We start from the raw sequence: 115,343 nt of genomic DNA on the forward strand, positions 1-115,343 counted from the left end.
CAAGATCAGTCTCAACGGCTTCTATGTTTTTAGATTCCAGAAAATGATTTAATTCAATTTCTTCCGTAGCCATAGATTTAGACTTTACAATCGATCGTGTTCTTTTTCGTTCGATTATTTTATAAATCTCCTCCCGCGCTTCATCGGCATCATTTGCCCAGATTACTTTTCCGCCACGCGCGGTGAAATTTGCCTCAAATTGTAATAGATATCGATCGAGATTTTCCATTACTTTCCATTTGATCAAATTTGCTTTGGTTTTGGAGTTTTCGAGATTTGCAAATTTGCTTTTTCCCTTTTCGAAGGCAATGCTGTATTTGTCGATATTGTAATTGATAATATCGCGATGTTTGGTGTCAAATGCTTTCTGTGCACTTTCCTTTAAAAACGTATTTGCCGTACTCTCTGACATCTAATCTGCTGATTTTTCACAAAAAAAGTTGGTCGTTTACTACCAACTTTTAAATATAGTGTTAATAAATTGTTTCTCGAAAAACGAGCTTGAAATTTATTCTTTTATATTAATATTTAAACTCAATTCATCCAATTGTTCTTGGTGAATAGTTGATGGAGCATCAATCATGATATCTCTTCCGGAGTTGTTTTTTGGAAAAGCAATCACATCACGGATCGTATCTAGCCCAGCTAATAACGATACAAGTCTGTCAAAGCCAAACGCTAAACCACCATGCGGGGGAGCGCCATATGTGAAGGCTTCCATTAAGAAACCAAACTGCTTCTGTGCTTCTTCAGGACTAAATCCCAAGTGTTTAAACATCAGGGATTGTAGCTCTCTGTCGTGAATACGGATAGATCCACCGCCCACTTCGACACCATTTAAGACAAAGTCATAGGCGTTTGCTCTCACTTCGCCGGGATTTGTATCCAGTAATGAAATATCTTCTGGTTTTGGTGAAGTGAAGGGGTGGTGCATCGCATGATAACGGGCGCTGTCCTCGTCCCATTCCAATAACGGGAAGTCAATGACCCATAGCGGAGCAAAAGTATCTTTGTCCCGAAGGCCAAGCTGCGAAGCAACCTCCAAACGCAGTTCATTCAATTGTTTACGAACTTTATCCTTGCCGCCTGCCATAATTAATAACAGATCTCCAGGTTTCGCGTGGAACTTGTTCGCAATCGTCGTTAACTGCTCTGGTGAGAAAAACTTATCTACCGAAGATTTTACTGAGCCATCTTCATTGACACGTGCATATACTAAACCTGTCGCACCGATTTGAGGACGTTTAATAAAGTCTGTTAAGGCGTCAAGCTGTTTTCTGGTGTAAAGCGCGCAATTTTCGGCATTAATACCAACAACCAGCTCCGCTGCATCAAATACGGGGAACCCTTTTTCTTTTGCAACGTCATTTAATTCGACAAACTGCATTCCGAAACGAATGTCCGGTTTGTCCGATCCATAAAGACGCATGGCATCGGCATAGGTCATACGAGGTACAGATCCAAGATCAATCCCTTTGATCGTTTTGAAAATATGTTTTGCAAGTCCTTCAAAAATATTTAGCACGTCTTCCTGTTCTACAAAAGACATTTCACAATCGATTTGAGTGAACTCAGGTTGACGGTCAGCACGCAAGTCCTCATCACGGAAACACTTAACAATTTGAAAATAGCGATCAAAACCGGATACCATTAATAATTGCTTAAATGTTTGTGGCGACTGAGGTAGTGCGTAAAATTCGCCTGGATTCATACGGGATGGCACCACAAAATCCCGCGCTCCTTCAGGAGTGGATTTGATGAGATAAGGAGTTTCTACTTCTAAAAAATTCTGAGTGTCAAGATAACGGCGTATTTCCTGTGAAGTTCTGTGTCTTAAAATAAGATTTTCACGTACCGGATTACGACGTAAATCCAGGTATCTGAATTTCATGCGGATATCATCACCGCCATCGGTTTCATCTTCAATCGTAAATGGAGGTAACTTTGCCGCATTTAATATTTCAAGGTTTGAAACCTTGATTTCAATATCTCCCGTGGAGAGTTTAGCATTTTTATTGGAACGTTCAATAACCTCTCCGGTTACCTTTATGACATATTCTCTTCCTAGTTCACGGGCACTAGCGCGTAAAGTCGCATCATCATCTGCATTGAACGTTAATTGTGTGATCCCATATCGGTCTCTAACATCGATGAAAGTCATACCGCCCAAATCGCGGGATTTTTGAACCCATCCACTTAGGGTAACCGTTTTCCCTAAGTCAGCCAATGTTAATTCTCCACAAGTGTGTGTTCTGTGCATATCTTAATAAAAATAAAATTTATGCAAAATTATTGGTTTTACTCGACAATAACGAATTCTACTGTTCTTATTTGAGCGCAATTCTCCCACTTTCAACCACGCTTTCAATTATTCATTTTCCAGAGCTCCACTTTCTCCCATTTTTCCAAAAAAAAGGAGCAAAATTATATTTCTAAAGAGGAAATTTTTACAATTCGTTCCCAGTTTTTGCAAAAATATGTAGAAAAATACAAAGCGAAATCTCAATCCAAGATGTATATGAAATGTCTCTTTAACTGCTTGTGAATAAGGTTTTATAGGGGGAGTAAGAAGTAGTTTTTGTTTTTTCTTGTAGCGATTTTTCGATGTGGAAAACTTTTTTATGTAGTAAAGTGGGGGAAAGTGGGAGAAAGTGTATACTTTTACATTTAAATTAGAATAGGATAGTTGACGATATGACTCAGTTGATCGGAGAATTCGAATGCAAGTTAGACGCCAAAGGAAGGATGGTGTTACCAGCTGCGCTCAAGAGGCAGATGCCTCATGTTGAGCGTGATGGGCTTGTTGTGAATCGCGGTTTTGAGAAACATTTAGTTTTTTATCCACGCGAAGAGTGGGATTTAATGACAGCTAAACTAGCGAAATTGAATCAATTTGATCCAAAGGTGCGGGCATTTGTGCGTGCTTTTACGCGTGGCGCGACAGAGCTGACATTGGATGCAGCGGGGCGTGTGTTGTTGCCAAAAAGCTTGTTGGAATTTGCGGGTATAACAACAGAGTTGGTCTTAGCCTGTCAATTCAATAAAATTGAAGTTTGGTCTAAAGAAGGGTATGATGATTTGATGGGTGATAGTGGGGTAGAAGATATATCGTCTTTGGCAGCAGAGGTAATGGGGGATATTAATTTTGGGATATAATAATATGGAGAAGGTGTATCATGTTCCGGTCATGTTGCAAGAATGCATGGATGCTTTGGCGATCAAGCCAAATGGCGTTTATGTGGATGTAACATTTGGTGGTGGTGGTCACTCTCGTGAAATATTGAAAAGGTTGGGGCCTGAGGGAAAGCTATTCGCTTTCGATCAGGATCCTGATGCCTTAGGAAATGTGATTGACGATCCTCGTTTTACGTTGATTCATCAGAATTTTAGATTTTTAAAAAATAGTCTTCGTTTGCATGGGGTGCGTGTGGTAGATGGGATTTTGGCAGACTTAGGTGTTTCGTCGCATCAATTTGATGCTGCGGATCGCGGTTTCTCCATTCGCTTTGATGCTGATTTGGATATGCGTATGGATCAGGTGGGGGACTTGGATGCAAAAGCGGTATTGGCTACTTATGCAGAAGAAGACCTGCATCGGATTTTCGGTATGTATGGCGAAATCATGAATGCAAAGTCGCTGGCGAAAACAATTGTGACGGCACGTTTGGCACAACCCGTACATACTGTTGCTGAATTGAAGGAAGTTATTCAACGGATGGTTCCAAAAGGAAAGGAACATAAGTATCATGCGCAGGTTTTCCAGGCGCTGCGTATCGAAGTTAACCGTGAGCTTGAGGCTTTGCAGGAATTTTTGTTACAGACTGTTGATGTGTTGAAAAGCGAGGGAAGATTAGTGGTGATGTCTTATCATTCCTTGGAAGATCGTTTGGTGAAAAATTTTATGGCCAAAGGAAAGTTTAAAGGAGATGTTGAGAAAGACTTTTTTGGAAATGAAATTAAGCCCTTCCATGTGCTGAGCCGTAAAGCAATTACGGCATCGCCGCAGGAACTGGCTTTAAATAATAGATCGCGCAGTGCGAAACTGCGTATTGCTGAAAGGTTGGATTTGTCTTAAAAAATGGAGCGAAAAGATGAGCAGGAATACGATAAGACAGAAAGAATTGAGTGAAGAAGTTCAAGAAGAACTGCAAGAAACTGTCGAAGAAAAGGCGGAACAAACAGAAGCGTTTATTAAAACGCTTTTTACCGTTGGAGACCTTTCCTTAAACAAAATATTGGAGTATTTGCCTTTTGGGGCTTTTATCGCCTTTCTGATGTTGTTGTATATCTCTAATCGTCACTTCGCTGAGCGAACTATCCGGAGTATCGATAAAGTGAGCAAGGAAGTCAAAGAATTGGGTTGGGATCATAAGTCGCTATCTGCTGAGCTTATGAAAATGTCCACACAGACAGAGATTGCGAAACGTGTAGACTCTTTAGGTTTGAAAGAACGGGTGGAGCCACCGATCAAGATTGAAGTTGTAGAGAAAAAAGAAGATAAATAGAGAGAGTTATGAGTATCAGAAACACGATCCTTGTTCGCGTCTATTTTGCCTTTGGACTTATTGTGCTACTTGCATTTATGGTGTTTGGGAAAATGCTGAAGTTGCAATATGTAGATGGGCAACATTGGAAAGCGTTGGCGGATAGTCTATCTATCCAAGAACGCGAAGTTGAGGCTGCCCGGGGGAATATCTATTCCAACGATGGTAGTCTGTTGGCAACTTCTGTTCCAGAGTACGAACTTCGTTTTGATGCTATGGCTGTACCTGAAGAAGATAATGACTATTTCAATCTCAAAGTTGATTCCCTGGCGATTAAATTGGCTGATTTTTTTAAGGATAAATCATCCCGGCAATATTTGACATTATTAAAACAGGCGCGAAATAAAAAGCAGCGTTACTTGCTGATCAAGCGTAATGTCTCGCATCAGGATTTAAAGAAGGTGAAGCAATTTCCTTTATTTAAGGCTGCTCGAGTTGGTAAAGACCGTTATCCAAGTAGTTTAATTACGGATAGACAGAATAAACGGATCTTACCTTTTGTGAACCTTGCGGCTCGGACTATCGGTTACAAAAATGTAAAGGAGAATATCCATGTCGGCTTAGAAGGGGCATATGGCGAGTACATTGATGGAAAAAGTGGCAAGCGATTGATGCAGCGTATTGCTGGAGGGGTTTGGATTCCAGTTAATCGGGATATCGAAGTGGCACCGGTTGATGGTTCTGATATTATATCAACCATTGATGTAAATATGCAGGATATGGCACAGCGTGCTTTAGAAAAACAAATGATCATAAGTAACGCGGATGAAGGCTGTGTAGTAATGATGGAGGTCAAAACCGGGGAAGTGCGTGCCGTTGCAAACTTCATGCGGGATAAAGACGGTGTTTATCGTGAAAAATTCAATCTTGCGATTGCGCAAAGTGCCGACCCGGGGTCAACGTTTAAACTTGCTTCTTATCTGGCATTGATTGATGACAAGAAAATTGATTCAAGTACAACTATAAATATTGGAAATGGTAACTGGCCGATTTACAAACATACCATTCGCGATTCGCATGCACCAAAAAAATCTATAGTTTCGGCTAAAAGAGCTTTTGAAGAATCTTCGAATGTTGGGGTTACGAAATTTGTATATCAAGCGTATAAGGATAGTCCGGATCAATTCACGTCAAAATTGCACTCGTTTGGATTTGGAAAAACCTTAAATCTACAAATTCCCGGCGAGGGCGTTCCTTTGGTTAAGACTTCGAAAAGTAAATCCTGGAGTGGGTTGTCCTTAGTACAGATGGCCTATGGATACGAAATGAAGATTACTCCTTTACAGACATTGACATTTTATAATGCGGTGGCTAATAACGGTAAATTGATCGCACCGCTATTTGTGAAAGAGATTAGGCACTTAGGGAATACAATTCAGCGTTTCGAGGCGAAGGTTATCAATGAGAAAATTGCATCAGATCATGCATTGGCCGAAGTAAGAGGAATGATGGAAGGGGTGATGACAGAAGGAACGGGAAGGAGTGTTGCAAGTCCATTGTATACCTCGGGAGGAAAGACGGGGACAGCGCAGATGGCGGATGGTGCCAGAGGTTATGGTGCTCGGAGATATCAATCATCTTTTGCGGGTTATTTTCCAGCTGAAGATCCGAAATACTCGATTATCGTCGTGATTCGGAATCCGAGAAATGGTTATTATGGTGGATCGGTGGCAGGGCCTGTTTTTAAAGAACTAGCGGATATGGTTTACGCCAATGACATGGAAATGCAAGGGAAAAAATCATTCAAAGCAGTGAATGTAGGTGGAAGAATGCCCTTGACTTTGCAAGGGTCAAGAGAGGCAAGTAAAAAGGTTTATGATAAGTTAGGTATTAATACAGTGAATTGGGATATGGTGGCGAGAGGCGAAGTGGATACATCGAATAGAGGTGTACCCTTTGTGGATTTGAAATATAAAGAAGGAATTGTTCCAAATGTAGTGGGTATGGGCTTGATGGATGCATTATATGTGATGGAGAATGCGGGATTTAAGACACATGTATTTGGAAAGGGAAGAGTGGGAGCGCAATCTTTGGCCGCAGGTCAAAAGCTTCCCTTTGGAACGGCGATAAATTTAGAACTTAAGTAATGATGGATTTAAAAAAAGTATTGCATGCTATCCCTGTTCAACAGGTGGTGGGAAACCTCGAAGAGGTCGAAGTGCACTCTTTGTGCTTTGATTCCAGAAGAGTGGAGCTGGGAAGTTTATTTATCGCTGTAAGAGGTGTGCAGACAGATGGACATTTATTCGTTGATAAAGCAATCACTTCCGGCGCTAGAGCAGTTATCGTCGAGGAGCTTCCGGCGGACACGTTGGACTCTGTCGCCTATATCCTGGTTGCGGATTCCGCTTATGCTTTGGGAGTTGCTTCGGCTAATTTCTATGGCAATCCATCGGAGCAACTTAAGCTGGTTGGTGTGACTGGAACAAACGGAAAAACAACGGTGGCAACGCTGTTGTTCCAGTTGTTTACTGAATTGGGGTATCATGTTGGCTTACTGTCAACAGTACAGAATCAAATTGGTACAAGGGTAATTCCTGCAACACATACGACACCAGATCCTATTCAACTGAATAAGCTGTTACGGGATATGGTAGATGATGGTTGCGACTATACTTTTATGGAAGTAAGCTCTCATGCTGTGGTGCAAGAGCGTATTGCGGGATTGGTATTTGCCGGTGCGATATTTACGAATATTACACATGATCACCTGGATTTTCATAAAACTTTTGATAATTATATCAAAGCAAAGAAGAAATTCTTTGATGATCTGGATGCACATGCTTTTGCCTTAACGAATGCCGATGACCGAAATGGTCAGGTTATGTTGCAAAACACAGTTGCGCACAGAAAGAGCTACGGTTTGCGTTCCGGAGCAGATTTTAAAGCAAAAGTTATTGAAAGCCATTTTGATGGTATGTTGATGAGTATCGATGGACAGGAAGTATGGGTCAAATTGATTGGCGACTTTAATGCATATAATCTGTTGGCCGTGTATGGTTCAGCAATCTTATTGGAGCAGGAAACAGTAAAAGTGCTGACTGCTTTAAGTACACTGAAGGGTGCAGAAGGTCGTTTTGAAACCATGAAATCTACTTCGGGTGTTTTCGGTATAGTGGATTATGCCCATACACCGGATGCTGTGGAAAATGTCTTAAAAACGATCAGTTCTTTGCGACATCCGGAGCAAAAGATTATTACTGTTTTAGGCTGCGGCGGCGATCGGGATAAAACAAAGAGACCGGAAATGGCAGAAGCAGCATTGCGTTATAGCGACCGTTTTGTGATTACTTCAGATAACCCGCGCACGGAAGATCCCTATCAGATTATCAAAGATATTGAGGCTGGTGTCGGAGCTGACCAAAAGGCAAAAACACTTTCAATTGCTGACCGTAAAGAGGCAATACGTACAGCCTATCAATTGGCAAATCCGGGTGATATTATTTTGGTGGCTGGAAAAGGACATGAAAAATATCAAGATGTGAATGGTGTAAAACACCATTTTGATGATAAAGAAATTTTAGAGAATACATTTAACGAAAAATAGAAATATGTTGTACCATCTATTTACGTGGCTTAGTGAATATATCCATATACCTGGGGGCGGGTTGTTCCAATACATCTCCTTTCGGACGTCTATGGCTGTAATCGCTTCATTAATTATTACCACGGTTTTTGGGGGGAAATTGATCCAATTCTTGCATAATAAACAAGTTGGAGAGACAATTCGTGATTTAGGGCTGGAAGGTGAAAAAAAGAAAGCTGGTACACCTACGATGGGAGGTATAATAATCATCGCCGGGATATTGATTCCGACACTATTATTTGCCAAATTGACGAATATCTATGTGATTATCATGATCGTAACGACATTGTGGATGGGTGCGATAGGATTTTTGGATGATTATATTAAAGTCTTTAGACATAATAAAGAAGGATTAGCGGGTAAATTTAAAGTTGTCGGTCAAGTTGGTTTAGGGGCAATAATTGCCTGTACAATGTATTTTCATCCGGATATTGTGGTTAGAAAGGGTGTGGACAAACCGACATCTACTAAACCAGTGGAGGTGGTTATCAATGAGGGGACAGGAGAAAAAACATATGCTGAAAATGTAAAATCTTCTAAAACGAATATTCCGTTTTATAAGAATAATGAATTTGACTACGCCAAAGTATTCAAGATGTTTGGCTTGCAAAGTGACTACCTGACTTTTATCGTCTTTTTGGTTGTTGTCATTTTTATCGTTACCGCAGTATCCAACGGTGCTAATATTACCGATGGTATTGACGGTCTGGCCACAAGTACCTCGGCGATCATTGGGGTTACTTTAGCAATTTTGGCTTATGTATCGGGTAACGTGATCTTTTCTGATTACCTCAATATCATGTATATCCCCAATTCGGGAGAACTTGTCATTTTTGCGGGGGCATTTGTAGGCGCCTGTGTAGGTTTCCTTTGGTACAATACCTATCCTGCACAAGTTTTTATGGGGGATACAGGCAGCTTGGCAATCGGAGGTATCATTGCTGCTTTTGCTATTTTGATCCGCAAAGAATTGTTGATTCCCATTTTGTGTGGTGTGTTTTTATTAGAGAATCTTTCGGTCATCCTACAGGTTTCCTATTTCAAATACACCAAAAAGAAATATGGTGAGGGAAGAAGGATTTTTTTAATGTCGCCTCTGCATCACCACTTCCAGAAGAAGGGGTATCATGAAGCGAAAATTGTAACTCGTTTTGTCATTGTGGGAATAATTTTGGCCATTCTGACAATTGTAACATTAAAAATTAGATAACGATGTCAAATATTTCAACTACATATTACCCCCAATCAGGAAGCCTTGTCATTTTAGGTGCAGGCGAAAGCGGTGTGGGTACTGCGATCCTTGGAAAGGAAAAGGGATATGATGTATTTGTGTCGGATAAAGGGCTGATCGCTGATCACTATAAAGAGCAATTAAAGGCTGAGGGAATTGCTTTTGAAGAGGGGAATCATGATGAGATGCGGATATTGAATGCGGCACTTGTGGTCAAGAGTCCAGGAATTCCAGAAACAGTTCCATTGGTGGTCGCGCTAAAAGAAAAAAATATTCCGGTGATAGCCGAAATAGAATTTGCAGCCCAATATACCGCAGCCAAGTTAATTTGTATTACAGGATCTAATGGAAAGTCCACAACAACGATGTTGACTTACGAAATGCTAAAGCATGGTGGTCTTAATGTTGGTTTGGCTGGTAATATTGGAAAGAGCTTTGCGCTTCAAGTAGCACGTGAAAGTTTTGATTGTTACGTATTGGAAATATCCAGCTTTATGTTGGACGATATGTACCATTTTAGAGCGGATATTGCTGTAATACTTAATATCACTCCAGATCATTTGGATCGTTATGACCACAAAATGGAAAATTATGTGGATTCTAAATTCAGAATGATTCAAAATCAGACAGAGAAGGATTATTTTATATACTGCCTGGATGATCCTGAGACAATAAAAGGATTGGAAAGACATCAGAGTAAAGGGACATACCTGCCTTTTACACAAGAACAGCTTGTTGAGTTGGGAGCGTATTTAACGGCCAACAAAACAATGATTATTAATACACCAAATAACGATACATTCACTATGAGAACTGAGGAATTGTCATTGCAAGGGAAGCATAATATTTATAATAGTATGGCTTCTGGATTAATTGCAAAAGTGCAGGAGTTGAGAAATCAAGCGATGAAGGAAAGTATGGGGTCGTATGTGAATATTCCACATCGTCTTGAACATGTTGCTTGTATCGGCGGAGTCAATTATATCAATGATTCGAAAGCCACTAATGTCAATTCAGTATGGTATGCTTTGGAGAGTTTTTCAACACCAATCGTATTGTTATTGGGTGGTGTGGATAAAGGAAATGACTATAGTATGCTGACCGACCTGGTAAAGGATAAAGTGCGCGCAATTGTGTGTTTGGGAAAAGATACTGCAGCAATTCATAAAGCTTTTGAACAAGATGTTGAGATCATTGTCAACAGTACTTCCATGCATGATGCTGTTGTTTTGTCTTCACATTTGGCCAAAAAGGGAGATACGGTATTATTGTCTCCGGCCTGTGCGAGCTTTGACTGGTTTAAAAACTATGAAGATCGTGGCGATAAATTTAAGGCTGCTGTAATGGAATTATAATAAATGGTACAACCATAAAAAGGGAGAAGGATATGTTACAGAACATAATGTCTAAATTAAAAGGTGATCGATGGATATGGATCATTGTGATTATCTTATCGGGATGGTCACTTTTGGCTGTATACAGTTCGGTCGGAACCCTAGCCTATAAAGAAGGAAAGGGGACAGAAATGTATCTGTTGAAGCATTTTTCTATTATCGCCATCGGGTTTGTCTTGATGTATCTCTCGCATAAATTAGATTATCGTTACTATGCCGGTATATCTAAAATTTTGATGGGAATTACTATTCCATTGTTACTATTTACTTTGGTATTCGGAAGTAGTGTAAATCAGGCGAGCCGTTGGTTGACGATTCCGGGTATTGGGATGACTTTCCAGACATCCGATTTGGCCAAGTTGTCATTGATTGTTTTTCTTGCACGGATGCTGTCTCGCAAACAAGAGGAAATCAAAGATGTGAAGAAAGCTTTTCTTCCTATTATGGGATCAGTATGTGGTGTTTTCGTACTGATAGCATGGGCCAACATGTCAACGGCAATTATGTTATTTGGTGTAAGCGTACTGTTGTTGTTGATTGGGCGAATATCTTTTAAACAGATTGCAATTGTTTCTGCAGGTGTGGTTTTGTTGGGAATTATTGTTGTCTCTATCGGACCGAGACGAGCAACGTACTATAGTCGGGTAAAGACATTTTTGGGTGTAGAAAAGAAAGAAGAATCAGCTAGTCCGGTCTCATTTCAGGATGATAAAAACTATCAGGCCAATAACGCGAAGATTGCAATCGCGACAGGAGGACTCTTTGGTAAAGGTCCGGGGAATAGTGTTCAACGAAACGTATTGCCGCATCCATATTCCGATTTTATCTACGCAATTATTATTGAAGAGTATGGAACAGTTGGCGGGGTGATTCTGCTATTTCTATACCTGGCGTTTATGTATCGGTGTATACGTATTGTCACGATGAGTCCCAAAGCTTTTGGAACGTTCTTGGCCGCCGGCCTAGGTTTCAGTTTGACAATACAGGCACTTGCAAATATGGCGGTAGCTGTAGGATTGGGACCCGTGACAGGTGTACCGTTACCGTTAGTGAGTATGGGGGGGACATCCATTTTGTTTACAAGTGTCGCACTGGGGATAATCCTGAGTGTGAGCAGAAATATTGAAGAATTAAAAGGAAAAGAGCAGCTGGACGAAAAGCCGAAGCCTAAGAAAGTGGTGATCGGTTCTATTCCAGCTTAAACAATATATTGAGCATGGCAATTCGTGTAATTATAAGTGGGGGTGGTACCGGAGGACATATTTTTCCGGCGATTTCAATTGCAAATGCATTGAAGACAATGGATCCTGCAAATGAAATTTTATTTGTAGGTGCCAATGGTCGGATGGAAATGGATAAGGTGCCTGCTGCAGGTTATACTATTGTTGGGCTTGATATTCAAGGAATCAACAGAAAGCAGCTTTGGAAAAATATCCTCTTACCATTTAAATTAATGAAGAGCCTGAATAAGGCAAAAAAAGTAATCCGCGATTTCAAACCGGATGTCGCCGTAGGCGTTGGTGGTTTCGCTTCGGGACCATTATTGATGATGGCAAATAAATTGGGGATCCCAACAGTGGTACAAGAGCAAAACTCTTATGCGGGTGTCACAAATAAGAAAGTTGGTGCAAAAGCGGCAAGGATCTGTGTAGCGTATGAGGGGATGGAACAATTTTTTCCTGCAAATAAGGTACTGTTGACAGGAAATCCCATCCGAAGAGAGTCCGTTGCAATTGAAGGAAAAAGAGCCGCAGCATTGGAGTTTTTTGGATTACAACAAGACAAAAAAACAATCTTGGTGTTAGGCGGGAGTTTAGGCGCCAGAACATTGAATGAAAGTGTGGTCGCCTATTTGGATTCGCTCTCCAAGGAAGATGTGCAAGTGATTTGGCAATGTGGAAGCTTTTATATCGACAAACTTCGCCTGGAACTCGAAGGGAAACTTCCAGCGAATGTGAAGATGATGGCATTTCTTCAAAAAATGGATTATGCCTATGCTGCTGCTGACGTAATTATTAGCCGGGCGGGAGCAGGTACCATTTCCGAACTCTGTGTTGTTGGGAAGCCTGTTATTCTGGTTCCTTCACCTAATGTTGCGGAAGACCATCAGACTAAAAATGCAATGGCTTTGGTCAGCAAAAATGCTGCGTTGTTGGTGAAGGATATTGATGCTGCACAACAATTAATTCCAGCGGCCTTGAATTTATTCAAGAACTTGGAACAAGTAGCGCAGTTGAGTGAGCATATAAAAAGACTGGGCAAGCTGGACGCGGACGTTCAGATTGCAGAGCAAGTATATAAATTGGCAAATAAGAAATAGATGATGAGTATGAATCTAGATGCAATAAAACAAGTTTACTTGATCGGAATAGGCGGAATCGGAATGAGTGGCCTTGCACGCTATTTTAAGCATTTGGGCTGTGAAGTGAATGGATATGACCGTACAGAGACCGAATTGACCAAAACTTTGGCCAAAGAAGGTATTTCGATCACATATCAGGATGAGGAGGGTTCTATTGATCCTATTTTCCATCAGCCTATAACTGCTACATTAGTCATATTTACACCTGCAATTCCTAAAGATTCCAAGATTAAAGCTTTTTTTGAATCTCAGGGGCACGTGTTATATAAAAGATCACAAGTACTGGGTATCATCAGTGAAAGCCGGTTTACAATAGCGGTAGCCGGGACACATGGTAAAACAACTACGTCTACGATGGTCGCGCACCTGTTGAAAGATTCCGGATATGACTGTTCCGCTTTTTTAGGCGGTATCAGTTCGAACTACAATACCAATGTGCTTTACGGAAACAATAATACAGTGGTGGTTGAAGCAGACGAATTCGATCGTTCATTTTTGACGCTTCATCCGAATATCGCTATCGTGACTTCTTCGGATGCGGATCATTTGGATATTTATGGGGATAAGAGCCATTTACTTGAATCGTTCCAGCTGTTTTTGGATAAGGTTGTTGAAGACGGTACGCGTATTATAAAAAAAGGATTGGAATTTAAAGGACAGATCAGTTATTCTGGGCACGAAGTGGCCGATGCGTATGCATCCAATGTCCATGTCAGGGAAGGTGAATTTTACTTTGATTATCAAGATGTCCATGGGAAAATTGAGGATATTCATTTGGGCATTCCCGGAATTCACAATGTTGAAAATGCCGTAGCTGCTATTACCGTAGCTCGTTTATTAGGAATTTCAGCAGAGGCAATTAAAAAAGCATTGACCACATTTAAGGGAGTAAAAAGACGATTTGAATACATTGTTCGTACACCGGAAGTGGTGTACATCGACGATTATGCACATCATCCTGAAGAATTACGTGCCTTTTTGACCTCAATGCGCAAATTATATCCAACAAAAAAGCTGAACGTCGTTTTTCAACCGCATTTGTTTACGAGGACCAGGGATTTTGTAGATGGATTTGCTGAAGTATTGTCCATGGCTGATAATCTGCTCTTGATGGAAATATATCCTGCGCGTGAACTTCCGATTGAGGGTGTTAATTCAAGTTGGTTATTGGATAAAATTACAGCACCGCATAAACAGATCGTGACGGCCGAAGAGGTACTTGATTTTGCCCGGAATAAAAAACCGGATTTGATTGTAACTGTAGGTGCGGGAGATATAGATAAATTGGTGAAACCATTACAAGCTATTTTTGAGCATGCTTAGAAAATTACGTAACATACAATGGAATCGTGTACTTTACTTTACCCTATTTTTTATTGGGGTCATCGTAGTTGTTGTGATCATGACCATTGTGGGCAAACGTGATGAACAACAGCTTTGTAAAGAAGTGAAAATCGTTATAGAGGGTACAGAAGCTTTTATTGATCAAGCTGATATTTCAAAACTGATCGCGCAAAACTATGGAAGTTTTGTGGGAAAGAAAGTCAATGGTATTCCTTTTCAACGTGTAGAAAAGACGTTGAAAAAATTGCCATATGTGTCGAATGCAAGCATTCATGCTGACATGGATGGGACAGTACGGATCAATATAGACCAGCGCGAGGCGGTCATGCGGGTTATCAACAAAAATGGACGTGAGTTTTATGTTGACCCCAAAGGTTTAAAGATACCAACTACATTGAAGTATATTCCGCATATTATGGTGGCGACCGGCAATATTTCCGAAGGGTATAATGAGGCATTGGATACGATTTCCACCCCGTTGGTAAAAGATTTAGTGAAAGTCGCGGAATTTATTGGTAGGGACGAATTGTGGAGTAATCAGGTTGTACAGATTTATGTGAATGCGGATCATGATATCGAACTTGTTCCACGTGTCGGAACCCAGCAATTAATTGTTGGATCGGCCGATTCACTAGAACAAAAATTTGAATTATTAAAAACATTTTATACGCAGATCATGCCGAAAGTGGGTATAAACGCTTATGGCGTGGTGAATGTAAAATATGGAGGACAAATCATTTGCGAGAAACGTGGAAATTGGAGTTTCTCTGATGATCAGACAAAAAAAGTAGCAAATAATACATTATAGTAATACAGCAACAATACAGGAAATTATGAACTCAAAGGCGGCAGAAATTGAAAGAGAGAATCCAATTATCGTGGGACTCGATATTGGTACTACCAAAATTTGTGTTACGGTTGGGAGACGTAGCTCAGGGAACAAAATCGAATTATTAGGGGTGGGCAAGGCCGATTCTGCTGGAGTAAGCAGAGGGGTAGTAGCCAATATCCAAAAGACTGTGGGAAGTATTTTGGAGGCGGTAGAAATTGCCGAAGCACAGTCTAATGTCGATATTAAGGTTGTCAATGTGGGCATCGCCGGTCAACACATTAAGAGCATCCAACATCGTGGAATATTTACCAAAACAGATGGTGATGACGAGATCATTCGAAGAGATATCGAACGATTGATCTCGGATATGTATAAACTGGTACTGCCTCCAGGAGAAGAAATTATACATGTTTTACCTCAGGAATTTACGGTAGATAATGAACCGGGTATCCGCGAACCGATCGGCATGGCTGGGCGTCGTATAGAAGCGAATTTTCATATTATTTCGGGAAGAGTTACCGATATCAAAAATATAAAAAAATGTATTGATAATTCCAATCTGGAAGTTGCTGAACTGATCCTAGAGCCTTTGGCATCTTCAGAAGCTGTATTGGATGAAGATGAAAAAAATGCTGGTGTTGTATTAGTTGATATCGGTGGTGGAACGACCGATGTTGCAATCTTCCACGAAGGAATTATTCGTCATACTGCTGTAATCCCATTGGGCGGTAATATTGTGACCGAAGATATCCGTCAAGGCTGTTCTGTATTGCGTTCACAGGCAGAATTGCTAAAAACACGATTTGGATCTGCCCTAGCTGATGAAAATAAAGAAAATGAAGTCATTTGTGTACCTGGATTGAAAGGCCGTGAGCCAAAAGAAATTTCCGTAAAAAACTTAGCCTATATTATTCAGGCGAGAATGGAGGAAATTATCGAACATGTGTATTACGAGATTAAGTCCTCCGGTTATGAAAATAAACTTATCGGCGGTATCGTTATTACTGGAGGTGGAGCTCAATTGAAACATTTGGTACAACTAGTTGAGTATATTACTGGAATTGATTGTCGTGTCGGTTTTCCGAACGAATATCTTTCCAAAAACGAAGTGTTGCCAAAACCGCTCTTTGAAGAATTGAAAAGTCCATTGTATGCAACAAGTATTGGTTTGTTGATCAAAGGGATCCAATCGCACGAAGAAGAAGAGGACAGTCGTAGAGAAGCGCACGCGCCAGCTAAAAAAGTGCAGGCGACTACCACTACGAAAGAGGTTTCGGAGCAACAGCAAAAAGAACAAGGATTGCTGTCATGGTTCAAGCGATTTATTAAGGATGGTAACGAGATTGATGACGCAAGTTTTTTAGATAAAAAGTAAGTTTTCCACAATGAATGAAGTTTTCCACAATTTCACAAATGTGGAAAACTTTTGTTGAAATTATATTATTATTACATTACATATAGTGGGTTTGGTTCAATTTGATATCGTATTCATTATAAGTTAAATAGGGATAAGTTATGTCAATACAGTTTGAAATGTTAAAAGAACAATCTTCAATAATCAAGGTTATTGGGGTTGGTGGTGGTGGCGGCAATGCCGTAAACCACATGTATAAACAAGGAATTAGTGGAGTAGATTTTATCGTGTGTAATACGGATGCACAAGCATTGGAATTAAGCCCGATCCCCAATAAAGTTCAATTGGGAATAAGTCTAACCGAAGGTATGGGTGCTGGAGCAGATCCTGATGTAGGTGAAAATTCCGCTATCGAAAGTATTGAAGATATCAAACGTATGTTAGGTACCAATACCAAGATGTTGTTTATTACCGCCGGTATGGGCGGTGGTACAGGTACCGGAGCAAGTCCCGTTTTGGCTAAGGCCGCTAAAGAATTGGGTATTCTTACTGTTGCGATCATTACTACACCATTTACTTTTGAAGGTAAACGCCGTCGCTCACAAGCGGAGGAGGGACTTTCGGAATTACGTAAATATGTAGACTCTTATCTTGTTATCTCCAACGATCGCTTACGCGAAATCTTTGGAAATTTAACGATGACGGCTGCTTTCGCAAAAGCAGATGATATATTGACTACTGCGGCAAAAGGTATCGCCGAAATTATCACTATACCCGGCTATGTAAACGTCGATTTTAAAGATGTTCGCACAGTGATGAACGATAGTGGTGTAGCGATTATGGGTAACGCGATTGCCGAAGGAGAAGATCGTGCCTTACGTGCAGTAGAAGGTGCTTTGGCGTCGCCATTGTTGAAAGACAATGAGATCGAAGGTGCTCGTTATATTTTGTTGAATATTACTTCCGGAACTAAAGAGGTGACGATGGATGAAGTAGCAATCATTACAGATTATATTCAGGAAAAAGCTGGACTATCTGCTGATTTGATCTGGGGTAACTGTATCGACGAAAACTTTGAAGATGAGCTGTCCGTAACAATTATAGCGACAGGTTTTCAGACTTCTGAGGAACGCGATAAAGAGCGTGAAAATACAAAGGTATCTATGCCCTTGACACCTGAACCGGTTAATTCTTTTGTGAAACCTGTTTCGCAGGTTGCCCCAAGGGAAACACCAGTTGCCAATAGTTTTGTCACTCCGGTTCAACGTGTGGATACACCAGCTCCTTCAACAAATACATCGACACCAAATAATTTGCAGTCGGATTTGTTTACTTCCCCAAAAAATATCGTACAACAGCAGGTTGTTGTAGAAGAACCGCAAGTGATACGTCATGACCTGGGGTTTGATGGTGCGTATGAAGAGGAAACTTCATTTTCTGAAAGTGATTTTCAATTAAAAACTTCACCTTCTGTTTTCCAATTTCAAATGCCAACAGTATTTGATTCATATTCAGCTCCGTCTGCATCAGACTATGACGAGAAACCGACCTTCTCTTCGAGTACAACAAATGAGCAGGTTGAGGTGCCTCAGGTGGAAGAGGAGCAGGTATCATTTGAAGATCAATTGGTACGCACGAAAGAGCGTATCTTGCGATTGAAAGAATTGAGCATGAAATTGAAATCTTCAAACGGTCTTCATGAGCTGGAAAATGAACCCGCTTATAAAAGAAAGCAAATGTCACTGGAGGATACGCCACATTCTTCCCAATCACAAGTGTCTCGCTTTACGCTGTCATTTGAAGATGGAAATACGGAAATTCGTCCAAACAACTCCTTTCTACACGACAATGTGGATTAATCGAATTTGATATAAAATACTAAAAAAGCCATCCGATCGGATGGCTTTTTTAGTATCTTTAAATTCCGATAGAATACAATTATATAAGCTATGACTACAAAATTAAATAATCCTGTATGGGTCATGAGTTCTGCCTTTGATAAATTGTCATTACCAGAATTGATTCAAACAACAAAAAGAATTGGTGCCGGTGGAATTGACCTTTGTGTTTTTAGAAAGGACGGTACACGTGAAGACCATACAGCTACACATTTGGACTATGAGGGATTTACACCAACTAAAGCTAAAGAGACACTTGAACTGTTTAATCAGGCTGACCTGAAGCTTTCGCTCGGAGCCTTCGAAAATATGATTGGGGGAGATCCGGAACAACGGGTCAAAAATCAGAACCATTTATTAAAACTGATTCGAATAGCCCATTTGTTGGGCGGGGACGAGAACAATGTTAAAGTGGGTACTTTTGTCGGTTATAATCACGAATTGGGGAATCAGTTGGATGGTTTTCAAAAAAACCTGGATGAATATACACGCGTATTTGCGCCAATCGTTAATTACGCCGAGAGCCTGGGGGTTACCATACTATATGAAAACTGCCCGATGGAAGGCTGGCGCTCTTCAAGATACAGTTCTACCTACAACAACTTGCCCGCTGTCTTGGCGGCACGTAAATTGATGTATGCGATGGTGCCGAGTAAGGCTCATGGTGAAATTTACGATCCTTCTCATGATGTTTGGCAAAATACAAATCCAATCGATGTCATCCGTAATACCGATATGAGTCGATTACAGCGAATACATGTGAAGACCACACGCAATTTACAGACGACTGCTCGCGTAGATTGGGGGGGGATGTATCCTATGCAACATGTGGATGCTGAACTAGCAAAAAAAGCAAATGTAAGTATTCCTGGGCATGACTGGGATAGGCATCACTACGAAGCGATGCTTCCAGGTTTTGGTGGTTCAGATAGTATGGACTGGCGCGGCTTTGTGGATCTACTCCAGGAACGCGGATTTAAAGGCCCTTTTGAAATAGAAAATGAGGCAAAAAATTCAAAGGATACGGGTGATTTCTTCGCAACGGTACAAGGCTTTACAACTTGTCTTAATTTCTTAGCTCCTATGTTATGGGATTTGGAAGCGGAAGTTGGTTACTCCTATAAAAAATCAGATCCGTTAAAAGATCTGAACGTAAAAGATGTTCCAGTCGTTACAATGGACGATCTAATCTAGAAAAAATACACTCCAACAATGTTTTAATTGTTGGAGTGTATTCTGAAAAGTTCAATGAGTTCAGGAATGTTAGAGACATTTAGTTTTTCAAATATCCTGCTCTTATAGGTGCTTACAGTTGATGGACTTAGTTCAAGGAGGCCCGAAACTTCAATTATTCCTAAACCCTTGATCAATTGTTTTGCAACATCTACTTCCCTGTTTGACAGACGTGCTAAAGGATTTAACTTTGTGAGTTCCGATTTGCTCTGCGTCAGTTTTTGGACATAGAGATCCTGAACATTACTTGACATATATTTGCCGCGCTCCTGAATTGCCAGTATAGCATGGCTCAATTCTGCCATTGCAGTAGTTTTATTAAGATAACCTACCGCTCCTGCTTCAATATAACGCAACGCATACAACGACTCATCATAGGACGAGAAAATTAAAATTTTAATGGCAGGTTGGATTTGCAGGATTTCTTCAACAACTCGAATATTATTTCCTCCGGGCATATTGATGTCCAGCAATAACAGGTCGAATTCTTCCAGTTTTATCTTTTCTAGCACCTCATCGAAATTTTCGGCTTGGAATATTTCCGCCTTTTTTAGCGTTTCCTTGATAATAACGGAAGCACCTAATCGTACAATGCCATGGTCGTCTGCAATAAGAATCTTCTTCATAGATACTTTATCTTATTCTGGGCTTTAATTACCGTATGAAATTTAAAGTACTATCAATATACAATATATCTTGATATTTTGCCCTAGTTAACGAGCAAATATAGTAAATTAAGTTAATAAAAAACTTGAGCGTGCTGTTTTGCACGGTAATTTTAAAAATAGGACTTAAGTTAGAAAATGCAGGGCAATAAATGAACTAGTATAAAAAATTGGTATATTTTAATTAGATTTATGTGACAATTACTAGTTTTGGTAAAATTTTAAAAGATTAAATGGTTTAAATATGGGATTTTTAAAAGAATTTAAAGAGTTCGCAATGCGCGGTAGCGTTGTTGATTTGGCTGTCGGTGTTGTTATCGGTGGGGCATTTGGTAAAATTGTTACATCATTGGTTGACGATATTATCATGCCTCCCATAGGATATTTGACAGGCGGAGTTGACTTCTCCTCAAAGAAAATTATACTTAAAGCTGCTGATGAGGCTGCGAAACAAGCCGAGGTTTCTATTAACTATGGGAATTTTATCAATGTAGTCATCCAGTTTTTGATTGTTGCATTTTGTATTTTCTGTGTTATTAAAGGTTTAAATTCTTTGAAACGTAAAGAAGAAGCTGCTCCTGCTGCACCGGCTGCACCAACGAAAGAAGAGACATTATTGACCGAAATCAGAGATATTCTAAAAACTAAATAAGTCAAATTTTTATTTGATGCGAAATTAAACAGGGTGGGCTTTACTGCCCTGTTTTTTATTTTGAGCAATTTGTAAAATGGTTTTTTTAGGCTGTCAATGAATTAATTAGCGTAGGCTTTGTACTTAAAGTCTAAATGTTCTCAATATTGTTTGTTTTTGTCTAAAATAAACTTTACTTTTGCATTCCTCTTGGGGAGTTTTGTATTAATTGAAGTAAGAACAAATTAGCATAATAGCGTCATGAAAAGAACATTTCAGCCATCGCAAAGAAAAAGAAGAAACAAACACGGTTTTAGAGAGCGCATGAGCTCTGCAAACGGTAGAAGAGTATTAGCTTCACGTAGAGCTAAAGGTAGAAAACGTCTTACAGTGTCTGACGAATACCGTCACAAAGGTTAATCTTTGACAAGGATCGGTGGCCGCTTATAAGAGCTTTTTCTGATAAGATCAAGTCATCGTATGAGAAATACATTTACAAAAGAAGAACGGTTATGTGCGAAAAAGCGTATCGATACGCTTTTTAAAAGCGGTTCTTCTTTTGTTTTGTACCCTTTTAGAATTGTTTTTATTCTTGAAAAAAACAAACAGACTGAAAATATCCTCCCCTGTCAGTCTATTCTTTCCGTCTCCAAACGTCGGTTCAAAAGAGCTGTAGACCGCAATGCGATAAAACGTATGATGCGTGAAAGCTACCGTCTTCAGAAATCCAATGATTTGATTCCTTTTTTGTTGAAACATAATGTAACTTTGTATTTAGCTATTCAATACGTGGGGAAACAGATCTTAGCATACGATGTGTTTCATACTGCGATGAATAAAATGCTAAAAAAATTACAGGATGAATGTGCCGATGCTTATTTGGAACAAGGGAATTAAACCTTTATTTAGTTTTATTTTCTTAGCAATTATTCGTTTCTATCAACTATTTATTTCGCCCTTCTTAGGTGCCAATTGCAGATATACGCCGACTTGTTCGCAATACGGCAAGGAAGCTATTTTAAAATATGGACCATTTAAAGGCGGCTGGATGGCGTTGAAGCGAATCGTACGTTGTAATCCCTGGGGCGGCCATGGGCATGACCCCGTACCTTGACTTCGATAAAACAATGAATAACTTAATTTTACAAATTGATACCTCAACCAGCGTGTGTTCGGTTGCTCTCAGTGAGAATGGACAGACTTTAGCTGTAATTGATCTGGACGAACCGAATGCACATGCAGCGAAATTGACTGTTTTAATTGAACAGATTTTGCATAAAACAGAACGTTCTATGCAAGAACTTAAGGCAATAGCGGTCAGCATGGGCCCCGGCTCCTATACAGGACTCCGTATTGGGGTGTCTACTGCAAAAGGTCTTTGTTATGGCTTGGATATTCCGCTGATTGCAATCAATACATTAGAAGCATTATTTTTAGGCTACAAAGAACAGTTTGGATTGCCGGAAGGGGAAGCTTTTATCCCCATGTTGGATGCGCGTCGCATGGAGGTGTATTCCGCAGTTTACAACCATCAGTGTAAATTGGTGAAACCTACTTCGGCAGAAATTATAGATGCCAACTATTACAACGAACTGTTGGCTTCTTATAGTCGCGTTCATCTATTTGGCTCAGGAGCTGATAAATTTGATGAATTGTTTGCATCAAACGATCGTGTGCATGTACAACTGGAATTTAAAGATTCTGCTGCATTTTTATCCCCATTGGCATTTGATAAGTTTCAAAATAAAGAATTTGAGGATGTTGCCTATTTTGAGCCTTTCTATCTGAAAGACTTTGTGGTAATGACAAAGAAAAAGGTTGGCCTATAGCCAACCTTTTCTTTTGAACCAGAGGTAAATGGCTAATGATATGGCAATCATGATGGCGATAGCAACAGGGTAACCGTAATACCATTCCAGTTCGGGCATATTTTTAAAGTTCATTCCATATATTCCCGCCACAAACGTAATTGGCATAAAGAAAACAGAGAAAATCGTCAAAATGCGCATGATTTCGTTGGTGTGGTTCGATGATATATTAAAGAATACATTCAATAGCTGCGCGACATTCTCAGATAAGTTCTCATAGAGCGTCGATGTACGTATTTGAAGGTCTTTTAAATCTCGGGTGTACACATCTTTTTTGGAAGAAGAATGAAAATGTTCAATGACCTCTTTATAGAGAAAAATGACCTTTCTGGCCACATCTATCTGACGCTTGATGAAATATAAGTTTTTCAGCACAGGCTGCTGTTTCATGCGTTTTAAAAAAATCAGTTCTTCGTAGGAATCAATGCGTGTGGATAACTGTTCCAAGGTCTTACTGAAAGTGAATACAGCAGCCGTCGTAATAAACACAGCCAATTTTCGGCTGTTTTTTGTCTTTACACTCGTAAATTCAATGTTTTTGAGTTTTTCTAAAAATTCAATACGGCGTTTATGGACTGTAATAACAAAATCGCTGCCATAGAATATAGTGAGACGATCTGTTACTTCACCAATACTATCTGAGTTTTCTTTGAAATTATCAGACATGACCCGAAGAATAATAAATGTATAGTTTTCAAATTCTTCTATTTTGGGGAGATGTTCAGGTTCTTTCGAATCCTTGATGGAGGCATCATTTAGATTGTATCTTTCTTTGATGAATATAAAATCTTCTGAGGTAGGCTCAGAGATATCAATCCATTCATAGTTTGCGATTTCCTTTTCAACAATCGTTTTGATCATAAATCTAATTTTTACAAAGACAAGATACTAAACGTTTTTTTTGCTGCCAATAGCTATAGCAAGAGAAGTATTGTTCTTTTATTGTTTAGTGATGGCACTCATGCAGCTTATAATTAAAAAAGCCATCACGCATTTGATGGCTTTTTTAAATTATTAGATCTTCTTATTTGTTCGAGGACTTATATTCTTCATTTAACTGTTTGATTACTTCATTCGTGATTTCCAGGGAAGGGTCGGCGTAAAGTACAGTGGGATTAGATTTTGAATAAGTCAACACCAGCTTATAGCCGTTATCAGAAGCATGTTTTTTCAAAAACTCAGTGATTTTATTGTACACGTTGTTGAATTCTTCTGATTCATCTTTGGCTAGAGATGAAGAAGCTGTCTGGTCTAACCGTGCTAGCTCATCTTGTTTACGGGCCAATTTTTGTTCGGTAGCTTGTCTATCTGCTGCGGACATTGCCGCTGCATTCTTTTGGTAGTCAGCAACCTCACGTTGAAATGCTGCACTTTTAGCTTGAAGGTCAGCCTGTGCTTTTTTTACTTTGTTTTCAAGTTTTGACTTAATGTCTTTAAAATATTGATATTTTTCAGAAAGCGAATCTGAATTCAGATAGACAATTTTATCCTTGTTACTACCTTGACTCTCTTTGCTTACGGCGTTTGAATCATTTTTTGAAGGCTCGTTTTGCGTTTTAGCACCCTGGTTACATGATACGATTGTTCCAGCCAATAAAAGACCAAAGGAAACTTTCGATACAATTGAAAATATAGTGTTCATTTTTTTATTATTTGCAAATTAATACTGAAACAAACCTAACATAAAAAAATCGAAATTTTAATTTTTAATCCTAAAAAAGTAAAATTATCGACCATTTGATTGTTTCAGATTATCGGCTTAATACTTCACCGTAGACTTGATAAATCGGCCAAAATTTCGTATTTTTGAATATTACATTTAACAGTTTTTCAATGAGCGAAGAAAAGAAAAATGCATCCACCTACTCGGCCGATAATATTCAGGTATTAGAGGGTTTAGAGGCGGTTCGTAAGCGTCCATCCATGTATATTGGTGATACCGGTGTAAAAGGATTACACCACTTGGTATACGAGGTTGTAGACAATTCAATCGACGAAGCTGTAGCAGGGTACTGTACAGATATCTTTGTTACCATCCATAAAGACAATTCAATTTCTGTTCGGGATAACGGTCGTGGTATCCCTACTGGAATCAACAAAAAAGAGAATAAATCAGCGTTGGAGCTCGTGATGACGGTATTACATGCTGGTGGTAAGTTTGACAAAGATACCTACAAGGTGTCGGGTGGTCTACATGGTGTGGGGGTATCTTGTGTGAACGCATTGTCGACACTTTTGAAAGCTGAGGTACACCGTGATGGAAAAATATACCAACAGGAATATCAAATCGGTAAGCCTTTATACGATGTTAAAGAAGTTGGTGTTTCGGATAAGACGGGTACAATTGTAACATTCCATCCGGATGCAACGATATTTACGCAGACCACGGTATATAATTACGATACCTTGGCCAATCGCCTTCGCGAGCTTGCCTTCCTAAATAAAGGCGTTAGCTTAACGTTAGAGGATGAGCGTGAAGCGAATGAAGACGGTTCGGAAAAAAAAGAAACTTTTCATTCTGAGGGTGGCCTAAAGGAATTTGTTAAATTCTTGGATGGTACACGTCAGGCATTGATTCCTGAACCGATCTATGTCGAGGGAATCAAACAAGGTATACCTGTAGAGCTGGCTCTACAATATAACGATACCTATTCTGAGAACGTCCATTCTTATGTGAATAATATCAATACGATCGAAGGAGGTTCACACGTAGCAGGTTTCCGTAGAGGTTTGACACGTACCTTGAAAGCGTATGCAGATAAGTCAGGTTTACTTAAAAACTTAAAAGTCGAAATTACAGGTGATGATTTCCGTGAAGGTTTAACAGCTGTTATTTCTGTTAAAGTTGCCGAACCTCAATTTGAAGGACAGACAAAAACTAAATTAGGTAACTCTGAGGTAATGGGGGCCGTAGATGTGGCTGTTGGCGAAATTTTAGGTGTTTATCTGGAGGAAAATCCGCGTGAAGCCAAAGCGATTGTCCAAAAAGTCGTCATTGCAGCTCAAGCGCGTGCAGCAGCACGTAAGGCACGTGATCTAGTACAACGCAAAACGGTTATGGGCGGTTCTGGACTTCCCGGAAAATTAGCGGATTGTCAAGATAATGACCCAACAAAATGCGAAATTTACTTTGTCGAGGGGGATTCTGCGGGTGGTACAGCCAAGTCGGGACGCGACCGTAAGCATCAGGCCATTATGCCGCTACGGGGTAAGATCCTGAATGTGGAAAAAGCAATGGAACATAAGATCTATGAAAACGAAGAGATCAAAAATATGTTTACCGCTTTGGGAGTAAGTGTTGGTACAGCTGAAGACGCGAAAGCGTTGAATCTGGATAAATTGCGTTACCATCGTATCATTATCATGACCGATGCCGATGTGGATGGTTCCCACATTACAACGTTGATTCTGACATTCTATTTCAGATATATGAAAGAGTTAATCGAAAGAGGATATGTATACATTGCCACTCCGCCTTTGTATCTTGTGAAAAAAGGTAAAGAACATGAATATGCTTGGAACGAAGACCAACGTATAAATGCCATACAACGCTTAAAAGGAACAGGTAAAGAGGATAGTGTACATGTGCAGCGCTATAAAGGTCTTGGTGAGATGAATGCAGAGCAACTTTGGGATACTACAATGAATCCTGATACACGTACTTTACGTCAAGTAACAATTGAAAATGCAGCTGAATGTGACCGTATTTTCTCGATGTTAATGGGTGATGAGGTCGCACCTCGCCGGGAGTTTATCGAAAAAAATGCACGTTACGCAAAAATAGATATCTAATACCAATTTTATAACGAAAATAAGAGGTCTGATGAAATTTTCATCAGACCTTTTTTTATTTCAAATTATTTTATAACTTCATACTGATGAATCATTTATCTGCCGGGGTAAATGTTTCTCAGCCGACAGGTAGCCAATATTAAATAAAACCTATTATGAAATATTGTAGCAAGATTTTGCTCTTTATAGGTTGTTTTATTGGAATAACCTGTATGGCACAAACAAATGAAAAAATCAACCTGGAAGAGTTATTTGAAAGCTTATCGGAAGAATTACCCGAAGATGCCGATTTAAGCGAATTAAGTGAAAAATGGTCCTATTATCTACAACATCCGATTGACCTCAATAAGACTGATGGGACAGAATTAATCGAATTACAATTTATAGATCCACTGCTATTGCAACGTTTGATCGATCATCGTCAGGTTTCCGGTGATTTTATTAATGTCTTGGAGCTCCAGTCTATTGATGGTTTTGATGCGAAGATCGTTAACTTGCTGCTACCCTTTATTAAAGTTGGTGAAACCAGTCCATTTACAGGAAGTAAATTTAAGGATTTTTCGCATGAATTTATGTTGCGCTATGGACGGATCCTGGAAAACGCAAAAGGGTACAAAATCACGGATACAACGAAATCCCGTTATCTTGGCGATCGCAACCGATATACTATCCGATACCGGGCAAATCTAAAAGATAAAATTCGCTTAGCAATTAATATGGAGAAAGATGCCGGGGAACCAATTTTTTACGGCGAACAAAAACTGGGATTTGATTTTTATGGATTAAGTCTATCCATTAAAGCCATTGGTCCTGTCCGAAATCTTGTCATTGGAGATTACGCATTGCAGTTCGGTCAGGGGCTTAGCATGTGGAATGGCTTGAGCTTCGGTAAAGGCGGACTGGTGCAGAATACTGCACGGCAGGGTATAGGGGTAAAACAATATACCTCGTTAAATGAGGTTGATTTTATGCGGGGAATAACAGGGACATTCCGCTTACGTCGCTTTGAGATTACCCCTTATTTTTCCTATCGGGCCATCGACGGCAATGTTGAAGACAACATTGAATCAAGGGCAATTAAGACGATCGCGAAAACAGGACTACATCGAACCCCAACGGAACAGCGCTATCGACATGCAGCTCATCAAATGACTTACGGACTGAATGTTTTATGGCGGCACAATCGTTTCAAGGCAGGAATAAATGTTAATCAATCTCAATTGGATGTTATCAAAGTCAAGGGCACCAGCAAAAGGCAGCAATATGATTTCGAAGGAGATGTGCTGCGGAATATCAGCCTATACACAAATTATACCTTTCGTAATGTACATCTATTTGGAGAATATGCTAGTAGCGTAGATGGTGGATCCGCCCTATTATTGGGAGCAGTCGCAAGTTTGCACCCACGTTTATCCACTATAGTCCTCGTTCGGGATTATAAGAAAAACTATCATACTTTTTATGGGCAGGGATTTGGAGAATCGGGTAACACGGCCAATGAAGAGGGAGTTTATCTAGGGCTCGTATACCAATTGGGAAGAAAATTAGTTTGGTCCAATTATATCGATCTGTTCCGATTTCCCGAAGCTAAATACCAGGCTGACAGCAGTTCTCTTGGAGCGGACTTCTTTAGCCAGTTTAGTTATATCTGGTATAAGAAGGGGCAGCTTACTTTGAGGTATCGAAATCGGTTAAAGCAAACGAATTACATGGGGATGGGACATACGGAATCAGGATTGGTAAATAGCTCAAAACAACAGCTGCGAATAGAATTTCAATATAAGCTAAACCGTATCTGGACAATTCGGTACCGGGCAGAAGGTAATCTGTTTCAGAAGGAATATCAAGATAATAGCTTAGGTTATATGTTCTACCAGGATATTTTCTGGAAACCTGATGTGGGAAAGATGCAATTGAATTCGCGCTTAGCTTATTTTCAAACAGACACCTATGATAATCGGATTTATGCTTATGAGAATGATGTCTTATATGCTTCGGGATTTGGCATGTATAATATGAGAGGCTGGCGTACATATCTTAATTTACGATATCGAATAAACCGTCATCTCGATATATGGGCAAAGTATGGAATCTATTATTATCCTGACAATGAGACAATAGGAACGGGGCTGGATGAGATCATTGGAAACCGAAAGTCCGAAATCAAGGTGCAATTAAGATGGCAATTATGACCGAATTGAGTTTTTACCAAAAGCTGGAACGAATTCCTTTACTAAAGATTGCTACTATTTACGTTATCGGTTTATTTGCCGCGCCGATGCTGAAGTTATCGTTCTCCAGCTTTCAATACCTGCAAGATGGCTTGATTTTCTTATCGGGTATAATCCTGTGTTGTTTCCTACTTAAAGGTACGTTGTTTAAATATTGCTATCTTGTAGGATATTATATACTCGCCCTGTTATTTGGCATCTGGCAATTTTGGCGCAGTGACCCACTTTATGTGGAAAATCATTTTTCGCATTTTCAGCTGGACAGTTATGTCGTAGAAATTGTACAGGAACCCAGCACTAAGTCAGAAGCCACGAGATTCTCGGTTGAAGTATTAGGTGGTTATGTTCAGGATAGTTTCATAGCTACAACGGGTAAGTTGATGATCTCATTGAAGGCCACAACGAAAAGCCCGTTGCGGTATGCAGATCGTTTGTTGTTGAAGGGAACTATGTCGGCGGTGCCCCCACCTTTCAATCCGCTCCAATTTGACTACAGGGAATATTTAAAAGGATCAGCTATCTATCATCAAATTTTTTTGCATCCAGGTAACTATATACGGATTGAAAGAGAAGATTCGCATTCCCTAGACCCCAGGGGGCTGGCTTTGCGGACACGCGAAAACTTTCTGAATAAATTAAGGCGCTATTGTAAGCAGGAGGAATATTATGCTATTGCAGCAGCTTTACTATATGGTTTTCGAGGTGAAATAGATGAAGCAAGCATAAAGGCATTTACAAACACAGGAACCATACATATACTTAGTGTTTCTGGAATGCATGTAGCTGTACTTTTCGGTTTCTTATCACTCGTATTTAGGTATATCCCTTGGCCGCCAAGGTTGAATTGGGTACCTGTTGTTATTACATTTTCTATTATTTGGATTTATGCTTTTATTGCTGGTTTAGATCCACCTATTATCCGAGCAGCGATTATGATAAGTTTTGTTCTATGTGCGCAGCATTTTAAACGAAATAGTTCGACTTTAAATGCCTTAGTTGCTGCGGCATCTATTATTTTGCTCTGTGATCCCCGTGCGATTACAAATGTGGGATTTCAACTTTCCTTTCTTGCCGTCTTGGGCATGCTGTTATTTTTGCCAATCTTTGAGAAGATCGTTATTGTAAAAAATTCCTTGATGCGGTTTTTGAGAGATACGGTTGGTATTTCCATCGCTGCACAGGTGTTAACGACGCCATTGACACTATATTATTTTGGACAGTTTCCGACTTATTTTTTATTGGCTAATCTACTCGTTGATCTTCCTTCAACCGTAACGATGTATCTGGGCTTTTTGATGACTATTAATCCCATTGATTGGTTGAATGAGTTTTTAGGCTATCTTTTGGAAAATTTAATCGGATGTATGCTCTATTGCCTGAAGGCCATTGACCATTTGGCATTTTCGACCATTCAAATTGATATCATTGATGGTACTCTTCTTTTTCTTTCGTATGCAGCTGTTTTTTCTTTGTTATATGCCTATCAATGGAAGGATAGAAAGTATTGCTACCTCGGGCTTCTTTGTGTCGCAGGGATCGTATTTATAGCTATAATCCAACAGATAGTAGATGAAAATACAGAGCGATTTCGGATATATAATACAAGAAATGAGCTAACAATAGCCTATTTTAAAAATAGACAGGCTATTATTTATAGCACTTTTGATTCGCTAAATCACAAAGCGCTGCAATATGCCTGCGGTCGGGAAATTCGTGTATGGGCATCCAAAGGAAACATTCAATTTATTCCATTGAAAAGTAAAAGCGTAAGGAATAATTATCTGGTCGAACTTCCGGTTGGAAAAATAGTTGTGATGGAATATTTCAGCGAGGAATTACCCTCTGCGGAATTATTGATTGTAAGGAAGAATGCTATTCAAAAGCTACCAGCTGTAGTGAACAAAATTTTGCCTAAACAGGTGATTCTGGATGGATCCAATTCCTTGAAAAAATCGTTACAGGCACGAACTATATTAGATAGTTTGGGGATGAAGAGTTATCTTATAAAAGATAATTTTGCGTATGTTTGGGATAAGGAGAGCTTATGACTTTAGATAGCATATCAATCTTAAGGCAATATTGGGGCTTTGAATCATTTCGGCCATTGCAGGAAGAAATTATTCAATCGGTTATTTCTGGTAACGATACACTCGCTTTACTACCAACAGGAGGAGGGAAATCCATTTGTTTTCAGGTGCCAGCTTTGATGATGGAGGGAATCTGCATTGTCGTGACACCGCTGATTGCCCTCATGAAAGATCAGGTCGCACATTTGAGGAAAAATGGTATTCAAGCCGTTGCCATTTATTCGGGGATGAAAAAGAGGGAAGTGGATATCACCCTGGACAATTGTGTCTATGGAAAAATAAAGTTTCTTTACCTTTCGCCCGAACGATTGTACAGTGATCTTGTCCGGGAGCGGATCCGGTTTATGAACGTCAATCTATTTGCCATAGATGAAGCGCATTGTATTTCGCAATGGGGCTATGATTTTAGACCTCCATATCTGGAGTTGATAAAACTGAAAGAGCTTCACGCTAAAGTACCATTTTTAGCCCTCACTGCAACCGCAACGGAACGGGTGATCACCGATATCCAGCAAAAGTTAAATTTTCCGAAAGAAAATGTATTTGTCAAAAGTTTTCTTCGGGATAACTTAGCTTATATGGCTATCGAAGAAGAAGATAAAATGGGACGGATGGTGCGTATTATTCATAAGTTGGGGGGATCGGGTATCGTATATGTCAGGAATCGAAGGGAAACGCAGGAAATTGCGCGTATTCTAATCAATAATGGAATAGCATCAGATTATTATCATGCGGGGCTCTCAGGGCAGGAACGCGATCAAAAGCAAGACGCATGGATGACTAATGCTGTTCGTGTTATCGTTGCTACAAATGCGTTTGGAATGGGGATTGACAAGTCAGATGTACGTTTTGTTATTCACCTGGATCTGCCAGATTCGCTGGAAGCTTATTATCAGGAAGCTGGTAGGGCGGGGCGGGATGGAAAAAAGGCATATCCTGTTATTCTTTATCAGCAGAATGATAAGAAAAAACTTGTTGACAACTTGCAGGCTAGTTTTCCCGATATACCTTTTATTCAGCAAACTTATCATTATCTGTGTAATCATTTTCAGGTGCCTTATGGAGCAGGTGAGGGGCTTACGCTGGATTTCGATGTGGTTACATTTGCCAAGAAATACCAACTGCCACTGGTACCTGTCATGAATGCAATGAAATTTTTGGAACGTGATGGTTGGCTAACATTGTCAGAAGCAGTAACAATACCTTCGCGTTTCAAATTTGAAATTGACAGTACGGAATTGTATAAAATCCAGGTACAATATGCAAAATATGATAAATTAATTAAAGCGATTTTACGAACCTATGGCGGTGTCTTCGAAAATTATATCTTGATTAATGAATATGAGTTCGCCAATAAGCTCAATATTCCGTACGGTCGTGTCGTCGAGCTTTTAAAATCACTTGAAGCATTGGAGATTGCGAGTTATCTACCTTCTACTGATTCACCACAGCTGACATTTTTACAAAATCGCGTCGATTATAAGCATCTGCATATTGACCATATATTTATTCGCGACCGTCACCGGGTGAAAGGGGAGGAGGTCAATGGAATGCTAGATTATCTTGAAAAAGCACATTGTCGTAGTCAGTCTCTATTGCTTTATTTTGGAGAGAAAAATGCGGGCTTTTGCCAGGTATGTGATTTGTGTTTAATACGCTTACACAAAGAAAATCAGCGGGCACAAATCAAGGAAGAGATAAAGAATAGCTTATTGACGGCACCAAAAAGGCTGCATGATCTGGTTGAAAGTTTAACTCTTGGAACCGAAAAACGAAGAATAGAGATTATCCGTGATCTACTTGACGCCGAAGTAATTCGTTTGGAGGAAAATCTCTATTCCTGGAATACCTTATTTTGATTATTTTTCAATCGGAAGGTTGAGTTCTTCTCTGCCCCATTCAGACCATGAACCATCGTATACTCGAATATTGGTATGACCTGAAATATAGGATGCAAAAGCAAGTATAGCGGCTGTTATGCCTGAGCCGCAGGAGAATACATATTCATGGTCGACTGTTTTAAATTGATCAAATTGCTGCTCGAGTTCGTCAGCTTGTTTATAATAGATATCTTCAAGCAATTCTTCAAAAGGTAAGTTTTTGGAATGGGGGATATGACCGCCATTGAGTCCTTTTCTTGGTTCCGGTACTAAACCACTGAACCTTCCTTTACTTCTAGCATCAAAAATAGTGACGTCAGCGGCTCTATAATGTGCTAAAATATAGTCCTTGTCAGCATATAGATTTTTCTGAAAATGAGCTTTAAAATTTCCGGTTTTGCCCTGTTGTCTATAACTGCCCGCGAGTTTATATTTATTTTTTTTCCACGCAGGAACTCCGCCATTCAAAATATACACCTGATCAAGTCCCATCACCTTAAACATCCACCACGCACGTGGACTTGAATAGATTCCCCATCTATCATATAATACGACTGTACTCTTCTGATCAATACCCAAAGCTTGAACTTCTTTTTCAAAAACCCCTTCAGAGACTAAGGTATGCGGTAATTTCGATGCCTGGTCTGAAAATTTTCCTTCAATATCAAAAAATAGAGAATTCGGAAGCAATTCTAGTTTTGCATCTTTCAGGGATTGACCGACCTTATCTATGGTACAGTCTAGCAGGATGATAGTTCCATCTTGGATCAATGCCTCCTGAAGTTCGGATGGACTGATTAAGGCTGATTTGAATAACATAACAATGATCTTATAGATACAAAATTACGAAGCAAACCTATAAAAACAAAGAGGCTGTTCTTTTTGGAACAGCCTCTTTTTATGGATCGAAAATACTAATTACTTAGCGTTTTTGTCATTTTCCATTTGCTCTTTCAATTGAGCTAATACGTCTAAGTCGCCTAAAGTAGATTTTTCAACAGAATCTTTTACTTTTTTAACAGCTGAAGACTCAGCTTTAGCGTCTTTTTTACGGTTGTTAGACTCTTCTTTGCGAGCTTCTTCTTTCTCTTCTTCCCAGATACGAGAGTGAGAAATTACCAAACGTTTGTTCTCTTTGTTGAACTCGATGATTTTGAATGAAGTTACTTCATCAACTTTCAATGAAGAACCGTCTTCTTTAACAGAGTGTTTAGAAGGACAGAAACCTTCAACACCATATTGTAAAGCTACGATATCACCTTTGTCACCAACTTTGATCACAGTACCTTCGTGGATAGAACCTTCAGTGAAGATTGTCTCGAAAGTATCCCAAGGATTTTCTTCCAATTGTTTGTGACCTAAAGATAATTTGCGGTTTTCTTCATCTAATTCTAAAACAACTACCTCTAATGTTTCACCAACTTTAGTGAATTCGTTAGGGTGGTTGATTTTTTTAGACCAAGATAAATCAGAAATGTGGATCAAACCGTCGATACCTTCTTCTAACTCAACAAATACACCGAAGTTAGTCATGTTTTTAACAACAGCTGTTTGTTTAGAACCTACAGGGTAACGTTCAGTGATGTTTTTCCAAGGATCTGGAGTCAATTGTTTGATACCCAAGCTCATTTTACGCTCATCACGATCTAATGTTAAGATCTGTGCTTCGATCTCGTCACCAACTTTTAAGAACTCTTGTGGAGAACGTAAGTTTTGAGACCAAGACATTTCAGAAACGTGGATCAAACCTTCAACACCTGGGATGATTTCTAAGAAAGCACCGTAATCAGCAACAGTTACAATTTTACCTTTAACTTTAGAACCAACTTCTAATGCTGTATCCAAAGATTCCCAAGGATGCTCAGATAATTGTTTCAAGCCTAAAGCGATACGTTTTTTCTCATCATCAAAGTCTAATACAACAACGTTGATTGTTTGATCTAACGCTAAGACTTCTTTTGGATGCTCGATACGACCCCAAGAGATATCTGTGATATGCAACAAACCGTCAACACCACCTAAATCGATGAATACACCGAAGTCAGTGATATTTTTAACAGTTCCTTCTAATACTTGACCTTTTTCTAATTTAGCAACGATCTCAGATTTTTGGTTTTCTAAGTCGTTTTCAATTAACACTTTGTGTGATACGACAACGTTTTTGAATTCGTGGTTGATTTTAACAACTTTGAATTCCATTGTTTTACCTACGTATACATCGTAGTCACGGATAGGTTTGATATCGATTTGAGATCCAGGTAAGAATGCTTCAACACCTTTGATGTCAACGATAAGACCACCTTTAGTACGGCTCTTAACGAAACCAGTAATGATCGCATCATTTTCCAATGCTTCATTGATAGCTTCCCAAGATTTTTGAGTTTTAGCACGTTTACGAGAAAGTACTAATTGACCGTTAGCATCTTCTTGAGATTCTACGAATACGTCAACTTTATCACCAATTTTTAATTCTGGTAAGTCACGGAATTCGGATAAAGAAACTAAACCGTCAGATTTGAAACCAACATTTAAGACAACGTCTTTGTTGTTGATAGAAACAACAGTACCTTCAATAATTTCACCTTGGTTAACTTGGTTGAAAGTATCTGCGTATTGTGCTTCAAGTTTAGCGCGTTCAGCATCGCTATAATTTCCGAAACCTTTGTCATTTGCATCCCAGTCGAATTCACCTTCTGGTGTGATCCAAGTGTTTGATTTGATTTCGTCGATTAAGTTTGAATCAGCTTCTGATTCAATTTTTTCAGTGTCTTTCACTACTTTAGTGTCAGCACCTTGTAGCTCTGCGTTTTTCGCTGCTAATTCTTTTTCTGCTTCTTGTTTTTTTGCCATTAATTAATTTTCTCCTTTTTCCTACGTTGTAGGAGTTGCAAAGGTACAAAAAAACTTTTAATGCAAAATTTTATTTTTCTTATTTTATTGAAAGACTTTCAGTTATACCCAAGTCTGGGAGCTTATCGGTTAATTTGGCCTCAGGACCTTCATGTGAGACCCTTTCATTCATCAGAATAGGAGGACTTTATGTCTCAATATAACTTGTAATTTTATAGGGATGTGCCTTTTGGATTTCCTGAAGACTATTCGCTGTCTTTTTTAAAGGAATTGAAAATCCGGGGTTTGGCGATCACAATGGTTTGCTTAGACAGTGCAATGGCCGCATTTAGTTCATAACCCAACAATAAAATCAATGTATTCAGGTAAATCCACAGCATGATCACAATCAGGGTTCCTATAGAACCGTATAATTTGTTGTAGGCGCCAAAATGATTAATGTAGAATGTAAAAATCGAGAAAGTTAAAATCGCCAATATGGTAGCCATGGAAGCTCCTGGACTGAATAATTTCCACCTGTTTGAAGTAGAGGGACCGAACTTATAGATACAGCTTACTGTAAAGAAATAAATGGCAAAAATAATGCTCCATCGCGCCAGCTTTAATAGCGTCGCCCACATACTGGATTTAATACCTGTTGTTTCTTTTAGATAGTCGATAGTCACCCCGGCAATAGTGAATATAGTCATGCCCACAGTAAGGGCAAAAATAATCAGGAATGCCAGTGTAAGCGCAATGAGCCTTTTCCTCAACCAAGGCCTTTTCTCCGTCATTAAGGATGCTTTATTGAAGGCATTCATTAAGGAGGCCATGCCATTTGTCGCAAAATATGCGGCGAACAAAAAACCGAAAGATAACAGCCCCCCATTTTGGTTTTTAATAATATCCTCCAAGGTGGTTTCGACTACAAGGAATGCGTTTTTGGGAATAACAACCGCCAGGAAATCCAGTAATTGTTCCTGAAAATTGTTGATCGGAATATAGGGAATTAACGTAAATAGAAAGATGATACCGGGAAATATGGCCAACAAGAAGCTATAAGACAATGATGAAGCCTTGCTTACGATTGAATCTCTGGAGAGTTCCTGAAAGAAAAACACCGCCACTGTATAAAGAGGAAGCGAACCGAACCCAGGCAAAACTACCCGTTTACTCCATTCGATTAATCTAAAATAAGGTTCAAAATTTAATAGCCATTGGTGGAATTTCCCCATATCAGTTAAAGTATTTACTCATCTTATCCAGAAAGATCTGCGGGGGCATGCATGGTTTGTTTTTTTCCATATTGACAAATACCAATGTTGTTTCGCCTTGATTGAGTAATTCGCCACTTTCGTTGAACAGCTCGTATTCAAAAATAATACGAACTGCCGGTTTCTTACGAATCGTTACCCGGATCGTTATCAGATCGTCATACTTACCCGGTTTGAGATATTTTGTTTTCATCTCTGTAACAGGGAGCATAACGCCCATTTCTTCCAGTTCTTTATAGGATATTCCTGTACTTCTCAGCATTTCCGTTCGTGCTATCTCATAAAATGCAGCATAATTGCCATAATAGACATAGCCCATCTGGTCTGTTTCTGCATAGCGGACACGAATCTGATGATCAAATACAAACATTATTTTTTGATATTTCTTGCGTCTAAAGCTTGTTGGAACTTGCGCGCATTGATTAGATGTTCTACTTCTGTTTTCGCAAAATTATGGTATCCGGAGAAATCATCTTTTGCACACATATAGATATAATCGTGTTGTTTAAAGTTTAGGACCGCATCAATAGCTGCAATACTTGGGATAGAAATGGGACCCGGGGGCAGGCCTCTATAGATATATGTATTATAAGGATTGTCCATTCTTAAATGTTTATTTAAGACCCTTCTGATCGTAAAATCATTATTCGCAAAGATTACTGTCGGATCGGCTTGTAGTAGCATTCCTTTTTTTAGGCGGTTTAAATAGAGTCCGGCAATCATAGGCATTTCGTCTTGATGCAATGCCTCGCCTTTGACAATGGAGGCTAATGTGCTGACCTGTTGTGGCGTTAAGTTAAGTGCTTTGGCTTTCGCAATACGATCGGTATTCCAGAATTTTTTCCATTCATCATCGAAACGCGCAATAACTTTTTCCGGACTTGTGTTCCAGTAAATTTCGTAAGTATTTGGGATGAAGATTGAAATTAGATTTTCCTTGGTAAAGCCAAATTTTTGAGCGGTAGCTTCATCGTTCAATACCGCAATAAATTGTGCTGAATCTGCTTCAAAACTTTTGCCTAATAAGGCCGCCATATTTTCTTTTAGCCTGACATTTGCAAACCTGAATTTTACGGGTTCTTGATAACCACCTATTAAATTACCGATCAAACGTCGATTGTTCATTCCCGGAGTTAATAAATAACGGCCAGGTTTTACACTTTGTTCGTATTTTTTATATTGGGCGGCGCGTTCAAATGAAGCGATATCATCCAGAAGACTAGAATCTTGAATTGATTTGAGCACATCCTCGTACTTTGCGCCTTCATGAATATAAAGGTATTTCTTTTCTCCAGAAACATTTGAGGCAAAAAAAGCCTTATAAAATGTCCATGCAAAATAACCTCCGATAACGATGACAATTAATGCAACAATTTTTAACCAACTTGGTATTCCTTTTTTATTTTCCATCAGAATGATTTTTTATATCAATAATGAAACTTTCGCATACATCCGAATCATTTTTATGCAAACAATCTGATGTTTGTAAAGGTTTCAAAATAATTTTAGAAGCCTAAACTATTACTTTTATTTTCCTTTTTCTGGCCTGCTGGAGGTGTTGTATTTGTCGCTTTGGCAGGAGGATTATTTGTTGTCGTTTTTGCCGGAACAGCGGGTTTTGCTGCAGGGGGATTTACCGGTGTCGGATTTCCCTGTGGCTTAGGTGTCGTTGTCCCTCCCGGTGTACCAGTTGTAGATGTCGGTGCCGTTAATGAAAGAGTTACATCTATTTTAGCGCCTAAGCTCGTTAATCCTTTCTCTATGCCTGGAGATTGTACGCTGATCACGGCTGTTGTTGTATCAGTTACATTCGGATCGTAAGTCACCGTTCCCAGGCCAAGTCCGGCACCGGTAAGTGCAAATTTAGCCTCGTTCAGCGGAAGTCCGATCAAATTGGGAATTTCAACTTCATTTGCTCCAAGGCCATTTCCAAGGACAAGATCTATTCGTGAACCTTTCGGGATCATGCGCCCATTTCGAATGGACTGCCCCGCAAATTGGGCATCTAAAACAATATCTCTGGCGATATCTGCGACATAAGAGGTATCACCAATTTTAAGATTGTGATTTTTCAAAATAGCTGTTGCTTCAATCAGAGTTTTATCTTTGATATTCGGGAAAGAGACCTCCGGTGCTACTTGCGTGATAATTGTTAGATAAATTGTACGACCGGATTTCACGTGAAATCCTTGCTCAGGATCCTGTTCGATCACCAAGCCCGGTTTGGCATCCATCTGGTAAACGGAGTCGATCTGATATTCTAGTCCCGCATCTTCAAGGGCTTGGATGGCTGCGTTGATATGGAGTCCCTTTATTTTGGGAACTGCAATGGATTCATCATGTTTAGTATATATTTTCAGCCCGACATATACCGCAAGAAATAAGCAGATTATCGCAACAAAAGCGGCAATGAGATTTTTTCTGAACGCGGGTGTCTGAAGATATTGTACGACTTTGGACATTACTGTGTTTGATAAAAATGAATTCTGCATAGAACCGCAATATTAAAGCCAGTTTTGCAGAATGATTAAATAAAATTATTCCTCACAAAATTATTCGTTTTTCCGTGTATAGCAAATTATATTTGCTATTCGAATCGCTAAAATTTATGAAAGCAAAAATAGCATTAATAACTGGAGGTTATACAGGGGAGGCTGAAGTTTCTTTTAAAAGTTCAGCTTTTGTCTATTCTCAACTTGATCATCAGAGATACGATGTATACCTGATTACCATATCAAAAGGAGCATGGTTTTATACCGATAAAGACGGTCAGCAGTATCCTGTTCTGCGCGAAAGCTTTACGTTGCCATTGCATGGAGAAACGATAAATTTTGACCTCGCGTTTATTATGGTACATGGTGTACCCGGGGAGGATGGCAGACTGCAGAGCTACTTTGATTTGCTGGATATTCCTTATACTTCATGCGATGCACTGACTTCAGCTTTGACGATGAATAAAGGCTATACCAAAGCGATTTTAAGTGATATTCCTGAATTATATCTGGCCAAATCAGTTTTATTATTTGAATCACAGCGGGCGCAGGCAGTCAGCACTGTGGAAAGTAATCTTTCTCTGCCTTATTTTGTGAAACCTAATGCTGGGGGAAGCAGTATCGGAATGACAAAGGTCAAAGAATCGCCTCAGTTACAGGAAGCTATTGATAAGGCTTTTGATGCCGAAAATACAGGAAAGCAAGTGATTGTTGAGGAATTTGTGACTGGACGTGAGTTTTCGGAAGGAATTTTTCGGAATGCCAAGGGAGAATTGGTTGTGTTGCCTGCAACGGAGGTTCGTACGACACGTGAATTTTTTGATTTTGAAGCGAAATATATCCCTGGTCTGACGGAGGAAATTACGCCTGCGGACCTGACGGTGGAACAGCAGGAGCGGGCGGCACGTATTCTGAAGGAAATTTATGTCAGATTGAACTGTAAAGGTATGGTGCGTGTGGATTTCTTTTTGGAAAATGGGACCGACAATTTTTATTTCATCGAGATCAATACAATTCCTGGACAGACAGCGCAAAGTTTTATCCCGCAACAGGTACGTGCCTTTGGTATGAAAGAAGGTGACTTCTATGCTGAATTGATCGAAAGCGCTTTGCGATCTGTAAAATAGGACAAAGGTGTATCGCTGTCTTTGAGGGATGCTCTCGGCCTGAAATAGCTAAAATATCGATTATAACAGAAAAACGGCTTTCAGATTTTGAAAGCCGTTTTTCTGTTATTTTCTGAAATCAAACCTGGACAAATCGGGTTTGATTTTTTTTGTTCGTTTTAGCTCTTCCTGGTACAGGAGCTGGCCGATGTTTTTCAAAAATGGATAAGTGACGGTCTCGTATTCGTAAATACCATCGTTGTAAATACCGTTTTCATTCGACTGAACTACTACGGCAAGGAGAAATTCTACGCCGTGCTCAAAATCTACAATATAAGCGTTATCAATATTATAGCCATAGGAATCACCATATTTATTAAATATACGGATATTAGGATTCAGCTCGGCATCTTTTTCACGGCCATAGAACAGCAATTTGCTATATGTAGGCCAGAATTCTACGGGATCATATTTTGGAAAGTCCGATTCAAATGGATAGCGAGACATGTAGTCATAGAGTAGGTTATAATCTTCCTCTTCTAAATTAAATGTGTCTTTACTTTTGAATGCTTCCGGAAATAGTAACTTTTTTAGGATCAATTGTTGGTCCTCCAACGCATACACATTTAAACCTTCAAAGCTCCATGGTTCATGAATAAGCTGATCCTGATCATTCATGTAGCCCTTCCCCTGCAGGGTATTGGCCAACTTGATGTCATAATCCTTGGGGTCGAATTGCGCTTTTTGCTGATAGAGGATATGGTCACCGTTATAGAAAGTGAACGGGTTGGTATGTTTGGCCCAAATTCCTTTGTCGCCAATAGCAAGGCGGTTGACAATTCGGCTGTACTCGGCGCCATATTTTTTGAGTTTTGTATTTAATTCGGCACGGCCAATGAATTCGAACAACCTATTTTGAGCATCATTGTCACTGGTCAATAATATTTTTTTGACATATTGCGCGATAGAGGGTAGCCCATTGGCTGCAGATTCATCTACGTACACCTTGGTTTGTTTTTCAAAAGCAGAATCAATGCGCAGGGGGGTATCTCTTGTCAGCCCATTAATATGTAAATCATTGATTTTTTCCAAGGCCAAAATCGCAGTTGGCAGTTTCACGGTACTTGCCGGATAGAAATACCAATTGGGATTCAGTCGATAACTATAAGACCTGAAATGCGGAATATTGGATTGATCGCGATCAATTTGAGTGTAGAGAATCTGGATTTCGTTCTTGGTCGGATGATTTAATACTTGCTGAAATAGATCAGGGCGACTCTGAAGTAATTTTTCCAGGTATATGGTATCTATCTTTTGAGCATAGGTGTCCGACATGACTAGTATAAAAATTAACAATAGATATTTGTGCATTTTTATAGAAAATTGTATTTCAGATGCTGAATGTTTATAATTTAGCGGAAACCGACTTAAGTGGTTGAATCTGATCTTGTTCTATGCTGTTATTTGTTCAATTCTTCAATTGCTTTTAACAATTGATTTTTTGATACCAGTTTCTTTGCTTTTTCATTTTCCTGAGCATAAGGCTCTAAAGTACTTTTTTGAAGCGGTAAGATCGTGTTCATTTTATCTAATTTAAAATGAGAGATTGTTGGACTTGATATATCCGAAGTCATACTATAAAGCTTGATTTTTTTATCAATTTTTGCTGTATCGATCAAAAACAACCAGCAACTATCTTGTGGAATGCCTCTGATCTTATTTCTCTTCACATCTATGCGATAAATCTCTTTCGTTTGATCGGGTGTTACTGTATATTTTTTACCGTTTTCTTTCCACGATATTTCGCTGGGTTTATCACGCGAACGAAATTTTATTTTGGAATTAGCCACAAGCGTACTGTCGTTTTTTAAAACGATAAAAAATGTGAATTTACTACTGTATGTATTATCAAAAGAATAGAACCGAGGAGTATACGAGCCTGGCGTAGTAACATTTCCATAAGGTGTCCGTATAGTCGTTGGTGGAAGGAACTGTGCGAATACTTGTGTTGAAGTCAACAAAGTAAAAAGAAAAAAGCTTATCACATACATGATACGATACTTCATTATCTTATTTAATTGCAGGTTCAGTTTATTCATGGTATAGAACTATTTTCTTGTATACACTTCAAAGGTATAGTTGAATGCATGTTTATCATCTGCCTGATGTGGTTCCGCAGAAATCAGTTCCCATTCTTCCGATGATAGTTCGGGAAAAAACGCATCTCCCTGAATCGTTGTGTGTACACGTGTCAAAAGTACCTTGTTTGCTAAGGGTAAGGCCTGTTGATAGATATTTGCACCACCAATAATAAATACCTCACGTTCGTCGCGGCAATATAAAAGCGCCTCCTGGATACTGTTTGCGACATCAATATCTTCCCCCTGAAAATTAGCATTACGTGTGATGACAATATTCCTTCTGTCAGGTAATGCTTTGCCTATGGCGTCAAAGGTTTTTCTACCCATTAGGATAGAATGTTCAATGGTATTTCTCTTAAAATATTTAAAATCATTGGGTAAATGCCAAGGCATCTGGTTGTTGATACCAATTGCATTGTTCTCCGATGCAGCTACAATTAATGTGATCGTTGGATTACTCATTTTTGTGTCGTGTAAATTCTTGGTGTAAATTCGTCGTGGTGCTGTATGTGGGAAAACTTTTTAATGATTCTCCTAAACTGCGACCGGTGCTTTTATATGTGCATGAGATTCATAATTTAGCAGTTCGAAATCTTCGAATTTAAAATCAAAGATATCTTTCACCTCCGGGTTTATCTTCATTTGTGGCAAGGGCTTTGGATCACGGCTCAATTGAAGTTCGGTTTGCTCAAAGTGATTGCTATAGATATGCGCATCACCCAATGTATGGATAAATTCGGCTGCTTCCATATCACAGACTTGCGCCACCATCATCGTCAACAGGGCATAAGATGCGATATTGAAAGGCACACCTAAAAAAATGTCCGCGCTACGCTGATAAAGCTGACAGGACAATTGTGGCTTTAGGATACCTTTCTCAGGCTGTGCTGGAGCTACATAAAATTGAAAGAAAGCATGGCAGGGAGGTAAAGCCATATGTTCGATTTCAGCGACATTCCATGCCGATACGATGATACGACGCGAATCCGGTGAATTTTTTAGCTGATTGATAACCTGCGCGATCTGATCAATGTGGCGGCCATCGGGTGTTGGCCAAGAACGCCATTGCGAACCGTATACAGGTCCTAGGTTTCCCTGTTCATCAGCCCATTCGTCCCAAATACTTACGCCGTTATCTTTTAAATACTGAATATTGGTTTCGCCTTTTAAAAACCAGATCAGCTCGTGAATAATTGATCTGAGGTGCAATTTCTTTGTCGTTACTAAAGGGAATCCGTCCTGAAGGTTGAAACGCATCTGATACCCAAAGACACTTTTGGTACCTGTTCCAGTACGGTCTGTCTTTACAACACCATTCGTATATACATGTCTGAGTAAATCTAAATATTGTTTCATCTGTAAATTTTAATTTTTTAACTGCTTAATCCCGAGTCGTTGAATCCGTAGGTGAAACCTTCTGGCACGTCCATCCTTTCAAGATAGTCAAAACTAAGGAAAATCCTTATAACGAGAAAGTCAAAACTTAAAATGATAAGAGGGGTTACTGAAAAAAAATGTAATTTTGCAAAATATTATGGAGAATAAAAAAGTAGCTTTTTATACACTTGGGTGTAAACTGAATTATTCGGAGACATCATCCATTGGACGTTTATTTAAGGATGCGGGCTATGATACGACCGCTTTTAATAGCCGTGCAGACGTTTATGTAATCAATACATGTTCTGTAACGGACAACGCGGACAAGAAGTGTAGAAAAGTGGTCAAGGAAGCTCTAAAGCACTCTCCGAATGCCTATATTACTATTGTAGGGTGTTATGCCCAGTTAAAACCAAAAGAAATTGCGGAGATACCGGGAGTGGATATGGTGCTGGGTGCTGCTGAGAAATTTAACATCATTGAGCATATCAATGACTTGACCAAGCAGGAAAAAACAATTGTTTTTAATGGCCCTATTGATGAGACCAACCAATTTGTGTCGGCGTATTCCATTGGTGATCGTACACGTACATTTTTAAAAGTTCAGGATGGATGTGATTATTCCTGTACATTCTGTACGATTCCCTTAGCGCGTGGTGGAAGTCGTTCAGGAAAGATTGAAGAGATTGTCAAACAGGCTGAAGAAATAGCCGCTTCAGGTGTAAAAGAAATTGTGTTGACGGGGGTTAATATTGGTGATTTTGGTATTCGGGATGGCAAGCGCGAAGACCGCTTTCTGGATTTGGTGAAAGCACTGGATGAGGTTGAGGGCATTGATCGGATACGCATTTCTTCTATAGAACCTAATCTTCTTTCAAACGATATCATCGAATTTGTCGCACAATCCAAAAGATTTGTTCCACATTTTCACATGCCATTACAATCTGGAAGTAATAAAATTCTGGGTTTGATGCGCCGGAGATATAAACGGGAGTTATATACTGAACGTGTAGAATTTATCAAGTCGTTAATGCCAAACTGTTGTATAGGTGTTGACGTGATTGTTGGATTTCCGGGTGAAACACGGGAGGATTTTATAGATACCTATAATTTTCTGAACGATATGGATATTTCCTATCTGCATGTATTTACTTATTCGGAGCGCGAAAATACCATCGCAGCACAAATGGAGGGAGCTGTACCTGGAGCACAACGTAGTGATAGAAGCAAAATGTTGCATATTCTTTCAGAAAAGAAACGTCGCGCATTTTATGAATCACAGCTTGGCGCCCAAGGCGATGTCCTATTTGAAGCAGATGAAAAAGATGGTTATATGCATGGTTTTTCCAAAAATTATGTCAAAGTAAGAACTTTATATGATCCATTGCTAGTCAACGAAGTGGTGCCAGTCAAATTTATGGAAGTTACGGATACCTGTGAAGTAGAGGTAGAAGAGGTTCCTGAGACATTGGCGCATTAGTTTTTAAGACCTATACATCTATAAAAAAGGGCGATCTTATAGAAAATCGCCCTCTTTTATAGATTTAAACCTCCATATTCACAGCTTTCGATTATCCTTGATTTTCTATTCGAAACCGCGGTATAGCATGTGTGTTTTGAAATAAACGGCATGTCGATTAATGCGTATTACTCTTCGCGGCATTTAACCAGATCACCGTCCCGAGGATCAAAAGAACACCGACCCACTGCACAGATGAAACAGATTCATGAAGGATAAAATAGGACATGCAAGTGGCCACAGGTAATTCTGCTGAACTCAAAATCCCTCCTAACGAAAACCCCGTTTTTGGTAAACCATACGCAAATAATAATGGTGGAATGACAGTGCCAAATAAAGATAGGATCAAGCCAAAATGTAGGAAATTAGCATCAAATTGACCGTTGAATAAATAGTTCGGCGGAAATAAGGTGAAAACTAATATGCAGGAACCAGTTACCATAATTGCGCTTTTTTGGATCGGATGATAATCATTGCCTACACGACCATTGACGATCATGAATACAGAATAAGCAGTAGCTGCCAAAAGTCCAAATAACAGACCTGTTAAGTTGATGTCCTTCAATCCTTTCTCAATTAATCCTGTTGCCAACAATGTCGCAATCAGGACAATGCCAATGCCAATTAGGTTGTTCTTTGACGGTTTTACTTTGAAAAAGATAAACTCAATAACAACACCGATCCATATATATTGCATGAGTAGGACAATGGCTAAGGAGGCTGGGACCAACTGTACACATTTGTAGTACAAAATACTTACTAAGCCTGTTGATGTACCACTGATTAAAATTTTGATCCATGAAGATTTTTTAGTTGAAGATTGAAAGGTTTTGCGGGAAAATAATTTGATGGCAATAAAGATAAGCCAAAGCATAAGCATACCAAATAATACCTGAATCCCTGTTACCTCCCCTAAAGTTAGCCCTTGACCATATGCTTTTTTAACAAACGTTGATAGTATTCCAAAACTACTCGCACCTAAAAAGACAGCTAATGCACCTTTTAATTTTTCCATTCTCAAATAAATTAGGCGTCAAAGTTACGATTTCTGAACAATTCTTTTTCTGATCCGACGTTCTTGTAAAGGAAAATGGATAAATTGATGGATAACCGGATTGAAGGCATTACTGGAGCTCAGTCGGTAAAGTCTATTAATGAGATGGAAATAATCTTTTGAGCAGGTTATTTAAAAATGGAGGGAATGGGAATTGTTTTTTACGAAACCAGCGAAAATGTTGTATACAAGGGGTTATTTATTTAAGTTTGTTATACCGGAAAATAAATCGAACATAATGATTGCCAAGTCTTACTTTATCTTTTTTTTAAGCGCGCTATTATTCTTGAGCAGTTGCTCAACAAAGAAAAAGGTACTTACATCCCGTTCACATTCCTCGAGTGGCTCGGTGTTGACAGACGCAAGTTCGGCACGGGGAAAAACCTTTTCGGGATCCCGCCTTGATAATTATGCTTCGCTATTGAATGTAAGTACAAAAAAGTTAAATCCGCAGCTTTATTCCTTTATTGACGATTGGATGGGTATACCGCATCGAATGGGTGGACAGACCAAAAACGGCGTGGATTGTTCGGGATTCGTCAATCTCTTGTACATTGAAGTCTATAAAGGTAACCTACCGCGAACATCACGTGATATGGAGGGTATTGTGAAAAGAAAGAAGCCTGAAAAATTGGAAGAAGGAGACTTGGTGTTTTTTTCTTTCGGCAAAAATGGAATTGATCATGTGGGTGTGTATTTACACAATAATAAATTCGTCCATGTCTCCACGCGCAAGGGAGTTATTATATCAGATTTGACGGATAGCTGGTATGCCAAAACCTTTGTGGATGCGGGTTCTCCAAAGATCTAACCGGACGAAATCCATGTAGGTTTTATGTCATATCTTGATATAAACTTTTATACCCTATATAAATCCTTATTTTTGTCAAAATTTTATAGAAATGACAATAAAGAGTAAAAAGATTTTTTTAGGCCTTTGTATTATTGTGCCATTTTTAATGTATTGTGTTTATTACTACAGTAATATGATTAAAAATGCACCGTTCCGTTTTGCAGATTTTGAATCAATTGAATTTAAATATGGTGAACCGAACCACATGGTCAATGAATATAATTCGAAAACGCGTATCTATAAATATTTAGACAAAAAAGATTCATTAATTACGGACACTGTAAAGTTCACAAAAGATGATCTATTGTATTTACACCGCAAGGCAATGGAACTTGGTTTTTGGAATTTGGATACAGATATGACAGGACCAGAATGGAAGAAAGACTCTACAAATTCGAAAGTACCTCGCTTTTATCTGGAATATAATTACAAAGATAAGTCCAAGCATGTCACCTTAGATGCGGATTTTGCGGGTAACCCACGGATGCATGATGCTGCTAAATCGATGATAGACGAAGTAAACCGTATGTTGGCAACAGCACAGGCAAGGTAATAACGATAATTATACTTATTGAGAAGGGAGAAACCAAAAAGGCTTCTCCCTTTATTTTTTGCAATTTAATGTTACCTTTCCTTTAAAAGGGGCTTTTACCGTTTATATAGATCAGCTATTTCAGGGGGATGGTTGTGCTATCGGCTTAACTAATGGACATTGGTCTTTTTAAAATCATTGATCATTAGCTTACGCAGCTAATAGGAAGATAGGAATAATAATAGCAAAATTTGAATGAAATGATGTCGGACAACCTTATATCAGGAAGAAGACAAATTCATAACAAGTGGTAATCTGAGAGGGACTTAATAGGGACCTCATTCGGACCTTGTCCGGACCTTATTCGGATAAACACGTATAAAATCCGATTCAACTCCCTTTAATATCATAACTAATTATGTATTATTCGTTAGTTCAATAACAACCTGATACCGGCTTCTATTTACAAATTCTTTATATACCATTGATCTTGGCTTAATGGAAATAGGGTACTTTAGCGGCAAAACCAACGTTCGATATGAAAACATTTTTTGCATTGGCTATTTCTTTAGCATTAGCCCAGACAGTACAAGCACAAGAGTTTGCAAAGGGAAAAGTTTATCTGGATATAAACAAAAATGGAAAATTGGATAGGAATGAAAAAGGGATAGCATCTGTTTCCGTCAGCAACGGTCGCGAAGTTGTCATTACTGATAAAGATGGAAACTATCAACTGCCAGTCGGAAATGATAATATCATTTTTGTTGTTAAACCCTCGGGATATGCGGTACCCCTAGATGAGAATAATCATCCAACATTCTATTATATCCATAAAGTCAACGGAAGTCCGGCCTCTAAATATCCTGGCGTGGCACCTACAGGGAAGATTCCAACGGCCATAAACTTTGCTTTATATCAACAAGAAGAGCAACCCAATTTTTCTGCCTTTGTCTTTGGCGATCCACAAGCCTATACAGAAGAAGAGCTGGGATTTTTTAAAGATGGTATCATTAATGAAATCGCGGACAAATCTGTCGCCAAATTCGGAATCAGCCTGGGAGATTTGGTCGGTGATGACCTTTCTCTTCAACCCAAATATAAATCGGTTATTTCTACCATGGGGCTGCCTTGGTATAATGTTATGGGAAATCATGACATGAATTACGATGCCAAAACCGACAGCCTTTCGGATGAGTCTTTTGAGCGTACTTTTGGTCCCAATAATTACTCTTTTAATTACGGAAATGCCCACTTTATTGTGTTGGACAATATCATTTATCCTAATCCTCGTACCGGGAAAGGGTATTTAGGTGGTTTTCGAAAAGATCAGTTGGATTTTGTTGAGAATGATCTAAAACAGGTAGATAAAGATAAATTAATTGTCCTCTCGTTTCATATTCCATTGTATCATGAAAATTCAAATGTATTCCGCAACGAAGATAGACAGCGTCTTTTTGATATTTTAGCTCCCTTTCAGCACACGCTTTCATTATCGGCACACACACATTTCCAACGTCAATATTTTTATGGACAGAAAGATGGCTGGAAACAAGCGCGTGCGCACCACGAATATAATGTCGGTACAACATCCGGCGACTGGTATTCAGGCGAACTAAATGCAAAGGGAATCCCTGTTTCCACCATGCGTGACGGTACGCCAAAAGGCTACGCAATTTTGAAGATTGAAGGTAATCAATATCGCTTTGACTATAAAGTAGTCGGTCAACCTGCTAGCTATCAGATCGACGTGTATGGCGCATCAGTAGTGCCCGAAAAGTATACAAAACGATACCCGATCTACGCAAATTTTTTCATTGGCAAAGAAGGTGATAATGTATCCTATAGAATCGATCAAGGGGACTGGAAAGCGATGGAATATGTGAATGAAAGTGATCCCGCGTTTTTAAAATCCTTAGCGAAATATGATACAGCCGAGCAGTTGATAACGACACGCCGCCCATCTAACCCCGAAAAATCAAGTCATTTGTGGATGACAAATTTGCCCAAACTTAAAGCTGGAAAATACCTGCTAGAAATTAAGGCCGTTGATATGTTCAATAGAGAGCATTTTGCGACGAAAAGTATTGTTGTGGAATAATTAAATACATAGTCTGTACACAAGAAAAGGCAATCTTCCGGTTGCCTTTTCTTGTTGTTGAAATAGGTATATCTCTATCTATACATCACTATTTTTAGGACAGACTTAGATTGGATAGGGGGGATTACCAGATGCAGAACGCTAAATTTAAGGTTAAGCGATGCTGTCTATTTAAAGGTTAATCCAGCGAAATAAACAGTTTAAATAACTATTTGTCGAATTGTTTTAAGTTTAAAGTTCCCTTAAGATGGACTTAACATAGCAGTCCTATATTTGTGTAGAGTAATTTTTGATTCATAAAGAGTTAGGGTTAATGTGTAGATCTGTTGTGAAACACGTCTGAAAATTTAGTTTGTTTTTAAAGTGAAAAGGTAATCTCCCCGGATTACCTTTCACTGTTTTTATGGATATCAATTTCTTTAATCGCTAATTCAATACACTGATCTGTTGTGTCCTAACAAATTGCCTGAAATCATCCGAAGCCGGGTTTTCGAAGATCTCAAGATCGAAATATTTTGTGGCGGCAAAGAGGTGATCAAAAACATCGGAGACAATACCTTCATAATTTTCCCATCGTATGTCATTGACAAAGAAATACAGTTCGATAGGCACACCATGTTCTGTTGATGCCAATTGACGCACCATTAAGGGCATAGTTTTGTGAATCTGGGGATTTTGGCGCAGGTAGGTAAGCGCATAAGCTCTAAACATGCCCAGATTGGTCATTTTCCTGCCGTTGATTGGATTGGAAGGATCAATTTGATGGATATGGTTAAATTCATCTATTGTCTTCGCGCGATCTTCTATATAGGCGCGGAGGATCTGTATGCGTTTTAATCTTTCGATTTCTTCGTTGTCCAAAAATCGGATCGTGGATATTTTAATATTTATCGCCCTTTTCAGACGCCTTCCGCCAGATTGCTGCATACCCCGATAATTCTTAAAGGAATCCGATAACAGGGTATGGGTCGGTATTGTCGTGATAGTCTTGTCAAAGTTCTGCACTTTGACATTATTGAGATTGATTTCCTTTACCGTCCCGTCTGCGCCGTATTTTGGCATTTCAATCCAGTCTCCTACACGTATTGAATCATTGGCCGACACCTGTATGCTCGCAACAAAACCTAGGATCGTATCTTTGAATACCAACATTAGTATTGCTGATGCGGCGCCTAATGACAATAAAAATGACCAGGGTGAGCTTCCCGTCAAGATCGAGAAACAGATGGTGCCACCAATAAAATACATGATAATCTGGCAGACCTGTAAGTAGCTCTCCAAAGGTTTATCGGCAAAGGATTTTTTGGTACGTAGGATATCCCGGATACTTTTTAATAGGGAATGGATGATCAACAAGCTGACGACAGTGGTTGCAATGGACAATAACTTGTTGATGTTTTCTTTCCAGTTCGGAAAACCCATAAAAATAATGGGAATGATATATTGCGCAACGAATATGGGGACGAAATGGGCAATCAGTTTTAAGGTCTTATTCCGAATTAATAAATCATCAAATCGGTTGGCGCTTCTCCGGATCGCTTTAATGGTGAGTAATAGAAGCGTTTTTTTGCTGAAGTAATCGACAATGAACAAAAATAAGACAACCAGCAATAATAAGACAATGGAGTTAATAAAATGATTGGTCTGGTTATCTAAACCTAGCTTGTTAATCCATTGAAAAGTCCAGTTGTAAATTTGGGATTGAGAATCCGTTAACAATTCCAGTGATGTATTTTGCATCCTGCAAATATACAAAAAGCCGCATTTGCGGCTTTTTGTTATTTTGAATTTAGCGGCTCGCGCTCATGTTTATGTCTAAAAAATACGGCAAAAAGTACAGCGATAACCAGCGTGTAGATAGCAAAGGCTAGCCAGATGTCATGCCAGTCCTTGAGCATAATATTATTGTTCAGGGTTCCATCAGGCAATAGCGAGATACTTTTCTCTTTTAAGAAATTCAGGAAATGCATATCATTGATATTCGTATCCAGGTAGTTGGCTAGATCTTGCCCGTTCTGAAAGCTTTTGGTGAAATAATGGTCGATAATCCATCCGGATGCAAAGCTGCCGAATACTGCGCCAAAACCATTGGTCATCATCATAAACAAGCCTTGAGCAGAACTCCGTATGCTTGATGTCGTGGATGTCTCAACAAATAAAGAGCCTGAGATATTGAAAAAGTCAAATGCCATTCCATAAACGATACAAGAAAGTACAATCATCCATAGGCCGCCGGCGGGGTCTCCAAATGAGAATAGTCCAAAACGTAAAACCCAGGCAAACATAGAGATCAGCATAACTTTTTTTATCCCGAATCTCTTTAGGAAAAACGGGATAGCGAGAATAAAAAGTGTTTCTGATATCTGTGAAATCGACATGATAATTGTCGAGTATTTTACAACGAAAGATTCGGCAAACTTAGGATAGAATTTAAACTCGTCCAGAAATACATCTCCATACGCATTGGTCAATTGTAGTGCTGCACCTAAGAACATGGAAAATATAAAGAACAGCGCCATTTTATAGTTTCCAAATAATTTAAAGGCTTCTAAGCCTAATAGTTGTGTCCAAGAAGCATTTTCCTGCTGTAATTTTTTCGGGGGGCATTTCGGTAAGGTAAAAGCATAGAGACTCAAGGCTAAGGCCGCTGTTCCTGCAATATAAAATTGGTATGCTGTCGCTTTATTGCCCGTCAGATTGGTGATCCACATCGCTACGATAAATCCAACTGTTCCGAAGACACGGATAGGGGGGAATGCTTTGACCAGATCATAGTTGTTTTCATTCAATGCGGTATAGGCAATCGAGTTGGATAGAGCCAATGTCGGCATATAGAAACACATTGCTGCGAGCATCGCATAAAAAAACGTGTTGGGATCATTGACTTGTGGTAAATAGAAAAGAACAGCAGCATAACATAAATGAAGAAAAAAATATAGTCTTTCAGCATTTATCCAGCGGTCAGCAATGATTCCCATCAATGTTGGCATAAATAGCGAAGCTATCCCCATTGTCGCGAAGATGGCACCGAATTGTGTACCATCCCATTGCTTTGTGCCAAACCAATAGTTAGCTATTGTAATCAACCATGCTCCCCAGACAAAAAACTGAAAGAAGCTCATAATGGTCAATCTTAATTTAATAGACATAAAACGATATTATTTAGAGTTTTTGTTTCGCTTTAATGAGAGGAGTTATTTTCTTTTGGAAATTTCATCCCTAATCAACGCGGCTTGTTCGTAGTTCTCTTCCGTTAATGCCTGGTTGAGCGCCTGCTCCAATTGCTCGTCTGTCAACGAAGAAAAAGGGTTGTTAGCGGATTTGGATGGAGTCTTCTCTTCGACTTCAACCATACTCGGATCTTGCACCTTGTTGGCTTTGTCCAAATTTTCCAAAAATGCGAATTCATGTCCCTCAATAATAATTCCTGCAGATGACATAATAAATTCATAGGCATAAATTGGTGCTTCAAACCGAACGGCCAAGGCAACGGCATCAGAAGTACGCGCATCAATTTCGACCATTTTATTGCCGTCAGAACAAATAATCTTTGCATAAAAAATGCCTTCAATCAGATTGTAGATGAGTACTTCAACGAGTTTAATGCCAAAAGATTCTGCAAAAGACTGAAATAGGTCGTGCGTAAGGGGACGGCTTGGAATCATTTTTTCTATCCGAATAGCGATGGCTTGAGCTTCATGGCTACCAATAATGATGGGCAGTCTTCTGTTGCCCTCCACTTCTCCCAATACAAGGGCGTAAGCCCCAGATTGCGTTTGACTATAGGATAAACCAACGATATCTAATCTGATTTTCTTCATTTTAATTCCAAAGCGGTCTACAAACTTAGATAAATTTGCTTTTATATGCAATTATAATTACGTTCCGTGTGAAACAAATTTATCGATCTCCCTCGGTTACGCCGACCTTTTTAATCGAGGAAATTGCAATGAGTTAAAGCGTAAATAAAAACTCCCCAGTCATGTTTTGAATGAATGGGGAGGAAATATGCGGTAAAATCTTAATGACCTTTGTATGCCTTTAAAGCTTGTGTCAATTTGGGTACAATTTCAAAGGCATCACCAACAATACCATAATCGGCCACTTTAAAAAATGGTGCTTCAGGATCCTTGTTGATCACGACAATTGTTTTTGAAGAACTAACACCGGCTAAATGTTGGATCGCGCCGGAGATACCGATAGCAATATAGAGGTTGGGACTTACAACGATACCCGTTTGGCCGACGTGTTCGGAATGTGGGCGCCATCCTGCATCAGACACAGGCTTCGAACACGCTGTGGCTGCGCCAAGGACATCTGCAAGTTCTTCGATCATCCCCCAGTTTTCCGGGCCTTTTAGCCCACGGCCAGCAGAGACAACGATTTCTGCCTCCGGCAGGGAAATTTTATCTGTCGCGCGTACAATTTCTTTAACAATTGTCGAGAAGTCCGTGGAAGCAATATTGGCTGTAAAAGGTTCAACAACGGCAGTACCTCCAGTTTCCTTGGTTTCATAGGCATTGGGGCTAAGGGAAATGACCTTGGTTGCTGCGGTCAATTCTACTGTGGCAAATGCTTTATTTGAAAATGCGCTCTTTTTAACGGATAACTTTTCACCTTCGATGGTCGGCAGAGCCAAAGCGCCGTCAGCTAATGCCGCGTGAAGCTTTGCAGCAATACGGGGAGCAAGTCCTTTGCCAGAAAAAGAGTTGGAAAGTACAAGTACATTAGCACTTATATTCTTTGCGGCTTCCGCGATAATGCTTGCATAAGCCTGGTTGACAAAAGAGGAAAGCTGCTCATTATTGACCGTAAGCACTTTTGAAGCACCGTAATTGCCCAGTGCAGCTAGTTCATCCTGCGCAACATTGCCAATCGAGATGGCAACAAGGTCGGTGCTGGTATTATCGGCGATGGCTTTCGCATAAGAAACTACTTCAAAAGCAGACTTTTTGAATTTTCCATCGGTATTTTCTACATATACAAGTATTGACATAGTTTTTTCGGAATTTAATGTTTAAATAACTTTGGCTTCATCATGCAACAGCGAAACGAGTTTGTCAACCTCCGCTGAATCAACAAGTTTTACTGTTCCGCGCGGCGCAGGAGTTTCATAGTGAACGATGTGAGCAAGTGTATCAACATCGGTTGCTTCCAGTACCTCCAAAGGTTTGGTCCGTGCGCTCATAATACCACGCATGTTAGGTATCTTAGGCTCCGCGACGCCTTCCGCTGTGCCAATAACAATGGGAAGTTTGGCGGTTAGCACTTCTTTACCACCTTCTATTTCACGTTCAATACTAACAGTATCAGCAGCGATATCAATCTTCTTGGCAATTGATACCGATGGTATATTCAGTAATTCTGCAACGATTGAACCGACCTGCGCACCATTATAATCGATGGATTCCCGTCCAGTTAAAATAAGGTCAAAAGCATTGTCTCTGGCGTAATTTGCGATTTGATTGGCAACAAACCAAGCATCTCTCGGAACAGCATTAATACGTACTGCATTGTCAGCGCCTATAGCCAATGCTTTGCGAATGGTCGCATCGGTTGATGCATCTCCAACATTGATGACAGTCACTGTTCCTTTTCCTCCTTCAGCTAATTCAACTGCCTTTGATAGGGCAATCTCGTCATAAGGGTTTATAATAAACTGCACCCCAGCTGTATTAAAGGCAGTGTTGTCATTTGTAAAAGTGATCTTCGATGTAGTGTCAGGGACATTACTTATACAAACTAATATTTTCATATATGATTGGTTTTACCCAAACTTACCATATTTTCTCCCAAATAAAAAGCCCTCAACCGCTTAAAATTTTGATTTACGATAGGTTTTTGTTATTGTGTTATTTTGAATTTTTAGCGATTTTTTGCTTATTATTTTGATTTATTTTCAATTTAATACTTATTTTATGGTGTTTTTGATAAATTTAATTCAACTATACATGTATTTTTTTAATAAAAACAATCCGTCAGTATAGTGTCATTTTATATGCTGGCATAGTATTTTTAATGAAATATTTATGTTGTAGAATTACGGTTGTATTGGTGAGAACAGGCAAGCAGAAAGAAAGCTAAAGTGTTAGCTAACACTTATTCTGTGTGAAAAATGCCGGGAAAACGGGCCGATCGGTCGGATAATTTACATTTGGGAACGCAGGCGCAATAAAATAATTGTTTACAGATGAACCCAATTTTAATTATTTTTGAAATAAAAAGATATGTCAACACGATTGGATCAACTCAACGAATTTTTGAAAGAGAGCCCAGAAGATCCTTTTTTAAAATATGCCATTGCTGCGGAGCACCTGAAACAAAATAATGAGCAGGAGGCTTTGGACAGATTTGAGCAGCTGATTAATAGCCATCCGGACTATGTCGGAACGTATTACCATTTGGGAAAATTATACGAAAAACTGGACAAACAAGATCTTGCTATTGCAACATATAAAAAGGGAATTGACGTTGCACGTAGAAGTCGCAATTTCCATGCATTGGGCGAGTTACAGGGTGCTTTATCATTTTTGGTCGAAGATGAAGATGATGATTTTTAGTTCTTTCTAAATTTTTGGTATCTAATTTGTTATGAATTTCAAGGGTGTAACTATTAGATGCTGATTTTTTGAATTTGGAACGAGATGAAAAGGTTTATTTGGACAGTGGGAGTGTTGGTAATGATTGGATTAGGGGGATGTGATAATCCCAAACAGAGTGTAGCTGCCTATAAAGATAATTTGCAGGAATTAAAAGGAAGAGACAAAGCTGAAATTGTGATTGGAGAATATAAAGGAGTGATGCCCTGCGCGGATTGCGACGGTATAGAAACGCTCATTTCTTTACACAAAGACAATACCTATAAATACTCGTCCAAATATCTTAACAAAAGTGATGATGTTTTTGTGCGCGAAGGGAAGTGGAAATTGGATGGAAATGTAATCACGTTGGACGGTGTCGATTATAAATTTAAATTGGGCAATCATATCTTAAGTCAATTGGATTTATCGGGTAATGATATTACGGGGGATATCTCCAAATACTATGTACTGACCAAGAATTGAAATTTGCCGCGGGATATAACGTTTATATAAAAGCAAAAAAATCCGAAGAGAATTCTCTTCGGATTTTTTTGCTTTTATATTCCAATAGTTCTATTTACTTTTTGAACAAAGCTCTTTTAGCGTTGACACAACAAAATCCACTTCTTCTTTTGTATTGTTCTTGCAGAAAGAGAACCTGACTGAAGGACGGTCAGCATTTGTTTTGATCGCCCCGAGGACATGTGAACCAATATCTGTTCCCGAGCTACAGGCGCTTCCACCGGAACAGGATATGCCGGCTATATCCAAATTAAATAATAGCATATCAGCAAGATCACTGCAGGGGAAAGAGACATTCAGTACAGTGTATAAAGATTTTTCCGGTTCGACGACACCGTTGAATTCAATAGCTGGGATAGCTTTTTGTAATTCCTCAATCATGTATGACTTAAGGGCTTGAATAGAAGCTTGGTGTTCATCCATATGCTCATAGGCGAGTTCCAACGCTTTCGCGAGACCTGCGATCCCATAAACATTTTCAGTGCCGCCACGCATATTCCGTTCTTGGGCACCTCCATAAATCAACGGTTTGATTTTGTTGTTAGCGTTGATATAGAGGAAACCTACACCTTTTGGTCCGTGAAACTTATGGGCCGCTCCCGTAATAAAATCAATTTTAAGCTGACCCAGATCATGCGGATAATGCCCCATGGTCTGTACCGTGTCGGAATGAAATACAGCATTATATCGCTGACATAATTCCGATATACGTTGGATATCATTGAGGTTGCCAATTTCATTATTGGCGTGCATAATAGAAACAAAAGTACGGGGATTGCTACTTAAGAGCTCTTCCAGTTGATCAAGGTCTAAATTACCTTTACTGTCTACGTTGAGTAAATCAAGGTGAACTTTTCCGGCCTTCTCAAGCTCCTCCAGCGTATGCAGGACAGCGTGGTGTTCTATTGGTGACGTGATCGCATGCGTGATGCCAAAGTCCGTGATCGAACGTACGATGGCCATATTGTCGGCTTCGGTGCCCCCCGAAGTAAAGAAAATTTCTGCCGGAGATACATGGAGTAGATTGGCGATCGTTTTCCGTGCTTTTTCTACGATTGTTTTTACTTGTCTTCCGTGACTGTGGATAGAAGATGGATTTCCAAAATTGTTATCCATGACATCTACCATTACTTTAATAACTTCAGGATCTAGGGCTGTAGTCGCAGCATTGTCAAAATATACTTGCATGGTGCAAAATTACAAATCTCAAAAGTAAATCAAATGCATTAAATGACTTATTTTAATCAGAATTTGGTCGTTTTTTTAGGCCGTGCTGAAATCGTTGCGACAAATTCCGTCTGAACCGAGGGAGAGTCGATCTTTCCCCGTTTTGGAAGAAATATTTTTTTGAACCCACATAGATTATGGTAAAGGTGCATGTTGCCGTCGTATAATTATAATAAGGAATCCACCCAGAGCGATTGCTAAGCCCAGGTACGCAGCGATATCGCCAGTTTGGGTATATGTTGTAATTTCCTCATTTAAATTGATTTCCTGATTCAATGCTGCGGGTATCCACCATTTTGTCTGCTGTACAATATCGCCGCGTTGATTGATAAAACCGGATATCCCAGTATTCGCCGATCGGGCAACCCAGCGTCGATTTTCAATAGCTCTTAGTTTAGCATATTGCAGATGCTGGTCTTTCCCAGAAGTATTGCCCCACCAACCATCGTTGGTAATGATTGCGATAAACTGAGCTCCTTTTTTGACATATTTTGCCACATAATCACCCCAAATGGATTCATAGCAAATGACTGGAGCAGCACCGATACCACTTTGTGCATAGAAAACCGAAGGCTCAGCCTGTTTTCCGTAACCGCCTGTCGTACCGCCAAATGCTTTAAATAATGGTTTTAAAAAATTCATCGCCGCGCCAAAGGGCATCTGCTCCACGCCGGGGACCAATTTGGATTTATGGTAAAATTGCAGTTTGGAGGAGTAATCGATCAATGTTGCCGCGTTAAAGTTGTCCTGGTAAATATTCGGGGCAATTTCACGTGCGGTCGGTGTCTTCGCATAATTATATAATTGATAACTCTCTATACCCGATAAGACATTGCCGTTTTTGTACTGATCTAAAAATTGCAGAATCCGTTGATAGGAATAAGTCTCACGAAGATTTTCTTCATCAAAATCACCATTTTGTGAAAGGGCGGTTTCAGGCCAGATAAAAAACTCCGTGTTTGGTTTCGCCACAGAATTAGAAAGAGAAAACAAGGTGTTCAATTGCTCTTCAGGGCTGATCCGAAACTTGATGTAAGGATTCACGTTCGGTTGTACGACGACGACCTGGGCTGGATTTTGGTGCTCCTCATAGTTGAAATAACGAACCAAAGAATAGGCAGTGGGAACCAGTGTGACCAAAACTAGGCAAAAGATAGGGACAAGTCTGTTTTTGAGCTGGTAGATCTCTTTCCGATTGAGGTAAAGTATGAAAACCAAGATATTGACCAGCCAGATCCATATAGATCCGCCGTACACACCGGTTATTTCATACCATTGGATCAATTGATGAAAGTTGGCAAAACCGTTTCCCAAAGTCATCCATGGAAATGCCAGATCCCAGGAGGCGTGTAAAAATTCATAGCTGATCCAAAACCCCATTAATCCAAAAAGGGATAATAGCAGTGAAGTTTTACGCCTTAATTGATAATATAAGGTAAACGCAATAGCCATTAAAGCCGCGCCAAGGCAGAAAGGGATCAAACTGATCAGAATTGCCGCAAAAGGAGGCATAACTGCCGAGATGGAATTGTATACCCAATAAATGGATGCGGTATTCCAGACAACCGCCGTTAGTCCCGCGGTTAGAAAAATCTTCTTCGCTTTCTTTTTAATTGTTTGGCTGCGGATAATGTTTTCCAGTGCAATCAATAAAGGTAGAAATCCAATAAAGAGCAACAAACTGGAATAGGGGATAGGAGGCCACCCCAACCACAATAAAAAGGCACTTAAAAGTGCCAATAAATAGTTATTCTTCACAATGCCCACCTATTTTATAAACTGGATAAAACTTCTCTTTTCTTTTGCTCGTATTCGTCCTGAGTGATCAATTGCTTGTCGAAGAGTGTTTTTAGTTTTTTCAGTTTTAAAGTAATTTCGTCATCTTCCTCTTCTACTATTGGAGCAACCGGGATTGGAGCGGGAGCTGCCGGTGGTGTAACCGGAGCAGATGCCACAGGTTGAACTACTGGGAATGGTGGAGTAATGGCCGGTGCCGCTGCCGGTTTCTCAACAACGATCTCCCGGGGGTTGCTGGGAGCAATGACAATCTTTTCTTTTTCAGCGGCCAACTCAGTCTTTTTATAGTTTTCAAGAGCAGCCTTGATATATTGGTAAAGTTTCCTTGCCTGAACTTTTGGAATGTAGTCAATACTTAAATTCTCTCCTGTAAAAGGAATGACAGTGACTTTCGATCCAAAGATTTCCTCTTTGAAGGCAATATCCTTAATATCCTGCCAGCCGAAAATTTCAAAATCTGTCGCCAGCCCCAATTTGGTAAATTCGCACATAAAAATACGCTTATTACTAATGGTGATACTGTCCGGTAAAATTGTCACCGCAGGTTTTTTCTGTACGGCGATATAATCTATTTTTTCTCCTGGAGTAAGCATGTCCTGGACCTTGGTAACCAACTTTTCGATGATTTTTATATCCTGTCCGTCCTGTGCAAATAGTTCCATGTTCATGTCAAATACGTTTTAGTAATCAAAGATTGTCAAAATTTATTCCAATCCACCTACACAAAATACAAATTCTCCTTTAATTGGATTGTTTTCAAAGTGTAATTTTAAATCAGTTAATGTTCCGCGGACATTTTCCTCGTACAGCTTACTTAATTCCCTGGAGATGGAGGCTTGTCTTTCCGCTCCGAAAACAGTAATAAACTCTTCTATTGTCTTGAGGATACGGTGTGGTGATTCATAGAAAATCATTGTTCTTTTTTCTTCCGCCAATGCCTTTAATCGCGTTTGGCGTCCCTTTTTCACAGGAAGGAAACCTTCAAAGCAGAAACGGTCATTAGGCAGGCCTGAGTTGACCAGTGCCGGAACAAAAGCGGTGGCACCGGGTAGACATTGTACTTCTAGTCCCTCTTTGATAGCTGCCCTGACCAATAAAAAACCGGGATCGGAGATCGCTGGTGTTCCAGCATCTGAAATGAGGGCGATGTTTTGTCCTTCTTTCAGAAATTTGATGATTTCAGAAACCGCTTTATGTTCGTTATGCTGATGGTGCGCAAACACCTTTTTATCTATCCCAAAATGCTTTAAAAGGGGAGCACTGGTTCTTGTATCCTCTGCTAAGATGATGTCTACTTCTTTCAGAATATTGACTGCACGAAAGGTCATGTCCTCGAGATTGCCAATAGGTGTTGGAACTAAATATAACATGGTCAAAGTTAAGTTTTTTTTACTATATAATATGCGCTAAAACATTCTGTCTATTTTAGAGTTATTTTCTATATAAATGCAATAATAAATTATGCAATACATAGAAAAAATACAAGCACATCTAGGTGCAGAATCAGATTATCTATTAGCGTTTGACAAACCAGCAGTTTCCAAAACGATGCTCCATCTTCCCGAATCTACTTTTATTGATCAGGTATATGGTAGCAGTGACCGCACACCACAGGTATTACGCAGTTTAGGTCAGCTTTTTGGAACTGGTCGGTTAGCCAATACCGGGTATCTGTCCATATTGCCGGTAGATCAGGGGATAGAACACAGTGCCGGAGCCTCTTTTGCCCCTAATCCCCACTATTTTGATCCGGAGAATATCGTGAAATTGGCGTTGGAAGGGAATTGTAATGCTGTAGCCTCGACTTTTGGTGTTTTAGGGGCGGTGTCACGGAAATATGCGCACAAGATTCCTTTTCTGGTCAAAATCAATCACAACGAATTGTTGACCTATCCCAACCGTGCTGACCAAATCCTGTACGGAACGATACGCGAAGCCTGGAACATGGGAGCGGTAGCAGTTGGTGCGACCATTTATTTCGGTTCGGAAGAGTCCGATCGCCAGATTATCGAGGTAGCAAAAGCATTTGAAGAAGCACATTCACTTGGTATGGCTACTGTATTATGGTGCTATTTGCGAAATTCAGCATTTAAAACAGGAGACAAGGACTATCATCTGGCAGCGGATTTGACCGGTCAAGCCAACCATCTTGGCGTAACGATCAAAGCAGATATCATTAAACAAAAACTTCCGGAATTGAACGGTGGCTTTAAGGCGTTGAATATGGGGAAGAGTAGCTACGGTAAATTAGATGAACGGATGTATACGCAGTTATCATCGGATCATCCGATTGATCTTTGTCGCTACCAGGTGCTCAACTGTTTTGCCGGTAGAGCCGGGCTTATTAATTCCGGCGGGGCATCGGGACAAAATGATATACAGGAAGCTGTAAAAACCGCTGTAATCAATAAAAGAGCCGGTGGGACAGGTTTGATATCCGGCCGGAAGGCTTTCCAGAAGCCAATGCAGGAAGGCGTGGAATTGCTCCATGCGATCCAGGATGTCTATTTATGTAAAGAAGTTACGATAGTATAAGATGTGTAGTGGATAATCACTGTAATTATTGCCAAAAAGCGGCAATTTTCACTATCTTTGTTCACTATTTTTTAAATAACACATTTATATTATGTTGCAATTGAATTATATCCGTGAAAACAGGGATACGGTTATCGAAAGATTGGCTGTCAAGCATTTCAAGGAAATTGGATTGGTCGACGAAATCATCAGTTTAGATGAAGATCGCCGTAAGATCCAAGCGGAATCGGACGCACTTTCGGGCGAAGCTAATGCGGCAGCGAAACAGATTGGAGATCTGATGCGCCAAGGGAAAAAAGAAGAAGCTGAAGCCGTTAAATCGCAATCCTCCGGATATAAAGAGCAGGTGAAGCAACTGTTGGATAAATTGGGAGCGATCGAAATCCAGTTGAATGATAAGATTGTTCAATTGCCTAATTTACCGCATCAATCTGTTCCTACAGGTGTAAGCGCTGACGATAATGAGGTGGTATTAACGAATGGGGAGATTCCTGCACTATCAGAAGATGCCTTACCACATTGGGAATTATTAAATAAATACGATATTGTGGATTTAGAGCTTGGTGTAAAAGTTGCTGGAGCGGGATTCCCAATTTATAAAGGTAAGGGCGCAAAATTGCAACGTGCACTGATCAATTTCTTTTTGGATCAGGCAGCTGAGCAAGGATATGAAGAGGTGCAGGTACCGATTTTGGTTAATGAGGATTCAGCATTCGCTACAGGACAATTGCCTGATAAAGAAGGGCAGATGTATTACGTTAATAACGATAATCTATATCTGATTCCTACAGCAGAGGTACCAGTTACCAATATCTATAGAGACGTAATTGTTAAGGAAGCACAGTTCCCAATTAAACATTGCGCCTATACACCATGTTTCCGTCGTGAAGCCGGTTCATATGGAGCCCATGTGCGTGGTTTGAACCGTCTGCATCAGTTTGATAAAGTAGAGACGGTACAACTTGTTCATCCAGAAAAATCGTATGAAGTATTGGAGGAAATGAGCCTGTATGTACAAGGCTTGCTTCAACAATTGGAACTGCCTTATCGTGTGTTGCGTTTATGTGGTGGCGATATGAGTTTTACTTCCGCAATGACGTATGATATGGAAGTGTATAGTTCTGCCCAAAAGCGTTGGTTGGAGGTATCTTCTGTATCTAATTTTGAAACATATCAAGCCAATCGTTTGAAAGTACGTTTCAAAAATTCAGATGGAAAAATGCAATTGGCCCACACATTAAATGGCTCGGCGTTAGCATTACCACGTATTGTGGCTGCAATTTTAGAGAATAATCAAACGGATAAAGGTATTCGCATACCAGCAGTATTGGTGCCTTATACCAAATTTGAATATATTGATTAATACATACAATTAATAGCGAATTCTTATTGTTGAATTGCTATCGGAAAGAGGCTCTACCTGAGAAGGTAAAGCCTCTTTTTTTTGAAATAACCCGATTCATTTTAACTTTAGAATCGTTATAAATTACTATTTTTTTTGCGACTAAAATAAGGGAATGCAACTGTTAATGTTTTCTTATGACATTGTTAATGTTTTGTTAAATCTTATAGATTCCGTATAAAATTCTGTTTTGAATTTGTTTGCAGAGTTTTTATTCTAAAATGAATCTTGTGTTTGAATTTGTAAGATACTGCTGTCTTTGTTGCGGTATTTTTTGTTTTTAAGAGTGAATGTTAAAAAACTTGTAAAAGCAACTTTGGCTTTCTATATTTGGAACCGCTAATACAAATCGCACTAACTATTATACACTGTAAATGCTGAAAGGAGCAAATTTTACAGCTGAGTATTTTCAACGGATTGACTCTACATCTACCTAGGGACTCTTTTCCACTAATATTTTCAACTGTTATCACTTGAATGGCGATATGCTGTTTTGCGTATTGTTATTTATTGTCTAAACAATGTCTGTTTAGACAGTTATGTTAACGGATATAATTTATATCAAATAAAGGATTAGAAAAATAATAAATTAACTAACTAAAACATGAAACAAACATTACTAAGTTTTCTTGTTGGTGGAATGATCTTAACTTCGGTTGCATTCGCACAAGAAAAAAAGATTAGTGGTCGTGTGACATCTGCTGATGGTAAGGGGTTACCAGGGGTTACAGTAGTTGTACAAGGAACTAATCAGGCGACACAAACAGATGCTAGTGGTAATTATTCATTGAATGTACCTGCAGGCAAAGTTGTCGTCTTCCGTTCAGTTGGTTTTGACGATAAAACCATCATTGTTAATAACAATAGCACTGTTTTCAATATCTCCATGGAAAACCATGATAATGCATTGGAAGAGGTTGTTGTGACAGCGATGGGACAATCACGTCAAAAACGTGCATTAAGCTATGCTACGCAAGAAGTTAAGGGTGATAAGCTAACCGAAGGAGCGAATAGTAATCTAGCTACAGCATTGCAAGGTAAAGTATCAGGGGTTCAGGTAACGCCTTCATCGGGTATGCCAGGAGCATCCGCTAATATTACGATCCGTGGAGCGCGTTCATTCACTGGAAATAATTCACCTTTATACATCGTTGATGGGTTACCAATTTCATCGACTTCAGATCAATCAACTGGAAACTCAGTTTCCGGTGCGGATTATTCATCCAGAGGATTGGACATTGATCCAAACGATATCGAAAGCATCAATATCTTAAAAGGACAGGCAGCATCTGCATTGTATGGTATGCGTGCTTCGAATGGTGTGATTATTATTACCACAAAGAGCGGTAAAGGAAAGCAGGGTAAGCCACAAATTTCGTACAATTCGAATGTTTCCTTTGACAAAGTGTCTGTACTTCCTGAATTCCAGACAAAGTATGCACAAGGAACTAATGGTCAATACTCGCCATTATCTTCTATGTCTTGGGGGCAGCAAATTCAAGACTTGTATAACGATCCTGTTTATGGTGGAAATACTGATAATGACTATACGAAAAAGTATGGTAAGCATGAAGGTAAATACTATGTACCGCAACGTGCCAATGCCGGTATGGATCCATGGGCTACACCACAGGCTTATAATAATGCTAAAGACTTTTTCAATACAGGGAACACCTACAATAACTCCTTCAATATTGTTCAAGGGTTTGAGAAAGGTAGCTATGCTTTGTCTTTGGGAGCAACCAATGCTGATGGTATAGTTCCATCAACGGGAATGGATCGTTATACAGCCAAATTATCAGGTGAGGCCAAATTGTCAGACAAGTGGACGACAGGCTTTACAGGTAATTATGTCAATTCGCATATTTCAAAACAAACTGGTGCTAATAATGGGATCATTGCGACCGTTTTTGGAGCTCCAGCATCATATGATTTAAAAGGCATACCGTCTCATAATTTAAACGCGCCGACAACCCAAAATACTTACCGGAGCACGAGCGGCTTTGATGGAGCATATTGGGCTGTTGATCACAATAAATTTACGGAAGATACACAACGTTTCTTTGGAAATGGTTTTGGACAATATGCGACAAATTTAGGTGAAAATCAAAAATTAACACTAAAATACCAAGCGGGGGTTGATTCTTATACAACAAACTATACCGATCTTTGGGGATATGGTCATGCGGATGGATTTGGTGAAGTTGAAAACTTTAATGTTTCAGTAACGGAATGGAACTCCTTAGGAACAGCTGCGTACAACTGGAAAATCAATGATGACTTGGTTCTCGATGCCATGGTCGGTAACGAGATTGTAAACCGCAACAGAAGAAGAGACTATGCTTATGGTGCGAATTTTAATTTTCCGGGATGGAATCATATCAATAATGCTTCTACGGTAACTACTGAGCAAACATTGCGTCATACACGTACATTTGGTACATTTGGTAGTTTAGCCTTGGCTTACAAAAACATGTTGTTCTTAAATGCAACAGGTCGTAACGATATTGTTTCTTCTATGCCTAGAAACAATCGTTCATTCTTCTATCCATCTGTTTCAGCAGGTTTCGTATTTACAGAATTAGATGCGGTTAAAAATTCGGTGTTGACTATGGGTAAGTTGAGAGCATCTTATGCAGAAGTAGGACAAGCAGGCGATTACTACGATAATTATTTTGATAAGCCAACTTATGGTGGTGGATTCTCCAATGGAACTCCGATTCTTTATCCAATAAACAGTGATGGTGTAACTTCATATACATCTTATCCGATTGTTTACGATCCAAATTTGAAACCACAAAATACACAAGCTTTCGAATTAGGAACTGATTTGACATTCTGGAATGGTTTAATCAACTTGAATTATACCTTCTCCCGTCAAAATGTAAAAGATCAGATTTTTGAAGTGCCTTTGGCTGCTTCTACAGGTTACTCAAGCTTAGTAACTAATGGTGGTAAAATCCATACCAATGCACACGAGTTGACATTAGCTGTTGCGCCATTCCGTTCGGGTGATTTCAAATGGGATTTTGCATTCAATTTTACCAAAATAGACAACTATGTTGATGAGTTGAAGGAAGGGGTGAATAGTATCTTTATGGGAGGTTTCGTTACACCACAAGTACGTGCCGGTATTGGTTCTAAATTTCCTGTGATCTATGGTGTTTCTTATTTAAGAAATGACGCTGGTCAAATTATCGTTGATAAAAACGGTCTTCCTTTAGCAGGTGAAGAAAAAGTGATCGGTAGCGTTTCACCAGATTTTAACCTCGGTTTCAATACAAACTTCGAGTATAAGAAAATCAGACTTTCAGCAGTATTGGATTGGAAACAAGGAGGGCAGATGTACCACGGTACTTCCGGAACCTTAGATGTTTATGGGGTGACTCAAAAATCGGCTGATTTCCGTGACGGTAATGGATTCTTGTTTGAAGGGGCGGCTGTCAAGGAAGTTTCTCCGGGGCAATACGCACCAAATGACATTCTTATAGCTCCTAATCCTACTTTTGGTGCAGATGGAAAAGTAAATAATGTATCTACTTATGATTACTTCAATCGTCTGAGCAATATTTCTGAGGCTGGTATCCGTGGAACTTCATTTGTGAAGTTGCGTGAAGTTGCTGTAGGATATCCTGTGTATCAAAATTCAAAGATTAAAGTTGACGTAAATGCATTTGCACGTAACATCATCTTATGGTCTGAGCTGAAAGGATTTGATCCAGAGGTTTCACAAGGTAATACCAATATGTCGGGAGCTTTTGAGCGTTTCTCACTTCCGGGAACATCGAGCTATGGTTTAGGTGTTAACGTTAAATTCTAGAATTAGTATCATGAAATTAAAATTAAATATTGTTGGTTTATTGGCGATGGGCGTATTAGCTTCGCCAGCATTCTTCACTTCTTGTTCTGAAGACGCAATGGACAAAGTGAATGAAAACGTAAACAAACCCAATGATGTACAGGCTAAGTTTATCTTGACCGATGTGATCACAAGAACAGCTTTTTACAATACAGGAGGTGACTTTAATACCTATTTATCCGTGTATGTGGAACATGAGGTTGGTACGGATAATCAGTTGTGGAATGCAGAACGTCGTGAAAGAGAACCTCAAAGTGCATCTACTTTCAATAATACATGGGGAAACATGTATACTGCATTGAAAGACGCTCGTATGGTGATTGAGAAATGTTCTCCAGGTGGTCCACAAGAAGGAAATAATACAACCTTAGGAATGGGGCAGGTAATGGCAGCATACAATCTGGCATTATTGACAGATATGTTTGGTGATGTTCCTTACGCTGAAGGATTCAAGCCATTAGAGATTCGTAACCCTAAATTGGATAAGCAGGAAGAATTATATAAGCAAGTAAATGCATATTTAGATGCTGCTATTGAAAACCTGCCTAAAGGTGATGCACATGCCACAGGAAGTGTAGGAGGACAAGATTTATTATATAGTGGAAATGCTCAAAATTGGCTTAAATTTGCTTATGGTTTAAAAGCCCGTTATGGGATGCGTCTTGTTGCCAAGTCTACTGATAAGTCGGCTGCTTTAAGAGCCGTTATCGCCAATGTTGATAAATCTTTTAAAGATGCTAGTGAACAGGCTGCATTTGATCAATATGCAGGATCGAATCGCAATCCATTTTTTGACTTTCAGTGGTCAAGAAGAGCATTGATGGCTAGTAAGAGCTTGGTTGATAAAATGATCGAAAACAGCGATCCTCGCTTGAATAGAGTATTTATTACACAAAAGTATGTGCAATTAGCAGATTTAGCTAACAAGGGTGAAAGCTATACTAAAGTAGCTCCCAATGGCAACCCAATCCAAGATAAGAATACCTATAATTTATCTATTTTTGGATTCGCACAGTCCGCGCAGACACAATTGTTGAGCTATCACGAAATACTTTTCCTAAAAGCTGAAGCCATGCAACGTTTAGGTGATGGATCTGCAGCTGTTGAATCTGTATTAAAGACCGCGGTTGTAGCAGCTGTTGCTAATGCGGAGAAATCTATCAACGCAAGTTTGAATTCCGCTTTGGTAAAAGGTGCGACTAAAGGAGTAGGTATTGTTGAAAAATCAGATAAGATTACCGCAACAGCAGCAGAAAATTACTTTGATACAAAAGTGAAAGCATTGTTCGCTGCTAATCCACTAAAAGTGATTGCAAACCAAAAATATATCGCATTTTTTGGAGCATCAGGTGAGTCAACTGAGATGTACAATGATATCCGCCGTTGGAAAGCAAATGGTGAAAACCTTGTTGAGTTGAAAAATCCGGGTAAATTCCCGTTACGCTTACCATATGGTAACGATGATACGACAACTAACCCGAATGTTCAAGCCGCATATGGTGATGGCGCATACGTCTACACTGAAAATGTTTGGTGGGCAGGCGGTACACGCTAGACGATAAAATTAAGGTTATAAATGAAAGCGATCTCGAAAGAGATCGCTTTTTTTATGGTAATTTTTTTGGGCCAATGTCCCATTAGCTTCCAATATACACATAGTTCTATGCAAAGATAGTGTTAAAACCTGTCATAATCTGATAGATAATTTGGTGCCAAGCCAGAGTCAAGTTGGATTTAGAACCGAAAATAATGCATGAAATTGGTGTTGTTCGTCGACTCATTAACCTGCTGACATATCGGTGTCCGATCAAGTAAGAGGGTAGTTTTGTGAAGCCGAATAGTTACAAACGTTGCTTTAAGGAAGGTTTAATTAGTGCTTGAGAAGGAGATGTAACAGGGAATGAGATATCATTATTTCCAGATATCTGTTACATTTTGCGCTGTAATACTGTGATTTCGCGATTCGACGAATTGAATTTGACACCTGACAATTTGTTTTTCCCCTAAGGGTAAATGAAAATTCCACTGGTCGAAACGAAAAAGTTCTGTGACTGTTTCAAATAGTCAGAGGAGTTTTCCATTTTGTCACAGGGAAAAATGAAACCGACAGGCGTTGGAGCGATTATTCCATATTGGGAGATGAGAAATTCACCCGACGAAATGATACTGACGGGTGACGGAATTATTTTTTCACTTGGTGGAATCGTAGTTTTACTGTGGGAAATCGTCCCGATAGAGTGGAAAATGAAGCTGTTGTGTTTTGAAATCTTTCCTTGCCACATAATAATTTTTGCTTTCAACTCGTGATACAAAAAACTTTCGCCATGGATTGTATCTAATGGTGTTGGCTTTTACCAATATAACAGACGTTTTTTATGAATTCCCATGTATGGGTTGTCGCATTCTTGGCACATTCTATCCATTGCAGTTCTTTATCTAGAATGAAGTAACCGATCCAGATAGATACACCTATAATTTATCTGTTTTTGGACCCGAACTGTAGTTAGTTAAGAGGTAATTGTTGAATTGACAGACCATGCTTAATCATGGAAAGCTGGAGGTTTATCCTCATAGCTTGAACAAAATGCGGTCTATCGTCTCTCCCGGAGATTTCGTATATATTGGGGCGCTAAATATGTAGGTAAAAGTCAACTTCCCCGTGATACAATGAGCTATGTGGCAAACCAGGATTTTGATGAAGCCAAGATGTGGACCCGAAAAATTCGTGTTTATAAAGATATGCCCCTGCGTGCTTTTGTGGATGAGATGAGCCGCTGGGAAGGATTTATGATCAAAAGATGGGAATGTATCCCAAAGGACAAGCATATTTCAGTAGCTATCTGTTATAAGAGTGGTCGGGAGGAAGTATATGCAGCCATCCGTCAGGCAGGTGTGCTGCTGCATGAATCAAAAGGGATGATCAGCTTTTGTCCGGAGGATAAACGTGATAGGGTGGCAATGAAGTTTTCAGACAGCAGACCCGGGGGGATTCAGGTAAGGAAAAAGTAAGGAGTTTCCTGGGGATGCCTACTGTCACTGTTCGGCTGGCGGAGTGCTTTGATATGGGACAAGTTAAGGCCAGGTTATTGCCAAGTTCGCCCTGTAAGCAGGTTGAGTGCAGAGTGAGTCCACGTTGAGTCCAGCTTTTAAGGTGCTTTCACTGTACCCACATGTTTTTTACAAATTGGGAGCGGGGCGAGCGTGGGGCAAACTTGTCTATAAGCAATTTACAACAATGTTCCTTACAAGTGGTAAGATTTTTTATATGGTAAAGCCTTTTAAAGTATTCGATAATAAAAAGAAATTACCATCACTAATATTTTTACTTTTTTTGCTATTGGTCCTAATCTTATTTCCTCCACGGTCTACTTTTAGGATGCTATTTACCTGCAATTTTCCTGCTTGAGTAGGCGAAAAGCAGGAAAATTGTAGATAAAACTTAGTATAATTGATGGAAAACCGGTAGAAGAAACCGGTTGTTTGGCTTAACAACTTCAAAGGAGAGTGTCCACTGCCCAAGGTTGATAATTAGCAAAGATTTAATTCTATGTTTCACGGTTTATTTTAGGTATAACTTTGTATAATTTTTATGTTTTCTAAAAATTTTCAAAAGTGATCTATTTATTGATACAATTTTTTATGAAAAGCTATTTTTTATTTAATTGATATACAGTAGTTTGTGTTTATTTGTGAATTAATTGTTATCACAAAGTTATGCTAGCATTGTAAAAGTTAAAAAAAGTTATAATTTTGCATTTAACATTTTTTAACAAGCAGAAACAATCTGGTGAAAAATATGTTACTAACTATAATACATATATAAATTATCGGAAAGTATATTACTAACCATAGTATTTTTTTTCAAAAATTAACATTTTTAATAAACGTAAACATATGAAACACAAATTACTCAGTTTTTTCGTGGGTAGTATGATCCTAACTTCGGTGGCGTTCGCGCAGGAGAAAAAAGTAAGTGGTCGAGTAACAGGAGCCGATGGTAAACCATTGGCAGGGGTTACGATCGCTGTTCAAGGATCTAATGTTGCCACGCAAACAGATGCGAACGGTAATTATTCGTTGTCTGTTCCAACAGGAAAAGTTATTGTCTTTCGTTCTGTAGGATTTGCTGACAAAACACTAATTGTTAAGGAAGGACAATCTGCTTTTAACGTTACTTTGGACGGTTCTGACAATGCTTTGAGCGAAGTAGTAGTGACAGGGATGGGAGTCTCTAAAAATACAAAAGGGCTTGGGTATTCAGTATCTAAAGTTAGTGGAGATGATTTAGTAAAATCAGGAGAGGCAAATATTATACAAGGACTTGCTGCAAAAGCGACCGGTGTTCAAGTTACTTCTTCAAGTGGTACTCCGGGCGCATCATCTAAGATTATTTTGAGAGGTCCTGCTTCTTTTTCTGGCGATAATCAACCTTTGATCGTTGTCGATGGTGTTCCTTTAGATAATAGTCTTAATAACATCAAAGCGGGTGATGATCCTTATAATCAAAATCTAGCTGGTGTTCAGACTGCTAATAGAGCTTTGGATATTAATCCTGATGATATCGAATCGGTAACTGTATTGAAAGGACCAGCAGCGGCAGCGATCTATGGTCAAGCCGCTGGTAATGGTGCAATAATTTATACCACGAAAAAAGGGAAATTAGGCTCAGGATTGGGTATTGTTTATTCGACAGGTTTCGAAGCGTCTAAGGTTAATAAATTGCCTGAGATGCAAACTAGTTATGGACAAGGAGAAGGAGGAGTATCAAAGGTTAGTGCTGATAGTTGGGGCCCTAGTTTAGCTGGTAAACAGTCATATGATAATGTAAAAGAGTTTTTTCAAACGGGAAGAATTTTTAATAATAATTTAGCGATTACTTCTGGTGGCGAAAAAACTACTTTTAGATTCTCTGTGGGATCTCACAATAATAAGGGAATCGTGCCGAACTCTTCTTTTAATAGATATACTGCGCGTTTAAGTTCGGAGTCGAAATTAAATGATGCAATTACGGTAGGTGGAACATTGAGCTATACGAATTCAAACACAAGGGCTGTTCAGAATGGTAGTAATCTCGCTGGTACCATGCTTGCTTTACTTCGTACTCCTGCTGACTTTAATTTGGCGGATTATATCAATGAAGATGGTTCTCAAAAACAATACTTTCCTAACTATGATAATCCATATTGGTCCACGGAATTTAATCCTTATACGGAGCAAAATAACCGTTTAACTGGTAATGCTTATGCGGATGTGAAATTAAATAATATATTCACAATTTCTTGGAAAACGGGATTAGATAATTATTCTACTGAAGGAAAGCAAATATATGCGATTGGTTCTCGTGGAGATGATAATGGTCTTGCTTATGGCGAGATTAAGCGTACTAACGTTAATTTTCGTAATATTTATAGTGATTTATTGTTAAAGTTTAATACGAAGATTTCGGAAGATTTTTCTGTCTCTGGGATGCTCGGAGGAAACTTTAATTATGCTCAATATACTTCAAATTTTGGTAGAGGTAGAAATTTAGCAATGCCTGGCTATTATAATTTTGCTTCGGCTCAAGAATTATACGTTAGTAATTATGAGGAATATAAAAATAGTAAAGCTATATTTTTAGATGCGACTTTTGATTATAGAAGTATTTTGTTCTTAACATTAACGGGTAGAAATGAATGGTCAACTACTTTTGGTAAAGATTCCAAAGGATTTTTCTATCCAAAGGCAGACGTTTCGTATGTTTTTTCTCATCTGTTAGAGAATAATTCTATTCTGAATTATGGTAAAGTAAGGTTTGCTTATTCTAATGTAGGTATTTCACCCAATGTCTATTCTGATCGGTCGTATTTCACCGTTCCTACGATTGCGGATGGTATGACAAACGGTTTTTCATTCCCATATGCTGGGCAGGCAGGTTTTGCTAAATCTAATGTGCAGGTTGCAGAGGAATTCCGTCCAGAGAGAAATAAGGGGTATGAAGCAGGGCTTGAAATGAAATTTTTCAATAATCGTTTAGGCTTAGACTTCACATATTATCAACAGCATTCGTCAGACTTGTTAATATCTCAACCAATTGATCCTACAAGTGGTTACGCATATTATTATAATAATGTGGGGGCAATGAAAAATACGGGTTATGAAGTTGGTATAACAGCTCATGTTGTTAAGGCGGAAAAATTCAATTGGCATACCACTGTAAATTGGTCTAAAAATGAAAACGAAGTTACTGAATTGGCAGAGGGAGTAGATAAGATGTCTATCGGATCGGCATTTTCAGCTCCTCAGTCTTATGCAATTGTAGGACAGCCGTTTGGGGTTTTATACGCTCAGAAGTTCAAACGAAATGCGGAAGGTAAAGTATTGATAAACCCTACCAGTGGGTTACCTATTTATGAGGATGAGTTAGGAAATGTTGGAAGTCCTATTCCCACATGGTTGATGAATTGGAATAATGAATTTTCGTATAAAGATTTTTCATTATCCTTTTTATGGGATTTTAGGAAAGGTGGTAAAATATGGGGGGGAACACAGGCAGGACTTTATAATAGAGGAAAAGCTGCAGAAACAGCAGATCGTGAAAGAATGTATAAAATAGATGGTGTATTTGCTTCTGGACCCGACGAAGGAAAAGAAAATAATAAAGAAATCGATGCATTGACATATTTCAGAAATTATTTAGGTAATAGTAATTCAGAAATTGCGATTCAAAATGGTTCATGGGCAAGATTAAGATCAGTAGATTTTAGTTATCGCTTTAAAAATTTCTCTAAATCCATTCAATACATTCAAGTTGGTGTGAATTTACGTAATGTATTGTTGATTACGGATTATAAGGGTGTTGATCCAGAGACAAGTTTGACAGGTTCAAATCAAAACTTTGCTGGATATGATTTCTTTAATAATCCGGGAACTAAATCTTATTCTCTTAATTTACGTTTTGGATTTTAATTTTAATATAATATGAAAGCAAATTTTAAATTTTTATATATTCTATGTCTCACAGTTTTTGTCGGCTGTAAGACTGGGGATGATCTGTATTTAAGCCCCAATGACCCCGCTGAGGCGAACCTTGCGACTATGTTAACAGCATTAGAGGTGAATACATTTGCGAATGTAGAGGGCGAGTTATCTCGAATTAGCAGTATATTGGTACAGCATTCAGCTGGTATAGATGCTCAATATAACGATATTCAAAATTATCGAATTACCGAAGGTGATTTTGATAATTCTTGGGAGGGACTATATACTGGAACAATGTATAATGCCAAATTGTTAATAGATAAAGCAGGGGCTGAAAGCCCTCATTATGCAGGAATTGGCAAGGTATTAATGGCTATTAATCTTGCTATAGCTACAGATTTATGGGGTGATGTCCCTTATTCAGAAGCTTTTCGATTTGATGAAGGAGTAAGAGCGCCGAAGTTGGATACTCAGGCAGATATTTATAAATCTATCGACAATTTGTTGGGAGAGGCTATTGCTGATTTTCAAGCATCTGAAGATGATAATTTGTTCTTACCAACAGGAGATGATGTAATGCTTGGTGGAGATGTGAAAAGGTGGGAGAAAGCAGCTTATACGTTGAGAGCTAGGTATTTACATCGTACTTCTTCTAAAGTTTCGGGTACTGAGACCAAAGTTTTAGAATACCTTTCTAAGGGTATTTCTTCAAATGCTGACAATCTAGAGGCCGTCCACTCGGCTGAAGGTGGTGCGCTAAATCAATGGGGTGCTTTCAGTAAATCTCGTGGTGGATATTTAGGAGCTAATAAGTTATTTGTAGATAGAATGCTATCAAAAAGTGATCCGCGATTAAGTTATTTATTGTCAAAAACTAAAGAAGGTGTGTATGCTGGAGGAGATATCACTGAATTAGATATTTCATCTAGTATTTCTGGACTTGGTATATTCTTTGGAGTAGATCCGATTGCCGCTAAACCACTTTTAGCAGCTAACTACCCAATAATTACATATTATGAAGCAAAGTTTATTGAAGCAGAAGTAAAGAAGAAGCAAGGTGCTGATGCAACCACTATATTAAACGATGCAATTAAAGCAAATGTACAGTATGTATCTGCAGGAGCGCAAAATGGTACTTCAGTTGCGAATTATTCTGCTGCAACATTACAGGATATTATGATGGAGAAATGGGTGGCGATGTATAATCAATCCATTGAGGCTTATAATGATTATAGAAGGACTGGCATACCCGCTTTGGTATCTCGTCCGGAGGCAGTGGGTGCAGAGTTATCTTACACCCCAAAAAGATTTCCTTTCCCTAAAACTACAACATTGTATAATCCAAATGCGAAGTTAATTCCAATGGATGTACCAGTTTGGTGGGGAAAATAAGACTAGATATTTAAACTTTCAGACGAAGGAAAAAGGGGCCGTGTCAAAAATAGCTATTTTGATTCGGCCCCTCTTGTTAGATCAAAATAGCAATAGTTTTGTTTAATTGTATTACCAAATCATTAATTGTATTACCAAATCATTAATTTTATGTATACAAATTAATAGGCTAACAATTTATTAATACTAACTTAACATTGAGAATCTATTTTTACGGCGTGAAATAAGAGTGGTTATAATATTTAATGAAAATCCCATAATCCTCTTAAAATTCATTCATTATTTTAGTGATTATTATAATACCAATGAACCATCTGGACGGACGATCTGTTTTTACATATGTTTACAAGTCCTGATGATACCATTGCCAAAAAAAAGTTATTCAATGAAAAAAGCACTTTTACTCGCAACTCTGATCGGTCCGGCTGTAGCGACGGCACAAAATAACAATGCGCCGTCAAGTTATGACCCTCATGATATCAAAATCACAGGATACCTTCAGACGCAGTTTCAAAAGGCTCAATCTCCGGGAATAACTTCGTTCTCCGGTGGTGATTTCTCCAAGAATTCCGACAATCGTTTTATGATCCGACGTGGACGTCTTAAGATAGACCGTGTGGATACGTATTCCAGTATTGTATTCCAGCTCGATGCGACTCAGGACGGCGTACAGTTAATGGATGCTTTTATCCAATTGCGGCATCCTGATCAGAAAGGATTGAGTCTGACAGCAGGTCTCTTCAACAGACCCTTTGGCTATTCCATCGTTTACTCCTCCGGTTATCGTGATTTCCCCGAAAGAGCACGTGTTTTTCAGACATTAATGCCGCGCGAACGTGACCTGGGTGGTATGGTTAGTTACCATCCCGGAGGCAAAGTGAAATTCTTAAACTTAGACTTAGCCCTTGTAAATGGAAGTGGGCACTCAGCCAAAGACTATGATTCCAAAAAGGATCTAATCGGAAACCTCGCGTTTAAATTCGATAGTCTCGCGGATAAAAGATTGCATCTTGGATTTGGTGGTTCATTCTATAAAGGTTCGGTCCGTAACGATACCAAAACATATTACACGGCCATTACGAACGGTTATATAGCTCATACTAGTGATGATAATGAGGGAAAGGCGATTGGTCGGAATTACTATGGCGCAAACTTACAGATCGAACTGGACAACAGCTTCGGGAAATCCAGCTTCAAGACAGAATATGTGGCCGGCGATCAACCTGGCGTCGCTGGAGGTGCAGATATCAAAGGCCCTTATGCGAGCAGGAGTTTTACGACTCAGCCAGCTACGGATTTATACCAACGGAAATTTAACGGTTATTACCTTTGGTTTACACAGGAAATCGCAAAAACAGGCGTTACAGCTTTATTAGCTTACGATGTGTATGACCCTAATGCAAAAGCAAGCGGAATGACGATTGGAATGCCGGATAATTTTACTGCAGATGGTGATGTTAAATTCAGTACATTAGGTTATGGAGTCGCTTATCAGATTAGCAATCGCTTGAAACTTACCGTATATAACGAACATGTAACCAATGAAAAGACGAGTTTGACCAATTTTTCTGATGATCTGAAAGACAATGTTTTTACAACCCGATTGCTGTACCGATGGTAGGGTAGATGAGACGCAATTTGATACCTGGTTTCGTGATTACCCGTCCGGTTCACGGGGGACGATGACCCGATATGATTAGTACTCTCATATGATATTTTTCCGGATGCGGCTCAAAGAAGATGCAGTAATACCCAAATAGGAAGCCAGCATCGCTAAGGGAACGCGATTTGCCAGTCCGGGGTAAAGTTTTAGAAACAGCAGATAGCGTTCACTGGCATCGAGATTCATCATGGTATTTGCTGTTTTTAATTTGCTTTCAATGACAAATCCATATAGCTTGGCCATTAAAAGGGGCCAGATTTTGATCTCCTTCTCTAGCAGTAAAAAATTATGGATGGTAAGACTCCATAACTGTGCATCTGTTACGGTTTCGATATAATCATTGGATGGAGTACGATCCAGAAAACTTTGAAAATCCCCAATAAAGCGACCTTCGTAGATAAAGTAGCGTGTAAAATCGTCACCCTTATTATTATAATAAAGGGAACGAAATACACCACTTTCTACAAAGGCTATACGATCGGTAACTTTTCCACAGGCAACGAAATAGGTCGCTTTTGGAATATGTTTCTTCTCAAAGGCCTGCCTGATTAGACCTTCCTCCCGTTTATCAAGCTGACCAAATTTCCGGATATATGCTAAAAGCTGTTCCATATTGCTTGTATTAATTACCTAAGATAATCAATTCTTCTCGTTGCGGGCCAGTGGATAGGTATTTTACCCGGACCTTTAATTCCTCTTCCAAAAAGGCAATAAATAGTTTCAGTTCTTTCGGAATTTGTGCACGCTGGTTGATGTTGCTGAACGGGATATCCCATCCGTCTAAGAATTTCCAGACAGGTCGTGCGGAATCATCAACAAATGTTGGAGCGATTAAGGCCCTTGTCTCACTATTTATTTCATAGGCTGTGCAAATTGGTATTTCAGACATACCCGTTAAGATGTCAGCCTTTGTCAATACAAGATCGGTCACGCCATTTAACATAATGGCATATTTTAATGCGGGAAGATCCAGCCAGCCGATTCTTCGCGGCCGTTTGGTATTGGATCCGAATTCGCCCCCTTTTTCACGCAGTTCATTGGCAAGGGATCCCGTTATTTCAGTTGGAAACATACCGTTTCCAACACGGGTGCAATACGCTTTGGTAACACCATAAATCTTATCAATAAGCTTGGGGGATACGCCCAATCCTACACATGCTGCGGATGCGATGGTATTTGAAGAAGTGACATAAGGGTAGCTACCATGATCAATGTCTAATAGAGTAGCCTGAGCACCTTCGGCCAATACTTTTTTATTATTCCTAAATGCTTCATTGATGATAATTTCCGTATCGGTAATTTGCATTTTTGTTAAAAAATTGCATGCTTCCAGAAAATTGTCATATAACTCCTGTATCATCGGCATATCCTGTCCTAAAGCCTGAAGCTCGAGATACTGCCTAGTTAAGATTTGGAATACCTCTGCTTTGAAATCGTTGGAGAGTATATCTCCAACACGTACATTTTGCCGAAGTATTTTATTGGAATAGGTCGGTGCAATACCATTTTTCGTTGTTCCAATAGTTCGGTATTGTTGCGATTCTTCGAAATACATATCCCAGTACTTGTATGTTGGTAATACTAGGTGGGCCTTCGCCGATAGGAGAATCCGATGGATTAAATCGGTATCAGACAGAGCAGCTTGAAGCTGTTCCACTTCCGCCCGAAGTGCCAAAGGATCGATGACTACTCCACTACCGATAATATTTTTGATATGGGGATAAAAGATTCCTGATGGCAATAATTTGAGTGTAATTCGTTTGCCTTTATGGTAAATGCTATGCCCAGCGTTTGCTCCGCCATTAAACCGGGCAATAATGTCATAATCCCGACTGATCAGATCAATGATTTTTCCTTTCCCTTCATCTCCCCACTGGAGTCCAATTAAAATATCCATATTGCTGTTGTATTGAATTTATGGAACAAAGCTAGGGCATAGCGGGACGGGTACAATTGTCATTTGGCAAAAAATAGGTAATGGCAATAGTACCCTAAAAAACTGAAAAGAAAAACGAGATGGATTTTACCCTTGGTTTTGTCCGAGCTGTTTGATTTTTTGCAGCCATTTATTCCGCCTTGTTGTATCCGAAGTTTTTATAATTCCAAGGTAGGTCACTTTTACAGGCGATACACCACAAAATAGTAAAGTTGATCTTTTGAGTTGATTGACGCTCGGTCTGCCATAGACAAGGGCATAATACCAACCGGGTTGATCCAGGGTGGTAATAATCCGGGCAGATTTTCCTTTGAGTAATTTGTCCCAAAACAGAGAGTTTTCACGGTATTGGAAAGTAAACCCGGGCAGAAAGAGCCTATCAATAAAACCTTTCATAATAGCTGGAAGACCACCCCACCAGACTGGATGTACCCAAACTAAATGATCTGCCCATTGGAGGTCTTCCCATGCCTGTAGAAGGTCCGGTTCGAGTTCAGTTCGTCTCTGGTAACCAAACTGAAGATTGGGATTAAAATTCAGATCCGCGATGTTAATTGAACGAACTTCTGCCCCAGATTCTTTGGCACCTTCTCTGTAAGCTGTAGCAATGCCAAAATTGAAGGAAGCTCGATTGGGGTGACCGTTGATGACAAGTATTTTTTTATTCATGTTATTCTTATGATAACACAAAGTTAGGGTCACTCATTCCTGATTTATAGGACAAATGTCTAAAAAGTGATTTCACTGCGAATTCTGCTTAAATGGCGTTGCGTGATGCCTAAATAGGAAGCTAAATACTGTAGTGGTATTTGTTGAATAAATTCGGGTTGATCTCGTAGTAAGAACATATAACGTTGTAGGGCTGTTTCTTTCTGCAACTGGAAGATGCGTTTTTCAAGTTCCAGGTATTGCTGTTCAGCAATCATTTTGAGGTATTTTGTCCAAACCAGACTTTCAGCGGCGAGTTTGTCAATAGCACTTTTTTTGATGACCCATAATTCGGCAGGGGAGAGCGCCTGCATGGTTTCGACACTTGGTCCACCAGTGATAAAAGAGGAGTAGGCCGCGATTAGGCTGTTGGGAAATCGAAAACAATAGGTGACATCTTCTGCGCTTGAGGTACTGTAATACGAACGAAAGATTCCGGATGCAATGAAGGCGACCTCATTACAGCGCTGATTTTCCTTGACAAAAAAATCATTCTTGTTCAGCCTTTTATATTCAAAAAGTGGAACAATCTGGGCAATCTCTTCCTTATTAAAGAGATCCAAAGACTGAAAGTAAGCTGCTATCATACAATCAAACTTAACTAAATTGCGTTAGCAGTGCAAGATAAAGTTATCAGGAAATATTTTAAAATAAAGTGCTGGTTTTTAGCGATAAATAGAGGTTGTAATTTTAGTATGAATGATATACACAATTTATTGCGCATCAATAAGAATAGCCAATTGAAAACACATTTGATCTGAACGATTACTCCAGGCGTGGTTGGTACCACGTTGGATAACGATATCTCCGGCTTGTAATAGAGTTTCTTCGGTATCTGTAATCAGATAGATTTCGCCTGAAAGAATAATGATATAATCCAAACTGGCCGTCTGATGCATTAACGGATGTGGTTGATCAGCTGGCGCTTCAATACCGAGCTGTTTGTCTGGCGGAATTTGCACATAGCGAAAATAAGTTCCATTTTTGATGACTTGCGGTATAGCTGAATTTTCCACGGGATTTTCTTCCGTAAAATGAGCCGGCATCTGACTTGTCTGCCATATATCTGAAATAACAAGGTTGGGATAGTGCTCCGATACATTCGTTACAATAGTATCTTGTTGTATGTACGATTTTCCGCCCCGTTCGGCTGTGACGATTCTTCTTGGAATAGTTCTCATATTATAATGGATTGTGTAAGATCAATTTGTAACCTTCGGTTTTGTTATTTTTTAATAGCTGATGTCCTTTTTCGATGGTCTCGGATGTCAGACCACCGATCGGATAAATTGGCATAGGTTGTATAATTTTTTGCTCTATATAATTTGCTATACGATTCAATGCCTGTTTGAAATAGGTATAATTGAGGTTTTGCGCATGGATAAAGTTGGAGATATTGATGATTTTGGCTGCTGAGCTAAATAGCGTGTCTCTCGCTGAGGCTGTCGTAAAGTGGGTAATATCAATATAGCAGCCATGGGGTTTCAACAGCGTTGCTGACGTCTCCGAAAGAGCATGTCCCACCGCATCAATGCAAAAGTCAAATCCGTGATTATTCATCTTGTTTTTTAGTATTTCAATTAAATTGCCCTGTTTATAATCGACGATGTTTTCGTTATTTAATCCTAGCTCACGTAGTCTTTGGATACTGGTAGTATTTCCAGCAGTAGCCATAATATTTTTTATACCATTGACCAAGAGCAATTTCAAGATAAAAAGGCCTACGCCACCCGACGCACCTGTAAGAAATACTTGATCGGAAGCAGTAATGGGTGCGCGATCAAAAACTTGTAACGCGGTGATTCCTGAGGTAGGCAGCGCAGCGGCTTGTTCAAAAGAAATATTCTTGGGCTTCGGAGCAACGAGTGCAGCGGCTAATAAAATGTACTCCGAATATGTACCATTGCTTCCCATACTGCCGCAAGCAAAGTAAACCTCGTCACCGATAACGAAATCTATAACCCCAGAACCAATCTCTGTGATTATGCCTGCACCTTCCCGCCCTAAAATTGGTGAAAAGATATACTTTCTTTCGTATTCATTTTCACGCATTTGATAATCGATGGGATTGAGTGCGGATGCGATTATTTTAATCTTTACCTCCTCCGGTTTTAATTGACGCAGTACAACTTCGGCATTGATCAATTGATTATTTTCACTTAAAATGACAGCATTCATCTCATGTTCTTTTATATAAAGCCGTATTGGCAAAATTCAACTTATTTGAAACCAGTAGTACCTGATGACCGTATTCTATTTTTTTTCCTTGAACAGTTATTATGACAAATCTAAGTCAGTTTTGATATATATTTGTTGGTGGTTAACAAGTGGTAACTAGTATTTTTTATAAAATAATGGGTAAAGTCATCGAAGAAAATACTGTAAGGGAGGCAAGCTGCGGTGAGGAATTGCGTGCAATGCGTGACGCGTTGGATATTTTAGGTGGAAAATGGAAATTAATGATCCTCCGCTATTTAACAAACCGTGAGCAACAGGATATTCATTTTAAAAAAATGCAACGGGAGATCTTGGGGATTTCAGCGAAGGTTTTGACAAAGGAACTGCGGGATCTTGAACAAAACTTATTGGTGTCACGTCAATCAAGTGATGAGTCTGTTCGGGTCTTCTATAAAATCACAAGCTATGGAAAAAGTGTTGTTCCTGTTACCGAATCGTTGGTTGACTGGGGGCTGAAATACCGTGAAAAGATCAAGCAGGAGCATTCAACCCAAGCGCAATAATATGATCTAGGCAGCTATTTCAATAGTGAGATCCACTTTTTGTAAAAAATAGTAGGGACGTGCTAACTGAGCAGGGAATCAAGAAACTAGCGGGACATTCTTAGCATTTTATTGGCTAATCATTGTATTGATTAACACAAATTGTCCCAGATGATAATAACTGTGTTCAATCAATGTTTACGCTAACCAGAAAGAACCCGATTTTGACGTTGAGGCGGAGATGTTGAGTTTGTTGCTGATAATTAATTATCTTCAGCGCGTAAGAAATCTCCATAAAAATCAGGAATATTGCTGTAATAAATGGCGTTAGCGACTTCCTCGACCGGATAATCTACTTTGATTATTTTAGTATCTATCCCTTCTTCTGTCAGTGTAACTAAAGCATAGGAAGCTTTCTTGTCTTTTTCCTTGCTTCGGCCGACAGAACCGCAATTGATAAACAGGAGTTCTTCGACCTGTTGGACGTAGGCTTGATGGGTATGGCCCATCACAAGCACATCAACACCTCTTCGGCGCAAATCGACTAATAAGTCTCCTTTAGGTGCAGATTCGTGAACATATTCATCATTGCTATGAAGACTTGCATGTACAAGGAGGATTTTTCTAAAACGATCACCTACCTTGAATGTTAATTCGAGGTTGTAAGGTAAAGTGGATAGCCACTTTTTATGTGAAGAAGAAATTTCCTTTTTGCTGAGGTTAATGGCAATTTCACGATTTGCGGTCTCTATCGCATCATGATGCGGTAAAGGAATAATGGGCTCGTCAAAAGCAATTCTCTGATCATGATTTCCCAGTAAACAGGGAATGTTTTTTTTCTGGATTCGATTAATAACTTCATTGCCCCAGGGTGCAAAGTCGACTAGATCACCTAAACAGTAAATCTGTGTTACACCGTTTTTTGTTATATCTGCCAGTACCTGGTCCAATGCCACGATATTGGCATGTATATCACTTATTATTGCGAGCTGTATCTTCATTTATCCTACAAACTTAATAATTCGATAAGCGAATTAATATTATTGGTTGCTGTTTTAGTGAGAAAATGAAATTCGCATTATATTGATTGAAATGATGACAAATAACAGAAATGAAAATCATTCGCGTATTTTCTTAAAAATAAGCATATGTCCGATATAGTTTAATAAATGGGCATATGCTTACTGAGGAGCAACCCGCTATTAAAGATTCATTCCTCCGGATACCTCTATGCGTTGCCCATTGATCCATCGGGCATCTTCTGTGCACAAAAAGGCAACAACGCCGCCGATATCATCAGGTACACCAGCACGGCCTAATGCGGTTACACTCGCGATATGTGCATTTGTTTCCTCGTTATCTCGTACATGTCCGCCGCCGAAATCTGTTTCAATTGCTCCCGGCGCGACGACATTTGCCGCAATACCACGAGGTCCTAGTTCCTTGGCCAGGTATCTTGTCAGAACTTCGATCGCACCTTTCATCGAACCGTAAGCGGAAGAGCCCGGAAAAGCGAAACGGGCAAGACCCGACGATATATTAATAATACGTCCGCCGTCGTTTATAAAAGGAAGTGCTTTTTGGGTAAGAAAAAAGACACCTTTATAATGGATATTGTAGACTGCGTCAAATTGTTCCTCCGTCGTATCCATAAACGGAGCATATAATGCTGTACCGGCATTGTTGATCAAAAAATCAAAATTCGATTGCCCTGTTTGTTCTTTTAGGTGATCAGTTATTTGCGCTATAAACTGATCAAAGGATTTGATATCACCCGCATTGAATTGAAATGCAGCGGCACGCTGTCCAAAGGCCTGAATAGTAGACACCACATGATCTGCTTCCTCTTTGTTGCTATGGTAAGTCAGTATAACATCAATCCCTTTTTTAGCAAGATTAATTGCCATGTTTCTTCCCAACCCCCGGCTTCCGCCAGTTACTAAAGCGATTTTATTCTTTGCCATTTTTATTTTGTTTTAAAATTTAATAGTACAAATTTCGTTTTTAAAGTATCCGATGCGTTTGTGAAAAGCAAATGAATATTTGCGAAATTCAAATTATAACGACTGAGAACGAAAATTGTTTGGCGAAAGCTTGGTCTGCTTTTTAAAGAAATTAGAAAAGTGTGCTATTTCTTCAAAACCGAGCGAGTAGGCAATCTCGGAAATATTCCAGTCTGTTTGTTTGAGAAGAATTTTTGCTTCTTGTGTGATTCTGGCACTAATTACCTGGGTGGTTGTTTTACCTGTATTGTCTTTCAGAATTTTATTCAGATGGTTCACATGCACCGCTAGACGCTCGGCAAAATCATTTGCTGTTCGTAGCTGCAAACGCTGCATCGGAGATTCTACGGGAAACTGTCTTTCCAATAGCTCAATGAAAAGTGAGGTAATTCTAGTAGCTGCATTATGGGTCGGGTTGCTGATGCTTTTCGGTTGTAGTTTCTGTCCATAATGAATAATTTCAAGAACATAATTCCTTAAAAGGTCATATTTAAACACATAATCGGAAGACAACTCCTTATTCATTTTTTCGAAAATGTGTTCAATCTCAAGACGCTGCTCATGGGAGATCTGGAAAACGGGAAGTCCTCCAGGCTGAAAAATAGGTAGATCATCCAATATAACACCACTTTTATTTCTAGCTAAAAAATCCTCAGTAAAAACACAAAAATAACCTTGCTGCTGTTCGTCTTTGGGTATCCAGTGGTAGGGTACTTTCGGTGTAGCAAATACCAAAGCAGACTCTTCTATTTCAATCACCTTATCTGCATACTCAGCGGTGTTCTTTCCTGTGATTAAACTGATTTTATAATAGGTTCGTTTGTTGTAGGGCATGATGGGCTTCTCTTTCAATGTAGCAGCAAGTTCTGCGTAGCTAAACACGTTAAAATGCCCGATCTCCCGTGCTATCTCCTTGGGTATCGTTGCGTTGATTTCATGGTAGAACTGTTCAATTGAGGTTGTTTCCATATCGATTACATTTGCAATAATCAAATTTAGATTTTTTTATTCATTAACTCAAAATTTCCCCGATCTATCGATTTGGGTTGTAGCCAATTTTTCATTTTAATGTCAATAGTGAAATTATATTTTGCACAATATAATTTTCCAATCTACATTTGTAATGTTGAAACAAAAACAAAATAAAATATGAAAACGTTATACACGATAGGCGCTACCGCCAAAGGCGGCCGAAACGGTCAGGTAAAAAGTGAAAATGGAGTATTGGACTTGGCGGTTCGGATGCCGAAGGGGCTTGGTGGTGCAAATGATGATTATGCGAATCCAGAAATGCTTTTTGCGGCTGGTTACGCTGCCTGCTTTGACAGTGCTTTGAATTTAGTAATTCGACAAGAAAAGGTAAAAACTGGCGAGACAACTGTTACCGCTCAGGTGAGCATCGGTCAATTGGAGAAGGGTGGTTTCGGCCTTGCCGCAGAATTGCATGCGAATATCCCTGCGGTTAGTTTGGACATAGCGCAACAGCTGATTGAAAAAGCACATCAGGTATGTCCGTATTCTAATGCGACCAAAGGTAATATCGTAGTTAAATTAACAGTATCTAATAACGAATAGTATATGGATCATATGGCCACAGTGCTCACTGTACTTGTGTTGGTAGAACATCTTTACATTGTGTGGATGGAAATGTTTGCATGGGAGACTGCGGGACGGCGTAGTTTCGGGAAATCGCTTCCTGATGCACTTTTTAAACCTACAAAAGGGCTGGCCGCAAACCAAGGCTTATATAATGGCTTCTTGGTCGCTGGCTTGGCCTGGTCATTTTTTATCAACGATCCGGTCTGGAGCGACAATGTTCGCATATTCTTTTTGGGTTGTGTTCTTGTCGCTGGCATTTTTGGGGGGCTTACGGCAGGTAAAAAGATATTCTTTGTACAGGGAATCCCCGCATTGCTGGCGATATTATCTGTTCTTTTTTCAAAATAAATAAATAACTAATGTCATTAATTACAGACTTACAATGGAGACACGCTGTGAAAGCGTATGATCCAACAAAAAAGGTTACACAAGGGAATATAGATAAGATATTGGAGGCAGCGCGTTTTGCCCCAACATCTTCGGGTCTACAACCATTTAAAGTATTGGTGGTCGAAAATCAGGCTTTGAAAGATGAACTAGCAAAAGGTGCCCTAAACCCTGACTGTATGCGAGAATGCTCTCACGTATTGGTTTTTGCGGCCTGGGATAAATATACAGAAGAGCGCATTGATAAAGTATATGATTTCACGACAGATGAGAGAGATTTACCGCGGGGCCGCTTCGGATCTTATACGGATAAACTGAAATCCATTTATCTAAATGAGGCTGCGGAGCTTAATTTTGCTCATACTGCCCGACAAACTTATATCGCATTGGGTTTAGCTTTGGCACAAGCGGCTGAATTGCGGGTAGATAGCACTCCGGCAGAGGGCTTTGATAATAAAGTAGTGGATGAGGTATTGCAGTTGGATAAACTTGGCCTGAAAAGTGTATCGTTAATGTATGTCGGTGTTGCCGATGCTTCTCGCGACTGGATCTCTACCATGAAAAAAGTAAGAATGCCAAAAGAAGAATTTGTCGTCGAGTATAAATAGGGAGCTTCTTATTCTACAAACTTTAAGAAAACAATATCTTTGTAAAATGGATGATTTATTAAAATTGGACAAACAGTTGTGTTTTTCCGTATATGTTTTGCACCGGGAGATCATGCAACGTTATCGTGCTATTTTAGAAGAAGTAGATTTGACTTATCCACAATATATTACGATGATGGCGTTATGGGAAAATGACGAACAAACCGTAAACCAGCTTGGGGAAAAGCTATTTTTGGATAACGGAACCCTTACACCTTTACTGAAACGGTTGGAAGGCAAGTCATTGCTCACCCGTACTCGAAGCAAAACAGATGAACGGGTAGTGAAAATAAAGTTAACAATACAAGGAGCGGAACTGAAAGAAAAAGCAAGTTGCATTCCCATGCAGATCTTTGAAGCCTTAAAGCTGGATTATTCCGATATGCAGCAGCTTAAAGCCTTAGCAGATAGAATCGTAACGAATGTAGGTAATAGCTAATATTTTAATGTTAAATTTACGAATTGTATTTTAGCGGATTCAATGGCTAGTCAAATTTTATCAAAAGAATGCGGTTAATTGCAGTTTCGGCTTATTTTATCTTATTGGTACTCCCATGTATAGGTTGCCAGGAAAAGAGAAGGGATGCGGAACTATTGAAGTATGCTGCTTATAGTAAACGGGATAGTGCGCAACTGGAACTTAATCTTTTTGAAAGGCGTTTTCATGGAAAATTAAGGTTTTATCGGCCAGGTGGTGAAATTGATTCCGGAGAGATTCAGGGAAATATCAAAAAGGATACGCTGATCGGCGATTATTACTATATTCCCTTTGGCTGGGGACAGAAAAAAAGAAGACCCCTTGTTTTGCTTAAGAAAGGGTCTCAATATATTTTAGGAACGGGTACCGAACAGGTATATATGGGTATACCACATTATATACCGTCAACGATCAGTTTTCAACAGGCTAAGTATGTTTTTACAGCGTCTGCCCATTGAGGTGCTCCGCTGAAAGGATTTCGCTACAAAATATTGTTCAGCCTAACATATTGCAGCAGCATAATGGTCTTGCCGTCTTTGATGTCACCACTTTCGATCATAGCTAACGCATCTTGAATATTTAGCTCCAGTATCTCGATATTTTCCTCTTCTTCTTCTAATCCGCCACCATCACCGATCTTCATGCTGTTCGTATATTCCGCGATAAAGAAATGTAGAATTTCGGTGACTGAACCGGGCGACATATACGCTTCAAAGATCTTTTTTGCTTCCTTGATCTGGTACCCCGTTTCTTCTTCTGTCTCCCGACGTATACAATCCTGAGGTGAATCTTGATCCAATAAACCGGCACAGGCTTCGATTAACATTCCAGATTCATTTCCGTTGATATAGGTTGGAATTCTAAACTGTCTGGTCAAAATGACAGTTTTGGATTCTTTATTATATAGCAGTATTACGGCACCGTTTCCACGGTCGTAGGCTTCGCGGCTTTGCTGTTGTACCGTCCCGTCTGATTTTGAATATTGATAGGTGATCTTTTTTAAGGTATACCAGTTATTGGATAGAATTTCTGTTTTTACAATTTCAATATCTTTGATTGCCATTTTTAGCATGTTGGGGTTAAGCTATAAAATTAAGGAATATGCTCCATATAAAATAAGAAAAAGATGGTTCGACCTGAGTTATTTTTTGGCTGAGTCCTGTTTGTTGTTGCTTCCAGTAGCGTACCCTGTTTTTTATTTTAACCCATCTTCCAATACCTTTTTGTCTAACTTAAATTCCCTGTAACCGAAGGCACCTGATTTATAGCCTATGACGGCACCGAACTCGATTTTAGTTAGCGAAGAAGATTTGGCAAATACTGCCGAACGGTAAACATTCCAGGAGGCCAATGGCTTTTCAAAAACGCGAAAATTTACTCCGTCTTTTGAATAGGCCAAATAGTTCATATCAGAAGTATATCTATCCACATTTCCTACAGCGAGACATAGGAAATAATAACCATCAATATATGCTGCCTGTAGGTGCCATGTCGAGTAATTTTTATTTAATTCAAGCCATGGCTTATTGATGAATTTGACTTGTTTACTATTTTTATAAGGGGTGAAGTCAAGACCATTCGATGATGAGCGCGACAAAATATTGGTCTGGATGGGAGAAGGGTAGTTTGGTTTAAAATCTACTTCGTAACTTAGCATATTGGTCTCATTTCTGATGAAGGATGGCGATAGGATATGATTGTCCTGCACGGATGCCGGTTCATTGCTCGTGTATACAAGTTCAAGTGGAGTCCAATGAATGCCATCGGTTGAAGTTTGTCTCACTATAACACGTTCGGCTTCCTGATTTAGTTTTCTTGCATTGTTGTAACTCTTGGCCCCCCACTGTCTTAAGATTTTATTGGAGAAAAAACATCCCCGGTAGTACAATTCGAATTCTTTCCCATTGAAGTTCCAGTCGACATCAGACCAATAGCCTTGGTTAGGTGGTCCGCCCGGAGGAATATATGAATCTTCTAAGGCAGGACGGCGCTGTATTGGATTGGTTAAACCAGCTGGTGTAATCCATTCCTTGCCATCATTGGATACGACAACACTGGGATTTTCATATAAAGATGCGGTTCGGTCAGCGCCGATGATACCAAAATAAGGCGTAAATACCATCCAATATTTATACCCGTTGAATCCTTGCGGAAAATACGCTACATCAGGATGGCAATAACTGGCATTTTGCCCTGAAATATCACGGATCATTTCGGGTAGTGATGAGCCCGGTTGATTCGCATTAGCGACCGTATTAATCTTTATTGAAGCTATATCTTCCGTGAAGCCTGTTGGAATAGGTAATTTGCTTCTGTCTGTAGGTTCGGGATCTATCGGGATAATCGTAGGAGGAATATCCTTGCTACATCCAATAAGCAATAATATACCTAAAAATAAATAGGCGGATCTTTTAAAAAACATCGTCGAATAATAAAAATGTAGATACGGTAATTTTTGGTATTACTTTCCCTGTTAATTTTAATTTAGCCAAGACAAAAGTGAAGTATTTTTTCTATTTCTCAAAATATATTTTTGGGATATCTCGGGAGAATGTATTGGTCAAATGATCTCATTATGAGTTTTATATCTCAATTAGTTGTAAGTATTTTTTTCTTGTTGCATTCTTTATGCCTTGTTGGGTATGAAAAATTACTTAGGTAGTTATTGCTAATAAAAGAATTGATCCCCCGATGTTGTAAGATTTAATTTTTAAATTTAACAAAGGATAAAAATGCGCTGAATCAATACATAAGCATGGCATAATATACAAGTGGAATTCAATAATGGAAGAAGGACTATATTACAAGATTATTAAACCTGATGACGCGCTTTCTAATTTTGTAGACAGTTTTTGGTGTCTATACAATCATTCAGGTGAGATAAAAGAAACGATAGGACTACCAGATGGACGAGTGGATTTGTTTCTTTTTTGTTCTCCGGCAGACGGTTTCCGGATTCTATTGCTCGGCTTGGGAACGCAGCCGCATGAGCAGGCATCAATTCCAGTTGATGGCGTAATATTTTGCATCAGCTTAAAGTTACTTGCAATAGAATATATTCTACATGAAAGTATAGCAGGTATTATAAATTCAGGTAAATTATTGAAGGAAGATTTTTGGGATTTTAGTGAGCAGGATCTACAAGATTTTGACCGGTTTATTGAAAAATCCACCCAAATGCTGCTGTCAATTTTACCAACAGCTATCGATGAGCGTAAACAGAAATTATTTGATCTTATATATAAGAGTAAAGGCTCTGTTTCGGTTTCTGAGCTTTCGGAAGAGGTCTATTGGACAACTCGTCAGATCAATCGTTATTTTAATCAGTGGTTTGGGTTATCCCTAAAAGCATATTCAAATATTTTACGTTTCCGGGCTTCTTTAGATCATATAGCCCAAGGTAAACTTTTTCCTGAGGAACATTTTTTTGACCAGAATCATTTTATCAAAGAGATCAAGAAATTCGCAGGGGTGGTACCTAAGGAATTGCTAAAAAATAAAAATGACCGATTTATACTATTATCTTCCCTGACATCGAAATAGTTTTGTCTTAAATATTTTAAGAACAACTATGATGTTAATTGAAAACAAAAAAATTGCTATCGTTGGCGGTGGTATGGGCGGCTTGACCCTAGCCCGACTATTACAGATGCGCGGGACGAACGTACAAGTTTATGAACGCGATATTGACCGTGGGGTACGTGTACAAGGATCTACATTGGATCTTCATGAAGGAACAGGTCTTGAAGCGATAACAAGAGCCGGACTTATTGACGAATTTTATAAATACCATCGTCCGACAGCAAGCAAACTGCGTATCGTAGATAAGGAACTTCATATTAAATTTGACGATCATGACCATAGCACCGCAGTTGCCGAAAATCGACCAGAAATTGATCGCGCTCCGCTACGTAATATATTGTTGAATTCGCTAGATCCAGACACTGTGGTCTGGGACCGTCATTTTGTTTCAATGGAAAAAAAGGGAGAAGGCTGGAAATTACAATTTAAAAATGGACAAACGGCCTATGCGGATCTCGTCATTGCCGCTGATGGCGCAAATTCTAAAATACGTCCTTATCTCAATGCACCCAATCCAATTTATTCGGGGATTACATTGGTCGAGGGAAATATTTATGATGCGCAAAAAAATGCCCCCAAACTATTTGAATTTACAAAAGGAGGAAAGGTGATGGCTTTTGGCGATGGGCAGTTCATTGGGTATGGAACAAAAGGAGATGGATCTATCATGTTTGTCGCCAGTACAAAAGCGCCTGAAAATGTTTTTAAGGAGCAGTCGAATGATGCTAGCCCTAAACAACAGGTTTCCAATTGGCTAAACGTTAATTTTTCAGGCTGGGGTATAGCATGGGAAGAATTTTTTGCTAACGAAAATGTGTATTTTATACCTCGGCCGCAGTACTATTTTCCGCTTGATCAAAGTTGGACTACCCAGTCTAACCTCACCATGATTGGCGATGCCGCCCACCGTATGCCGCCTTTTGCCGGAGAGGGCGCAAATGTTGCCATGCAAGATGCATTTGAACTTGCGGCATGCCTGACGGAAGGCAATTTTGAAAGCTTAAAACTCGCGCTTTCTTATTTTGAAAAACAGATGATCCAACGTGGGGCGGAAGCGACACAGGATACATTGGAAAATAGTGACAGAATGCATTCAGCAACCGCCCTGCAACAGATGTTAGACTTTTTTGGTGAAACAGAGCGTGGAAAATAGAAAAAAATTCGTGTTTCGAAAGGATTATTAAGTCTTTTTTTATGAAATTTGTTGATGAGCAGCTTATTGATAACGTTTATTGATCTCTTTCAATACCTTTTTATAATACTTAGTTTTGTCCGATTCATCGATAACGATTATCTCTACATCATTAGCTTTGAGCAATTGCATTTTATCCACAGCGATTTGATACCATTTTTTTGTCGTATAATAAAATAACTTATTTTGAATGAAGTTACTTTTTCTATAAAATTTGTTTCGTGCACGATAGGTTAATAGCCACCAAAGGTCAATTTCTACAAAATCCAGTGAGAGCCCGAAGATATGAATATCTTGCGTAAAGAACAGGTCTATCCATGATTGTAGCTGTAAGTCTTTTTTCTGTTTCAATCTTTTTATTAAAGAGGCTTTAAACACAGTGTCCGAAGTATAGTTGGTGCCATTGACAACATAATCCCTCATTTTTTGGAGTTGCCCACAGTAGTGTTCATACCCTAGATTGATGGAACTTGGATTGTCACAATCGCCATGAATATGCCAAAATGTTTTATCTGCTGTTTCATGCCGGCGGAAAACACTGTATGTTGTTTCTCTGACGAGACTTGTATTAATCTTTGATGTGGACCCTTCTAAGCTGAATTCATAATTTGTTGTAATGATATTGTTGGTTGGAAGAGATCGGATCAATTGGTGTATTTCATTTTCCTTTATTTGGGAGACGCTATCGGAGATATAAGTCTTAAGTTCCCTTTCATTAAGCTGCTGTATTTTAATTGCATTTAAAAAAATCTCCTCATATAACATAGGGAAAGGTTTTTGCCCATTTTCCAATGTCGCTAGATGATATTTTGCTTTAATATTGGTCAGCAAATCGCTCCAACTGATTCCGGGAGAAATATTATTGATGTCATTCCCAACTAACAGACTGAATTTATCCATTTGCAATTAATTCTTATTGAAGATTTTTTGTCCTATTAAATTGTTTCACGCATGTTTTGATTTATGATAGTCTGAATTCTAACAAGAATCTATCGGCCGGTCTCTAATTTAATAAAAAAGAATGAAGGAAGTCAAGGGGATCATTAAACTTTCTTTTCGTCAGGGGGCTAACAAGGAATCTTATATTTTTGTTTTAATTTCATGGAACTCATCTATTAACGGAAATCGAATTTCGAAAATGGTGCCCTGATTCAACATGCTGTCTACTGTGATTTTTGCGTTGAGCCTATCAACAATCCTTTTAACAATAGATAATCCAACTCCTGAACCATCAAATTGCAGCGCATTGGGTAGACGATGAAATATTTCGAAAATCCGTTCAGTTTCTTCTTCAGACATTCCAATGCCATTATCCCATATTTTATACAAGACATAGTTTTCTTCAAAAGAGCTGTCAACCCCTATAACTGGTGCTGTTTTATTGCTGCTATACTTAATGGCATTGCTGAGCAGATTTAAAAACAATTGATAGACCAATGTTTTTTCACCTTCAATAGGAAGGATGCTTCTTTTGTCAAATTGTAGATTATGGACACTGAATCTAACACAGCAATCATCGATAATATTTTCGATAAACCGCTCTGGATATACCGTTTCGTATTCGAACTCATAACTTTTGGTGCGCGCAAAATCGACCGTCTTATCCAACATATTATTCATCAATTGAATGGCTTCCATCATGTTCTTGCCCGCTTTTCCGAGAAAATCCTGGCTTAGCCCAGGTCTGTCCCGAATCATTTGAGCTGTCATTTGAAGCGCTGCCAAAGGATTTTTTAAGTCGTGACTCAAGGTATAGCTGAATGTTTCGAGGATATTATTTATTTCGATCAACTTCTCATTGAGTGCCTGAATTTCGGAGATTTTCTTTAAACAAGCTTCCTGAATTGTATTGCTTAAGCTTTTTAAGAAATTGGTTTCACGTTCCTTCCATTTTGGGGCCGTCCCTTCAACAATCTTTTTCCAAGCATTGAAAGATGTGCGTGGAGAAGGGAAATTTATACTCTTTGTCGGGTCATAAATAAACTTTTTTTCAGGTTCTCCTGCCCAAGTTTCTTCTACTTTTACTTCTTTTCGGAAGAAGTAAATCTTAAAGTCTAATTTGTTTTCTAAATCTATGCCAGCTATGCCTGGAAAAGGAAAAACAGCTTCTTTTTGGTCATTATGCCATTTGAAATCAGATAGCCAAAATAATTGATCAGAAATTGTCTTACTGAAATAATTTTCTAAACTTAAAAGTATGTCCTTTTTCGGTGTTTGGCCTACGATGTGCCATTTGTCAAGATACTTAAATGCTATTCCATCAGCTCGAAGAACATGCATTAAGTTGGACGCCAGGGTATTAATTACTTTGTTGAGGTCTTTCTTTGTAAATAGATTCTGTCTGAGCTCAAATGCGATACTTTTGGTTTGTAGTTTAAAGTTGTTGTCCTCAATATGCTTATTGGCCAAAAAACTATTAACAGCATACTGTACAATGAAAATGGCGAGATGTCTCTGTGCTAAATCAATGTACTTAGGCAGTCTATTTTGACAGGCGACCAGTCCCCAAAGTTTTCCATTGATAATGATGGAAAAACTGCCGCTTGCTTTTACTTGTGCATTTCTAAGATATTGCAAGTGTATGGGAGACATTGCCCGTATGGTTGTCATGGAGAGATCCAATTTTCCAGATTCAACACCCCAAATCGGTATCGGGTCTGCATCTATGTCCGGCGTGACTCTGGCGAATATTTTTGTGTAGAGCGAGCGAGCCTGTTTGGGGATATCAAACTCAGGATAGCGATAGCCCAATAATGGTTCAAGATCGCCAACAACATGTTCTGCAATGACCTGGCCATCCCCATTTTCCGAAAATTTATAGATCATCACACGGTCATACCCGGTTACCGTAAAAATATTGTCAGCCAGAGCCTTCCATATATCTTCACTATCATTGATATGTTTTGCATAGAAAAAGGTGTTTTTAAACTGATGGGATTGGGAACGATGTTGTTCTATCTCGACATATATCTTATTGTCAAATGGATAAATACTTAGATAATATGGTTTTTTTTGTAGGTATATATCAGCTACATAACGATGTTTAAAACTATCGGTCGGATCATGCAATATTTGGTCAAGATCAATGGCATGCTGGATAGCCAGACTGTTGATAAATTTGTCGAGAGTTTGTCCCAAGAATACACTTTGCTGTGGTAATCCAGTTTCTGTCCAGTTTTCGCTCCAGCCTATACAATTATGAGCTGTATCAAATAGGATAAGACAACCAAAATGCTGTATTTGACCGCAAAGATGGATGGGTTCTTGGTCGCAATTAGAAAAATGATTGTTATCCATAAAACGCCTTTCGATATATTCCTCTAAAGTACAAAATAAATAATTAAGGGCATAGCTATTGCTCCTGAGGAAATATTAACGATAGGTCAAGAGTTATTCTTTCGATTTATTTACCCAAAAAAACGATCAAGATGACTAAATATTGGTTTACTTAGCTGACTACTTTTTGCTGCTACCACTGTTGAAGCACAAGGGCTCAAACTTGGATCTAACACGGGTAAAACAACAGAACAGCTTCTCGGATGTTAAAAATCCAAAAAAGGCTAGGCGAACCGATTTCCTAGCCTTCAAGGTATAACTCATCCTATGCTATAACGATCAAATAACAAAAGAGTAACAGAAATGTTTTTGTCCGGTTAGGGGAGTACTAGTTTTCAGTCTATGGATTTCTTCGTCATGTGGGCCTGGAAGTAAATTTCATTTTTTATTTTTTGTTGGCGGAACCAAAGCGTTCCCTTACCCTTAGGGTAAAAGAATGGTAGAATCGTGGACGAAAGTAAAGCTTTGGGTAAAAATATATCTTGATTTTCCAGGAATTTTCCTAAATTAACACTATTAAGATCTCTTTATAACATAGCGTAGATAGCGAAAGAAAATACGCATTGTATCATTCGCACAGTCTTGGTCTATTGGACGAGAGCTGGTTGCTATTGTCTTAAAAATTTATAAAGAGAAAAATGAAAAAAATAATCAAAGTTGCCCTTATCGGTGGTACCGGAAAATCAGGGCAATACCTTGTAAAACGTTTGCTTGCAAACGGGATATCCATAAAGTTACTTGTTAGAAATATCGATCATGCTCCTGATAGCCATCCGTTAATCGAAATAGTATTTGGTAATGTACATGATTCTGCAGCTATTCATCAACTTGTAAAAGGCTGTGAAGCCATTATCAGTACATTAGGCTTAGGAATTCCTCCTAGCGAACCCACTATATTTAGCCAATCAACGCGCTACGTTTTGCAGGCAATGCGTAGGTATGGGGTGAAGCGTTACATCCTAATTACAGGTTTAAATGTCGATAGCGTGTCTGATCAAAAAAGTATGCAGACTCAACAGGCTACGCTATGGATGAAAATGCATTATCCACTATCCACAGCAGACAAGCAGCTTGAATACGAGTTGTTAATTAAAAGCAGCGTAGATTGGACGTTGGTTCGACTGCCCAAGATCGAATTAACAAATGACCACGGACGAGCAATAAAAGTAAGCCTTGCAGATTGTCCCGGTAATGCTATAACCGCTATTGATTTAGCGGATTTTCTTATCGGTCAGTTGGAAGACAGAAGTTATATTCGTCAAGCTCCTTTTATTGCCAACATTCAACATTTATAATCATATATCCATCAGGAATCTATGATCCTATTTTTAAGCCACATCAATACGATGTGGCTTTTTTGTTTTCATTGATATTCGGTAGTTGTTTCATACCGCTTATATACAGGTAATATTTCATTTTTCAGGTGCTGTCAGCGGGTAAATTTGTATTGAAATATTAGCTGAAATATGTATTACCAGCTTTTATTATATAAAACTAAAATCTAGATTTTAATAAAAACAAGCGCTGAATATCGAAATAAATCAATAATAATTTAAGAAGACATGGACATTAAAAAAAATCAACTGGTAGGAGTTTCGTATCGCGACACACCTAATAAGGGCGGTATTATCAGCCCTATTTTTATCATTATGCATTATGATGGAGCATCCAATGCCACCAGTGCGATTCATTGGATGTTGGATCCCAAGAGCAGGGTTTCGGCCCATGTGCATATCAGCCGGGACGGTATAGTGACACAATTGGCGCCGTTCAACATCAAATGCTGGCATGCGGGACGGAGTTCATGGACTGGTGTGAAAGATCTGAACAATTATAGCATTGGAATCGAGCTGCAAAATAAAGGAACTGAGATTTATACGGAGAAGCAGATTTCCGTGGCAATTGAAGTCTGTGAAGCAATCGTCGCCCATTATCCGATTCAGGAAATTTTAGGGCACAGTGATATTGCTCCGGGGAGAAAGGAAGATCCGGGGAAACAGTTTCCATGGATGAAGTTTAAGTCACTAATAAAAAAGAATTACTATGGAAATACTTGAGATTTTAGAAAAGTTGATTATCCCTATCGTTACGGCTATCGGTGGTTACCTCGTTGGGCGGCCTAAACAGCAGGCAGAAGTGGAAGCAACAAATGTGGAGAATGCCGGGAAAGTCATCGACAAATGGGAAGGTTACGCAAACCGGCTCGAAAAAGACATAGAACATTTAAGAGCAATTATCGAAGACCTCAATGAAGGACTCAAGCTCGCCAATGACGATCGCATGGCCTGTTCAAAGACCTTGGCGGAGTTACAGGTGAAATATGATGATCTGATGAAGCTTTATAATGAATTGCAGAGTGAATTAAAAAGAGTGAAAAATGAAAAATATATTTGTAATGACCGTAATGCTACTACTTGCTAGTAGCTGCGGTCTATTTAAAAAAACAGTAAAGACAAGTGAATCACATATCCTTGAGGCGAGAGGGGAAGTGATGGTATTGTCAAAAATAGATTCCAGTAGCAATCATTTGGAAGTTGGGCAGTCCTACGGCCGAATTCTGAAACAATCTGAGGATCTTATGCAGATCGAGGGTGAAGAAATCGAGATCAGTCCGGATGGAATTGTACGGATAAGTAAAGGAAGGATCAATAAAAAACTGACGCTTCATGCGGATAGCGGAAATGTATTCAGCAAGCGTATTTCGGGGCAGAGTCAGCAGATCATTGAAAATGTACTGCACAAGGATGAAAAATTAAAGTTAGCGGAAAGAACGACAAGACGAACGGAACGACCAATGGTAACAAGTATGCTTTTTTTATTACCGGTCTACTTGTTTTGGCAAGCCTTATGATCTGGTGGCTGCGAAAGAAAATCCGGCCATAAGGTTGAAGATTATTATACCGATCAAAAAAAGTGTTGAGCTCACTAATTTTATGATCGGTATAATTTCTGGGAAAATCATCTTATTTATCATTGAAACGTTTATGAATGAAATAGTAATTTGTCGCCTGTTTAATATCTTTCTTAAACTCAGTATATAGGTCAAATTGGTTACACGCACAGATAATAGATTTCTGTAAGGTATCACTGTTGATCTTTAAATATGGTCCAAGTTCCTTGTATATTGTGCTCTTTACTTTAGTCTTTAAGTTGCTCAATTTTTCTGGCTGAAAAATGCGTAAGACGACGGCGATTGCTTTATAACGATGTTGGATATCTTTGTAATTGATATATTCGCCCATAATCTGTTGCGTGGTTATACCCATAAACTCACAATAACAATCGATGACTTGACTGATTTTGGAAAGATCAGGTTCATAAATTTTGTCAATTGATCTCAATATTTCAGGGTGGTTTTCTTTTAAGAAACTCAAAATGAAAGAGTAATATAATGCGTTCATACGTTGGGAATTGGTCTTGTCATTGCGTTGTATTTTTGCAGCGGTCAATTTTTGTTGTGGAAACAGAACTGACATAAGCTCCATCTCCTGTTCTTGTTTTGCGATAATGTTCTGATTTCTGATATGGTCCCGGTTTATTCCGACAGACCCGCCTAGTTGTACATGTGTTGTGATGAAGCGTTCCATATTTATGTTCTTTTAAAGTATATACTTATTTTTTTTCTCTGTTTTTTGTTATCCGTTATTCAAAGCCATTGATGGGGCATTGCCGTCTAATAAATTTCCCGGATATAATCTGTCGGTGTAAATATATTGTTAAACAAAGTTAAACAAAATTGTTAATCATTCAAGGGTTTTGAAATTAATTTTATAGAATATTTTATGGTTAATAAAAGTTGTTAAACTTATTTGTTTAATTATAAACTACTGATAATCAATATTTAATTAGTTTTATTTGTTTATTTATTTGTTTAGGTTTAATATCTTGTGTAACTTAGTGTCAGATTGTTATGAATTAGTGTAACATTTATTCTTATCCTATAAAAACATGGAAACTTATCCAGATAATAATTTTGAGGTTTTGCGCTTGGAGATGGGGATTACCAATCGGGAATTCGCGAGTTTATTGGGCGTGCGTGAGCAGGTATATTCCCGTATTAAGAAAGGGGAATATCCGATTGGGCTTACTATGAAAACCCGGATTCAAAATGCCTTTCCACAAGTTCAATATGACTGGCTGCTATATGGGAAGGGGGAGCGAAACCAAATGGGCATATTCGTTGAGTCTGATTCTGTTTTGGCGGCTAATGTCAGAAATGGAAGATCAATTGGGTATTTTTCCAATGACGTTAAGTTTATTGATGAAAATAAGAACAATATATTCTTTGAGGTATCACCCGGACGATATCTAATGCAGACCAAGCTGGTTACCGAGAAGGCAAAAGCCGGGTATCTTTCCGGTTTCTCTGATGCGGAATATATGGACGACTTACCAGCACATTTTATTACGGTGAATGAATTTCACAAGGGGGCTTACCGTTCTTTTGAAGTCAGTGGTGATAGTATGACAGACGGGACTGACGCCAGTGTTCTTGATGGCGATATTGTCACGGGACGTTTGATCAAGCGTGAACTCTGGCAATCGAAATTCCATACCCATAAATATAGATATTGGGTCATCGTCCATCGATATGAAGGAGTGATCATTAAAGAAATTGCCCATCACGATGTGTCTAATGGGATCCTTACACTCCGTTCACTCAATTCGGACAAAACTATCTATCCGGATTTTGAGGTTAGTTTGGATGACGTAGATCAGATCTTCAATGTTGTTGATATCAGCCGCTCTCTTTAGGAATTGGTTTAATCCGTTCATCAACTTTGTATATACCCAATCGTAATTGAGGGCACTATTTTTCCAAGATCAAATTGATCACTGTGCAATTCACGCCCTGGATTATAGTTTGTTATATTTTTTAGCTAAAAAATATAGTGAATAAAACTAAATTTGTTAGTTTTATTCACTATATTTGAATGTGAATTGAAGGTGGATGAAGATGTTTATGTATGATTGTCTCAGCGTCGAACAGTATATATTGCGCTATGACATTTCATTGTACATAAAGAACATTGGTTGCTCATTATTCTTGCATGTTCGTTGCCTTCAATTCCTATAAATCTAAGCGATAAAATGAAAAGCACGCGATAAGCGCCCGATATAGACATTTGGTAAAATGATTGTGTGATTAACTTTCTATCTTCAAATAGGACTATTGCGAGTAGGGTATTACTTTGATTTATCGCTCTTCTGTAATAAAGGAATAAATTTTTCATAGCCCTGGGCTTTCATCTGATCTTTTGGAACAAAGCGTAAGGAAGCACTATTTATACAATACCGCAATCCCCCTTTTTCGCTCGGCCCATCATTAAAAACATGTCCTAAATGAGCGTCACCGGTTTTGCTTCTCACTTCAGTTCTGCTCATCCCAAAAGATTCATCGTTTTTTTCGGCAATTAAACTATCGTTAATTGGCTTGGAAAAGCTGGGCCACCCACAATCTGACTCAAACTTATCCGTCGAAACAAATAAGGGTTCACCGGTCGTAATGTCAACATAGATACCTTCCTTAAATTCATTCCAGTAGGCATTATCAAAAGCCTTTTCGGTTGCATTGTTTTGCGTGACATCATATTGTAATGGCGTCAATTCCTTCTTTAAGATTTTTTTGTCTACTTTATTGTAATGAGTGGGCGGATTTGCTTGCCGGGCCTTTTCAAATAGATCCGCTGGAATATGGCAATAGCCTCCCGGATTCTTTCCTAGATAATCCTGATGATAATTTTCAGCAGTATAGAAATTACGTAATGCAGCAATTTCGACAACAAGTTTGGAATTATAGTTTTTCGCGAGCTGTTCTATTTCTCCCCGGATCGTTTTTTCATCCTCTTTTTTTGTAAAGTAAATTCCGGTTCTATATTGCGTACCTATATCATTCCCCTGTTTATTCAAACTTGTTGGATCAATCGTTTTAAAGTATAAGTCAATCAACAATTTCAAATCAACTTTGGCCGGGTCGTAATTGACTTTTACAGTTTCAACAAAACCAGTATTGCCTTTCGATACTTGTTCATAGCTGGGGTTAGCAAGTTTTCCATTCGCATAACCAACCTCAGTAGCGGTTACGCCTCTTATTTGTTTAAAATAATGTTCTGTTCCCCAAAAGCAACCCCCAGCAAAATAAATTTCCTTGGTTTGACTGTAATCTACAGAGCTCTTTCCCGAAACTGATGCCTTTTTTTCATTTTGTGAAAAGCCTATTTTTACTATCGCGAAGCCAAAAAGGACGAGAATAGTAATGGTCGATATAATTTTCATGATCTTTTATTTGTTAGCTGATTGTAGTAAATTGATTCCAAATCCAAAAAATAATATATCCTTGAGGATAAAGAAGTCCGTCACCGGCACCCCGTCTACGTATCTCAACATATTGGGTGTTGTAAAAAGATAACTGAGGGTCATTGCAAAAATAATGCATACTGCTACACCGGCATATTTCCTCAGGTGATTGAGTTTTAAACTTAGTAAAATGAGCAGGGCAACCACGATTTCAACTATACCGACAATATTGGATACAGTTTGTGCGCTTAGCAGGCGATACAACCAGGAAGAAAGTGGATGATTTGCTATCAACGGCTTTATGGCCATTGCCTCTGTGGCTGTAAACTTGAATATTCCAAGCCAAAGAAGAAGGAGGACAACGCCGAACGCGGACATGTAAAATCCGTATTGTGCTGATGGTGTTGTGGAATTTTTTGTTTGTGTCATGAGATGCATTTTTCTAAAATTTAATTGTTCCTACTGTTTCTCACATAGTTGCCTGCACATCAAATTCCTGACAAAAAAATCTTATTATTTCAGTTTTTCTTTTAATTTATCTTTAAATGTTTGTAAATCGATGTTGTTGAATTTGTCTGGAGCGTCTTGTGTAAATATTTTTCTCATTAGATCTTCCATTACATTTATCTTATGGTTGTAGGCGCGGCACCATTTGCAGATCATAAGATGCGCTTTTAGGCGTATTTTTTGGAAGGATGTGATGCGGTTCGCATTTCGCTTTTCAATGAGTAGCGTTGCCTGCCTGCAGGGCATGAATAGAATATGTATGAGTCGTTTTACCATCCTTTACGAAATCATAAAATGTTAAACCAATTAAATTCCAGACACTCCCGAAGTTGCATACGGCCACGTTGAAGGATCTTCCATAGGTTAGTTGCCGTAATACCAGTTTCCTGACATACTTTGTCCGCTTTTTTTTCTTCCAGGTAGTAAAGCTTTACTGGGATAAGCCATTTTAAAGGCAATTTATCTAAGCAATCCGCCATTACTTTATTGAAATCATTGTTGTCAAGCAGATTTTCGTCTTTTTCATTCCAGTCTTGTAGGATGTCGTCATGTTTCCAAGACCCTTCCTGATCAAAATATCGATCCAGGGAAACATTGTCTGGGTGTCGATATTTTTTGCGGTAAAACTCAGCAACTTTATTTTTAAGAATAGCCATTAGCCAGGTTTTTACGCTACTTCGATCTTCGAAAGAATAGTAAGATTCAAATGCGGAAATAAATACATTCTGCACAACATCCTCCGCATCTTGTTTGTCAGATAACAAAAAAAACGCGCTATTGAGTAGTGAATCACTATAGGCATCAATCCATTGCTGTATATGTGTTGCACGTTTATCCATCTAATCTATGATAATCGTATAAAATTAGAAATAGTTTTTGATACTCTTTATTTTATCCCAATGGATTAAAACTTTCAAGGGTTCAGTTTCTTAAAAACTGAAAGACAATTGCTAGAATCAATATAAAAAGAAAGCATATCACAATAAGTGATAGATTGTATTGTTTTTTTATTTCCGCTTTTGAAAAAGCTGTTCGCCTTCAGGATAAAACATATAGGTTAAAAAAGGATAAGTAACGCCAAAAATTTGGGCTGTTATACCCAGAGAGCGATGAGTCAACATTTTCTTCGGTGACAAGCATGGCCACAGCTGCGAAAATTGCACTCAATATTAAAACAGGGATGATCATCTGGTAAAAATTACGTTTTGTACTTGTATTTTTGCTATCGTTTAACCATATACTTATCCGATAATCAGTTCCACTGTCTGTATTTTTTGGGGATTAAAGGAACTCCTTTAGGAAAATAGAGTCCATCGAAATCAAAATAAAAGAAAGTTCCGGTTTCGGAATGTCTGATTTGCAAAAGAGCTTTTAAATTTTTGGATGTACTGATATATCTGTAATCGAAGTGATCATTTCCCAGTACGGGAGCATTTCCCTGTTGCGTGTTAACTAATACCAGTTGCCCCGGATCGTCTGTTGCCGGTATTAAGCTAAATTCATTGTTCAGTACAATAGCTTTGTTTTGAGGAATAAGTATTTGGTTTGCCATACTGGGAGGGGGCATCATACTGCCGCGAAGTACAATTTCCTGGTCGAATAGTTTTGCAATTGCCGTAGGGTTATAAACTGTGGTGCCTAACTTTTTAAAACTGGTATTGTAAACTTCAACGGTGTGACTCGACTCGGGTATACCGTATTTCTGACCAAAAGTACGTTGGATTGCAGTTTTGCTTCCCAGCACAAATCCGATCAGGGTCAAAGGTGCATTTTCGTTGATTCGGTATATGAGGTCAAAGCTTTCAAATTTGGGTAAGGAGCTTACTGGAGTAAAGCCATTATTAGCAGCCAAAACATCGTAGGTTTCATCTTTTTTTAACGCCCAGAGATACTGTTTGCCATCCACACTTTCGTTGTCCCAAGCATCGTGATTTGGTTCGATTTTTTTGTAGCAGGTTGTTAGTTGTATTGGCGAACTTACGGAATTTAAGAGAATAGAATTTCCGTTTACGTCAAAGTGATAATAACTGTCTTTGTGGATCCTCAAAAGGCTACATGTTCGATCCAGATGTCCTACAAACTGCTCTTTTCCAGAACGCGCATCAATGACCTCGTCTTCGCCTCCATTTTTAGCTATAATATAACTTTGAAAATCTCCAACTACATCATAATTACCGGGGCCGTCCATAAAAGCGTCGGGAGGGACAAGTTCCGTTTCCGAAACGTTCAATAAACCTAATTTACCTTCGAATTTGAAAGGAATAAACTGGGGATGCTCCTGAGCAAATGCACAGGAAAAAAATAAAAAAATACTAAAAGCGAAAATAAACTTCATCGTAAACTGACTTTTGACATTCGGTGCCGATCGTAATCGCGTGCGCTTTAAAATTTGAATTTACAAAAATAAATCTATTCAACTATGTAAGTTTTTCACTTATCCGAATGTCTTTGAGATTAGCTTGCAGTGCTGCTACTGATATCACAGCACGCAGTATTTAATTTTCAAAAAGCCATTTTATTCCTACTACCAACATTATGATTACCGCGATGATGTATTTTACTTTAATCACTTGTTGTTTTCTGTATGCAATGTAAATTCCCAGTACCATGATCAAGGCAATTGCAATAATTATCCATCCAAATGAGAAGCTGTTTCCAAGCTCAATATTTATCATATTTTTAGTTTTTAATAATGTGTTTGATCGGATTTGCGGGATCGTGTCTTAGTCTTTTTCAAATGTTACGTCCGTTATCTTGTAGTTGAAATTAGTTTTGTCGCGCTCAGCTTCAGGTTTTTCTAATTCACTGTAATGTACGGTGCCGGTCATTTTAAATGTGGTATGCGTGTCGAGATTGGTTTTCTCCCCATTTTTATCAATGACATAGAAATTTTTGAGCGTATAATTCTTTTGGTCAGCCGGAAGTTCAAATAGAACACTGTTGTTTTCTGTACCAACTGGTAGTATTACGCTGAAAGCTGTAAATTTTTCGGAGCTGATCGCATGTGGTTTCACAACAAAATTCATTGCCATTGTCTTTGATTTACCCGATGAAAAGGTAAAGGATGGAGCGTCGAACTCACCAATTAGTTCAATAGTCTTGTTTTGGTTGTCGTAGTTGGATTCCATTGCCTTAATTGTATCTACTGATGTACCATTGCATGATAATAGGGATGTTAAACCCAGAGATGCAAGTAACAAGGCTGGAATTATTCTTTGTATTTTCATAGGAATATGTTTTTATTGTTTTTGATTAGTTTGTACTCAATATAATTTTATTCGCTTTTTTTTGCTCTTATTTTTCATAAAAGTACAATAGAATCTGCTGTCTTTTATAGCTGGATTTAAATCCGTTGTGAATAAATTTAAATCCGTAAGCTCTTTTGCTTTTTTCGCTTTTGGCGGGGTTCATTTGTCCGTGATATGGAGGACTTTTAAGGTGCTTGATTTTTTGGCTGCGGGTAAAATGCAATCGTGTGGAGACCAGCAATAATAAGATAATAACAGGTGGGATAACTTGGGTTGTCCGGAGATGGTTTTAGAAAATGGTATGGAGTAATTTGCACGGAATCCTATGTTTTTTGTTAATCTTTGGATCGGAAAAAAATAAGGCTAATGATTAGACAAACTAAGGTGATAAAGGAGAATACGGTTCGTATATTGTTCCAAAATACCCAAGGATCTTCAATAAGAAGGCGTATCCGATGTATTCCATCCGATGAAGCTGTTGAAATATCGAACGAATTTAGTTGGTTGTTTAGCGGAACATTTTTGGTGCCGGTAATCATAAGTACACCGATAATATAACTTAAGCATGCTGTCAAAATCAAATAAAATTTCGGCGATGACAGGTCAAAATACAATACTGACGAAATAATTAATAATAATGGCGCTCCCAGAAAACAGCTGTAAAATACAGGATTTAAGATTTCTCTGTTGATGTTTTGCATTGCCATCAAGTAGGTCTTATCATCCAATTTATGAAGCCCTAGATTGACAGAGAATGTATAGGCGAAAAATAGGCCTGATATTAATGCAGAACAAGTTGCTGTTGCTGCTAAAGTGATCTCATGTAGTTTCATTACTTTTGAATTTAAATAGATAACGACTTTATAATTTTCTTCACGTAAAATTCGGAATCAATAAGCATCCAAAATAGAATAAAAACGACAATACTAGATTTTGCCAAACGTGTTGGGAGTCACTCCTGTAAAAGCTTTGAATACCCGGATAAAGTGTGATTGATCGGCGTATCCATTTGTATAAACGACATCATTTATCTTGTTGAAATCTTTTGTCTCCAGTTGGTTGAGTGAAGACTGAAATTGGACTATTTTTGCGAATTGCTTTGCGGAAATACCCGTTTCTTTGAGAAATCTTCGCTCGAGTGTTCGAATGTTCAACTTTTCTTTTTCAGCGATTTCTTTGATAGCAATTATCCCCCTGCTGTCAATGATGTATTGGATTGCTTCTCTTACCAAGAAGTCGAGCTTATTACTTTTCTGCTTAAAGTAATCGAGCAGTAAGTTTGTGATAATCCTGATCTTTTCTTCTATAGTTGAGGCGAATAGGATTTCTGAAATAATCTTATTGATATCATTTTCGGGCCCATTAGTTAGATAATGGCAGCTGTCATTGATGTCTTGGGGATTGATTCCCCAGAAAGCGCGTAAAACAAATGGATAAAATTGAAAAATAATGATTTGAAAATGACCGTTCACATGTATGGTGATGGGCTTGATCGTTTGGCCATATAAAAAGATTGTTGGCATTTTTTTTCCATGCGGCTGTATGGTTAAGCCATTTTCGGTTTGATGGTATAGAAGTCCAGGGTACCCATCCGCAAAAAAAGGCAGGATGGTTTCTGAGGTATCTCTGTTTTCGAATACGAGAATATTTTTGACAAACAGGGCAATGGATTCGCCTGGAATAATATTTTGGATATCCATCGTGATAACTATTTCTGTATGAGGTTTTAAATAGGCTTAAATATAATGAGATTTTTACTGATATTGCAGTCCTTGTTTGATCCTGGCCAAAAATAACACTACAAAAGATTCAAAGTTTTTACAAGTTCTCTTGCCGCTGCACTCCCTGCACGGTTGGCTCCGATCGTGGAAGCTGAAGGACCATAGCCAACTAGATGAATTCGAGGTTCCCTGGCTACCATCGTCGCAAGTCGTCCGTCCATTAAGATACCACCATTTTCTTCTTTAGGCAATACTGCGTCTAAATGTTCCAATGAGCTTTTAAACCCTGTATTCCATAAGATAACATCGGCCTTTTCTTTTCGGCCGTCCTCCCATTTTACTCCAGTCGCTGTAATTTCGCTGAACATGGGAAGTCTTGTGAGTACACCTCGTTTTTCCATCGCCTGAATTTCTGCAGAATAGGGGAGGCCCGTGACCGATACGACCGATAAGGGTGGCAATCCCTGTCTGACCCGCTCTTCGACCATTGCCACAGCATTGTGACCGGCCATATCATCAAAAGGTCCTTCACGAAACAGAGGCGGTCGTCGTGTGACCCACGTTGTGGTTGTCACTGCTGAAATCTGATCCAGCAACTGGATGGCCGATATACCACCGCCGACAATGATAACGTGTTTATTTCGAAAATAGTCCGCTGTTTTGAAGTCTTTTGTATGCAGTTGTTCCCCTTGAAATGACTCTTTTCCAGGATAATGGGGGATATAAGGGTTCTCCCAGGTGCCTGTGGCGTTGATAATACCCTCCGCGGAAAACAATGTTTCAGCAGTATCTATGTGGAAACGTTGCCTATGTAAGGATACCCGATCCACTTTGACTGGACGATATACCTGTAACCCAAATCTCTTTTCATAGCGATCGAAGTAATGTGGAACAGCAATATTTGCCTGCACTTCAGTCTCATTGTTTGTCAATGTTTCTTCAAATGACATGCCCGGCAAGTCATGGATTCTGTTTACTGTGCTGAGTGTCAATGAAGGCCATCGAAACTGCCAGGCTCCACCTGGGGAAGGGGCTTCATCCAAAATAATGAAGTCCCGATTAATTTCCAGTCCCAGTTTTTTCAGGTGGTAAGCTGAAGAGAGACCGGCTTGGCCTGCACCGATTACTGCTATTTTGGTTTTGTAACGAATGTTATTTATCATTTGTAGAAGATAGCTAACGCCAGCCTAATTCAGGTGCGACATGTTCCAAAATAGCGGAAAGCACATGAACATTGTAATCTACACCTAAGGTGTTTGGAATGGTCAAGAGAACGGTGTCTGCTTCTTGGATCGCCTCGTCCTGAGCCAATTCTTTGACAAGCTGATCAGGCTCGGCGGCATAACTGCGGCCAAAAATAGCACGTTTGTCCGCTTCGATAAATCCAATCTTATCTGCACGGTCTGACTCCTGCCCAAAATAATATCGGTCTAAGTCATCTACCAATGCAAAAATTGATCGACTCACGGAAACTCTAGGCTCGCCGGGATGCCCTGCTTCTTTCCATGCTGCTTTATATAAACGTATTTGTTCAGCCTGTTGTATATGAAAAGGTTTCCCATTTTCATCATATTTCAATGTCGAACTTTGTAAATGCATTCTATTTTGAGCCGCCCATACTGCTGTAGCATTTGATGCCGCTCCCCACCAAATGCGATCACGTAGTCCCGCTGCATGTGGTTCTAGTCTGAGCAGGCCCGGAGGGTTCGGAAACATCGGGTAAGGATTGGGCTCGGCAAAACCGGTACCTTCAAGTTTTTGCAGAAATTCGAGGGCCTTCCTACGTCCCATATCGGCATCGGTTTCCCCTTCAGCGAGCTCGTAGCCAAAATACCGCCAACCATCTATAACCTGTTCGGGTGAGCCCCTACTAATTCCCAATTGTAACCGGCCTTCTGAAATTAAATCTGCTGCCCCGGCATCTTCCACCATGTATAGGGGGTTTTCGTAACGCATATCAATCACTCCGGTACCTATTTCAATCGTACGGGTCTTGGCCCCGATGGCAGACAGTAAGGGAAAAGGAGATGCCAGCTGGTTCGCAAAGTGATGCACTCTAAAGTAGGCCCCGTCTATGCCTATTTCTTCTGCTGCTACAGCCAGATCTATGGATTGAAGCAAGGTGTCACTTGCCGTCTGCGTACTGTAAGCCGGATGGTTGGACCAATGTCCAAAAGATAAAAATCCTATTTTCTTCATTCGTCAAGATGGGATTTGATGTTTATCAAATTTAATAAATCTACATTGATCTATGAGCCTGGGTTTGTCCTATGGATGTCAATAAAATCTGCGATCGGAAGAGCTATTCCTTAATTGCCATTTGGCAATTAAAGAAACTTATAAATGTACTAATTTTGTATAAGGCATACCTGATAATAGAATAGCTATGACACCTGAGAAATTATTAAGACAGATTGATTTTATCAAGGAGATTGATAAACTGAAATACATTCAGCGAAAGACCAAGCTTTTCAATAGCGACCGTTGTGAAAATGACGCGGAACATAGCTGGCATTTAGCGCTAATGGCTATGGTTTTATTTGAGCACGCAGACGAATCCGTGGATCTACTGAAAGTTATTAAGATGGTATTGATCCATGATATTGTTGAAATTGACGCTGGCGACACCTTTATCTACGATACACAAAAAACACATACCAATACGGAGGAAGAGCGTTTGGCAGCTCATAGAATATTCGGACTTTTACCAGAATCTCAAGCAGAAGAACTTATTACCATCTGGGAGGAGTTTGAAGCTGGGGAGACCCCTGAGGCAAGGTTTGCAAGAGCAATGGATCGTTTAGAACCACTGTTACAGAATAGTTCCAACAATGGCGGCACCTGGAATGAACCTGGTGTAAACTATCATAAGGTCTATGCAAAAAAAAGTGTCATCAAAGCGGGATCCAATGTATTATGGGAGTACGCCGAAAGTTTGATCGATGAGGGAGTTAAAATAGGTGTTTTGAAGAGAGAATGATTTTGTTCTCGCCGCCTGATTAGCAGGCCCTATTTACTTGTTTTCTTCACCTGTAAATCAAAAGTATTGGTATACCCCAAAATTTCACCCGTGGTGATATGCATGGCAAGATAACTAAGCGGGTAAGTGAAATTATCAAAATTACTTTCCATTCGAAGGGTTAACGCGGAAATTGTATTTTTAATCTCCTGAAAATTGACAGCATGACGAATAAAGGTATCCCTACTTCCATCTCGATAGTAGACAAGTAGTTTTGTTGCATTGAGAACCTGCTCATCCATATTATCCAATGAATTTCCTTCTAACAATTTATCAATAGCTCTATTCATGTCAGGTCTTGTGAAATCGCCTTCCGCTGCGATGACAAGTTGATAGCCATAATTGACGGATAGAATAAAATAGGGCGAATAACCCAATTTCTTGAGATTATTCAGGTCTGACTCCCGGTAATTTGAGAAATAATCAACTTGATCGGTATCTAAGGTCAATCTCCTTACCAATGCGTGTCTGAAGGTACTGTGAGTCTTTTGGACAGTTGTCGAATCACTATGCCTGACAAGATTGAGTACCTTTTCAATATCCCTATTTTGAGGGATATATAATTGTATCTCGGCATAATCTGAAAAATCTCTTGAATTCATTTCCAGCGATCCCGAGAGGTCTGTGTTCTTGAATAAATTAGCATAATTCAATATGTTCATATAGGAGGGTAAAAAATGGCCAATTTCCTCTTTTGCTGAATTCGCCATGACAAAAATAGGAAAGTTTTTTGCTTCGGACTGAATGTTTTCCAAATGCAAACCCCTTGTTGTGTCCTTAAGGTTCCAAAGGCTCCCTAAAAAGAGTTGTTGATCCACCGTTTCATCTACAAAGTGTTCTTTGACTATAAAACTGACTGTTTTGCGTTCAAAGACCGAGTCCTTAGGTTTGGGAACAATAACCTTCGTTGTATCTATTGGCGTGGGCGGCTCTATTTCTGGTTTAATCACAGGATCTTTTGTGCAACTTGAGATTAAGCTCAGTCCAAATGCGAATAAAAGTAGTGTCCAATTTTTCAGAAACATTTTTTAATTTGTTAGTTATATACACAAATATGCTTATAAAATATGTAGATATTTTTGTTTATTTAAAGATTACACATTTGTGTTTAATTTTTTCTATTTTAAATTAGTTTGTGGCTTCTGCCGAAACCTGAAGAAGGTGCTCTTCATATTTTATTTTTATTTAAACGAATATTAAATCAACTGCTGCGAATCGTAAATATAAAGTGATCGTAAAAATGGTATTGTATACATTTGTCTTACGATAAGTGTAAAGTAGTATAATAATACATCTAAAAACCAATAAAATGGATACAGCACAACTTAGCAAATTTGAGCACGACAGCACAATTATCGAGAAGTATGTAAAAAGTTCCGCCTTTGGAAGGAATAAAGTCGTTTATGTACCATTTGTGATCGGTATAGGCTTGCTCTGTTTTCTGGCATTGGCAATTTTTGGAGGATTGATCGAAACGATTGGCATCGGTGTTATTACTGTGTTGTCTGCGATTGTTGTTGTCTGTTTTATTTTGGTTGCGGTCATTAATCGTTCTGCAGGTAAAAAGCTTTCTCAGGAAACGCAGATGGCACCTGTCTGTATTGCAAAGAAGGTTTATGGAAATGATAGGCAAAATATTTACTATTGTATTTATAGTACAGGTGAAAAGAGGCATGACGGAGTGTTTATAGATACAATTGCCGAAAAAATTTTCGCTATCTCCGGAAATACTAATGATAAAACAGAAAGAGATCTTTTAGAACTATTTAAGATCGACTTTGCCAACCCCGGAGAATTTGCGAAGAAACTTCCCTTAGCTTTTACCAATGGGGTCGAAGTATGGAGGCGACAATTTGCGCTGGGTGCATTATCCAAAGAGGCACAGCGACAAATAGAAGGTAACGCCAGGCAGTTTGCTGTGGTGGCGATCAGATCAGAAAATCCACGCATATTAACAGAACAGTTTTCCTAAGAAGCCATTTAAATCAATATACTAACGAAGCCACATTTTTTCTAATGTGGCTTTTTTCTCTTTGTACAATTTGTATTTCATTTCCTGCCGTTGGCTTTTGCTATCAGGAGCGCTGCTTCTTCCATTCGGATAACATATGTAGTATATTTTATTTGATACGAAGGATTAAATAAAGAAATACATTATGTTGTTAAAAGGGAAAAAGAGTTCGTTTACCGAGCTAAACCTGCCTTTCACCGAAAGTATATGGGAGAACTTACTCACTTTTTGGAAATTAGGTATTCATTATTTAGTCTTTATAGGTATGGTACATCTTTTTAATGCATTGATTCTATTGTTATTCGTGGCAATTATAGCGTTGTTTTCGAATGCTGAGGAAGAGAAAGACAACGAAGTTTTTCATGATGTTTTGCATGTCTATCGTACGGATTCAGTGCCTACAATTGGGCCGAGGTATCCAACAAATTTACAGCCGGTTTTAAGAAATAGATAGTAAAGATCTTATAAGACAAATCAACAGGGTGCACTTGCATAAAAAACAGTGATTGAAAGTAATTCGAAACGTTGATCAGGTGATTTGCGAATAATAGAATTCGGTGAATTTAGTGAATATAATACAATGAAAAGAGTTGAAATATTTAAAACGAATGTCTGTAAATACAGGGACGCACAACAAATCGTTACGACGCTTCTGGGGTTATTCTCTACTTATAAAATTAACTTTGATCTTGAGGATGATGAAAATATTTTAAGAATAGAGTCTTCCCAGTCGGATATAGATGCCAGTAGCGTTATAACGCAGATGTTTGAATGGGGGTATGAATGCGAACGGATCGTGTAATAGTTGAGCTGTGGGAATGATTTGACATAATCTATAAAGCAACGGCAAATAAGTATAAAAATTGTTTATTTTATTGATTTTTAAACTTACTTTCGAAGCTATTATAGGTCATTGCCACCGTATTTTTTGTCATGGAGATCTACTGTGTGGGAATGGGCTTATTTTTAATATAACATTTGAAATGAAGCGTACAATTTTGTTTTTTTTAACTTTATTCATCTGTCATTATTGCGCTATTGGACAAACCAACAGCCGTGATTTGACCATCGGTAAATCCACTATCCTACATTCAAAGATTTTACAGGAAGACCGAAAGATCAATATTTACCTTCCGGATGACTATGGGGAAAATGATACGTTGACCTATCCGGTTGTGTATGTCCTCGATGGTGGTATGGATGAAGATTTTTTTCATATCGCCGGGATAGTTCGTTTTGATACACAACCTTGGATAGCGCGGTTTCCCAATAGTATTGTTGTAGGAATCGAGGGCAATACCCGAAGACGTGATTTTACATTCGAAGTCCCAAATATCGATTTTTTAGAGAAAGAAGGATTTCAAAAAGCCAGCTTTCCTACCTATGGTGGATCCAAAAAGTATATGACATTCCTCAAAGATGAATTGCTGCCTTATATCGGTAAACACTATAAAACAAAAGCGGAAAGAACAGTAATTGGGGAGTCTTTGGCAGGTCTTTTCTCCACGGAGCTCTTACTTAAACAACCTGATCTTTTTGAAAATTATATTATTATTAGTCCTAGTTTATGGTGGGGGCAACAGGAGCTTTTGAAAAATACCGAAAAGCTATTAAATGCTAACCTAAGGAAAAACGTGCGGGTTTACCTTGGGGTTCCCAATAAGGATGAAGATCTTCGAATGTATCGTGATGCCGCGGCGTTTTACAATATTCTGAGCAACCATAAAAAGATAGAAGTTATTTTTGATTATATGCCCGATGAATTACATTCAACTGTTATTCATCAGGCAGTGTATAACGCGTTTAG

General features: G+C 39.0%; 106 protein-coding genes and 1 pseudogene (2 of these 107 only partly in view). 56 read left to right on the forward strand and 51 right to left on the reverse strand.

The genetic code is table 11. The features are described from left to right. Both HMAT_RS18035 and aspS read right to left on the reverse strand, forming a co-directional pair. Positions 1 to 412 carry the beginning of a LutB/LldF family L-lactate oxidation iron-sulfur protein gene (locus tag HMAT_RS18035; RefSeq protein ID WP_104384249.1) on the reverse strand. 977 nt of this gene lie to the left of the window's left edge, so only the first 412 of its 1,389 coding nucleotides appear in the window; its start codon is at positions 410 to 412; the stop codon falls past the left edge of the window. A gap of 96 nt (positions 413 to 508) precedes the next feature. After that, positions 509 to 2,260, reverse strand: a complete 1,752-nt coding sequence (aspS, locus tag HMAT_RS18040; RefSeq protein WP_104384250.1) for an aspartate--tRNA ligase — start codon at positions 2,258 to 2,260, stop codon at positions 509 to 511. A 434-nt stretch (positions 2,261 to 2,694) separates the two neighbouring features. On the opposite strand from aspS, the gene mraZ reads away from it, so the two are divergent. The 14 genes from mraZ to HMAT_RS18110 all read left to right on the forward strand — a co-directional run bounded on the left by mraZ (position 2,695) and on the right by HMAT_RS18110 (position 19,739). Then, entirely contained in the window at positions 2,695 to 3,156 is a 462-nt protein-coding gene (mraZ, locus tag HMAT_RS18045) for a division/cell wall cluster transcriptional repressor MraZ (protein WP_104384251.1), read from the forward strand. A 4-nt stretch (positions 3,157 to 3,160) separates the two neighbouring features. Further along, on the forward strand, positions 3,161 to 4,075 hold the full coding sequence (gene rsmH / locus HMAT_RS18050) for a 16S rRNA (cytosine(1402)-N(4))-methyltransferase RsmH (protein WP_104384252.1): 915 nt from the start codon (positions 3,161 to 3,163) through the stop codon (positions 4,073 to 4,075). Between the two features lie 16 nt (positions 4,076 to 4,091). After that, positions 4,092 to 4,505, forward strand: coding sequence for an FtsL-like putative cell division protein (locus HMAT_RS18055; protein WP_104384253.1), 414 nt, complete (start codon positions 4,092 to 4,094; stop codon positions 4,503 to 4,505). An 8-nt stretch (positions 4,506 to 4,513) separates the two neighbouring features. After that, positions 4,514 to 6,631, forward strand: coding sequence for a penicillin-binding protein (locus tag HMAT_RS18060; RefSeq protein ID WP_104384254.1), 2,118 nt, complete (start codon positions 4,514 to 4,516; stop codon positions 6,629 to 6,631). Then, positions 6,631 to 8,091: a UDP-N-acetylmuramoyl-L-alanyl-D-glutamate--2,6-diaminopimelate ligase gene (locus HMAT_RS18065; protein ID WP_104384255.1), complete on the forward strand. Its 1,461-nt coding sequence runs from the start codon at positions 6,631 to 6,633 to the stop codon at positions 8,089 to 8,091. The genes HMAT_RS18060 and HMAT_RS18065 overlap by 1 nt, the downstream gene beginning before the upstream one ends. A gap of 4 nt (positions 8,092 to 8,095) precedes the next feature. Next, complete coding sequence (gene mraY / locus HMAT_RS18070; protein WP_104384256.1) at positions 8,096 to 9,340, forward strand: phospho-N-acetylmuramoyl-pentapeptide-transferase; 1,245 nt, start codon at positions 8,096 to 8,098, stop codon at positions 9,338 to 9,340. A 2-nt stretch (positions 9,341 to 9,342) separates the two neighbouring features. Then, a complete protein-coding gene (murD, locus tag HMAT_RS18075) occupies positions 9,343 to 10,716 on the forward strand; it encodes a UDP-N-acetylmuramoyl-L-alanine--D-glutamate ligase (protein WP_104384257.1) in 1,374 nt (457 codons plus the stop codon). A gap of 32 nt (positions 10,717 to 10,748) precedes the next feature. Further along, complete coding sequence (locus tag HMAT_RS18080; RefSeq protein ID WP_104384258.1) at positions 10,749 to 11,957, forward strand: FtsW/RodA/SpoVE family cell cycle protein; 1,209 nt, start codon at positions 10,749 to 10,751, stop codon at positions 11,955 to 11,957. 14 nt (positions 11,958 to 11,971) lie between these two features. Beyond that, on the forward strand, positions 11,972 to 13,075 hold the full coding sequence (murG, locus tag HMAT_RS18085; RefSeq protein ID WP_104384259.1) for an undecaprenyldiphospho-muramoylpentapeptide beta-N-acetylglucosaminyltransferase: 1,104 nt from the start codon (positions 11,972 to 11,974) through the stop codon (positions 13,073 to 13,075). A gap of 9 nt (positions 13,076 to 13,084) precedes the next feature. Beyond that, positions 13,085 to 14,440, forward strand: a complete 1,356-nt coding sequence (murC, locus tag HMAT_RS18090; RefSeq protein WP_104384464.1) for a UDP-N-acetylmuramate--L-alanine ligase — start codon at positions 13,085 to 13,087, stop codon at positions 14,438 to 14,440. Beyond that, positions 14,433 to 15,269 (forward strand): cell division protein FtsQ/DivIB, encoded by an 837-nt coding sequence (locus HMAT_RS18095; protein WP_104384260.1) that lies wholly within the window; start codon positions 14,433 to 14,435, stop codon positions 15,267 to 15,269. Before murC ends, HMAT_RS18095 begins: the two co-directional genes overlap by 8 nt. A gap of 25 nt (positions 15,270 to 15,294) precedes the next feature. Then, positions 15,295 to 16,668, forward strand: a complete 1,374-nt coding sequence (ftsA, locus tag HMAT_RS18100) for a cell division protein FtsA (RefSeq protein WP_104384261.1) — start codon at positions 15,295 to 15,297, stop codon at positions 16,666 to 16,668. A gap of 140 nt (positions 16,669 to 16,808) precedes the next feature. Next, positions 16,809 to 18,506: a cell division protein FtsZ gene (ftsZ, locus tag HMAT_RS18105; RefSeq protein ID WP_104384262.1), complete on the forward strand. Its 1,698-nt coding sequence runs from the start codon at positions 16,809 to 16,811 to the stop codon at positions 18,504 to 18,506. 90 nt (positions 18,507 to 18,596) lie between these two features. Further along, positions 18,597 to 19,739, forward strand: coding sequence for a sugar phosphate isomerase/epimerase (locus HMAT_RS18110; protein WP_104384263.1), 1,143 nt, complete (start codon positions 18,597 to 18,599; stop codon positions 19,737 to 19,739). 23 nt (positions 19,740 to 19,762) lie between these two features. Here the strand turns inward: HMAT_RS18110 and HMAT_RS18115 are convergent, their stop codons facing one another. Continuing rightward, positions 19,763 to 20,404 (reverse strand): response regulator transcription factor, encoded by a 642-nt coding sequence (locus HMAT_RS18115; RefSeq protein ID WP_104384264.1) that lies wholly within the window; start codon positions 20,402 to 20,404, stop codon positions 19,763 to 19,765. A gap of 283 nt (positions 20,405 to 20,687) precedes the next feature. On the opposite strand from HMAT_RS18115, the gene mscL reads away from it, so the two are divergent. The 5 genes from mscL (at position 20,688) to tsaB (ending at position 22,903) form a co-directional block, all read left to right on the forward strand. Further along, positions 20,688 to 21,095, forward strand: a complete 408-nt coding sequence (mscL, locus tag HMAT_RS18120; RefSeq protein WP_104384265.1) for a large-conductance mechanosensitive channel protein MscL — start codon at positions 20,688 to 20,690, stop codon at positions 21,093 to 21,095. Between the two features lie 240 nt (positions 21,096 to 21,335). Then, positions 21,336 to 21,494, forward strand: coding sequence for a 50S ribosomal protein L34 (gene rpmH / locus HMAT_RS18125; RefSeq protein ID WP_075991291.1), 159 nt, complete (start codon positions 21,336 to 21,338; stop codon positions 21,492 to 21,494). A 60-nt stretch (positions 21,495 to 21,554) separates the two neighbouring features. After that, entirely contained in the window at positions 21,555 to 21,971 is a 417-nt protein-coding gene (locus HMAT_RS18130) for a ribonuclease P protein component (RefSeq protein ID WP_104384266.1), read from the forward strand. After that, complete coding sequence (gene yidD / locus HMAT_RS18135; RefSeq protein ID WP_104384267.1) at positions 21,934 to 22,188, forward strand: membrane protein insertion efficiency factor YidD; 255 nt, start codon at positions 21,934 to 21,936, stop codon at positions 22,186 to 22,188. Before HMAT_RS18130 ends, yidD begins: the two co-directional genes overlap by 38 nt. 13 nt (positions 22,189 to 22,201) lie before the next feature. Continuing rightward, positions 22,202 to 22,903, forward strand: a complete 702-nt coding sequence (gene tsaB, locus HMAT_RS18140; protein ID WP_104384465.1) for a tRNA (adenosine(37)-N6)-threonylcarbamoyltransferase complex dimerization subunit type 1 TsaB — start codon at positions 22,202 to 22,204, stop codon at positions 22,901 to 22,903. Here tsaB and HMAT_RS18145 read toward each other — a convergent pair. Together HMAT_RS18145 and HMAT_RS18150 are read right to left on the reverse strand one after the other, a co-directional pair. Then, entirely contained in the window at positions 22,898 to 23,803 is a 906-nt protein-coding gene (locus HMAT_RS18145; protein WP_104384268.1) for a CorA family divalent cation transporter, read from the reverse strand. The genes tsaB and HMAT_RS18145 overlap by 6 nt on opposite strands. A gap of 163 nt (positions 23,804 to 23,966) precedes the next feature. Next, complete coding sequence (locus tag HMAT_RS18150) at positions 23,967 to 24,584, reverse strand: OmpH family outer membrane protein (RefSeq protein ID WP_104384269.1); 618 nt, start codon at positions 24,582 to 24,584, stop codon at positions 23,967 to 23,969. A 191-nt stretch (positions 24,585 to 24,775) separates the two neighbouring features. Here HMAT_RS18150 and gyrB point away from each other — a divergent pair, with 191 nt between their 5' ends. The 4 genes from gyrB (at position 24,776) to HMAT_RS18170 (ending at position 32,911) form a co-directional block, all read left to right on the forward strand. Beyond that, entirely contained in the window at positions 24,776 to 26,734 is a 1,959-nt protein-coding gene (gene gyrB / locus HMAT_RS18155; RefSeq protein WP_104384270.1) for a DNA topoisomerase (ATP-hydrolyzing) subunit B, read from the forward strand. A 212-nt stretch (positions 26,735 to 26,946) separates the two neighbouring features. Then, positions 26,947 to 28,926, forward strand: coding sequence for a helix-hairpin-helix domain-containing protein (locus tag HMAT_RS18160; protein ID WP_158655982.1), 1,980 nt, complete (start codon positions 26,947 to 26,949; stop codon positions 28,924 to 28,926). Further along, positions 28,923 to 31,013, forward strand: a complete 2,091-nt coding sequence (locus tag HMAT_RS18165) for a ComEC/Rec2 family competence protein (protein ID WP_158655983.1) — start codon at positions 28,923 to 28,925, stop codon at positions 31,011 to 31,013. The genes HMAT_RS18160 and HMAT_RS18165 overlap by 4 nt, the downstream gene beginning before the upstream one ends. Continuing rightward, positions 31,010 to 32,911 (forward strand): ATP-dependent DNA helicase RecQ, encoded by a 1,902-nt coding sequence (locus HMAT_RS18170; protein WP_104384273.1) that lies wholly within the window; start codon positions 31,010 to 31,012, stop codon positions 32,909 to 32,911. The genes HMAT_RS18165 and HMAT_RS18170 overlap by 4 nt, the downstream gene beginning before the upstream one ends. Here the strand turns inward: HMAT_RS18170 and HMAT_RS18175 are convergent, their stop codons facing one another. The 6 genes from HMAT_RS18175 to HMAT_RS18200 all read right to left on the reverse strand — a co-directional run bounded on the left by HMAT_RS18175 (position 32,912) and on the right by HMAT_RS18200 (position 39,527). After that, the gene (locus tag HMAT_RS18175; RefSeq protein WP_104384274.1) at positions 32,912 to 33,751 is read right to left on the reverse strand and encodes a sulfurtransferase; all 840 of its coding nucleotides are present in this window, start codon (positions 33,749 to 33,751) and stop codon (positions 32,912 to 32,914) included. Between the two features lie 99 nt (positions 33,752 to 33,850). Then, positions 33,851 to 35,782 (reverse strand): 30S ribosomal protein S1, encoded by a 1,932-nt coding sequence (rpsA, locus tag HMAT_RS18180; protein ID WP_104384275.1) that lies wholly within the window; start codon positions 35,780 to 35,782, stop codon positions 33,851 to 33,853. A 245-nt stretch (positions 35,783 to 36,027) separates the two neighbouring features. Next, positions 36,028 to 36,996, reverse strand: coding sequence for a YihY/virulence factor BrkB family protein (locus tag HMAT_RS18185; protein ID WP_104384276.1), 969 nt, complete (start codon positions 36,994 to 36,996; stop codon positions 36,028 to 36,030). 1 nt (position 36,997) lies between these two features. Beyond that, complete coding sequence (locus HMAT_RS18190) at positions 36,998 to 37,405, reverse strand: thioesterase family protein (RefSeq protein ID WP_104384277.1); 408 nt, start codon at positions 37,403 to 37,405, stop codon at positions 36,998 to 37,000. After that, the gene (gene mltG / locus HMAT_RS18195; RefSeq protein ID WP_104384278.1) at positions 37,405 to 38,445 is read right to left on the reverse strand and encodes an endolytic transglycosylase MltG; all 1,041 of its coding nucleotides are present in this window, start codon (positions 38,443 to 38,445) and stop codon (positions 37,405 to 37,407) included. Before mltG ends, HMAT_RS18190 begins: the two co-directional genes overlap by 1 nt. 95 nt (positions 38,446 to 38,540) lie before the next feature. Further along, positions 38,541 to 39,527, reverse strand: a complete 987-nt coding sequence (locus tag HMAT_RS18200) for a PASTA domain-containing protein (RefSeq protein WP_233789439.1) — start codon at positions 39,525 to 39,527, stop codon at positions 38,541 to 38,543. Positions 39,528 to 39,643: 116 nt separating this feature from the next. Here HMAT_RS18200 and HMAT_RS18205 point away from each other — a divergent pair, with 116 nt between their 5' ends. Then, the gene (locus HMAT_RS18205) at positions 39,644 to 40,654 is read left to right on the forward strand and encodes a D-alanine--D-alanine ligase (protein WP_104384280.1); all 1,011 of its coding nucleotides are present in this window, start codon (positions 39,644 to 39,646) and stop codon (positions 40,652 to 40,654) included. A gap of 105 nt (positions 40,655 to 40,759) precedes the next feature. Here HMAT_RS18205 and HMAT_RS18210 read toward each other — a convergent pair whose 3' ends face one another. From HMAT_RS18210 to HMAT_RS18225, 4 genes are all read right to left on the reverse strand, one after another. Further along, positions 40,760 to 41,968 carry a serine hydrolase gene (locus tag HMAT_RS18210; RefSeq protein ID WP_233789442.1) on the reverse strand — a complete coding sequence of 403 codons (1,209 nt, stop codon included), beginning with the start codon at positions 41,966 to 41,968 and terminating at the stop codon, positions 40,760 to 40,762. 125 nt (positions 41,969 to 42,093) lie between these two features. Beyond that, positions 42,094 to 42,732, reverse strand: coding sequence for a hypothetical protein (locus HMAT_RS18215; RefSeq protein ID WP_104384282.1), 639 nt, complete (start codon positions 42,730 to 42,732; stop codon positions 42,094 to 42,096). Positions 42,733 to 42,741: 9 nt separating this feature from the next. Beyond that, positions 42,742 to 43,236, reverse strand: a complete 495-nt coding sequence (locus tag HMAT_RS18220) for a dihydrofolate reductase (RefSeq protein ID WP_104384283.1) — start codon at positions 43,234 to 43,236, stop codon at positions 42,742 to 42,744. A 72-nt stretch (positions 43,237 to 43,308) separates the two neighbouring features. After that, on the reverse strand, positions 43,309 to 44,130 hold the full coding sequence (locus tag HMAT_RS18225; protein ID WP_104384284.1) for a thymidylate synthase: 822 nt from the start codon (positions 44,128 to 44,130) through the stop codon (positions 43,309 to 43,311). A 178-nt stretch (positions 44,131 to 44,308) separates the two neighbouring features. Between HMAT_RS18225 and mtaB the strand changes: the two genes are divergently transcribed. Further along, on the forward strand, positions 44,309 to 45,631 hold the full coding sequence (mtaB, locus tag HMAT_RS18230) for a tRNA (N(6)-L-threonylcarbamoyladenosine(37)-C(2))-methylthiotransferase MtaB (protein WP_104384285.1): 1,323 nt from the start codon (positions 44,309 to 44,311) through the stop codon (positions 45,629 to 45,631). Between the two features lie 157 nt (positions 45,632 to 45,788). Here the strand turns inward: mtaB and HMAT_RS18235 are convergent, their stop codons facing one another. Beyond that, positions 45,789 to 46,685, reverse strand: coding sequence for a DMT family transporter (locus tag HMAT_RS18235; RefSeq protein WP_104384286.1), 897 nt, complete (start codon positions 46,683 to 46,685; stop codon positions 45,789 to 45,791). A gap of 277 nt (positions 46,686 to 46,962) precedes the next feature. Between HMAT_RS18235 and HMAT_RS18240 the strand changes: the two genes are divergently transcribed. The 3 genes from HMAT_RS18240 (at position 46,963) to HMAT_RS18250 (ending at position 50,207) form a co-directional block, all read left to right on the forward strand. Continuing rightward, entirely contained in the window at positions 46,963 to 47,535 is a 573-nt protein-coding gene (locus HMAT_RS18240; protein ID WP_104384466.1) for a C40 family peptidase, read from the forward strand. Between the two features lie 175 nt (positions 47,536 to 47,710). Next, positions 47,711 to 48,130: a hypothetical protein gene (locus HMAT_RS18245; protein WP_104384467.1), complete on the forward strand. Its 420-nt coding sequence runs from the start codon at positions 47,711 to 47,713 to the stop codon at positions 48,128 to 48,130. 517 nt (positions 48,131 to 48,647) lie between these two features. Continuing rightward, positions 48,648 to 50,207 (forward strand): calcineurin-like phosphoesterase C-terminal domain-containing protein, encoded by a 1,560-nt coding sequence (locus HMAT_RS18250; protein ID WP_104384287.1) that lies wholly within the window; start codon positions 48,648 to 48,650, stop codon positions 50,205 to 50,207. Positions 50,208 to 50,633: 426 nt separating this feature from the next. Here the strand turns inward: HMAT_RS18250 and HMAT_RS18255 are convergent, their stop codons facing one another. The 5 genes from HMAT_RS18255 to HMAT_RS18275 form a co-directional block, all read right to left on the reverse strand. Beyond that, the gene (locus tag HMAT_RS18255; RefSeq protein ID WP_199768704.1) at positions 50,634 to 51,947 is read right to left on the reverse strand and encodes a mechanosensitive ion channel family protein; all 1,314 of its coding nucleotides are present in this window, start codon (positions 51,945 to 51,947) and stop codon (positions 50,634 to 50,636) included. A gap of 38 nt (positions 51,948 to 51,985) precedes the next feature. Beyond that, positions 51,986 to 53,356: a nucleoside permease gene (locus HMAT_RS18260; RefSeq protein ID WP_104384288.1), complete on the reverse strand. Its 1,371-nt coding sequence runs from the start codon at positions 53,354 to 53,356 to the stop codon at positions 51,986 to 51,988. Between the two features lie 45 nt (positions 53,357 to 53,401). Then, the gene (locus HMAT_RS18265) at positions 53,402 to 54,028 is read right to left on the reverse strand and encodes a bifunctional nuclease family protein (protein WP_104384289.1); all 627 of its coding nucleotides are present in this window, start codon (positions 54,026 to 54,028) and stop codon (positions 53,402 to 53,404) included. 200 nt (positions 54,029 to 54,228) lie between these two features. Further along, positions 54,229 to 55,203, reverse strand: coding sequence for an electron transfer flavoprotein subunit alpha/FixB family protein (locus HMAT_RS18270; RefSeq protein ID WP_104384290.1), 975 nt, complete (start codon positions 55,201 to 55,203; stop codon positions 54,229 to 54,231). Positions 55,204 to 55,224: 21 nt separating this feature from the next. Next, positions 55,225 to 55,962 carry an electron transfer flavoprotein subunit beta/FixA family protein gene (locus tag HMAT_RS18275; RefSeq protein ID WP_104384291.1) on the reverse strand — a complete coding sequence of 246 codons (738 nt, stop codon included), beginning with the start codon at positions 55,960 to 55,962 and terminating at the stop codon, positions 55,225 to 55,227. 472 nt (positions 55,963 to 56,434) lie between these two features. Here HMAT_RS18275 and HMAT_RS18280 point away from each other — a divergent pair, with 472 nt between their 5' ends. Together HMAT_RS18280 and HMAT_RS18285 are read left to right on the forward strand one after the other, a co-directional pair. Further along, positions 56,435 to 56,767 (forward strand): lipopolysaccharide assembly protein LapB, encoded by a 333-nt coding sequence (locus HMAT_RS18280; protein WP_104384292.1) that lies wholly within the window; start codon positions 56,435 to 56,437, stop codon positions 56,765 to 56,767. A gap of 84 nt (positions 56,768 to 56,851) precedes the next feature. Next, positions 56,852 to 57,271, forward strand: a complete 420-nt coding sequence (locus tag HMAT_RS18285; RefSeq protein WP_104384293.1) for a copper resistance protein NlpE — start codon at positions 56,852 to 56,854, stop codon at positions 57,269 to 57,271. A gap of 90 nt (positions 57,272 to 57,361) precedes the next feature. Here the strand turns inward: HMAT_RS18285 and HMAT_RS18290 are convergent, their stop codons facing one another. The 4 genes from HMAT_RS18290 to rsmI all read right to left on the reverse strand — a co-directional run bounded on the left by HMAT_RS18290 (position 57,362) and on the right by rsmI (position 61,704). Next, on the reverse strand, positions 57,362 to 58,498 hold the full coding sequence (locus HMAT_RS18290) for a cysteine desulfurase family protein (protein ID WP_104384294.1): 1,137 nt from the start codon (positions 58,496 to 58,498) through the stop codon (positions 57,362 to 57,364). 174 nt (positions 58,499 to 58,672) lie between these two features. Further along, complete coding sequence (lnt, locus tag HMAT_RS18295) at positions 58,673 to 60,295, reverse strand: apolipoprotein N-acyltransferase (protein ID WP_104384469.1); 1,623 nt, start codon at positions 60,293 to 60,295, stop codon at positions 58,673 to 58,675. Positions 60,296 to 60,309: 14 nt separating this feature from the next. Further along, the gene (locus HMAT_RS18300) at positions 60,310 to 61,002 is read right to left on the reverse strand and encodes a PH domain-containing protein (protein ID WP_104384295.1); all 693 of its coding nucleotides are present in this window, start codon (positions 61,000 to 61,002) and stop codon (positions 60,310 to 60,312) included. Positions 61,003 to 61,038: 36 nt separating this feature from the next. Further along, positions 61,039 to 61,704 carry a 16S rRNA (cytidine(1402)-2'-O)-methyltransferase gene (gene rsmI / locus HMAT_RS18305; protein WP_104384296.1) on the reverse strand — a complete coding sequence of 222 codons (666 nt, stop codon included), beginning with the start codon at positions 61,702 to 61,704 and terminating at the stop codon, positions 61,039 to 61,041. Between the two features lie 91 nt (positions 61,705 to 61,795). Here rsmI and HMAT_RS18310 point away from each other — a divergent pair, with 91 nt between their 5' ends. The 8 genes from HMAT_RS18310 (at position 61,796) to HMAT_RS18355 (ending at position 78,103) form a co-directional block, all read left to right on the forward strand. Then, positions 61,796 to 62,869: a class I fructose-bisphosphate aldolase gene (locus tag HMAT_RS18310; RefSeq protein ID WP_104384297.1), complete on the forward strand. Its 1,074-nt coding sequence runs from the start codon at positions 61,796 to 61,798 to the stop codon at positions 62,867 to 62,869. A 91-nt stretch (positions 62,870 to 62,960) separates the two neighbouring features. Beyond that, entirely contained in the window at positions 62,961 to 64,232 is a 1,272-nt protein-coding gene (gene serS / locus HMAT_RS18315; protein WP_104384298.1) for a serine--tRNA ligase, read from the forward strand. Positions 64,233 to 64,875: 643 nt separating this feature from the next. Then, a complete protein-coding gene (locus HMAT_RS18320) occupies positions 64,876 to 68,091 on the forward strand; it encodes a SusC/RagA family TonB-linked outer membrane protein (RefSeq protein WP_104384299.1) in 3,216 nt (1,071 codons plus the stop codon). Between the two features lie 10 nt (positions 68,092 to 68,101). After that, complete coding sequence (locus tag HMAT_RS18325) at positions 68,102 to 69,685, forward strand: SusD/RagB family nutrient-binding outer membrane lipoprotein (protein WP_104384300.1); 1,584 nt, start codon at positions 68,102 to 68,104, stop codon at positions 69,683 to 69,685. 1,121 nt (positions 69,686 to 70,806) lie between these two features. Further along, a complete protein-coding gene (locus HMAT_RS18335) occupies positions 70,807 to 71,139 on the forward strand; it encodes a hypothetical protein (RefSeq protein ID WP_158655984.1) in 333 nt (110 codons plus the stop codon). Positions 71,140 to 72,024: 885 nt separating this feature from the next. Next, positions 72,025 to 75,078 (forward strand): SusC/RagA family TonB-linked outer membrane protein, encoded by a 3,054-nt coding sequence (locus HMAT_RS18345; protein WP_104384304.1) that lies wholly within the window; start codon positions 72,025 to 72,027, stop codon positions 75,076 to 75,078. Between the two features lie 12 nt (positions 75,079 to 75,090). Further along, complete coding sequence (locus HMAT_RS18350) at positions 75,091 to 76,482, forward strand: SusD/RagB family nutrient-binding outer membrane lipoprotein (RefSeq protein WP_104384305.1); 1,392 nt, start codon at positions 75,091 to 75,093, stop codon at positions 76,480 to 76,482. A gap of 385 nt (positions 76,483 to 76,867) precedes the next feature. Then, positions 76,868 to 78,103 carry a porin gene (locus tag HMAT_RS18355; protein WP_104384470.1) on the forward strand — a complete coding sequence of 412 codons (1,236 nt, stop codon included), beginning with the start codon at positions 76,868 to 76,870 and terminating at the stop codon, positions 78,101 to 78,103. Positions 78,104 to 78,187: 84 nt separating this feature from the next. Here the strand turns inward: HMAT_RS18355 and HMAT_RS18360 are convergent, their stop codons facing one another. The 6 genes from HMAT_RS18360 to HMAT_RS18385 form a co-directional block, all read right to left on the reverse strand. Beyond that, complete coding sequence (locus tag HMAT_RS18360; protein WP_104384306.1) at positions 78,188 to 78,757, reverse strand: Crp/Fnr family transcriptional regulator; 570 nt, start codon at positions 78,755 to 78,757, stop codon at positions 78,188 to 78,190. 10 nt (positions 78,758 to 78,767) lie between these two features. Further along, positions 78,768 to 80,042 carry an adenylosuccinate synthase gene (locus HMAT_RS18365; protein ID WP_104384307.1) on the reverse strand — a complete coding sequence of 425 codons (1,275 nt, stop codon included), beginning with the start codon at positions 80,040 to 80,042 and terminating at the stop codon, positions 78,768 to 78,770. A 126-nt stretch (positions 80,043 to 80,168) separates the two neighbouring features. Then, positions 80,169 to 80,750 (reverse strand): NAD(P)H-dependent oxidoreductase, encoded by a 582-nt coding sequence (locus HMAT_RS18370; RefSeq protein WP_104384308.1) that lies wholly within the window; start codon positions 80,748 to 80,750, stop codon positions 80,169 to 80,171. A gap of 59 nt (positions 80,751 to 80,809) precedes the next feature. After that, complete coding sequence (locus HMAT_RS18375) at positions 80,810 to 81,376, reverse strand: Crp/Fnr family transcriptional regulator (protein WP_104384309.1); 567 nt, start codon at positions 81,374 to 81,376, stop codon at positions 80,810 to 80,812. A gap of 126 nt (positions 81,377 to 81,502) precedes the next feature. Then, a complete protein-coding gene (locus tag HMAT_RS18380) occupies positions 81,503 to 81,970 on the reverse strand; it encodes a cupin domain-containing protein (RefSeq protein WP_104384310.1) in 468 nt (155 codons plus the stop codon). Between the two features lies 1 nt (position 81,971). Continuing rightward, positions 81,972 to 82,967, reverse strand: a complete 996-nt coding sequence (locus HMAT_RS18385) for an NADP-dependent oxidoreductase (RefSeq protein WP_104384311.1) — start codon at positions 82,965 to 82,967, stop codon at positions 81,972 to 81,974. Between the two features lie 176 nt (positions 82,968 to 83,143). Between HMAT_RS18385 and HMAT_RS18390 the strand changes: the two genes are divergently transcribed. Continuing rightward, a complete protein-coding gene (locus HMAT_RS18390) occupies positions 83,144 to 83,530 on the forward strand; it encodes a helix-turn-helix domain-containing protein (protein WP_104384312.1) in 387 nt (128 codons plus the stop codon). Positions 83,531 to 83,772: 242 nt separating this feature from the next. On the opposite strand, the gene HMAT_RS18395 is transcribed toward HMAT_RS18390, so the two are convergent. From HMAT_RS18395 to HMAT_RS18405, 3 genes are all read right to left on the reverse strand, one after another. Beyond that, the gene (locus HMAT_RS18395) at positions 83,773 to 84,510 is read right to left on the reverse strand and encodes a metallophosphoesterase (RefSeq protein ID WP_104384313.1); all 738 of its coding nucleotides are present in this window, start codon (positions 84,508 to 84,510) and stop codon (positions 83,773 to 83,775) included. Positions 84,511 to 84,711: 201 nt separating this feature from the next. Next, positions 84,712 to 85,473, reverse strand: a complete 762-nt coding sequence (locus HMAT_RS18400) for an SDR family NAD(P)-dependent oxidoreductase (RefSeq protein WP_104384314.1) — start codon at positions 85,471 to 85,473, stop codon at positions 84,712 to 84,714. A gap of 93 nt (positions 85,474 to 85,566) precedes the next feature. Beyond that, on the reverse strand, positions 85,567 to 86,481 hold the full coding sequence (locus tag HMAT_RS18405; protein ID WP_104384315.1) for an AraC family transcriptional regulator: 915 nt from the start codon (positions 86,479 to 86,481) through the stop codon (positions 85,567 to 85,569). Positions 86,482 to 86,661: 180 nt separating this feature from the next. Between HMAT_RS18405 and HMAT_RS18410 the strand changes: the two genes are divergently transcribed. From HMAT_RS18410 to HMAT_RS18430, 5 genes are all read left to right on the forward strand, one after another. Further along, entirely contained in the window at positions 86,662 to 87,087 is a 426-nt protein-coding gene (locus tag HMAT_RS18410; RefSeq protein ID WP_104384316.1) for an organic hydroperoxide resistance protein, read from the forward strand. Between the two features lie 3 nt (positions 87,088 to 87,090). Further along, positions 87,091 to 87,459: a DUF1304 domain-containing protein gene (locus HMAT_RS18415; protein ID WP_104384317.1), complete on the forward strand. Its 369-nt coding sequence runs from the start codon at positions 87,091 to 87,093 to the stop codon at positions 87,457 to 87,459. A gap of 11 nt (positions 87,460 to 87,470) precedes the next feature. Beyond that, on the forward strand, positions 87,471 to 88,106 hold the full coding sequence (locus tag HMAT_RS18420; RefSeq protein WP_104384318.1) for a nitroreductase family protein: 636 nt from the start codon (positions 87,471 to 87,473) through the stop codon (positions 88,104 to 88,106). Positions 88,107 to 88,152: 46 nt separating this feature from the next. Then, entirely contained in the window at positions 88,153 to 88,584 is a 432-nt protein-coding gene (locus HMAT_RS18425; protein ID WP_104384319.1) for a MarR family winged helix-turn-helix transcriptional regulator, read from the forward strand. Between the two features lie 68 nt (positions 88,585 to 88,652). Further along, positions 88,653 to 89,081 carry a hypothetical protein gene (locus HMAT_RS18430; protein ID WP_104384320.1) on the forward strand — a complete coding sequence of 143 codons (429 nt, stop codon included), beginning with the start codon at positions 88,653 to 88,655 and terminating at the stop codon, positions 89,079 to 89,081. A gap of 23 nt (positions 89,082 to 89,104) precedes the next feature. Here the strand turns inward: HMAT_RS18430 and nudK are convergent, their stop codons facing one another. Both nudK and HMAT_RS18440 read right to left on the reverse strand, forming a co-directional pair. Next, positions 89,105 to 89,686, reverse strand: coding sequence for a GDP-mannose pyrophosphatase NudK (nudK, locus tag HMAT_RS18435; RefSeq protein WP_104384321.1), 582 nt, complete (start codon positions 89,684 to 89,686; stop codon positions 89,105 to 89,107). 132 nt (positions 89,687 to 89,818) lie between these two features. Further along, positions 89,819 to 91,045 carry a hypothetical protein gene (locus HMAT_RS18440; RefSeq protein WP_104384322.1) on the reverse strand — a complete coding sequence of 409 codons (1,227 nt, stop codon included), beginning with the start codon at positions 91,043 to 91,045 and terminating at the stop codon, positions 89,819 to 89,821. A 362-nt stretch (positions 91,046 to 91,407) separates the two neighbouring features. Between HMAT_RS18440 and HMAT_RS18445 the strand changes: the two genes are divergently transcribed. Both HMAT_RS18445 and HMAT_RS18450 read left to right on the forward strand, forming a co-directional pair. After that, positions 91,408 to 92,166: an AraC family transcriptional regulator gene (locus tag HMAT_RS18445; protein ID WP_104384323.1), complete on the forward strand. Its 759-nt coding sequence runs from the start codon at positions 91,408 to 91,410 to the stop codon at positions 92,164 to 92,166. A gap of 28 nt (positions 92,167 to 92,194) precedes the next feature. Then, a complete protein-coding gene (locus tag HMAT_RS18450) occupies positions 92,195 to 93,358 on the forward strand; it encodes an NAD(P)/FAD-dependent oxidoreductase (protein WP_233789444.1) in 1,164 nt (387 codons plus the stop codon). A 63-nt stretch (positions 93,359 to 93,421) separates the two neighbouring features. Here HMAT_RS18450 and HMAT_RS18455 read toward each other — a convergent pair whose 3' ends face one another. Both HMAT_RS18455 and HMAT_RS18460 read right to left on the reverse strand, forming a co-directional pair. Next, on the reverse strand, positions 93,422 to 94,297 hold the full coding sequence (locus tag HMAT_RS18455) for an SIR2 family protein (RefSeq protein WP_104384325.1): 876 nt from the start codon (positions 94,295 to 94,297) through the stop codon (positions 93,422 to 93,424). A gap of 180 nt (positions 94,298 to 94,477) precedes the next feature. After that, on the reverse strand, positions 94,478 to 96,694 hold the full coding sequence (locus HMAT_RS18460; protein WP_104384326.1) for an ATP-binding protein: 2,217 nt from the start codon (positions 96,692 to 96,694) through the stop codon (positions 94,478 to 94,480). 677 nt (positions 96,695 to 97,371) lie between these two features. Here HMAT_RS18460 and HMAT_RS18465 point away from each other — a divergent pair. The 4 genes from HMAT_RS18465 (at position 97,372) to HMAT_RS18480 (ending at position 99,584) form a co-directional block, all read left to right on the forward strand. After that, complete coding sequence (locus HMAT_RS18465) at positions 97,372 to 98,028, forward strand: NAD(P)-dependent oxidoreductase (protein WP_104384327.1); 657 nt, start codon at positions 97,372 to 97,374, stop codon at positions 98,026 to 98,028. 267 nt (positions 98,029 to 98,295) lie between these two features. Further along, positions 98,296 to 98,790, forward strand: coding sequence for an N-acetylmuramoyl-L-alanine amidase (locus tag HMAT_RS18470; protein ID WP_104384328.1), 495 nt, complete (start codon positions 98,296 to 98,298; stop codon positions 98,788 to 98,790). Further along, entirely contained in the window at positions 98,777 to 99,154 is a 378-nt protein-coding gene (locus HMAT_RS18475; protein WP_104384329.1) for a hypothetical protein, read from the forward strand. The genes HMAT_RS18470 and HMAT_RS18475 overlap by 14 nt, the downstream gene beginning before the upstream one ends. Beyond that, positions 99,111 to 99,584, forward strand: coding sequence for a hypothetical protein (locus HMAT_RS18480; protein ID WP_158655985.1), 474 nt, complete (start codon positions 99,111 to 99,113; stop codon positions 99,582 to 99,584). The genes HMAT_RS18475 and HMAT_RS18480 overlap by 44 nt, the downstream gene beginning before the upstream one ends. 112 nt (positions 99,585 to 99,696) lie before the next feature. On the opposite strand, the gene HMAT_RS18485 is transcribed toward HMAT_RS18480, so the two are convergent. Further along, positions 99,697 to 100,320, reverse strand: a complete 624-nt coding sequence (locus HMAT_RS18485) for a hypothetical protein (protein WP_104384331.1) — start codon at positions 100,318 to 100,320, stop codon at positions 99,697 to 99,699. A gap of 361 nt (positions 100,321 to 100,681) precedes the next feature. Here HMAT_RS18485 and HMAT_RS18490 point away from each other — a divergent pair, with 361 nt between their 5' ends. Then, the gene (locus HMAT_RS18490) at positions 100,682 to 101,488 is read left to right on the forward strand and encodes a LexA family transcriptional regulator (RefSeq protein ID WP_104384332.1); all 807 of its coding nucleotides are present in this window, start codon (positions 100,682 to 100,684) and stop codon (positions 101,486 to 101,488) included. A gap of 432 nt (positions 101,489 to 101,920) precedes the next feature. On the opposite strand, the gene msrB is transcribed toward HMAT_RS18490, so the two are convergent. The 11 genes and pseudogenes from msrB to HMAT_RS18545 form a co-directional block, all read right to left on the reverse strand. Beyond that, positions 101,921 to 102,355 (reverse strand): peptide-methionine (R)-S-oxide reductase MsrB, encoded by a 435-nt coding sequence (gene msrB, locus HMAT_RS27790; protein ID WP_262508769.1) that lies wholly within the window; start codon positions 102,353 to 102,355, stop codon positions 101,921 to 101,923. Between the two features lie 84 nt (positions 102,356 to 102,439). Continuing rightward, positions 102,440 to 103,009, reverse strand: a pseudogene (gene msrA / locus HMAT_RS27795) (peptide-methionine (S)-S-oxide reductase MsrA); the annotation flags it as partial. Between the two features lie 6 nt (positions 103,010 to 103,015). Continuing rightward, the gene (locus HMAT_RS18500; protein WP_104384334.1) at positions 103,016 to 103,459 is read right to left on the reverse strand and encodes a DUF417 family protein; all 444 of its coding nucleotides are present in this window, start codon (positions 103,457 to 103,459) and stop codon (positions 103,016 to 103,018) included. Between the two features lie 365 nt (positions 103,460 to 103,824). Continuing rightward, the gene (locus HMAT_RS18510) at positions 103,825 to 104,376 is read right to left on the reverse strand and encodes a sigma-70 family RNA polymerase sigma factor (protein ID WP_104384336.1); all 552 of its coding nucleotides are present in this window, start codon (positions 104,374 to 104,376) and stop codon (positions 103,825 to 103,827) included. Between the two features lie 413 nt (positions 104,377 to 104,789). Beyond that, positions 104,790 to 105,872, reverse strand: a complete 1,083-nt coding sequence (locus tag HMAT_RS18515; protein ID WP_104384337.1) for a hypothetical protein — start codon at positions 105,870 to 105,872, stop codon at positions 104,790 to 104,792. Positions 105,873 to 106,032: 160 nt separating this feature from the next. Then, positions 106,033 to 106,212: a hypothetical protein gene (locus tag HMAT_RS18520; RefSeq protein ID WP_104384338.1), complete on the reverse strand. Its 180-nt coding sequence runs from the start codon at positions 106,210 to 106,212 to the stop codon at positions 106,033 to 106,035. A gap of 48 nt (positions 106,213 to 106,260) precedes the next feature. Next, positions 106,261 to 106,764: a hypothetical protein gene (locus tag HMAT_RS18525; protein WP_104384339.1), complete on the reverse strand. Its 504-nt coding sequence runs from the start codon at positions 106,762 to 106,764 to the stop codon at positions 106,261 to 106,263. A gap of 356 nt (positions 106,765 to 107,120) precedes the next feature. Next, positions 107,121 to 107,618 carry a DUF1772 domain-containing protein gene (locus tag HMAT_RS18530; protein WP_104384340.1) on the reverse strand — a complete coding sequence of 166 codons (498 nt, stop codon included), beginning with the start codon at positions 107,616 to 107,618 and terminating at the stop codon, positions 107,121 to 107,123. A gap of 93 nt (positions 107,619 to 107,711) precedes the next feature. After that, positions 107,712 to 108,485, reverse strand: a complete 774-nt coding sequence (locus HMAT_RS18535; RefSeq protein WP_104384341.1) for an AraC family transcriptional regulator — start codon at positions 108,483 to 108,485, stop codon at positions 107,712 to 107,714. Between the two features lie 98 nt (positions 108,486 to 108,583). Then, entirely contained in the window at positions 108,584 to 109,669 is a 1,086-nt protein-coding gene (locus HMAT_RS18540) for an NAD(P)-binding domain-containing protein (protein ID WP_104384342.1), read from the reverse strand. 13 nt (positions 109,670 to 109,682) lie between these two features. Then, complete coding sequence (locus HMAT_RS18545) at positions 109,683 to 110,705, reverse strand: LLM class flavin-dependent oxidoreductase (protein ID WP_104384343.1); 1,023 nt, start codon at positions 110,703 to 110,705, stop codon at positions 109,683 to 109,685. 187 nt (positions 110,706 to 110,892) lie between these two features. Here HMAT_RS18545 and HMAT_RS18550 point away from each other — a divergent pair, with 187 nt between their 5' ends. Further along, positions 110,893 to 111,486: an HD family hydrolase gene (locus HMAT_RS18550; protein ID WP_104384344.1), complete on the forward strand. Its 594-nt coding sequence runs from the start codon at positions 110,893 to 110,895 to the stop codon at positions 111,484 to 111,486. A gap of 29 nt (positions 111,487 to 111,515) precedes the next feature. On the opposite strand, the gene HMAT_RS18555 is transcribed toward HMAT_RS18550, so the two are convergent. Then, on the reverse strand, positions 111,516 to 112,550 hold the full coding sequence (locus HMAT_RS18555; RefSeq protein WP_104384345.1) for a hypothetical protein: 1,035 nt from the start codon (positions 112,548 to 112,550) through the stop codon (positions 111,516 to 111,518). 284 nt (positions 112,551 to 112,834) lie between these two features. Between HMAT_RS18555 and HMAT_RS18560 the strand changes: the two genes are divergently transcribed. The 4 genes from HMAT_RS18560 to HMAT_RS18575 all read left to right on the forward strand — a co-directional run. Continuing rightward, positions 112,835 to 113,497, forward strand: a complete 663-nt coding sequence (locus HMAT_RS18560; protein ID WP_104384346.1) for a hypothetical protein — start codon at positions 112,835 to 112,837, stop codon at positions 113,495 to 113,497. 184 nt (positions 113,498 to 113,681) lie between these two features. Further along, positions 113,682 to 113,990: a hypothetical protein gene (locus tag HMAT_RS18565; protein ID WP_104384347.1), complete on the forward strand. Its 309-nt coding sequence runs from the start codon at positions 113,682 to 113,684 to the stop codon at positions 113,988 to 113,990. A gap of 126 nt (positions 113,991 to 114,116) precedes the next feature. Continuing rightward, positions 114,117 to 114,338, forward strand: a complete 222-nt coding sequence (locus tag HMAT_RS18570; RefSeq protein WP_104384348.1) for a methyltransferase type 11 — start codon at positions 114,117 to 114,119, stop codon at positions 114,336 to 114,338. Positions 114,339 to 114,519: 181 nt separating this feature from the next. Next, positions 114,520 to 115,343, forward strand: partial view of an alpha/beta hydrolase gene (locus tag HMAT_RS18575; protein ID WP_104384349.1) — the 5' portion only. The gene runs 34 nt beyond the window's last position; the window shows 824 of its 858 coding nt (coding positions 1–824); it begins with the start codon at positions 114,520 to 114,522; its stop codon lies beyond the right edge, outside the window.

This window comes from Sphingobacterium sp. HMA12 (assembly GCF_002933815.1).
In the GTDB taxonomy this organism is placed as follows: domain Bacteria; phylum Bacteroidota; class Bacteroidia; order Sphingobacteriales; family Sphingobacteriaceae; genus Sphingobacterium.

Bases quoted from the DNA above. Each gene is read 5' to 3' on its own strand.
- HMAT_RS18410 (WP_104384316.1), top strand. From the start codon at position 86,662: ATGAAAACGTTATACACGATAGGCGCTACCGCCAAAGGCGGCCGAAAC.
- HMAT_RS18415 (WP_104384317.1), top strand. From the start codon at position 87,091: ATGGATCATATGGCCACAGTGCTCACTGTACTTGTGTTGGTAGAACAT.
- HMAT_RS18200 (WP_233789439.1), bottom strand. From the start codon at position 39,527: ATGCAGAATTCATTTTTATCAAACACAGTAATGTCCAAAGTCGTACAA.
- HMAT_RS18430 (WP_104384320.1), top strand. From the start codon at position 88,653: ATGCGGTTAATTGCAGTTTCGGCTTATTTTATCTTATTGGTACTCCCA.
- ftsA (WP_104384261.1), top strand. From the start codon at position 15,295: ATGAACTCAAAGGCGGCAGAAATTGAAAGAGAGAATCCAATTATCGTG.
- mraY (WP_104384256.1), top strand. From the start codon at position 8,096: ATGTTGTACCATCTATTTACGTGGCTTAGTGAATATATCCATATACCT.
- HMAT_RS18470 (WP_104384328.1), top strand. From the start codon at position 98,296: ATGGACATTAAAAAAAATCAACTGGTAGGAGTTTCGTATCGCGACACA.
- HMAT_RS18245 (WP_104384467.1), top strand. From the start codon at position 47,711: ATGATTAAAAATGCACCGTTCCGTTTTGCAGATTTTGAATCAATTGAA.
- HMAT_RS18065 (WP_104384255.1), top strand. From the start codon at position 6,631: ATGATGGATTTAAAAAAAGTATTGCATGCTATCCCTGTTCAACAGGTG.
- HMAT_RS18500 (WP_104384334.1), bottom strand. From the start codon at position 103,459: ATGACACAAACAAAAAATTCCACAACACCATCAGCACAATACGGATTT.
- HMAT_RS18260 (WP_104384288.1), bottom strand. From the start codon at position 53,356: ATGTCTATTAAATTAAGATTGACCATTATGAGCTTCTTTCAGTTTTTT.
- HMAT_RS18450 (WP_233789444.1), top strand. From the start codon at position 92,195: ATGATGTTAATTGAAAACAAAAAAATTGCTATCGTTGGCGGTGGTATG.
- HMAT_RS18440 (WP_104384322.1), bottom strand. From the start codon at position 91,045: ATGTTTTTTAAAAGATCCGCCTATTTATTTTTAGGTATATTATTGCTT.
- HMAT_RS18555 (WP_104384345.1), bottom strand. From the start codon at position 112,550: ATGTTTCTGAAAAATTGGACACTACTTTTATTCGCATTTGGACTGAGC.
- HMAT_RS18355 (WP_104384470.1), top strand. From the start codon at position 76,868: ATGAAAAAAGCACTTTTACTCGCAACTCTGATCGGTCCGGCTGTAGCG.
- nudK (WP_104384321.1), bottom strand. From the start codon at position 89,686: ATGGCAATCAAAGATATTGAAATTGTAAAAACAGAAATTCTATCCAAT.
- HMAT_RS18370 (WP_104384308.1), bottom strand. From the start codon at position 80,750: ATGAATAAAAAAATACTTGTCATCAACGGTCACCCCAATCGAGCTTCC.
- HMAT_RS18115 (WP_104384264.1), bottom strand. From the start codon at position 20,404: ATGAAGAAGATTCTTATTGCAGACGACCATGGCATTGTACGATTAGGT.
- HMAT_RS18475 (WP_104384329.1), top strand. From the start codon at position 98,777: ATGGAAATACTTGAGATTTTAGAAAAGTTGATTATCCCTATCGTTACG.
- HMAT_RS18485 (WP_104384331.1), bottom strand. From the start codon at position 100,320: ATGGAACGCTTCATCACAACACATGTACAACTAGGCGGGTCTGTCGGA.
- HMAT_RS18445 (WP_104384323.1), top strand. From the start codon at position 91,408: ATGGAAGAAGGACTATATTACAAGATTATTAAACCTGATGACGCGCTT.
- aspS (WP_104384250.1), bottom strand. From the start codon at position 2,260: ATGCACAGAACACACACTTGTGGAGAATTAACATTGGCTGACTTAGGG.
- HMAT_RS18565 (WP_104384347.1), top strand. From the start codon at position 113,682: ATGTTGTTAAAAGGGAAAAAGAGTTCGTTTACCGAGCTAAACCTGCCT.
- murC (WP_104384464.1), top strand. From the start codon at position 13,085: ATGAATCTAGATGCAATAAAACAAGTTTACTTGATCGGAATAGGCGGA.
- murD (WP_104384257.1), top strand. From the start codon at position 9,343: ATGTCAAATATTTCAACTACATATTACCCCCAATCAGGAAGCCTTGTC.
- HMAT_RS18300 (WP_104384295.1), bottom strand. From the start codon at position 61,002: ATGAACATGGAACTATTTGCACAGGACGGACAGGATATAAAAATCATC.
- HMAT_RS18525 (WP_104384339.1), bottom strand. From the start codon at position 106,764: ATGAAAATACAAAGAATAATTCCAGCCTTGTTACTTGCATCTCTGGGT.
- HMAT_RS18455 (WP_104384325.1), bottom strand. From the start codon at position 94,297: ATGGATAAATTCAGTCTGTTAGTTGGGAATGACATCAATAATATTTCT.
- HMAT_RS18320 (WP_104384299.1), top strand. From the start codon at position 64,876: ATGAAACAAACATTACTAAGTTTTCTTGTTGGTGGAATGATCTTAACT.
- HMAT_RS18225 (WP_104384284.1), bottom strand. From the start codon at position 44,130: ATGAAACAATATTTAGATTTACTCAGACATGTATATACGAATGGTGTT.
- HMAT_RS18360 (WP_104384306.1), bottom strand. From the start codon at position 78,757: ATGGAACAGCTTTTAGCATATATCCGGAAATTTGGTCAGCTTGATAAA.
- HMAT_RS18560 (WP_104384346.1), top strand. From the start codon at position 112,835: ATGGATACAGCACAACTTAGCAAATTTGAGCACGACAGCACAATTATC.
- HMAT_RS18290 (WP_104384294.1), bottom strand. From the start codon at position 58,498: ATGCAAGTATATTTTGACAATGCTGCGACTACAGCCCTAGATCCTGAA.
- HMAT_RS18535 (WP_104384341.1), bottom strand. From the start codon at position 108,485: ATGGATATCCAAAATATTATTCCAGGCGAATCCATTGCCCTGTTTGTC.
- rpmH (WP_075991291.1), top strand. From the start codon at position 21,336: ATGAAAAGAACATTTCAGCCATCGCAAAGAAAAAGAAGAAACAAACAC.
- HMAT_RS18255 (WP_199768704.1), bottom strand. From the start codon at position 51,947: ATGCAAAATACATCACTGGAATTGTTAACGGATTCTCAATCCCAAATT.
- rsmH (WP_104384252.1), top strand. From the start codon at position 3,161: ATGGAGAAGGTGTATCATGTTCCGGTCATGTTGCAAGAATGCATGGAT.
- serS (WP_104384298.1), top strand. From the start codon at position 62,961: ATGTTGCAATTGAATTATATCCGTGAAAACAGGGATACGGTTATCGAA.
- HMAT_RS18060 (WP_104384254.1), top strand. From the start codon at position 4,514: ATGAGTATCAGAAACACGATCCTTGTTCGCGTCTATTTTGCCTTTGGA.
- HMAT_RS18400 (WP_104384314.1), bottom strand. From the start codon at position 85,473: ATGGCAAAGAATAAAATCGCTTTAGTAACTGGCGGAAGCCGGGGGTTG.
- HMAT_RS18490 (WP_104384332.1), top strand. From the start codon at position 100,682: ATGGAAACTTATCCAGATAATAATTTTGAGGTTTTGCGCTTGGAGATG.
- HMAT_RS18110 (WP_104384263.1), top strand. From the start codon at position 18,597: ATGACTACAAAATTAAATAATCCTGTATGGGTCATGAGTTCTGCCTTT.
- HMAT_RS18325 (WP_104384300.1), top strand. From the start codon at position 68,102: ATGAAATTAAAATTAAATATTGTTGGTTTATTGGCGATGGGCGTATTA.
- HMAT_RS18540 (WP_104384342.1), bottom strand. From the start codon at position 109,669: ATGATAAATAACATTCGTTACAAAACCAAAATAGCAGTAATCGGTGCA.
- HMAT_RS18130 (WP_104384266.1), top strand. From the start codon at position 21,555: ATGAGAAATACATTTACAAAAGAAGAACGGTTATGTGCGAAAAAGCGT.
- HMAT_RS18520 (WP_104384338.1), bottom strand. From the start codon at position 106,212: ATGATAAATATTGAGCTTGGAAACAGCTTCTCATTTGGATGGATAATT.
- yidD (WP_104384267.1), top strand. From the start codon at position 21,934: ATGAATGTGCCGATGCTTATTTGGAACAAGGGAATTAAACCTTTATTT.
- HMAT_RS18405 (WP_104384315.1), bottom strand. From the start codon at position 86,481: ATGGAAACAACCTCAATTGAACAGTTCTACCATGAAATCAACGCAACG.
- HMAT_RS18480 (WP_158655985.1), top strand. From the start codon at position 99,111: ATGAAAAATATATTTGTAATGACCGTAATGCTACTACTTGCTAGTAGC.
- HMAT_RS18510 (WP_104384336.1), bottom strand. From the start codon at position 104,376: ATGGATAAACGTGCAACACATATACAGCAATGGATTGATGCCTATAGT.
- HMAT_RS18345 (WP_104384304.1), top strand. From the start codon at position 72,025: ATGAAACACAAATTACTCAGTTTTTTCGTGGGTAGTATGATCCTAACT.
- mraZ (WP_104384251.1), top strand. From the start codon at position 2,695: ATGACTCAGTTGATCGGAGAATTCGAATGCAAGTTAGACGCCAAAGGA.
- HMAT_RS18240 (WP_104384466.1), top strand. From the start codon at position 46,963: ATGATTGCCAAGTCTTACTTTATCTTTTTTTTAAGCGCGCTATTATTC.
- HMAT_RS18390 (WP_104384312.1), top strand. From the start codon at position 83,144: ATGGGTAAAGTCATCGAAGAAAATACTGTAAGGGAGGCAAGCTGCGGT.
- HMAT_RS18460 (WP_104384326.1), bottom strand. From the start codon at position 96,694: ATGGATAACAATCATTTTTCTAATTGCGACCAAGAACCCATCCATCTT.
- rpsA (WP_104384275.1), bottom strand. From the start codon at position 35,782: ATGGCAAAAAAACAAGAAGCAGAAAAAGAATTAGCAGCGAAAAACGCA.
- HMAT_RS18380 (WP_104384310.1), bottom strand. From the start codon at position 81,970: ATGAGAACTATTCCAAGAAGAATCGTCACAGCCGAACGGGGCGGAAAA.
- HMAT_RS18275 (WP_104384291.1), bottom strand. From the start codon at position 55,962: ATGAAAATATTAGTTTGTATAAGTAATGTCCCTGACACTACATCGAAG.
- HMAT_RS18530 (WP_104384340.1), bottom strand. From the start codon at position 107,618: ATGAAACTACATGAGATCACTTTAGCAGCAACAGCAACTTGTTCTGCA.
- HMAT_RS18365 (WP_104384307.1), bottom strand. From the start codon at position 80,042: ATGGATATTTTAATTGGACTCCAGTGGGGAGATGAAGGGAAAGGAAAA.
- HMAT_RS18395 (WP_104384313.1), bottom strand. From the start codon at position 84,510: ATGAAGATACAGCTCGCAATAATAAGTGATATACATGCCAATATCGTG.
- HMAT_RS18350 (WP_104384305.1), top strand. From the start codon at position 75,091: ATGAAAGCAAATTTTAAATTTTTATATATTCTATGTCTCACAGTTTTT.
- mltG (WP_104384278.1), bottom strand. From the start codon at position 38,445: ATGGAAAATAAAAAAGGAATACCAAGTTGGTTAAAAATTGTTGCATTA.
- HMAT_RS18145 (WP_104384268.1), bottom strand. From the start codon at position 23,803: ATGATCAAAACGATTGTTGAAAAGGAAATCGCAAACTATGAATGGATT.
- HMAT_RS18160 (WP_158655982.1), top strand. From the start codon at position 26,947: ATGGCACAAACAAATGAAAAAATCAACCTGGAAGAGTTATTTGAAAGC.
- HMAT_RS18250 (WP_104384287.1), top strand. From the start codon at position 48,648: ATGAAAACATTTTTTGCATTGGCTATTTCTTTAGCATTAGCCCAGACA.
- HMAT_RS18385 (WP_104384311.1), bottom strand. From the start codon at position 82,967: ATGAATGCTGTCATTTTAAGTGAAAATAATCAATTGATCAATGCCGAA.
- murG (WP_104384259.1), top strand. From the start codon at position 11,972: ATGGCAATTCGTGTAATTATAAGTGGGGGTGGTACCGGAGGACATATT.
- mscL (WP_104384265.1), top strand. From the start codon at position 20,688: ATGGGATTTTTAAAAGAATTTAAAGAGTTCGCAATGCGCGGTAGCGTT.
- HMAT_RS18165 (WP_158655983.1), top strand. From the start codon at position 28,923: ATGACCGAATTGAGTTTTTACCAAAAGCTGGAACGAATTCCTTTACTA.
- HMAT_RS18235 (WP_104384286.1), bottom strand. From the start codon at position 46,685: ATGGAAAAATTAAAAGGTGCATTAGCTGTCTTTTTAGGTGCGAGTAGT.
- rsmI (WP_104384296.1), bottom strand. From the start codon at position 61,704: ATGTTATATTTAGTTCCAACACCTATTGGCAATCTCGAGGACATGACC.
- HMAT_RS18190 (WP_104384277.1), bottom strand. From the start codon at position 37,405: ATGTTTGTATTTGATCATCAGATTCGTGTCCGCTATGCAGAAACAGAC.
- HMAT_RS18270 (WP_104384290.1), bottom strand. From the start codon at position 55,203: ATGTCAATACTTGTATATGTAGAAAATACCGATGGAAAATTCAAAAAG.
- HMAT_RS18170 (WP_104384273.1), top strand. From the start codon at position 31,010: ATGACTTTAGATAGCATATCAATCTTAAGGCAATATTGGGGCTTTGAA.
- HMAT_RS18205 (WP_104384280.1), top strand. From the start codon at position 39,644: ATGAAAGCAAAAATAGCATTAATAACTGGAGGTTATACAGGGGAGGCT.
- HMAT_RS18310 (WP_104384297.1), top strand. From the start codon at position 61,796: ATGCAATACATAGAAAAAATACAAGCACATCTAGGTGCAGAATCAGAT.
- HMAT_RS18515 (WP_104384337.1), bottom strand. From the start codon at position 105,872: ATGAAGTTTATTTTCGCTTTTAGTATTTTTTTATTTTTTTCCTGTGCA.
- HMAT_RS18220 (WP_104384283.1), bottom strand. From the start codon at position 43,236: ATGAGTAATCCAACGATCACATTAATTGTAGCTGCATCGGAGAACAAT.
- gyrB (WP_104384270.1), top strand. From the start codon at position 24,776: ATGAGCGAAGAAAAGAAAAATGCATCCACCTACTCGGCCGATAATATT.
- HMAT_RS18550 (WP_104384344.1), top strand. From the start codon at position 110,893: ATGACACCTGAGAAATTATTAAGACAGATTGATTTTATCAAGGAGATT.
- HMAT_RS18420 (WP_104384318.1), top strand. From the start codon at position 87,471: ATGTCATTAATTACAGACTTACAATGGAGACACGCTGTGAAAGCGTAT.
- HMAT_RS18465 (WP_104384327.1), top strand. From the start codon at position 97,372: ATGAAAAAAATAATCAAAGTTGCCCTTATCGGTGGTACCGGAAAATCA.
- HMAT_RS18055 (WP_104384253.1), top strand. From the start codon at position 4,092: ATGAGCAGGAATACGATAAGACAGAAAGAATTGAGTGAAGAAGTTCAA.
- HMAT_RS18280 (WP_104384292.1), top strand. From the start codon at position 56,435: ATGTCAACACGATTGGATCAACTCAACGAATTTTTGAAAGAGAGCCCA.
- HMAT_RS18185 (WP_104384276.1), bottom strand. From the start codon at position 36,996: ATGGGGAAATTCCACCAATGGCTATTAAATTTTGAACCTTATTTTAGA.
- HMAT_RS18175 (WP_104384274.1), bottom strand. From the start codon at position 33,751: ATGTTATTCAAATCAGCCTTAATCAGTCCATCCGAACTTCAGGAGGCA.
- tsaB (WP_104384465.1), top strand. From the start codon at position 22,202: ATGAATAACTTAATTTTACAAATTGATACCTCAACCAGCGTGTGTTCG.
- HMAT_RS18375 (WP_104384309.1), bottom strand. From the start codon at position 81,376: ATGATAGCAGCTTACTTTCAGTCTTTGGATCTCTTTAATAAGGAAGAG.
- HMAT_RS18425 (WP_104384319.1), top strand. From the start codon at position 88,153: ATGGATGATTTATTAAAATTGGACAAACAGTTGTGTTTTTCCGTATAT.
- mtaB (WP_104384285.1), top strand. From the start codon at position 44,309: ATGGAGAATAAAAAAGTAGCTTTTTATACACTTGGGTGTAAACTGAAT.
- HMAT_RS18285 (WP_104384293.1), top strand. From the start codon at position 56,852: ATGAAAAGGTTTATTTGGACAGTGGGAGTGTTGGTAATGATTGGATTA.
- HMAT_RS18265 (WP_104384289.1), bottom strand. From the start codon at position 54,028: ATGAAGAAAATCAGATTAGATATCGTTGGTTTATCCTATAGTCAAACG.
- HMAT_RS18080 (WP_104384258.1), top strand. From the start codon at position 10,749: ATGTTACAGAACATAATGTCTAAATTAAAAGGTGATCGATGGATATGG.
- HMAT_RS18095 (WP_104384260.1), top strand. From the start codon at position 14,433: ATGCTTAGAAAATTACGTAACATACAATGGAATCGTGTACTTTACTTT.
- HMAT_RS18210 (WP_233789442.1), bottom strand. From the start codon at position 41,968: ATGTCGGACACCTATGCTCAAAAGATAGATACCATATACCTGGAAAAA.
- HMAT_RS18545 (WP_104384343.1), bottom strand. From the start codon at position 110,705: ATGAAGAAAATAGGATTTTTATCTTTTGGACATTGGTCCAACCATCCG.
- ftsZ (WP_104384262.1), top strand. From the start codon at position 16,809: ATGTCAATACAGTTTGAAATGTTAAAAGAACAATCTTCAATAATCAAG.
- HMAT_RS18215 (WP_104384282.1), bottom strand. From the start codon at position 42,732: ATGAATAAACTGAACCTGCAATTAAATAAGATAATGAAGTATCGTATC.
- HMAT_RS18150 (WP_104384269.1), bottom strand. From the start codon at position 24,584: ATGAACACTATATTTTCAATTGTATCGAAAGTTTCCTTTGGTCTTTTA.
- HMAT_RS18570 (WP_104384348.1), top strand. From the start codon at position 114,117: ATGAAAAGAGTTGAAATATTTAAAACGAATGTCTGTAAATACAGGGAC.